This window comes from Shewanella benthica KT99 (assembly GCF_000172075.1).
GTDB lineage: Bacteria > Pseudomonadota > Gammaproteobacteria > Enterobacterales > Shewanellaceae > Shewanella > Shewanella benthica_A.
Genome location: NZ_ABIC01000001.1, coordinates 1 through 115,343, shown reverse-complemented (window position 1 = coordinate 115,343; position 115,343 = coordinate 1). Strand labels below are relative to the sequence as shown.

Genomic DNA, 115,343 nt, shown 5'->3' with positions numbered 1-115,343 from the left:
CGGCGACTCTGTCGATAACTTGCTGATCAGCGGCTTCTTCACGTGCCTCTCGGCGCGCCACACACCTTGCCACTATGGTGTCTATTGCAACTTTAGCGGCACTGTCCGCGGGAGCGCTAAGTAGCGCATGCAGTTGTGTCAGCTCAGAGAGCTTCTGTTTTGCAAATGAGACTTGTTGCTTCAGCGCCGGAGCTAACTCGGTCTCAACATCGAGATCCACCGGACTATGAAGCAGTGAACAAGAAGGAGAGATCCACACTCGTCCCTTAAGGTCGTTCACCACAGGGGCGATGCGCTCGGCAATCAGGTCAATATCTGCTGCCCATACGTTACGACCGTTAATCACACCTAAAGAGAGCACCTGCTCAGGCTGTAGGTTTGCCGCAAATTCAGCAAGCTGCTCGGGAGCCGTGACTAAGTCCAGATGCAGACCAGCAACAGGCAAGGCTGAAACCAATGCTTGATGGTGAGCTATGGTGCCATAGTAGCTCGCCAATAATACCTTGACCTCAGATGACTTCAGTTCCTCATAAGCAGAAGAAATAGCGGCTTGCCAATCGGCATCAAGTTCAAGGGCTAGAATAGGCTCTTCGAGTTGTACCCAGTCTACGCCTTGCTCACTGAAACGAGCCAAGATGTCTGCATAGGTGTTAATGAGCTTAGGCAGTAGTGAAAGTTTATCGAAATCACTGCCAACAGCCTTAGATAAAAACAGGTAAGAAACCGGGCCTAGCAGTACTGGTTTGGCGGCATAGCCCAGTGATTTGGCTTCTTCAACTTCTTCAAAAAACTGCTCATACGCGACACTGAACTCTTGGTCTACAGTCAGCTCAGGCACTATATAGTGATAGTTAGTATTGAAATATTTAGTCATTTCGCCAGCGGGGGCATCTTTACCCGATGGTGCACGGCCTCGTGCGACTCGAAACAAGGTATCGAGATCAACATGAGCATCATCTTGGTTTCTGTGACGCTCAGGAATGGCATTCAATGTCGCACTCAGCGTCAGCACCTGATCATAGAAGGCGAAATCGCCAACGGGCAACAAAGAAACTCCGGCCTGTGCCTGCCACTCCCAATGAGTACGACGTAACTCCTTAGCCACTTGTTTTAGCTCAGCCTGACTGGTCTCACCACGCCAATATTTCTCTTGAGCAAACTTCAACTCACGTTGACGACCAATTCTTGGAAACCCTAGGTTAGCTATCTGTATCTCTTTCGAAGTTTGCATATTGTATACCTTTTGCTTTAATATGAGCAGAATTCAGAGTAAACGCGCCAGAGTCTTATCAGTGACTCCTGATGATGTAACATCTTTCGATGTAAAAACACATTTGGGCGTCTGGACGTCTAGAAGTTTATTGTGATAGTCTACCTTCTGACAAACGAATTGATTTCAAGCGCAACATGAGCAAAATTCATGTTGAGATAAAGTAGGGACAATATGATTGAGCTTAGACACTTACGAACACTAGTAGCCTTAAAAGAAACGGGAAGTCTCGCTGGTGCAGCCAAAAAACGCTTCGTCACTCAATCAGCACTTTCTCATCAGATAAAAGAGTTAGAGACCCGGATTAACTCATCAATTTTTATCAGAAAGAGTAAGCCCCTCTCTTTTACGCAAGAGGGCGCTAGGCTACTCAATCTGGCCGAAGAGATCTTACCTAAGGTCATCGAAACCGAATATGACCTCAAGCAAGGGCTCAATGACGAACTTAATCAGCTTGCGGTAGGCATCGAATGCCATAGCTGCTTTCGATGGTTGATGCCAGTGATGGAGCAGTTTAGGACGGCATATCCAAATGTGAATTTGGACCTTTCCAGCCGACACCTATTTGATTCACTCAATGCACTGGAGATTGGCGAACTCGATGTGGTACTCACATCCGATCCTGTTCCGGGACAATCCATTGCCTATCAGCATCTGTTCGATTTTGAAGTTCAGCTGGTTGTCGCCAAGGATCACCCTCTGGCCAAGTTGGAATATGTGACGCCTAAGCAACTCGAGAAACTTGCCATCATCAGCTATCCTGTGCCACTGCAACGTCTGGATCTGTACCGTCATTTTCTGGAGCCCGCAGGAGTGGAAGCTGGTGAGCAGATCAGCTGCGATCTCACCATGATGCTACTGCAAAGGATCGCCTGCAAAGATGGTGTGTCAGCCCTGCCAACTTGGTCAATCAGCGAGTCTTATGGCTTGAACTTAACCGCAATCAAACTAGGGCCAGAGGGATTGAAACGCCCATTGTTTGGGGCATATCGCAAAGATAGCGCTAGCGCACGAGTGGCGCAGCAGTGGTTAAAGTTAGTCGCCAAAGAAGGACTAGCGCAACAACATAAGTTGAATTAAAAACGAGTGGTAAGTGGTAAGTAAAATCTAACTTCAGAAACTAAAAAAGCTAGACTCTAAAATTAGACTCTAGCTTTTCTTTTACTTACAGCTTTAAGCTTACAACTTAGAATTTCTTCTATAACGGCTTAATCAGCTGATTTCTCATCGAAAGCACGCGTCTGAGCACTAGGCCTGGCGAATTTGCATTGCGAGTCTGACGCAGGTTATGGGCGACCATAAACTCATCTTTAAGCTCTTCATCTAAGCCCAAAGATTCAAACGCTTCTATGGTCAAGGCCTGCTTCTGGTTATCGATAAGCGACTTGATGATACTCAGAGGAAACGACTCTTGCGACTCGGCATTTAAGAAGGCAAATGCCGTCAAGGCAATAATCTCACCGAATACACTAAACAAGGCTAAGGTCTGCACTTCATCCGGGCTGATATCAACCCCTTCCATATGATGCAAACTATCGACGGCATCGGCAGCGATACTTTCGGTCAATGACCAATAGCCATGCACTAATTTCTTATATGGCTGAGGCAATTCATCGAGACGCTCTTTCAGATAGAAGGTAAAGGCATAACGATATATGTTCACCTGCCCTAATCGAATTAGGGCATCTTTCAACGAGCGGTTCTTAGTGGTAACACCTGCACCGCTAATCGCCGCATTGCTGCGCCAAAGCATATGAGCTGCTAAAGCGGGATCTGAAGAGACAATATCGATGACATTGCGGATATCACCATCGGCGATGATCGCCTTCTTTAATGGGATCAATATTCCGCGGCGACCAATCACCTGCTCTTCATTACTAATAATTGCGCGTACTTGAGTGAACACCTTATGCTCAAGATCTGTCATGGGAAGTTTTAACCTACATTTATTATTTTGGCACAACACCAATTGTTATCAGGGGAATTTACCCATAAAAAGGCCACTTGGGTCAAGTTGATTTCGTCTAAATGAATACTTTAACTGTAATTATCTGCCAAAGGTCAGATAACCTGCATCATTAAGGTGAATCGTATCAGATTTCATCGACCGGGTGTTGAGCAAGTCCGTTAACACCTCTTCTAGCAGCATAACATCATACGTCTCAGCTAACTCTGAATAGAGCGTCGCCGATGACAAAAAAATGCTCTTCTGAGGCACGGCAATCAAGACTATCGGAATCGACTTAGCCTGAGCCAACTCGATCATCTGCGCCAGATTAGCTTTGGTCTTGGCTATATCATGGTTCCGCAAAAAGTCATTGCCACCTTCGAGTAAAATGAGTAACTCAGGTGTTCCTTGATCCAGTAAGCCTTTTAACCTAAGTAGACCCTGAGTGGTGGTTTCTCCGGATACTCCGGCATTGATCACCCTGAGGCCAGTTAATTCAGCCAAAACCGCTGGATAATCACCGCCTTCACTCGCCCCCTTACCATAAGTAAGACTATCACCAAAGGCCATGATTTCGGCACGCGCCGAAAGTTGTTCAAGTTTAGGGCCAGAACAAGCCGACAGCAGAAATAAACCTATCGAGAGCAATATGGCTAATGCTGATTTCATCCCCTCTCCTAATTCAGGTCATACGTTCTGAGCGGTAAGTTTTAAGTTTTAAGTTAAAGATAGAGCAAAGAAAGTCGCGAGTAACGAGCAGCGAAAAAACCGAAGTTCGTATCTCATAACCCGCACCTCAAATTTAACACATAAAAAAGCCAGACCTAAGGTCTGGCTTGAAGAAAAACCTAAGGCGCTCGAACCTAAGCTTTCTATCCTAAGTCCTCGTCCCTAAGTTCTAGTTCCTTCTTTAAAACCTATAACTTCCGGTTAGACGTAGTGCTCGGCCAGTACCAACGTAATAACCGTTGCCCCAGCTGCTGTAGTAACCTGAGCTGACATACTCTTCATCGAACAAGTTATCGACACGGAAGCTGGCAAGCCAGGCATCCTTGGTGTAGTTAATCGCCAAGTTAGTCAACCAGTATGCATCTAGCTTAGGATCCACATTGCCGTTATCACCTTCGATGAAACGTTCACCGGTATAAACAACTTCGGTAAACACCTGCCAATTTTGATTGGCATCGATACTGAAGTAGCCGCGGCCAGTGTGCTCGGCAACCCAAGAGAGTTGCTTACCTTCATTTACGCCTGCGGTAAATTCAGCATCGATATAGTTATACTCGGCGCCCAGTTGTACCTTATCGGTCAGCTGCCAGTCCCAATCGGCACTCACACCGTAACGACGTGACGCATCGGCGTTGACGTTGGCACCAGGAAAACCGCCACCAATAGGGGTCTCAGCACTCGAGTCAAATACAATCTCATCTTCAAGATCTAAGCGATAAGCACTCAAACGTAATGTGTGTGACTTAGGTGTCCAGTCCCAACCGGCTTCATATGAACGGCCCGTCTGCGGGTTAAGACCGACCACGCCAGGAGAGGTATAAGCTTGCTCATCGACTTTAGCGAAACGGAAGTTATCATCAACGCGAACATAAAGTCTATGTGTCGCTGTTGGACGATAATTCAAGCCTAGCTCGAAGGCATGGGCATCTTGATCTAGCTCTATTCCTTCTGGATACACAGAGCCATCAACAAGATCATCCTTCGCTTCGGAGTAACGACCACCCACCACATAACTTAGGCTTTGAGTTAACGGTACACTCGCCTGAACATAGGCACTAGCCACCTTCTGCACATTGCTTCTTTGTGTAAAAGCTAAATCGAACTCAGACTCACCACGGCTCAAATCGATACCGGTGACAATACTCAAGTCGCCCTTTTCCGTGGCAATATTCGCAACGGCTTTAGGCGTAAATTCAAGAAATGAGCGCTTGTTGGTGCCTGGTTTTCCCCAGCTGATACTGTTAACTTTACTGTCGGTATAATTGATATCGGCGCCCAGAGACCAGGCATCATTTAACTGGTGTTGGTAACCACTGCGAATAGCCGTGGTCATCTCATGTTGATAATCATCAGAGTTAGACGGGTTAGCTTGTGTTGGATCTTCCTTAATTTGATCTTCATTCAGTGAACCCGCCATTTCACGATCGTTATCGTAGTAACTGGTCTCGATGAAGAAGTTATCTGAATCTGTTTGATACTGCAGGCGAGCTAAAACTGATGATGTCTTATTGGCATTATGGTCGCGGTAATTATCACCTTGGTTATAACTTGCCGCCGCATAGTAGCGCCAGGTATCGTTAATCGCACCAGACACATCGGCCTTGCCTTCATAAGTGTTGAAACTGCCGCCAGACAACTGAATACTTCCACCTGTGCCCGTAGGAGCCTTTGTGATGATGTTAATCACACCACCGACAGCCTGATCGCCATAAAGTACACCTGCGCTGCCAGATAAGATCTCCACGCGCTCGATTTGATTGAGTGGGATCGCATTGATGCTAGGCGCCGCAATATCGATATTATTAAGACGGCGACCATCGACCAAGATCAGTGTATTGTTCGCAGCTTGGCTAGCTGAGAAGCCACGCATCGAAAAAACTGCGCCTGAGTTTGAATCTGAAATTTGAATGCCACTCTGGCCACGTAACACTTGGGTTAGCGTGGTCGCGCCGCTCATCTCTATCTGAGCTGAATCGATAATGTTCACGTTTGCCGCGATATTCAGAGGGGTGTTTACGCTGCGGCCAATCACAGTGATCACTTCATCGACACTATTTACCTGGCTTTCACCAGTATTAGCGACTTCAGTCGCCATAGTGTTCGATGAGACAACTGACAGAGTAAGTACACTGCTGACTAGAATGGCTATTTTTGAAAGTTTGTTTGACTCATTAAATGAGAAAGTACCCATTTTACCTTTAACTCCTAAAAGGAAAACGGGGCAAAAATGTCACGACATCATTAGGCAGTTCAGCTTTATGCTGTTGACCGAAAGCCGCATCTTGAGATCTGCCCGCCGAAATCTCAAAATCATCTAATGGGCCGGTCTCCGGACTTAGGTTATTAGGTAAGATCAACAGACCTTTTCCCGAGCAAGTAGAGATTTTTATCAACAAGGGTCTATTCGACTTGTAATAGACCTGTGCATCTCACTTTCACCTTCACCGTTGCGGGGGCAGTGCCAGATTTTCACAGGCTTCCCGATTATCCTTTCACTCTCTCACCCAAGGCGTTTGCACAAAAAATAGCATCGCCCCAAGAAGACAGATCAGGCACCACAAAAGATTGACAGCATAAATCTTGTTATTGATTTGCTTAAAAACGTCTCCAGATTAACAACTGGATCACGATTGGCCGCATTATAGACGTCTATACGTATAAATGTCTAATGTTTGGCAAGATAAACTCCCCTGAAAAAATTAATCCACCGCTCCCACAAAGATGAAACGATTTGCCAACGGATTTCGAACGATTAAGTCGCCGTCATCTGTCCGGTGTAGAGAATAAAATTACGCAGCAATAACACTCCCACTAAACTAAAGCAGGCCGTCACGGCGACATAGGCAAATTTTCTATCGGCAGAGACCTTCATCCATAAATTAAACGCCAGTGGCAGGGTCAAACCTAAGCCAACCACTCCGGCCCAGAATATCCAGCCCCAGAAACCTTCACCCAGCGCATTAAACGCCGCGACCTGGCTTTGCCCACCCGATAAGATAAGGCCGGCGAAGAAGGTAAAGAGTACCGCCATCTCAATTAATATCATGGGGATCTCGATCCCGTGGATAAAACGCACCTCTACCCCATTCGGATCACCCTTGAGCAATACACCAACCAGCAAGGTAGCTGCAGCGCCGGAGGAGAGACCCGAGATAAGGAACAAGACAGGCAACACAGGGTTATTGAGCAGAGGGAATCCGATTAAGGCCGACAGCAAGAATCCGGTATAAGCGCCTAATGATAGCGATAATATGACGAGTATCCCAGTGATCACATCTTCCCATTGCTGTAATTTAATCAAGCCCTTTTTGAGTAGACCCCAGCGCCCGTCACACCACTGAATAACAGGCGCACTGAACACGGCGCCTATCCAGGCAAACAACATCACCTGATAGGCCATCAATATCAGCACGCCCATAGACATCACCGAAGTCGAGTTATAAAACACCAAGATCTTCCAAAAATCCCAAGGCTTGGTAAGGTCGAGAACTAAAATACCTAGCCCGGCACAAACCGTAACGGGTGCTATCAGGGCGGCGGCTTGAATAAATCGAGACTGATAGGCTTTTTTACCTAACTTAAAATGTTTCAACAAGATGCCGAAAAATACCGCCCCAGCCGACAAACCAGCCAGAAAAAGATAGATAGCGATAGGCCAATGCCAGACTAACCCTTCGAAATGAAATGCACTCATAACACTATCTCCCTATTAATAGTCGATACATGGAACAACTTAGGCCGGGTACCTAAATCCATTTTAGCTCGATACGTTGGTTTCGTTTTTAACGTCTTGACTAACTCAGAGTCCGGGTCTCTTATATTGCCAAATACCAGGGCATGAGTCGGACATGCCTCGACACAAGCCGGTTGCTTACCCTGTTTCAGCCGAGTCTCTTTACAGAAATCACACTTATCGGCCGCTTTAGTCACAGGGTTAATGAATCTTACCTGATAGGGACAAGCCGCAATGCAATACTGGCAACCGACACACATATCAGCATTAACACCGACAATCCCAGTCTCTGAGTCTATGTAGGCGGCTCCCGTGGGACACACAGTCACGCAGGGTGCGTTTTCACAATGCTGGCAAGACAGACGACTGAAACGGTAACTCTGATCCGGGTACTCGCCAAATGGACCTGTGCGTTTGATCACGACCCTAGATACTCCCACAGGCACATCATTCACCTCTCGACAGGCTTGCTCACAAGCATTACAGCCGATGCAGAGATTTTCATCATGTACCATGGCATACTTGATTGTTTGAGTTTGGTCGACTCCAAGCTCCGCCTCAGTTTGTGCAAGCTCTTTCGCCACCGTGTAAATTGAGATCCCCGCGAGCAAGGTGCCGCAACTGGTAAGAAAATGTCTTTTTGAAATATCCATAATTGATACTCCCATTATTTATCGAGGTGACACCCGCGGCAGAGTTGGCTACGCTCTTTCGCCGAAATCCTGATGATTGGATCGTATTCCACATGCAACTGGTGGCAACTGGCACAATTGACCCTGTCGGCATGGACATTGTGAGTCCAATCAGCCATGGCTAAGGTTTCATGATCATGACACTCGAGACAGGCTCCCGATTGTTCAGTCACCGAAGTCGTGCTATCGCTCGAAAAGCGTCGTATGTTCGACCCCTTCTTAGGATGTTTGCCTCTCTGCCCATGGCAATACTGACATTGAATTGCAAGTGCGCTATTGCCATGCAGCCCCAACATGGCGCCGTTACGTTTATGGCATTTCATGCAAGAATTTTGATTTATAGCCAAAGACTCAGTTGACTGTGCATGAACGGGACTACTCGCTCCCACCATGACTAAGCAGATGAATGATGGCAACAGCAGCCAAAAACGGGATAATCTGCACATGACTCGTCCTTACATCGATAGATGAATGCTAAAATCTCGGTGGAATGTGGCACCAAACGGGGTTGTTCGGCACCACTATAGGCTAGGCAGCAAGCGCGTTTCTGATGAGCGCTTCATCACAGTGTTTATCTTTATCTAACTTGATCAATTGTATTCCTGTGTATGCCAGACACTTCTCGATAAACTCGACTTGATCGCTGGTGCTATCTTCAGGATTGGTCATCACTAACTTGACTGATGATGACTCATTATCCACCACCACATAGTCGAGATGACAATGCTCCATATATTCCTGCACCTCTTCATGATTCTTAACTGCTTGATCAATATCAACCACATTCACTAGAGAGGCATCATAGAGCACATCGTAACGGCCTTTGGCTATGGTTTTTAATGTCTTCAAAAATTGCATGGACTGCATATCGAGCAGGTGTGGCTTAACGCTGACTTCCGTAGCAGCCTTTTGAACGTCGCTTGTTTGGAAAAACTTAATGCAAGTCATCACAAACGTCACGATAACGAATGGAACGATAACAAACAGGACAAAATACATAAATGTATAACTGAGTATGACGGTGGCATTCATGATAAACCTCCAGAAAATCTATTTATATTTAGTTTGCAATTAAGTATTGCTCTCAAATAAAAACATATGCAATTACTTTAATTTCTTAATAACAAAAATAAAACCATGATCATATTATCAAGTAAAGATATTATCTATTGCAGATTATCAGCAGTTAAATATTAAAATTCCACATATTGCATATCTAACACAGGAAAAATAAATAGTAATTAATACAGCGATATAAGCTAACACACAAGTGTGATGATAGAGCGTGAAAATCATTATTTTATTTTAATAATTTTGTTGTCACTTATTTAATAAAGGGTATATATTAATTATTAAATTAATATATTGTCAGTTTTGCAAGTGTGTTTCGTAGTGGGGGGTTAAGAATGCGAAATCTAAAACTTGATACTTTAGATCTACTCAGCATTAATATTCTGGTTAATTTATATGAACATCATTCGGCCACATTAGTGGCTAAAAAGATGAATATTTCTGCACCTAAAATAAGTCGTTGCCTACAGCATTCCAGAGTTATTTTTAATAACCCACTTTTTATCCGCAAAAAACACGGCTTCATTCCCAACGAATTTGCCAAGCAACTCTACCCTATCGCTAAAGAGATAGTGCAATGCTCTGAGCACCTGTACCAAATTCATGTCGACGATAGCGGTTCTGCAGAATCACCTATCACCATTCATGTCAGCGATCTTATCGTTGATCAATTTCCGCAACTATTGAAGAATGCCATCAAGGAGAGTCACTTAGCTCTTAAGTTCACTATCAGCCCCAATTCGGACAAGCTAATCACAGATATTAGTGAGCATCGAATCGATATCGGATTAATCAGCGAGTCTAACCATGAATATCTAAAACAGATCGATAACCTTGTCGATGTCGTTGCACTAAAACGGCTATCTCACCTCTATCTGGTGTGCGATCTACACCATCCGCTGTTAAAACAGGAGATCACCTTAGAGTCCATCGCTCAATATCCTTATGTGAGCATTTTAGGCAAACCCGAACAAGCTACATCGGATCCATTTTTACTTTACTGCAGCCAACATCAGCTTGCATATCAGCTAAAGAATGGGGATCTGATTAATCATAATTTCAATATTGAGGCACTCAAGCAACATATAACCGATACCGATGCCGTCGCACTGCTGCCCTATAGCAAGATCTATGATCAGAGTCATCAAATGCCTAACTTACATGTTTGTCGATTATCAGAGGTAGAAACCGAACGGCTCTACCGGTCAATTAACAGTCCAACCCTATATTTAGTCACTAAAAAAGGGCCATTATCGTCAAATATATCCTGGTTGGTTGACACCGTCGGCCATATCGTCAACCGCAGTATTCATTAACCATAGGATGAATAAACTCCATTTTTTTAAAATTGGAATTTATGCCAGATCCAGCGGACGGGGGACCTCCCCCTTTGAATTATCATAGTGGCGTTGAATTTCAATTAGCTTTTCCCTAAGTAGTCTCGCCATACATTGTGCCAACAAGGGGGTCACCGAGCGGTGACAGTGTAAGAAATAACTCTCGGGCTGCAGCTCTATCGAATCTCGCCATTGTGCCGATACATCGACAAAACCAACATCTTCTCGTCCTTCAAAATACTCATAGGACACGGCGGAGCACAGCACGCAGACATCGTCAGATTTACTGGCATGATCGATGACCATACGCAGGCTCGGGCTCTTAAGCGCAACACAAATCTTAATTCCCTGTTCATGGGCATACTCTTCGATTCGATGTGGATGATTATGGTGCCAATTGGAATTAACCAGACCAATTTTATAGTCAAAGATATCCGTCAGGGGAGCGGCCGAGGTAAGAATGGGATGGCCTACTCTGGCGACTAAGAAGAAATGGGTAATATCGCCGATATTCACATCATCAACCATCTCATGTCTGATGGGTTCGATGGAAATACTGCAATCAATTTTTCCCTGACACAGTTGCTCACTCACGGTATCGGACCAGGGCAACACATTAACATTGACCCCGCCCTCGACACAGCTGCATGAATTAGTCACGCAATTGAGCACCATCATAGACCACTGTTCATGGGCGGCCACCGTCAGCTGATAGGGTGCCACTATGGTATTACTTGTAGTCAAGATCATCTTGTCGTATTGCTCGAGAATGGATTGCGCCATGGGGTAGATACGAAGCGCAATGGAATTAGGTTCAAACCCATATTTTTGACGGATAAAAAGCTCATCATCTAAGACTTCACGTAAACAGTTCAGTGCCCTGCTCACCTTAGACTGGGTGGTGTGTAGCCTAGTGGCGACGGCAGAGCCATTTTTTAACTCGACTAAGCCAATCAACACCATCAAAGTGAAATAATCCAGGCGATTCACCTTCTTCAACATTAATCACTCTCCTGAGACAGACTCTTGTTACAAAAGTGTTACTGACAGCGCTGAGAAGAAATAATAAAACTCACTTAACCATCATTATCACCGACTTTAAGACAATAGCTAAGCCGTCTGATCATTGAACAATTCTAATGTGTATCATTTTTAAGCAAACAGGTTTGTGGAGCAGATCACACATTATAAACCCTTGCTTCATCAGTAGTCCCTAATAAGAAGTCTAACAAAATGAAAAAACAACATGGAAAGAGCACTTTAACCATAATAGCCATGACACTAGACTTAGGATTCGCAAGCTTGATACTCAATCAACAAGGGAGCATTAAGCCTCGTCGAAAGAATCGACCAAGGTGACTAAGAGCCAAGCACACAGTGTTCACCCACTGACACATGTTGAGCCAAAATACCCAGCAGCCGCAGTTAAAGCCAATCAAAATGGCTATGTTCAGCTTAAGTTTGATATCAACAAGTCTGGAATGGTGTCTAACATTAAAGTGATTAAGTCATCACCCACAGGCGTATTCGACAAATCAGCAGTAAAAGCCTAGAGCAGTGGGTTTATAAGAAATCTAAGCACGGGGCCACTCTACTTAGGCTGATAGGTAATATTTTGGAAAGGGGCCGCGCAGCTCTTTTTCTGTATCTGGAGAAAATCGACGAGAAAGGAGAAGTGTTAAATCGAAAGTTATAAGAGGTAAACAGCCTTGAGTGGTAAGTGGTAAGTGGTAAGTGGTAAGTGGTAAGGAAGGATAAGTATTTCATCCTCCCTCACGCAATTTACAAATCGATTAAGCTTCTACAGCCTTTGGATTCGCACCGTATTCATTTTCTCCTATGCTGTCCAGCACATAGAAAACCAACAAAACGATAGCACCAATAAGTGGTATTAAACCGATTAGCTGCCACCAGCCAGAACGCCCAGCATCATGTAAGCGACGTGCACAGATGGCAATCGTCGGTATAAACAAACCTAATGCCAGCACAGTTGAAAAAAATCATAGTACCTAACGTGACATCTATAACCACCGCAATGGCATAAAATAACTATACAAGTCATTAATATATATTGAAATTAGCCTTATTCAGATTAAGGAACATGGCTGATATGTCACTAAATGCCCATTATACAAAATCAATAACAATTCTCATTAACATTAATTTTCATTATGATAGCTTGGTATCAATACACTAAGAATCAAAAAAAGGATTTCAAATGAAAATCTCAATACATCGTCTTAAGACGATAAGCGCAGTGGGTTTACTCGGTTTCAGTGCACTATTCGGTATGTCGTCTAGTGCTATGGCCCATGCCAATGAATGTGAATTAATCATCAGCGCTAACGACGCTATGCAGTACGACACCAAAGAACTCAGTGTCCCAGCAAGCTGTAAAGAGGTCACACTGACACTGACTCATTCAGGTCAGCTACCAAAAGCTGCCATGGGCCACAACTGGGTGCTAACCAAGGCTGCAGACATGCAAGCGGTAGCCAACGACGGCATGGGCGCAGGCGTAGATAAAAACTATGTTAAAGACGGCGACACTCGTGTTATCGCTCATACCGATGTCGTTGGCGGCGGTAGCTCAAGCAGCATCACCTTCAGCACCGAAGGCATGAGTGCTTCTGAAGCCTACAAATTCTTCTGCTCATTCCCAGGCCACTGGGCAATCATGCAGGGCAGCTTTATTATTAAATAAGGCCCTAGATTATAGTTCCTAGGATCTAGATTATTGATTCTAGAACCTAGGAACTCGTCACTTATTTATTCTTATAAACCTTGCCGCCTTTCATCACAAAATCCACATCTAATAAGGCTTCAATCTCTTTTAGCGGGCGAGTATCTGTCGCGATAATATCGGCGTACTTACCCACTTCCAATGTGCCTAACTTGTCTGACATGCCAATCAAATCCGCGCCCTTGACCCTGGCTGATTTTAAAATATCGGCATTACTCATACCCGCCTGATGCATCAAAACGGCCTCACGGGACGTTAAAAACTTAGGGAAGTGTTAAACAATAAGTGCTAAGTTTTAAGTTAATTACCTAGCGTCTAGATTCTAGGTCCTAGAAACTTCCCTAAAAATGAAAGGAATTTCTATGCAAAGCTTGTGGCATGCCCAAACAGCCAGTCAATTCACTACACCTCTCGAATTGAGAGTCTATACATCACGTCTGTTAGGTCAGGAACCGGCGCTGGTGCTGCACGGTGGCGGCAATACCTCAGTAAAGACCCAAGTCGAAAACCTATTCGGTGAGCGTGAAGACATACTCTTTGTAAAAGGCAGCGGCTGGGATTTAGAGACCATAGAAGCGGCAGGTTTCGCTCCGGTAAAGATGGACGTGTTATTGAAGATGGCCAAGCTTGCCGAACTGACCGACAGCGACATGGTCAAGTATCAGCGCGCCGCCTTGATAGATCCCAATGCGCCCAATCCCTCGGTTGAAGCGATACTGCACGCCATTATCCCTTTCGCCTTTGTGGATCATACCCATACCGACGCAATAGTGACCCTGACTAACACTTCAAGCGGTGAAGCCTTTATAGAGCAGTTGTATGGCAAGCGGGTCTTGGTGATCCCTTATGTGATGCCCGGCTTTGCGCTGGCTAAGCGGGTCTATGAGATGACCCAATATATCGACTGGCAGTCGATAGAAGGCTTGGTGCTGATGAACCACGGCCTGTTTACCTTTAGCGACGATGCCAAGACCGCTTACGAGAACACCATTAAACTGGTGAGCGAAGCCGAAAATTTTATTGAAGCAAATCTGTGCATCAACGCCGAAGAGCGGGAAGAAGCGGATGAGAAGAGCCTTGAGTACCCTAATGAGAACACAGATATTGATCTGGTTGAACTCGCTAAGATACGCAAGCTGGTGTCGGCGCAAAAAGGCGCTGCGCATCTGGCTCTGTTAAATAGCGGTATGTCCTCATGTCATATTGCCTCACACCCTGAGCTTAAAAGTATCGCCAGTCGCGGTCCGCTTACGCCGGACCATGTCATTCGCACTAAACGTATTCCCGCTATTTTACTTGATGATTTCGAAGCCGACCTCAACGATTATGCCCAAGACTATATTGAATATTTTGACCGCTATCAGCGCGGTCAAACCATGCTTAACTACGCACCTAACTATGCTATTTGGCAGGGTAGAGCCGCCATCTCTTTCGGCAAGACAGTCAATCAGGCCTTGATCATCGAAGACATCACCAGTCATACCTTCGAGGCGATATTAACTGCCGAAGCCCTTGGTGGTTATCAGGCTCTGAGCCCGGCAGATATCTTCGCAGTGGAATACTGGGAGCTTGAGCAGGCCAAGCTGAACAAAGGCCCGAGCTCAAACGACAAACCCTTGTTAGGCAAGGTCGCCATGGTCACCTCCGCCGCAACACAGGTAGGTCAAGCCGTGGTGGCTCATATGGAAGCGCTTGGCGCTAACCTTGTAGAGCTTGGCGAACACCTTGAATTTGATACCTTAGATAAGTGCCAGGAAGCGGCCGAAACAGCCATCATAGATTATGGTGGCTTAGACATAGTTATCTGCCTTGGGGATGACCCATCTAACCTGATGTTACTCAAAGCCTGTGAAGCCTTTTTAGAGCATGGCATAAACCCTAGGGTATTGTGCGTCAACCAAGGTTCCTTACCTGTCATGAGCAATAACATCATCAAGGTACTACAGCTCAACTGCTCCGCAAGCCCAACATTAGCCTCACTGAATGGCTCAAAAACATTAGTGCAAAAAACCAATGGCGAGCAGCTGCAAGCCGGCGTATTCAACCTGCTCAGCGCGATAACCATGATGTTGTCGAATGAATATGTGCCCCACGAAGAGGGGGTGACGGTTTAACCCTTGTGGGACAGGCTTTAGCCGGGAGAGATGAAACAAGCAATAAACAGCACAGGAACCCCTATGTACTTAACCAATGAATCAGAGCATGACTATCGCTTCGGCGAGTATGGGCCTAAATACCTGACCAAGGGTCCAAGAGTTCACTTCGGCATTGTGGTGATAACCCCAGGTGAGGCTCACCCTTGCCATAAACATAAGACTCAGGAAGAATCATTCTTGGTACTCGAGGGTGAATGTGCCGTTTATGTGGATGGTGAACGTGTGCTAATCAAGCAAGGCGACTATCTACGCTGCGAGCCCGGTGAGTCTCATCTGTTCAGAAACGAGAGCGATAAAGACTTTAAATCTGTCTTCGTCAAAGCGCCCTATAGCGCAGAAAAAGACAGCGTCTACATCGACTGGCAACCAGGCCAGCCCTTCTTTAAAGAAGAGTGAAACAAGGCCCTGATGTGACACCCTAAAGTCTAGGGCCTTGTTTCTAGGAACTAAGAACTAGGCACTCGCTTGATGTAACTTAAATACCGCTTCTTTCAGCGCCTGCTTGAGCTCATCATTTTTAAGCTCACCCTTTTCCATGTCGAAATTGTCGAAGAAGCTAGGGATAGATAGACTCGCCTTCACATCGGCAGCAAAATAGGGTGCAGAACCTGCGGCGGCTGCTAATACGGATTTAGCGCCACCAGGCCCAGGAGAAGTCGCGAGCAATACCATAGGCTTATTCTGGAACACCTTCATATCTATGCGTGACGTCCAATCGAACAGGTTCTTATAGGCTGCGGTGTATGAACCATTATGCTCGGCAAATGAGATGATGATGCCATCGGCTTCACCCAGTTTGGCAAAGAATTTCTGCGCCAGCTCAGGCTGACCTAGCTCCTCTTCCCTGTCTTGGCTAAAAATAGGCATCTCATAATCATTGATATCGAGTATCTCAACTTCGGCACCTTCCACTAGTGATGCGGCGTACGTAGCCAGTTGCTTGTTAATCGATTTAGAGCTGTTGCTGGCTGCGAATGCTAATATTTTCATAATAATTCCTCTTTAACTTTAATTTTAGGAGCCGCACGGGGCTGTCTTGATTTATTTTGGCTCGAGGCTGTTCTTAATTTAATAACACGGCTCAAGGCTTTTTTTAGAACCGCTCTGGGCTGACTTTCTTCACCAGCCGCTCAAAGCTGTAGTGATCTGCAAGGCTAGGTAGCATTTGTTTGTTACAACTGCTTATTACAAAGCTTGTTACATTGAATAGTGATAAGTGTATATTGATAGTTATTCGAGATTAATAACCTTAATTGATAAAGACTATTTCCATATGACTATGAATAAGCTTTTTGATGGTGTCATGGTATTCACTCAGGTGGTGAAAACCGGTGGTTTTTCGGCGGCAGCCGAGCTGATGGGTCATTCAACGTCTTATATCAGTAAGGAAGTCAATAAGCTCGAAGAGCGGCTTGGCGTGCGTTTACTCAATCGCACCACGCGCTCCATAGCTCTGACACCTGAAGGAAAGGCATACTATCAAGAGTGCCAGCAGTTAGTCGCCGATGCAGAGCAAGCGGTGAACATGCTGACTCTGCACGAGCTTGCGCCTAAAGGCATCCTAAGACTTAGCACTCCAGTCGGATTTGGCAATAACTACCTGCAGCCCATCTTAGCCGAATATATGCGCCTCTATCCCAATGTCTCCTTAGATCTAGACCTCAATGATCGAAAAGTTGACGTTGTAGCAGAAGGTTACGATCTGGCCATACGTGCCTCGTTGCAGCTTGAGGAATCAAGCCTCATCTGCCGTAAGATATTTAGCTGTAAAGGTTATATTGTCGCCAGTCCGGGATACCTGTCTAAACATGGTCGCCCCCACCACCCACAAGAATTAAGCCGTCATAACTGCTTCTGTTACAGCAATCTTAAATCACCGAACAAATGGCAATTTAATGATAAAGAAGGCAAACCTTACTCCGTAGAGGTTAGGCAAAAATTAGTCTGTAACAGCGCCGAAATGGAGCTAGCCTTGGTTCTAGATGACTTAGGGATCTGCCGACTACCTATGTTTTATATGGAGGAAGAGATCAAATCAGGAAAGCTGGAGATCCTGTTTGAAGACCTCCCCGCCCCTGAAATTGATGTGTTTGTGGTGTATCCCAGTCGCAAACATCTGTCACCTAAAGTGAGGGCATTTATCGATTTAACCGTCGAGCAACTCTCGAAAAAGTAGTCTCTCATTTACAAGAAAATTCAATCGAACACATGTTAGAATATTGAACTAATTCTTGGTGTTAATGTTAAATTCTCATTCTGTTGCGCTCGTATTTTCAACAAACTGGAATCAACGAGCATCTCTGGCAGTTTTGTATATGGATGTCATTCGTGGTTAAAAAATACTTTCTATCACCAGCTCAACTCAGATGTTGATCGCTATGTTCCTTGGCTTCGGCGTGGGGCTTTTTTTCGGTGAATCTGTAGGCTGGCTCAGCACCATAGGTAATGCGGTTATCTTGCTGATGCAGATGACGGTTTTACCCTATATTTTAGTCTCGCTGATAGGTGGTATCGGCAAGCTACAAAAGAGCACCGCGACACTCATATTTAGCCGAGCCGGCATGATAATGTTACTGCTCTGGCTGCTGACTGCCATCTTATTTGTATACTTCGCAGGCTGGTTTAATGGTACGCCGGTAGATTTAAGTGCGATACCCTCGCGGTCTATCAGTGGCCTGTTATCCCTGTTTGGCAGTGTGTATGTGGCGATTCCTTTCATGTTAGATCTGGTACATCTGCCGTCTGATCTGTTCCAGCTGTTCGTGATGTCAGGCTTTATTACCGGAAAATTTAACTCCATTGCCGCGGTAATGAATCTATTTGCGCTGACCATTTTGACCGCTGCCCTGTTCCACAAATGCCTCAAGCTCAGAGTAACCAAGCCTTGCTGAATTACGTCAATAACTGGCAGAAACTGGGTAAAGTCGATGGCCATCAGGAACGGATCTACAACTATTGGATGCTCGGCCAAGGGGCAACAGAAATTAAACCACGCTGGTCTATTATCAGAGATGTACTGCACTGGGTGGATTAATGGTTCTAGGTGCGAGGCTCTTATGTAGGAGCGGCTTTAGCCGCGAATGTACGGGCTAAGAACGAGGCATATCATATCATCACACGTCATTCCGGCATCTTGTTAGCCGGAATCCAGCTCTGTCTTTGCCTGAACTTGTTACTCGCAGCTCCCTTCGCGCTATCTTGAAATTACCGCTTACCGCTTAAAACTTATCTCTATACGATACATATCAAACGAAAAAGTCGGCTTGATAGCCGACTTTTTACATTGAAGCAGTTAACCAGTGCACTCGCTATCGAGTAGCGAATGCACTGCAGGATTAACGCGTCTTCACATACGGTACACCGATCGACTTAGGTCCGACAGCGCGGCCAATAAAACCGGCAAGCAGGAGTACTGTCAGGATGTAGGGTAAGACTTCGATTGCCTGTACCGGAATGACACCCACTACCGGCAACTCGATACCCTGCAGACGAATCGCCACTGCATCGAGGAAGCCAAACAGCAGACAACCAAACAATACCGGCACAGGCCTCCACTTACCGAAGATCAACGCGGCCAAGGCGATGAAGCCCTTACCGGCACTCATGTTCGCCACGAAGCCGGCACTGTGCGCGGTAGACAGGTAGGCACCTGCAATACCGCACAATATGCCTGCACAGATCAAGGCGCGATAGCGGATCCAGGCCACCGAGATACCCGCGGTATCCACCGCATGGGGGTTTTCACCCGCCGCGCGCAGACGTAATCCAAAACGGGTTCGAAACACTATCCACCAGACAGTAGGCACCATGGCCAGCGCCAGGTAGACCAAGATGTTATGGCCAGAGATAAGTTCACTATAGAGCAGACCAATGACAGGAACATCCGCAATCGCATCGGCTCCTGGCAGCGTGATAGAAGTAAAGCGCTCACTGTCAGACAGAGCAGGAGTCTGCCCGCCCAGACCAAACCAAAAGCGTCCCAGCGTTACGGTCAGACCTACGGCTAGCATATTAATCGCCACACCTGAGACGATCTGATCGCCTCTGTGGGTGATTGTGGCAAAGCCATGGAGTAACGACAGAGACACCGAAATGCCGATGCCGGCGAGCAAGCCGAGCCAAACAGAGCCAGTTACCGAAGCGGCCGCGGCGGCGGCAAACGCCGCCGACAGCATCTTGCCTTCCAGCGCGATGTTCACTATGCCAGAACGCTCCGAGAATAGGCCTGCCAATGCCGCTAGAATCAGCGGGGTCGAGACTCTCAGGGTCGCATCTAAGATTAAAATCAGATTCTCATACATAGCTTAGGCCTCCGTTTGTGCTTTGCCGAGGGATTTTTTACGTCGATCCCAGAGCACAAATAAATGTTCGGTTGGCTTCACCAACATCAGTGCCAACGCACCACTGAACAGCACCACTAAGGCCTGCACCACTTGAATCATCTCACGATCGATATTGGGAAAATCAAATGCCAACTCAGCTCCACCCTGATACAGGACACCAAAGAGCAGACTCGCCAATATGATACCGACAGGATGATTACGACCAATCAGACACACGGCAATTCCGGTGAAGCCATAGCCGGCCACGAAATCCAGTTTCAACTGCTGACCATAACCTTGTACTTCATTCAGGCCTAACATCCCGGAAAGAGCACCGGATATAAGCATCACTATGATGATCAATTTCTTATGGTTAATGCCGCCATACTCAGCCGCTGTAGGACTCGCGCCCATGGCGCGAATGGCATAGCCCCAACGGGTGCGCCACAGTAATACCCAAACGAAGACACAACAAGCCAAGGCGATAAAGAAACTCAGGTTCATCGGCGACTCAGAGAAAGATAGCCCGAACCAAGCCGCTATTTCATGGAACATCGGCATCACAGCGCTTTGTTCAAACATCCGCGAAACCGGCGCCATCTGACCGTCCAGCTTAAGTACGTTAACCATCAGATAGACCATCAGCGCCGAGGCGATAAAGTTAAACATGATGGTGGTGATCACGATATGGCTGCCACGGTAGGCCTGCAGATACGCGGGGATGAGTGCCCACAGGGCACCAAATGCCATACTGGCAACCATGGAGATAGGCAGAAGAGCCCAGAATGGCAAGGCCTGATCTAAGCCCAAACAGGCGAGTCCAACCCCCAAGCCACCGAGATAAGCTTGACCTTCACCACCGATATTAAACAGCCCGGCAGAGAACGCCACCGCCACCGCCAAACCAGTAAAAATAAAGTTAGTCGTATAATAGAGGGTATAACCGATACCTTCCTGATAACCTAAGGCTCCCTTCACCATCACCATCGCCGCCTCAATGGGATTCACATCCACGGCAATGAAAATAAATGCTGAAAATGCAAAGGCGAAGAAAATATTGATCAAGGGCAGTCCGATGACATTTACCCACATAGGAATTTTTGAGTCGTTCACGCCTGACCTCCGTTAGTCTTTTGTCCTGTAGCCGACTTGCTCAGCTCATCGGGTAATATGTTGGCCATCATCATCCCAAGAATTTTCTCGTTCGCCTGTTCACCGCTCACTTCTCCGACGATATGGCCATCGAACATCACGATGATCCTATCGGCCAACGCCATGATCTCATCGAGTTCCACCGACACCAGTAGAATACCCTTGCCTTGATCTCTGAGTTCGATGATGCGTTTATGGATAAATTCGATGGCACCTATGTCCACTCCCCGGGTCGGTTGACCGATCAGCAGCACATCTGGATTTTTGTCCACTTCGCGAGCTATGATTAGCTTCTGCTGATTGCCGCCGGAAAATAGCGAGCTTCTGAGCTTAGGATCTTGTGGTCTTACGTCCCACTCCTCCATCAAGCGCGCACACTCCTGGGTGATAACCTTAGGCTTATTCAAAACCTTGCCATTATATATAGACCGATTCTGATGCCCTAAGATGGCAGACTCTTCGGCGCTGAAGGCTTTTATTAGCCCCATGTTCAGTCGGTCTTCCGGCACATGGCCGACACTTAACTGACGAACACCATCCGGCGAACAAGGATGCTCCGCATCGATAAGAGTCTGGCCTATGGTTATCGAGCCACTGGTTGGTATGAGTAAGCCTGCGAGTGCATTAATCAAGTGAGACTGGCCATTACCTGAGACCCCGGCAACACCAACAACCTCACCGGCCTTGATCTCTATGTTAACCTTTTTAAGACGATCGACGCCCATACCATCGGTATAGGTCAGATCTTTAGTCGACAATAATATCTGGGCAGGCTTAGCCGCACTCTTATCGACTTTTAAGCGAACTTTTCGCCCCACCATGAGCTCGGCCAGCTCTTCTTTATTTGTCTCGGCCGTCTTTCTGTGGGCAACCATAGTCCCTTGGCGCATGATCGAGACGTTATCTGTGGCAGCCAGAATCTCTTTGAGTTTGTGAGTGATCAGTAAAATAGTGACGCCCTGCTCGCGCAGCGCATCGAAAATATGAAACAGATGCTCAGTTTCCTGTGGGGTCAGTACACCCGTGGGTTCATCCAGAATTAGGATCTTAGCCCCCCGATACAGGGCCTTTAAGATCTCGACTCTCTGTTGCAGACCAACAGGCAAGTCTTCAATCAAGGCATCGAGTGGCACATCGAGTTGGTAATCTTTTGCTAACCGCTCTAGCTCTTTGCGGGCATCAAGGAGACTGGACTTGAGCAGAGGGCCATTTTCGGCACCCAAAATCACATTTTCCAGCACGGTGAAGTTATCAACCAACATGAAATGCTGGTGAACCATGCCGATGCCGTGACTGATTGCCTCTTTCGAACTGGCAAGCTTCTGGACCTCACCGTTAATCAGAATATCTCCGGCGTCTGCGCTATAAAACCCGTAGATGATGTTCATCAGGGTCGATTTACCTGCCCCGTTTTCACCGATAATGCCATGAATGGTGCCGGGAGGAACTTGAAAATTAATATTTCGGTTAGCATGCACCGCGCCGAATCGTTTATCGATACCACGCAGTTCGAGTGCAAAAGGTTTGTCGCTAGGGAGTATAGACATAAATGATATTTCTCTTTGCAGCTCCATGTGTACTTCTCAAAAAGCTCTCCTACATGAGGCAGGAGAGCTAACTTTCACATTTTACAAATGCAGAGCACTATTATTGGGACTTATATTGGGACTTAGCATTAGTACTTACAGCTGTTATCAGCCATGTAATCGTGAACCTTGATCTCTCCGGCTATGATCTTAGCTGAAATTTCACCGAGCTTAGTTTCCATTTCGGCGGTCACTAGGTCACGGTTATACTCATCGAGCGTCCAGCCAACACCGTTCTCTTTAAGACCACGGGCATCGACACCCGGAGTGAAGCTACCACCTTGGGCAGCCGTGAATACATCAAATGTCGCCAAGCCGACACGCTTAACCATAGAGGTCAGCATTACGCCTGGATGCAGGTAGTTTTGATTGGAGTCAACACCGATAGCAAATTTGCCTTCATCTTTCGCAGCCTGGTAAACACCGATACCGGTACCACCGGCCGCGGCGAAGACTACGTCAGCGCCTTTACTGAACTGACTCTTAGCCAACTCGGTACCACGGGCAGGGTCTGACCATGCAGCGGGAGTCGAACCTGTCATATTCTGAAATACTTCAGTATCTTTACTGATGTATTTAGCACCCTGCTCATAACCACAGGCAAACTTACGGATCAGGGGAATATCCATACCGCCAACGAAGCCAACTTTATGACTTTTTGACTTCATTGCGGCTAATGCGCCGACAAGGAATGAACCTTCATGCTCTTTAAACACCAGAGACTTAACATTAGGTAGATCAACAACGGCATCGATAATCACAAACTGAGTGTCTGGGTGCTTTTTAGCCACCTTGTTTAATGCAGAGCCGTACATGAAGCCAACCACAACGATCGGACTGAAGCCACGACGTGCCAGACGCTCAAGGCCCTGTTCACGCTGTGCATCGTTTGCCGGTACAAATTCACGTACATCGATTTTGGTTTGTTCAGTAAATTTCATCACACCGTTCTGATAAACCGCCTGGCTGAAAGATTTATCAAACTTACCCGCTGAATCATAGGCTACGGCTGGTTTGAAATCTGCAGCGTTTGCGACGAAAGAGCACAGTGCCAATGACACGGCTGCCGCAGTAGTTGTTAGGATTTTCTTCATGATTGTCCTCGTTGTAGGTATATAAGTATGTATATAGATATGTATATAGGTATGTATATAAGTTTGTATTATAGGCAGTAACTTTATAATTTTAACTTCAGTATTTTCATGCCCCTAAGCCAGCTTAGTTTGTTGCAAAATTACCAGCTTAGATACTCACTTTGTACACGAACGAAGAGCTTACAGCAGTGAACTATAGAATGGCTAGGCCTAATTGCACCTTAACACCTATTCAAGCTAAGCAAGCAGCATGATTAGCCTTTATGTAATTTTACAACGAAAAAGCAGGCTATTTACCGCATATATAGCGGCACACCCTTGGCATTAACCTAATTTTACTACTGACCAGTAAGTAAACAGAATAATAAACACTCAACCTGTTCTTAATATGGGAAGGAATAAAACATCTAACATTAAGATTAGACGCATGGGCAACAAGCAAACCAACAAACAAATGATTAACACACGTACAACACCTACCACCACATAAGCAAGCATGTTCTGAAATAAAGACAATTATTTTTAATGTAACAAAACAACATTTCTCTCAGATTTTAGCTTGAATTATGACGATAAACGGCTACAGCTAGTGGATCTCTCTCCAATCCGACCATTTAATCACCGAGAAAAGCAAAAATATCTATTTTAATTATTTTGAAGAAATGTGATGCGGATCCAGCCAGACTATTCGAAATAACCTCTAAGAAACGATTTCAGTAAGTATAGAAATTGATTTCAAAACTTATACAGCCCTTGAAACCTAGGCTTGCTCTGCCGGAAACAAGGGGCACGCGTTGAAGACAGCGGTGCCTTGACACGGCAAGATCATTATAAATTGAACTTTATGCTCAAGTAGCGATCAGATCACCAAATACTCTTTTTTGGTGATGTTAATGACTGCTACTTTTTTAAAACATTTTGATTCGATTGCGGATCCCCGTATTGAGCGTTGTAAAAAACATAACTTATTAGATATTATTTTACTCGCTATAAGTGCGGTTATGTCAGGCTCTGAAGGATGGGAAGACATTGAAAACTTTGGACATCTAAAGCTTGATTGGCTTCGTCAGTATCGTCCTTTTAAAGCAGGTATTCCTCGGCATGACACTATTGCCCGTGTTATCTGCCGATTAAAAGCGGATGAAAAAGAGATAGCAAAGCTAATCGTTAAGCAAAAGGCTGATTATATTCTAGCGCTTAAAGGTCATCATTCTGGTCTACAGGGTGAATTAGAAGCTTGGTGGCACAAGTGCTGGTTAATAAAAGTTGGTTAAATAATAAATATCAGTGGGTTGGCTTAAAAAGCATTATCAAAGTAACATCAGACGTACATGAAAAAACGACAGGTAAAGAGACCACTGAAACACGTTGGTACATTAGCTCATTAGATTTAAATGCAGAGCAGGCGTTATCTTCTGTGCGAAATCACTGGCAAGTAGAAAGTATGCATTGGGTGTTAGATATGACATTCAGAGAAGATGAATCACGGTTCCGTAAAGGCCGAGGTCCGCTTGCTTTTAATGTGATGAGAAAAATAGCAATGACCTTGTTCAAGCAAGACCAGACAAAACGCGCGAGTATAGTGGCTAAAAAGAAGATGGCAGGGTTGGACGACGAGTATCGCTCAACCCTGTTAGAGTCAGGGATTAAAATGCGCTAGCCGTGGGTGCCTTGACCAGTCAGCGCATCTCAACTGTAAATAATGGTAAAATATGGCATAATATTGCGCAGAAAAAGCGAGTAAATGCTTGTCGTAACGCTTAGGAGAACCCAATAATGACGCAGATCACCCTACTTACTCCCGATGATTGGCACCTTCACTTCCGTGACGGTGATATGTTGCAAGAAACTGTCCCGGCTACTGCCAGACTCTTCCAACGTGCTATCGTCATGCCCAACCTGCTACCACCGGTAACAGATGCCAAGATGGTCAATGCCTACCGTGAGCGCATTTTAGCGGCGCGTCCACAAGGTTCAAGCTTCGAGCCCTTGATGACGCTTTTCCTGACTAACGACACCACTAAACAAGACATCATAGATGCAAAAGCGGCCGGCGTTGTGGCGGCTAAACTGTACCCAGCAGGTGCTACCACTAACTCAGATGCTGCGGTAAAGGCACTCGATAGCCTCTTCCCTATCTTCGAAAAAATGGCTGAAATAGGCATGTTACTGCTGGTTCACGGTGAAGTCACTGAGTCACATATCGATATCTTCGACCGTGAGGCTATATTTATCGAGCGTAACCTGACTCGCATCGTCGATGTTTTCCCAAGCCTTAAAGTGGTGTTCGAGCATATCACCACTAAAGAAGCCGCCGAGTTTGTCGCCAGCACCTCTGACAATGTAGCCGCAACCATCACGCCACAGCACTTACTGCTAAACCGTAACGACCTGTTAGTCGGCGGCATACGTCCACACAACTTCTGTCTGCCAGTGCTTAAGCGCAACATTCATCAACAAGCATTGCGCGCAGCTGTTGCTACTGGTTCTAATAAATTTTTCTTAGGTACTGACTCTGCGCCACACGAGAAGCACCGCAAAGAATCGGCTTGTGGTTGCGCCGGCTGTTACAGTGCCTGGGGTGCACTCGAGCTTTACGCTCAGGTATTTGATGACTTGGGCGTTATTGACAAGCTTGAAGGTTTCGCCAGTACTCATGGTCCGGACTTCTACGGTTTGCCGCGAAACACCAGCACACTAACACTGATAAAAGAGACCTGGACAGTACCTAGCGAAATAATCCTACCAAACGGCAAGCCAATCGTGCCTTTCTTCGCTGGCGAAGAAGTGAATTGGAAAGTGAAGGGATAAGCATGCCGGAATGACAGTAATAATTCGCAGCTGAAAATTCTTAACTCGCGACTTTACCCCTCAACAACTTAAGTTAATTCTATTCCTGCCATCGGCCTTGGCACGGTAAAGTGCTGTGTCGGCTGCACATAACAGGGCTGTTCCCGTTCTGAACTGACCATCGACTTCAGCTGCTATACCCTGGCTCACGCTCACGGTGACACGTTCATCCAGGCCTAAGTCAGTATATTTAAGGCTATTGATCTCTAGCTGAATATACTCGGCCATCAGCTCAGCTTGCTTGGCATCAAACCCCGGTAGGATTAGCGCAAACTCCTAGCCGCCGTATCTTGCTGCGACACATTCATCCGATGGCAGTGAGTGAGCAATCACGTTGGCTATCCTCTGCAGGCAATGGTCCCCCCCTGAATATGGCCATACTTGTCGTTGAACAGCTTGAAATGATCGACATCTATGATCACCATACTGATTGGCTTTGCTGAAGCTGTACAAGCTTGCCACTGAGTTCGCAAGGAGGCACGAATACCCTTCGGTTCGCCAATTTGGTCAGGCAGTCTGTCGATGCCCATTGATAGAGCTGTTGGAATTCAGATTTATGCTTGGTCAGGTCTCGTATCACTATGGCAAAAATCGGCGAACCCAATGATAGATAACTGATTGAGAATTCCACATCCAAGCTGCCACCCTCCGCTAATATCAGCGATGCTTCGATGGGCGTATGATCAAGCTCTGACTGACAAGCTGCTCTTCCAGCATCTGCTGATAGCGCGTCCTTTGCGGCTCTCTTAAATACTCTTGCCAGGTTTTACCAATAATATCCCCCGGCTCCCCCAGCCCATCACTCGCTCCCAGCTTTCCAGCAGCCCCCGCCCCGCCAGCAGAAAGTAGCTCAATAGCCTTAGCGTTAATCATCTTAATTGTGCCTCTGGCATCAACCACCAGCACGGCTTCCATCAACTGCTGAACTAATAAATTGAGTACGCTACGATAACAATCATCGAATAAAATATCATCGTCTGGAATACTGAAAGGTGTTGGTATAAATACGGGGGCAGGTTCTGGCGATAAAGCCTGAACACCTGTTCGCACCCTAGCCAATGAAAACTCATCCAGAGGCATAGTCAATTGCTGAGCCATCTCGGAATTTTCCCTTTAAGTATTCGACCTGGCCTTTTTCATCATCGCGTCAAATTCATCAGCCGGAGATAAGCCTTTTTCAGCAATCGATACTTGCCTATTGTCTTCATAGGGCTTGGGAGGAAGTGTTAACATTAGAGTATCCTTAGCAGAATTTACTAACCTGACGCTTCAAATGCGTCTAACTGCTGGATACTCTACCTAATTATTCTTCTTGGAACCTTTCGGTAAGCTTCCATCTTAACGTATTGTTTTGCATGAGTAATTCAACAGCAATCAGGGGCTGCATTTAGCGGTCATCAGGAAAGTATAGAAAGTGATGCTGAATGTGACATAGGAATAACCGCGGAACACTCGCCCTTTAAAAAAAGAGCGAGTAAATATTGAGCCTTACCGCTGAGTTAATGGGTATCACTAACCTCCGTCTCTTTCTTCTGCTTTGTATTGTTCACACAGTCCTTTGCATCCTTCACATGTCCATTGGCATTGCCACAAATATCGGCATACCACTGCACCCTGACACCTCTTACCGCCGTATGTTGCGGACCGGCATGACCATTCCAGGTCGCCTCGAGTTGAGCCTTACTGATAGCATTAAAACCGCCAAAACCTTGCCCGCCGCCTCTGGCCGAGACATAAGTGCTGGTCAACGCAATTAACACAGCAACCAATAGATACCGTTTGTATATGAGACTGCTCATGAGAATCTTCATTATTGTATCCTTATAGATCATTGGCGCCAGAAGAGGACGCCCACTCTTCGAAGGTAGGGTATCGCCCGCCTCCTGCGCCCGCAGCCTAAATGGGGTAGGAGCACGCCCTATCACAGATAACCAGAGCACATTTGCCTCAAACATTGAGGCTTAGCCGTACTGATAGTTATAGTTATAATTATAGTGATAGTTAAATAGAAAGCCTGAGGGCTAGGTTTATTGCGCTTAGTTTCATTCCATTTGTAACAAAAAGAGTTAGCAGTAATGATGCACTTGTATGTTGAGCGCGGCTGGGCATAAGCAAGCGCTTGTTAGCCCGCCCCTTTATGTAAACATAAGGACAGTACAAGCACCTTTAGCGGCTATGATTTTTTCTCTGGGAGTCACATCAAATAGCAGTTTGATTAGTAAAAAGAAAGGCTAACTAAGGTAAAACACCTTAGTAGGGCTAAAAATTATTCAGAACCTCTATTGACGACCTGCGGATCAGGACTCACCAGTAACAAGTCACCCTCTTCGCTGGTGAAGATAAACTGGAATTTGCTTACTCCAAGATTATCGATATTGTTTTCTAAATAGATACTTTGGCCGTCATCACTGATGGTGACTCGCTCTATGTGTGCATCAAAAGGATTGGTAAAGCCATACGCAGGGCTTTCGGCATCACACAAAGGCAACGCTGGCGCTGTCAGCAACTGATCCGTATCACTGAGCACTAGCGCATCTGGATACTCAGCGATACTAGCTTGCAGGCCAAATAGTGAGAGTATTTGGTAATTCTGCACGGCTATCAGCTGGTTTATATCGGCCAAAACATAGGTTCTGCCCCTTATACACGATATAATCGCTGCAGAAGCTTAGCTAAAATCCAGCTTAATAAATACATACCTTTGAGAGTTAACAACATGGCAAGAACCGCTGCTGCACTGCACATATTAGTCAAACATAAAGAGCAAGCCGAAGACATCATCAAGCAATTGAAAAAAGGCGTTAAATTCGATGTGTTAGCCAAGAAACACTCGTCTTGTCCATCGGGTAAGAAAGGCGGCAGCTTAGGCGAGTTCAAGAAAGGTCAGATGGTGCCTCAGTTTGATAAGGTCTGTTTTACCGGTGAGTTAATCACCCCGCATTTAGTTAAAACAAAGTTTGGCTGGCATGTGATTAAGGTTCTTTACCGAACTTAAAGGACAGAGCGACCTTAGGTCTGCGAGTCCGTGACTTCGTCACTAGGAATACGCAACTCCGTTGCTTCGAAAAACGAGAACAAGCTTTTGCTCTTTCCTCGCAGCCAACGTGTTGGCGCTCTCGTAGTGAGCTTACGAACGTTCTCGAAGGGAACTTGTTCCCGTTCTCGTAGCGTAGCGATCTAACTTTATCTCGCCATCCCCAGTAGCAAGCGCAATAAAATCTCAGGCTTATCTAAGCTGGCATCATGACCGCAATCATCCAGGTAAATGACTTGGGTATGATAAAAATCGGATAAGGCTTGTCCACAACTTGGGTGAGCCAGTCGATCTCGATTGGCTACTATTACATTTACAGGGACATTTACAAGACCATGGTCAATAACTGGGGCATCAAACGAGGCGCATGCGGCTAGCTGCCGCAAACCATTGAATAGAGAAGTATGACCTTGCTGGCGATAATGACTCCAGTCTTGTATCAACTTAAAATCATCGCCCCGGCATTCACTGGTGAGCTGGATAACTGTCGCTTCTATTAAACTGACACCAGCAAGTTCTCCGTTAAGCCAGCGTCTGCCGGTCCCCCAGGCTGATTTGACCAAAGATCTTAGCTGAAAACGGCAATACCAAGGTGATAGATTGGCGGCGCTGCTGTTGATTAGCACCACTTGTTGCACTCGGTTTGGTTTATGTTTTGCCATTTCCAGCGCCAACATACCACCCATAGAAAGCCCTACCAGACAGACAGGATCGAGCACTTCCCTTGTTGCCCCCTCGCTTAACACCTCATCAATCTGCGCCCAGACATAGTCGGCATAGGCTGAGATACTCAAGGGACTGTTAATCTCAGCCAAGGTGCCATTGCCGGGCAGATCTGGCGTGATAACCCGGACGCCGGCCACCGCGAGCCGTTGAGAAAATCCATACCAGTGACGGCGGTCTCGCATCAAGCCCCTGAGTAGTACGAATGTCATCCCCTCTTTCGCTATGCCTGCGATCATGGCTAAGTACCTCCAGGTACAAAAAAGGGCGGCACATGGTGCCGCCCTTTTTTATCAGGTTAAACCGTTAAATTAAGACTCTGTCTCAGCCTCTGATTTTACAGGCTTACGCTTCTGGTGCGCTAAGATCAGTGCGATCAGAGAGATGGCGCCTACGGCGATACCCACAGGTTGACTGAGCGGCTGAGGCAAGCCCAGCCCTATGCCAGCAGTCATAATGTAAGACACGGTCACACTGGTTCCACCAATCGCAGGCAGACTCACGATCCAATGGAATGCGCCTCTGTCGAATAGATACTTAGTGGCGAGCCAGAGTACACTGGTCGACAGCAACATATTCGAGAAGGCAAAATAGCGCCAGATAAGCGTGAAATCGATCTTAGTCATAAAGTAGGCGATGACCAAAATAGGTACGGCAACCAAGAGACGATTGCGAACGTTCTGCGGGATATTGAAGGCATCGATGATGGTCAATCGCAGAGATCTAAACGCCGTATCCCCGGAAGTGATCGGGAAAATAGCCACAGCGATAATTGCCATTATGCCACCAGCGACACCAAGGTAAGTGGTCGCAACTTGGTTAACCACCATTCCCGGACCACCTAGATCCAGTATTGATTTAAGCTCCATGTAACCGCCCGGGAATGCTGCGATACCCGCCAGCGCCCATACACAAGCAACAATGCCTTCACACATCATGGCACCATAGTAGACAGGACGGACATATTTTTCATTGGTCAGACAACGGGCTATTATCGGCGCCTGGGTCGAGTGGAAACCACTGATGGCACCACAGGTAATGGTCACAAATAGCAGAGGCCAAACCGGCAATCCATCTGGATTAGGTTCCAACAAGTCATTGTTATAATGGCTATGATCGAAGTAGGCGAAGATGTCTCCCACCTCAGGTAGCTGAGGGGCACTGATCAATAAGGCCACACCGATAGACACAGTCATGACTATCATCAAGAGACCAAATATCGGGTAAAGCTTAGTGATGATCTTATCGATAGGCAGCATGGTTGCGAGGAAATAATAGGCCAAAATCACCAATACCCAGAAGGTGTTGTTAGCGAGAATAGTCCCTTTGAAGTAATCTAAGTTACTCAATAATCCCGCAGGGCTCATGATGAACACCACACCGACGAAGAACAGCAACATGGCGGTAAAAATAAGCATCACGCCTTTAGCGTACACATTGAAATAGCGGCCGGCTATCTCGGGAAGACTCTTACCATCTTCTTTGATGCTGAGCACACCGGAGAAATAATCATGGACTGCGCCGCCGAGGATGTTACCTAAAACGATCCACACCAGAGCAATTGGACCATAGATGGCACCTAAGATGGGGCCGAAAATCGGGCCGACACCGGCAATATTGAGAAACTGAATTAAGAAGGCTTTCACCGGATGGACTTCGACATAATCGACTCCATCGGCAAAGCGAGCTTGAGGGGTCTTCACATTCTTGTCGATTCCCGCCTGACGTTCTACAAACGGACTGTAGAACTTATAAGCGAGTACCAACAAGGTAATGCAAATAATAAATATAAGCATTTTTTATCATCCATACTTTTATAGGGTACATTTACGGTTAAGAGTGTCTGCCAGTTGAGACATCAGGTCAAGTAACAACATGTTATACCAAGGTCTAACATGATCAGCCTCAAAGCTTGATGTAGCGTGGTGGGAGGACTCGGACATAAAATTGGCGCGGCCCATACCGTCCTTTAACTTACTTTTTTATATCTACTTGCTGCCTTTATACTAGCTTACGACCCCAGTATTTACGGATTGTTCATCGTTCCCTATGTTAATTAAATTCACCAGGGACTCAATATTCTTAATGTCGTTAAGCGCGATACTTAGAGTCATAAGATGCTGTAACCTTGCTTCAATTTCCAGAGAAAAAGAGGCTTAGCTAACATTCAAAACAGAGAATTGAATCTCACAAGGAGCAGATAGATGAGATGACCCGCTGCGGATTATAAAGCCAGATGGTCAGCATTGACCAATTGCGCCTTTAGCGCTTCATTAGACTTTTCTAGCAGGGTGTTATCGGCTTGCATATCGTCTAACTCAGCTTGAAGGCTTAAGAACTTGCTAATGGTTGAGTTTTTCTCTTTTATCGCCCTCTCTTCTCTCTCTTTAGAGGTTACCAACTTAGTTTTAAGTTCGCTAATCATGGTCATCAGTCTTTTTATATCTTCAGTTTTAGCTAAGCCTTGATCGCTACCGACATAAGTCTCTGTCGGTTTGCCCTCTTCCATCAAGGCATCGGCTTTTTGCTTCAGAAAATGATAGCCAAGCCGCAACCCGAAGAAGAGGCAAGTGAGAAAGAACACCAGGATATAATGATTATCAGCAACGGAAGCTAGCGCGGCATTGCCTCTTGCCAAAAGGTCACCGCCGCGAGTGAAGAAAGTGGTGATTAATTGGTTGTGCCAGAATAACCAGATCAAGACATAGGTGAGCAAGAATCTAGGGGCGATTTTTTGATTCTCATTAAAAATCAACACTGATTTTATTATTTTGGTAGACATAAAAATTCCTTTTTTTGAATAATGCCAGCTTTGCCCTCCGCTTTCAACAATACTTAATTAACAATTGTTTGCAAGACCTTACTTAGTTCAATTTTAAATCAATGGACATAAAAACAGCTAAAATAAGCACAAGCTCATATAGTATGAAATCTAGATAAAATCCCAAAAGGAAATGGCATGCAACTCTATATCGGCAATAAAAATTACTCTAGTTGGTCACTACGTGCTTGGTTGATGGCGATGTCACAGTCTGGGACTCATTAGCCATCTGTGAATATCTCAATGATACCTATCTGGCGGGGGATGCATGGCCCAGCGAGCCTAAGCAAAAAGCCAAGGCCCGTTCGATAGCCAATGAAATGCATTCTGGCTTTAACGCTCTGCGTAATGAGCTGCCGATGAATATTCGAGCCACACGTTGTCTTCAGCTCAGTGACGCGACAAAAAAAGACATTAAACGTATCGATGAAATTTGGTCACAACAGATGCATGAATATGATACTGCCGATACCGGTGGCTGGTTGTTCGGCACCTGGTCAATCGCCGACATGATGTTCGCCCCGGTAGTCATGCGTTTTCGTACCTACGGCATCATAGTCTCTGATGCCTCACGCCGATATATGGCCCATGTAACTGAGTGCCCAACAATGCAGCGCTGGATAGCCGACGCCTTAAAGGAAACTGATATTGTCGATGCCGATGAAGCGGGCGTTGAGCTTTGATTTATACCTATTTAAACAAATAAGCTAAACGATGAATGAGGCCCTACATCCCTCCCGAACCTGAACTCGTATTAATAGCACCACACTCAAATACCAGTTCCATTTCGACCAGTTCACTCTTTTCTTGGAGGCTGGCATGGGTGGCACCAATTCTATGCCGTTACTGGTAAAAATGAGTCAAGATTATCTATTGAGGTATTAGCGATTGAAATAAGTCCTATCCGAGTAGTCGTAAAGCCATTGAGGTCGATAGACCACCAGCAAGGTGACAGCCATGCCGTTGAGTAATGCTTCAGGGAAGCCAAGCAAGGGGATCAGTAAGAGGTAGTTATCACTGAGAAAAGCCCAGTCATAATCTGTAGTCAGCCAGAGCCAGGTTGCCCAAGATAAGATATGAAACACGATCGACAAGAAGGCGTTGATGAATGCGCCGCAGAAGATGTAAACCAGAAAGTGATGGGGAAGATATTTAAATACCTGACTATAAACCACAAAACATAAGAACAAAGGCAAAGCGATAGCCAGCAGGCCATAAATGCCAAATTCGAACGGCTGCTTGAGTATGAAGGTGGAAAAAAATATCACCGGCAAGATCGCGATCACAGTCGCCATGCGCCAGCCGTACATCAACATCAGCACCACTAACCCAAGAAAATGCACATGTATGCCTTGGACTAAACTAGCATTGATAAGCCATAAACTATTAAGGGCAATAGCGGCGATCAATACCTGTGTTTGCTTCTGCTTATCTTTTATTAGGGCGATGAGTTCATCTGTGGGCCAGATAAGCCAAAGCCAGAACAGTAACCCAGCTATCGACAATCATGGCCCCTGGCTATAACTCCAGTCAATCTCGCTAATTCGTTGTATTAAAAAGTCCTTCATTGACATGCCCACCCTTAATTTCTATAAGTATAAGAAGTCAATTATCAAGCGACATAGGGTTTTTTTGATGATGTATTTCACCGAGCACAAGCTTAACAAGGAAGAGGTCACGACTAACCTTAGGTTACTTACCCCAAGGATTGGCAGAGTCTTGAGAAGGTTCAGGTCTATCCGCTTTAGACCGCCTATTTTGCGCGTAGCCTTCTTGAGCCCTTGGCTTATCCTTGCCATAGCGAGGACGCCCCTGCCCTTCGTTACGCTTCATATCCTCATAATCTGCAGTCGCCTTGGCGCGCATTTCGGCAATAAGCTCGACGGTTAATTCTTCTGGCTTACGGGGCACGATACCATCGGCAAAACCACGCTCACGTGGCTTGAGCTCGAATTGAGCTGAGCTTCCCTTAGGCATACGCTTGAAGCGATAAAGATAGAAGCTCTCTACCCGCTCCCTCGCCCACTCAGTCTTCTTAAGAAACTTAAGGCATGCCGCCATATTCGGATTAATATTGAAACACTCTAAACGCAGGGAGGCGTATAAAATCTTCCAATCGTAAAACGCCACCAACTCGGTGAGCATAGTTTCTAAGCCTAAGCCATGTAATGGGTTGTTCTGTTGCTGTTCAATCATGGGTATCCAACTTACGCAATTTGGGTGTCTAGGCTCTAACGACTCACTCTACATTTCACTCAGAGCGGCCGATATTGATATCAAGAGCCTTTCAATAGCCTAATAATAACAAGAAACTCAGTCAGACACGTATAACTAAGTGATTTTTGTCATTTCGTTAACAGTAAACTTATCGACACAAGCTTCAGTTGCCGCCATGTAATCGGCTAAATGTTGGTTGCCCATATGCCTGTCTCTTAGTCACATCTCATAGCACCTTACCTGCAGCCAACATTTCTTTAGCTAAACGATAGCCTGAAACTTGTGCCTGCAATGTGTCCCAGCCTTCCCAAATAGTCCCCCAACTCGCCATACCTGTTCTTTTGCTGTCAGTAAAACCACCTAACTTAGCTAATGATTTGTAAGCCCATTTCATATCTGGAGCGGTTTTTCCGTCATGACCTTTAATTTTGTAATGTTGCAGCAATACCATCCATTCATCTGTTTCTAATACGCTGTCACAACACTGATTTTCTATGCTTGTTGCTTCATCGCTAAGCCCTTTCTTTCTGAGGTAGAGGGCTAAGGTCATGACTTCTCGCAGTTGCAGTAATCTCACACCAATAAAGGCCAAAATGGAAACGGCGCGTTCTAAATTTTGTGGCTCCGTCATTCGCTGCCGCTCAGCACGGCGAATATCACCTGATTTAGCATGTTGAAAGTGAGATTTAGCCCATTCTTCTGCATTGAAAATTGACATTGTTAAAGACTTTAAGTTATTGAATTTTATGATCAGATCCTGGTGATTCAATAAAGTTCAATTTTCTCAATATTTGTGTAGAAGAGTCAGGTGTTGTTCACTCCGACAGCGAAGTTATTTTCCTTTATTCTTTTTATGTTTGTACCAGTCTTTTTTACTCTTACCACGACTTGAAGCCCAATCTAAAATTTCAGGATAATCATGCGATAAATCCACTCTCTCTTTTGGATGTTCCCATATTTGCGGAATGATCATCGCCCAAGGTAAATTACCTTCTGTTTGATAATACTTATCCCTGCTTTTATCTGTATCATCTTGACCCGTACCAAATTGTCTTTTCGATGCATACTTGGTGGGTCGATAACCGGGGAAATGCACCTCAATAACTTCACCATTATCCAGTTTTCGTGAAATAAACGTATTATAAGGTGCCGAACCAAATATATTCTCATCCACTGGATTTTTTAAGTTGATGGTAACAATAAACATGGCACCTATGACTTTAGGACTATTCGGTTCCGTATTAGCAAATTGAAAACCGTTTGGTGCCGGTAAAGCATCTTCAATATCATCGATAATAACAAACATCGTCTGATTACCATCTGCAATCGGCGTTAATGGTACAGCATTAGAAGCTAGCCCCATGGTTGCGGATGCTATATTAGTAATCGGGGTATTAATACTTATCTTAAGTGCATTTTTATATGAGGCTCCCCTCGCGACGGGTTGAAGTTTAAGGATTATTTTACTTATCTGTCCATCAACTTTTGTCTCTATCGAATTATAATTAATCACCACATCATTAAAATCATAATCACCTTTACTGGGCCAATAATCTTCAAAAGCCATGGTCCCCATCTGATTTTCCGCGGGGGAGTAAGCAGTACTCGTGACTAAAGGTACAGGTACATCGGCTACTTCTAACGGAGAGGTATTATAAAGATTAACCTCCAGACCATCACTAAAACTATCGTTATCACTATCAGCATTGAGTGGGTCTGTAAGATGAAGATTAATTTCCTCATTATCGGTCAAACCATCACCATCGGTATCCGCCAGTGTCGGGTCTGTTGCTAACTCATTCACTTCGACTGCATCAGATAAGCCATCACCATCGGTATCAATTAATCCCGGATCGGTATTAAGGATGTTCACTTCATAGTCATCTGAAAACCCATCCCCATCCGTATCTAATAAAGTCGGGTCTGAATTATAAAATATAATTTCCTCTAAATCGGTCAGCGTATCTTGATCTGTATCACTTAAAAGCGGATTAGAGCCGTAAATAATCACCTCTTCATAATCAGTTAAGCCATCATTATCTGTGTCTGGATCTGTCGGAGATGTATGTAAAATATCAGTTTCATCACTATTAGATAATCCATCTCCATCAAGATCATCTGGATTTACAATCGCTTCCTCTATGGGGTTATCCAATGTTGCTAAGGTATTTTCTAAATCTATTTCGGCTTGTGTCTGCTGTGTTTGCACATTCAATGCGTAAACATATACATCACCAGATAAACTTTTTTTGATCTTTTTATTATGTGCGCCAACGCTAACATAGCTTGCAGAAACAGCCACAGCATGGCCAAAATTATCCTGAGACGCACCGTCTGCGGCGATAAATGAAAATGTCTCCAGCCAAATATCACCAACAAGAGTGAACAGAACAACGGCGCCTGATGATGAATTCATATTTTCAGCGCCAATCACTATATGTTCGCCAACAATCGCTACCGAATGACCAAATTGATCGCCAGAAACCCCAGTACTGGCAGTCAACTTGGCTTGATTGGTCCATACATCATCTTTGCGTTTATATACGTAAACGGCCCCCTTTTTTGTCTCATTATTTCCATGAGGGTCATTTTCCATCCTGGCACCAATAACCGCATAATCTTTAGAAATAGCGACAGAGAAGGCGTAATCGGCAGCACGAGTCACTAAGCCACCTTTTAGTGCGGCTTGTTTAGTCCAAGTATCATCAAAATCATCATATTTATAAATATAAGCAGAACCTTCTTTAGTCTTACCTGACTCTCCATCGCCAATGATCAAATAGCCTTCAAATATACTGACTGCGGCGCCAAATTGTTTACTCTTGAACTCTGAGTCTGGAGTGATCGTGGTATTTAAGACCCAATTAGACCCAGTACGTTTGTAAACATAAACAGCACCATCGTCATTCGCGCCTCCTGGCGAAGCAATTACCGCAAGATCGCCCGATATACTGACTGACTGCCCGAAAAAATTATTACTCGCTGTCCCAGGTTTCGTCATTTCTCCCTGCAGACTCCAGTTACCATTTTGGTAATTAAAGATATAAGCTGCGCCACTTTGCCCGCCTTGAAGCTTGGCACTGATAATGACACTCCGATCTGAAATCGCCACGGCACTACCAAACTGTTTAATTGCTGTCAGAGTACCTGAGATAGGGTCTAGACATGTCGTCATTGCCCAAGTGGATTGATTTCGCAAAAAAATACATGCTTCACCCTGATCACTTTGTTTTCCCGGCGTTCCAACAATGACAAAAGAATCAGTAACAGCCACTGAAGTGCCAAAATTAGCAAATGATTTATTGGCATCATTAGCAAGCTGGCTCTGCAGCGTAGGCTCAGCATTTAGAGAGAGATGCCATAAGCCCGCCATTAACAATAAGATAAATAAAGACACGTCTGAATATTTTTTTATATTAATCATAATCGTTTACTCAACTAGATAATGAATATTATTTGTTTTATCTATAGGTAGTTCAAGCTCTGCATAACTATCGCCATTAATAACGACTACCATTGATTCTATATAACTGGCTACAGGCAGCGAACTGGTATATTTCATCGCATTGTAAATCTCAGCTTTTTCTAACAGATTGATCGGCGCATGAGTATCTGGATCAGTTGCTGAATAAACTGAAATTTCCGTAAACCCTTGCATCTGACTGAAAGAAATATTAATATTCACCGTTCTCTGCATATCAAACGTAAAGCCATCCTCAATTAAAACCTCATCAAAAGATGGTCCTAACACAGGCTCAGGTTCAGTGTGTACCTCTACATCTGGTTCAGTATCTTCCTCTCCATCTGAGTTAGAACACCCCATAAAGAGCATCATAAACAACACTGCATAACAGCATATTATTAATCGACTTATATTACCCATTGCTCGATATCCTTTTAGCAAATTTGAGTTGATACTCGGTAAGCACAGCGTTTATAGCTTCACGAAAACCAATCTTAAATTCTAAATAGCAATGTTTAAGCCAACTGGAAAACATGAATGAATAAGATGTTAAGATAAAACAAATAAGAACTAGAAGTCACTGTTGGCTAAAGATAAAAGTGGCTAATTTCAATGTTGAATGATGATAAGTTCAGTTTATAAGCGCTCTCAAGAAATGATGAAGAGTGTAATTTGCAATGCATATAGCAAAGTACATATTACAATATTTCATAATGCAAATACTGTTACTTCCGCACCACACTAGGGACGAGTGACGGGGCTAGCGAGGATACACAAATTATGAGGGCGCAGGTTATTTCGCCCCAATTCGAAGCACTAAAATCTCCGTTTCTATCACGCTAACTCAACATTATTTACGCCTCATGAGCTCCAGATGAGCAGCTGTTAATAGGCCAGCCATTCATATCTCTATAGCGAGTTAGCTAGAGGTTGATTTATCACTGTTCTCGATAGAGAATAGCACTTAGTTAGACTAGTTTATTCAGTAGCATAAAATTGGAGTTCTTATTAGATGATGACAAAATGGGCGACACGTTTTCTACAGATGGCAGAGCTCGTTGCATCTTGGAGTAAAGACCCCTCCACTCAAGTTGGGGCGGTGATCACCGAAGATAACCGGATTGTCTCTTTAGGGTTCAACGGCTATCCTCACGGGATCTCCGATAGTGCCGAAACCGATAACCGTGAGATGAAGCTGCTAAAAACCCTACACGCAGAAGAGAATGCCATTCTCTATGCTAAGCGTGATCTCAGCGGCTGCGAGATCTGGGTTACCCACTTCCCCTGCCCTAACTGCGCTGCAAAGATAATCCAAACGGGTTTGAGCACAGTGCATAGCCCACAACCAAGCGAAGATTTCCTGTCTCGCTGGGGAGAGAAAATTAAAATAAGCCAAGATATGCTCGACCAAGCCGGCGTTAAAGTCGATTGGATGCAGCTAGAGCCGTCAGAGGCTGTTTGATAAAGAGCCCTCAGCGTCTATTTGATAAAGAGACCTCAGCGTCTATTTGATAAAGAGACCTCAGCGTCGGTTTTAAGGCATGGGATCAAAGTGTGTCCCATCTATCTATTGCGCTATTTACTGTGAGTGGCTTGATTTACAATCATATAAGACGGATCTTTTTATTAATTCAGCAATGTGTGAGATTAATCTTAGATTTAAATTACACATCCATTAGAATACTCTCATTGAAATAAATCTAATGGAGCTGAATGGATATGGCGAACAAAATTATAGAAGTAAATACTCGAATGGGAGAGGGCTGGAGAATTAGCGCACAGATCCGAGAGCACCTACTGGTGATTGATCAGCCTACCGCTGGAAATGAAGGAGCTAATCCACTGGAAACCTTTATATTCTCACTGGCCGGATGTATCTCGAGCATAGCTAAAATGGTTGCTAGAGAGCAAAAAATTGATCTTCATAAGTTTGATCTTTCGATGAAAGCACAGCTTAATACCGCAGGATTACAAGGGAAGTCTTCAGATGACCCCGTTGGTTTTAAAGTGATAGATATCATCGCCGTTATGGATGCAACGATTGATGATATTCAACTTAACCAAGAGCAAAAAAGTGCTTTTTTAGACACTGTTTGTCACCGCTGCCCTGTTCACGATAATTTACTTAAACCAACATTGGTAACCCACAGTGCAGCATAGCCATAAGCTCATGAAGTCATGAACTAGAAGCATGGATTTGTGATTCCATTTACAATCAGACAGCTGTCCTCCTTGCCCTACTCTTTATTCGAGAATGGAATATTAATCCAAACGGAGTTTGGAAAGGTCTGCGCGACTAAAGCCGCTCCTACATCAAACAAGCTCCTGTTCCAGTCAGCCCAATCCCCATATTGAGCCAGCTTATATCAATATGCGTTGCCGCTCTACCGACAAGAAAGCTTATTTAAACAGCATCATAGAAACCGCCAAAGCGAATGGACTAACACAGTTCGATTACATCGAACATTGCCTAGAACAACTATCTCACCCAAACTGCGATCTCAACAGCCTCTTACCCTGGCACGTCAAACTTAACTAGACGTAGATCACCGGGCGCTAATGATCAGAGTAGCTTTGAATAAGTAAAGCTAGAAAAATAACGCTGCGATCCATAATATTTTACGGTATTTGGCGGGTATCACTGAACTCATAACACGCTTATTTTTAATGATAAAATGTTGTTATACCACGTAAAAACAACGCCAGTCAGAAGCCTGACTGGCATTATTTTAGCCGGCATTTTAAACACTAGACGTCTAACACTGGGGTAGCCTAGCGCTTCAACATGACGCACAGTTAAATGCCGCCCATAACCTTAAAAAGTCCGATTGTATTGCAATCCGATCAACATGGCGTTGGCATGACTCACGGCATTAATCTTGGTGGCCAGGTAGGTGCCGTTGGCAATGTCTATCGGCAGCATAGGTTTCGATTCGACCACACTCACATCCTCGCCTAATACATAGGTAAAACCAAAATCCATATTGGAGTTTGATGTTAACTGGTAAGTGAAGCCGGTGGAGAAGAACTGTCGATCTGAGTCCGGCACCGAAATAGAGGTGAGTTTATCTTGCGCGCTGGTATCGTATAGATATCCCGCCCTAAGTGTCCAGGCGTTGTTCAGGTAGTACGTCGCGCCGATAGCGTAATGCCAGCCATCTTGCCACTCATAAGGATTAATGGTGCCGCTGGTCTCGGCATCCAGACTATCAAACACGCTCCAACCTATCCATTGGATACTGTAATGCAGCGCGATCTTGCTATTTTCGAGGTGATGGAAACCGGAAAATTCAACCATATCCGGCAGGGGGATCAATACGGTATCGTCTATGGGGCCGGATTCGGCTAAATAGCCAGCGAAGTCGACCTCCCCCTCGGTCTCCATTTCTGGACTGTAATGGTAGGACAAACCGAAGCGGTTGTTATCATCGAGCTCATACACGGCCCCCAGATTAAACCCCAGTCCCCACCCAGTGGCATCTATCGTCAATAGCTTAGCGCCTGTAGGCTGTAGGCTTCTGTTGAGCTTGCCTGTACTGGCAATGATATCCAGCCCAGCACCTATGCTGAAATGCTCGCTCATTCGATAAGAAGCGGATAAACCTAGGTTGTAACTCTCAACGTTACTCAGGCCACCGTACTCACTGGCAATGTAATCATCACTGTATTGAGTTTTGGTACCGAAGTTTGTATACGCGCTAATGCCCCAGGCGAATTTGTCATTAATAGGCACGATAAGGTAAATATTGGGCGCGATAGCGTTGCCACCGGCATCATCATAATTTGCAGATCGAACAGACGTTTTGACAAGCGCCCCCTGGCTATGAACCTCGCGGGTATAAAGTGCATCCTTGACTTCGACCATCGAAGTGATACTGACGATTCCCGCCGACAACGCGGTCTCATTAAACAGCGCCATGGTGGCGGAATTTCGCGCCATAGAGGAAGCGTTATCGGCAATCACCGCGTCCCCGGCAAATGCGCGTCCTAGGCCAGCACTCGATTGCACATTTAGCTGAAAGCCAGCACAGTATGCCTGTTGTGGTAATAATAGCGTTGCGCCAATAATGATTGTTTTTTTCCACCGACTCACCTTTCTCATAGATTAGTACCCTTTGACTCCTGCCCTTTCCGAGCTTATTTAACTTGGTTTATTGAACTTGATTTATCTAATTCGCTTGGTCAAATATGACTTAATGCACTTGGCATATTGAACCCGACCTAACAGAGCAAACCCTGCAATATAGGTTGGCACCCAAATTAGAGTAAAAACACCAGGCTGATAGTATGCGAATATCGGGTACATTAATGAAATTAAGGTCGTGTTTTGGGCTGAAAAGTAAGGAATTAAGTGGAGCAAGAGCAAGTTTTTAGTAAAATATATCTATTTTGTGATTTAGAACATCCTCTACCAAGCTTTAAGTTACCTCAACTCAGTTTGGTTCAGGATAACGATTATGACTTGAGCTCGACGCACATGATTGTTAGGGCGATAGCGATGCAGAAACGACTCCGTTCTATCACATTATAAATCGTTGCGTCAGAAGAGATTTTCTATGTAAAACATATAAGTTAACAGGTAAAGCGATGAGCATAAATGCAGCTGGGTTGTCGATAAAGTTCAAGCTTGCTCTGCTATTTTTTGTATTGATGTGTGTGCCTATGCGGTGATGAATAACCGCCACTTTCATCTAGTGTACCGAGTGTGGCTGGCACCATTAATTTTGCTCAATACCCCTAATTAGATATTATTAGGTGACCTAGCTCGCAATAAATACAATTAAGCTGATTATCTATTGAGCACCAGCTAGTTTCCATGTCATATTAATTGGGTGGTTCACTATTTAAATTTCATATTACATTCTTATTTACCCTTAAAATAAATCATGGTAAAAAACGTATCTTTAATTAATGTCTAGTCTGACTAGCACAAATGGCAATTTTAGTTTACTTCACTAAATAAGCAAATCATTAAACGGTCTGAAGATACCGTTCTAAATCATGAAATAAAATTGTGCGTTTATTACAGTGCTACAATTTATTTCTTCAATTGTAATTCCTGAGCTACAAGATGAATATTTCTATTGTCTAAAATATGGGGATTGATAGCAAGATTATTTTATTAAGTAAAAATAATATTTTAAAAGCCACGTAATTAAACACTTACTAAATAAAGGAAAGATATCAACATGAGTGGCAATATCATAAAAGTTTCAAGAAACACGGAAAATGCACCAAAGAGTTCTGTATCGACACAAACGGTCGCTTTTTCTCATTACAATAATATTTCGGCTCAATTACCCGTAGACCCTAAAACGGGTGAGATTGTCGTTGGAGATGTAAAAGTTCAGGCAAAGCAGTGCTTAGCAAATATTAAAGCCATTGTAGAAAGCATCGACCACGTTATGGACGATGTTGTTAAAATCAATATATTCGTTAAGAATATCTCCGATATTGACGTGATAGACGAAATTTATGCATCATTCTTCCAAGGCGCTCTGCCTACACGGACGACAGTCGCAGTTGCAGCCTTACCCTTGAGTGACGCCTTAGTGCAAATGGATGCGCTTATTACAAACGGTGAAGGTACAGCTCCACAAGATCCTTGCGAACTCATCAAAATTTCAAGAAACACGAAAAATGCACCAAAGGGTCTACACTCACAAACTGCCGCTTTTTCTCATTACAATAACCTTTCTTCTCAATTGCCTATCGATCCAAAAACTGGCGAAGTGGTAACTGGTGGTGTGAAAGAACAGACTGAACAGTGCTTAAATAACATTAAAGCAATTTTAGAAAGTATCGACCATGTGATGGACGATGTTGTTAAAACAACTATCTTCCTTAAAGACATCTCGGATGCTGAAGCTGTAAACGACGTTTGTGCTACATTTTTCCCAAGCTATGTTCCAACACGAACAGTGGTTAATGCTGCCGCTTTACCTATGGGTGCTTTGGTACAGATTGATACTGCGGTGTCGCACGGTGATGGCACGCCTCCACAACTGCCTGAAGACACTCGCCTACTCGTTTTAGAAGCAAACAATACTGAAAATGCACCAAAATCAGCATATGCACACATTGTCGCTTTTTCTCATTACAGTCATATTTCAGGTCAATTACCTGTAGACCCAAAAACTAATGAAATTGTTGCTGGTGGTTTAAAAGCGCAGGCTGAACAATGCCTAAACAATATCAAGGAAATTATTGAAAGTGTCGACCACGTTATGGACGATATAGTTAAAATAAATATCCAAGTTAAAAATATTGCAGATATAGATGTTGTAAACGAAGTTTATACCACATTCTTTAAAGGCGATCTCCCAGCAAGAACAGTAGTTGGTGTATCCGCTATCCCTATGGATGCTTTGGTACAAATTGATGCCGTTGCTTCTAACTGTGAAGGTACACCGCCACAGGCGTAATAGACACCTGTCTACAAGGCGTTAAGTCGGGACATCCATAGCGTCGAGCTGCGCTTCTACTTTGAACAAGGGCTTTGGATGTCCATTCTTACTTATTAAAACCAACCAATTGACTCCATATTAATCAAAAATATATCTAACTAATGCCATGTTAATGCGGGCCTCTAGCACTTTTGTTTTGCCATGCGATAAATAGGTACTTGAGTTACTATCAGTTCTGCGCTCGATGTGCCAGATACACAAAGCTGGCTGAGCACTACGGTGTCGCGGTTGTCCCTGCCAGACCATATAAACCGAAAGATAAAGCCAAGGCTGAGGTGGGCGTACAAATCATTGAACGCTGGATATTAGCTCGGTTGCGTCATTACACGTTCTTCTCATTGGCAGAGCTTAATCTATGCATAGCATCATCAATGGAGTCACGGCAGATTAAAGAACTGGGCTAAAGATATCGGACCCAATGTATTATGTTGGTTCGCCGATCAACTTGACCTAAAAACTCATCCAGAACTCTCCTATCACGTGTATTTAAGGTTACTCAACTTAATAAAATCCTACCCGAGTAATCGTATAAATGATGCGTGTGCCATTGCCAATGAGCGATCACTGGTCAAGATAAAAAACATCAAATCGTTCTTGCTTAGTAACCAAGACAAGTTACCGCGAGAGAAGCATGGTGTTGTCTCACCGCTGTTGAGTGAACCATTTGTATCAGCAGATGACCCTAGGACTCTGAATGAAGTAGCGGAAGTGGTTTATACGCTGTGGCCAAACGGCAACGAGGGCTGGAAAGAAGTTAGACAGTACTCTTTCGTGATCAATAAGCTCTCCGCACTATAGTGGTATCTAACCTTGATAAAGGGGTCGAGCGAATTAGAGACTTCGAATAAACTAAATTAAAACCCCATGAATTTGAGTCGGTATTCTACACTCTAGTTCGGTCCAGAAACGTATTCTTAGTCAGGAAAATTCAAATCGAAGCAGCTACTTTCTCGAAATCATAGTCAGTGTGAACGCGGCTGCGAGCTTCCGGCTATAGATACCAATGAAGATAAGGTATTCAGCAAACCAAGCAAACACCAAACCAGTCCAATGAACCCACTCTAAAAGGATATTTGAAACTTGTTATCAGACAAGTTAAGCCTATTTGTTATCCGACAAGTTCTACGTTTCTGTTATCAACTGCAAACTAGCAAACTCCCGATAAAGCTCACTGCTCTTCATCAATTCTTGATGGGTGCCGCTCGCCACTAACCGGCCCTTCTCCATCACCAGAATACGATCGGCATTGAGCACAGTCGCTAATCTATGGGCAATGATCAAGGTGGTCTTACCCACCATTAAGCTATCCAACGCCTGTTTAACCTTGTGCTCACTGATGGCATCGAGCGCACTGGTGGCTTCATCGAGTAAGAGTATCGGCCTGTCGGCCAAGATAGCCCTGGCGATGGCGATTCTCTGTTTCTGACCGCCGGATAACCTCACTCCACGCTCCCCCAGATAAGTGTGGTAACCATCCCTAAACTCAGAGATAAACTCATGGGCGCGAGCGGCCTCACAGGCTTTAAATACCTCCTCCTCGCTGGCATCTAACCTACCGTAGCGCACGTTTTCTAGCACACTGGTAGCGAAGATAACCGACTCCTGAGGCACCAGGGCGTACTGTTGGCGTAGCGTCTGCGGCTTAAGTTGAGCGATATCGATACCGTCTAGCTCTATGGTGCCGGCATTTAAACAGTAGAAACGTTGTAACAGCTCAAACAAGGTGCTCTTGCCCGCACCACTGGCACCGACCAGGGCGACCCTCTCACCCGCCTGGATATGAATATCCAGGCCTCTGATCACCTCTGTATCGATAGAGGGTGCTGACGTGCCAGAAGCATCTGTCTTCTCTGTTTGCTTAAGCTGAGAGTCCTGAATATCTTGATAACTGAAACGCACCCCAGTGAGCTTTATCTCACCTCTGACCTTTGCCGGAAGCTCGGTCGGATTATTTACGGTGGGAATATCTATGGGAGCCTCGATAAGCTCAATCAAGCGCTCGGAAGCACCGGCGGCCCTCTGTATATCACCTATCACTTCACTGATGGTGGCGACTGAGCCTGCGACCATCACGGCATAGAACATAAATGCCGACAACTCACCGCCCGTCATGCCACCGGACATCACATCATGAGCACCGACCCAAGTCACTAGGGCGATAGCAAAAATACTGAGGAACATCACCAGGGCAATGAGAATCGAGCGATACCAGATACGGCCCCTTGCCGCATCCATAACGGCTTCAACTCTGTTGCTGAACAAGGCCCTGTCCTGATCTTCATGTGAATAGGCCTGCACCGTATGGATCTCGTGTAGCGTTTCGTCGACATAGGCACCCAGATCGCCGACTCTGTCCTGGCTCTTGCGGGATAACTCTCTGACCTTACGGCCGAAGAAGAAGATAGGAACCAATACCATAGGCACAGCCAACAAGACTAGGCCCGTCATCTTGATGCTGGTGAACCCCATCATGATTATGCCACCAATCACAGTCACGCTGGCACGCAGCGCCATGGAGAGACTGGAGCCCACGACAGACTGAAGCAGCGTCGTATCGGCGGTAAAACGAGAGATCACCTCTCCCGTGCGCAGCTTGGCATAGAAGCCCGGCGATAACTTGAGCAGGTGGTCATACACTTTTAGACGAATATCGGCGCTGACCCGCTCTCCAAGCCAGGTCATCAAATAGAAGCGGCAGAAGATGGCTGAGCTGCTTAAGGCTGTGATGCCTATCACCAGCATGATGATCTCGTTGAGGCGATTGCCATTTTCCTGTAAGAAGCCTTCGTCCACCATAAGACGAACACCTTGGCCTAAAGACAGCCAAGCCAGAGAGCCGATAAACAAGAAGACGATGGCCGCGATAACTCTGGTCTTATAGGGTTTGAGAAAACCCGCGATCCAGGGCAGCACGGACTTTCGGTGAGCATGGGGCTGGGGACTCTGTGGCGCCGAGGCTGATGTAACCGGTTTGTTCGCCTCAGTATTCATGGCCGAGGCTGAAGAAGCATCTTGACTCAAGGGGCATCCTTAATGGAGAAGTAGTCTTAATGGAGAAGCAATAACGAAAGATTAACGTCTTTTATTCACTTAATAAATCAGAATAACAAAACTCGCGTTAAAACGCGGGCTTTGTTTGTATCAGGAGGTATTTAGTCAAACTGATGCTCACTAATGCAGGCAAGGCCGTTAGGACAAACTAGGCAGGCTCGACAATCTCAGCTTCGGCTCTGGTTTCAACACTGGCTTCACTTGTGGGAGCGCCGCCATGATGGCCGTCGCGCTTCCAATCCACATCCAGCAGTTCAGAGCCCGTTAGGCTAAATGCCTGGCCGAAGCCTTTCACATAGAGGCCATGATGAGGTGTCAGCTTAAACAGGTTAAAATCTTTCAATACCGATAGATTGTCTATCATCTCACCGAAACGAGCCGACAGAGCCGCAACCCCTTTGGTAAATACCTCTGTCTCTCTGTCTACGATACTCGCATGAGCATCGAAGGTCAGGCGTTTACGGGCGAAGATGGTTTTCGCTTGCGACTCATCTTCAACCAGCATGACTGAGACTTCGGATGACTCTTTCAGGTTAGTGCCATGTCTCGCAAGATCGCTGACTAAGATATAAAAGCCATCATCGGCGAGTGCGAATGGGGCGTAACTGGCATTAGGCACACCCGATGCACTTTTAGTGGCCAGCTGTAATGAACTGCGACTCGCCTTAAACTCTTCGATTTCAGGCAGTAGTTTTTCGCGTAATCTCTGCTCTTTAACCTGTGAGATTTTTTCTGCTGACACTTTTTTTTCTTCTGACGCTCTTGATTTTGACATAATGATTCTCTCTACACTCTGTATGTTAAGGCCAATATCAAACAGCAGCTAGCTGCTTCAAGGCTTTGAATCGACTGACCTGATCAGGGATCAGTACTCGTTTCTTGTCTCTGCCCAGATAAATCTTGAATACCACTTCGCCCTTGGCGCCGAAGAAGTTGATTGCATGACTCTCCTGGCCTCTGAACGGTCGGCTAAGTAGTGCTATAGCACTGATATCATCCAGCTTGAGGTGACCATGCAGGCCATCGCCCTTAGTGATCAGGTTGTAATAACCGTGGGCATACTTTCCCTTAGGAAAAGCACCTTTAAACTCGAAGATACTGCCCGAGACCGAGATTATGGTGGTCATCGGCCCCCAAGTCGGCAGCTCTTCCAATAAACTGTCTTTTTCACTCAATGACAAAAGGGCAAACTGCCCCTCGGGAAGCTGAGATACAACTTCTAATTCCGTGACTGCCAGCTCGGCTGCAATTTGACCTGCCATCAATTCGGGTCTGTCGTTTAACATGGAACGAATAGCCAGTTTGATCTCGTCGGTAAGTTTCTCTGCGATTATTTTTTCCATCGAGTTTCCCATCAATAAATGTGTTCTTTTAGTTTCGAATGCTTTGGGTACAATTTAACTACCATGCTGACGCCCATTCGAAACCCTCTTAGGCTGGCTTAAAGAGGAAGGTGTCGAACTAAGCTACTGACTCAAGCACTTTAGCTCGAGCACTTAGTTGAACCCAGTCCTTCCCCTGTGAGTAGCAAACGTTTAAATCCATTTAAAAATAGCGTGTTACATTTTTAGTGCTAGCGAGAAAAATTAGAAATTATATCTGGCCGACAATTTGAAGTTACGCCCCTGGTCATACAAGTTCTGCCACGCTTGGCGGTACTCTTCATCACCGATATTTTCGATGGCGAAATCGACACGTAAGCCCTCAAATGTCCCCATGGCAGGTTCCCAAGCCATATACACATCCCAGAGTTTGTAGCTATCATATACTTCGCCATAAGATTCAGGCATCTGCTCTTGATCGGCGACATAGGTGATACGGGTACCGAACTTAACATCCCCTTGCATCACAGCCTGAGACAGATCGGCAACCAGTTTCTTAGCCGGAATGTTAGTCAGATACTCGCCGCTGTTGTTTTTACCTTCTGTCTGACCATAGTTGAGCATTAAACGGGTCTGCTCATAGCGGTAGCGGGTACTGAACTCGAAACCGGTCAACTTGGCTTCATCCACGTTGTCCCAAGAAGTGGTCTGCTCAAGACCCGGGATCCCCATTAACGGGTTAGAAACCGATTGCTCGATGAAGTCATCCACATCGTTACGAAACACGTTCAATGTGATAGCCAACTCATCGTTACCCGCCAAGTTGCTAAAGCGCATATCCACCTTAATCTCTTTGTTCTTGGCTTTTTCCGCTTGCAGATCTGGGGTGATCTCGAAGGTGTTGCACAAGCCATTAGGTAAGAAACCCGGGATCGGTGGGATACAGTAATGGGTACCGGTCGAGTACATCTCTTCGATACTCGGCGCTCTAAAGGCTTCATCGTATCTGGCACTCAGGGTCAGCCAATCTGTGGTTTTCCAAACTAGACCTAACGAGGGAGACAGTGCGTTATCGTCTGATGACTCACCTAAGTTAATACTCTCATTCTCGAACGTATCGTAACGCGCCGCAACTTCGAGAGACAAGGTATCGCTAAGGCCAATCTCAGCCTTAGCGAAGGCGCCCCAAACTGTTGTCTTACCATCGATATCTTCGGGACGTTGACCCGCTTGTCCCGAGTCATCACGTACAGTTTTGATGGTGTCCTGATAGCCATCGATACCATAAACGAGCCTTGTCGCACCGAAGATTGAGCTGTTATTGACGCTGAAACCTATGGTTTCATATTCAGTGCTGTCGATCTGCCCCTTAGTGACCCTGTCTTCGTCGTAATCGGTACCGTTCCAGTAAAGGGTGCCATTGAGATCCAGATAGGCATTCTGAGTTGGATTCAGGCCGTAATCTAAGGTGAGATTTTTATCTTGAGTCTTACGCTGGATCAGAGGCACTGACCTGCCCACCTCTGCAGCTGGATTGCTCGGCACCAATTCATCGGTATCGGAGAAACGTCCAGAGAATTGCAGTCGCTGACCTTCACTTGGCTCCCAGCCAAATTTCATCAGGCCACTGGTTCTCTCGGAGCCACTGTTCTCCAAGGTTTGATCGTTACCCATCTTGATGTTATTGCTGTCGTTGTAGCTGCCGTTGATCAACCAATCAAATTTATCGGCAACGCCATAAATGGCGCCGCTGGTCTTAATTTTATCGCCATTCGTCTCGAAGCCTTGCTTAAGATAACCACCGAAGGTGTCCCCCTCGTCGAGCATGTCTCTTGCCGACTTAGTGTTCAGTGCCACCACTCCGCCAATCGCGCCGCTTCCCCATAAGCTACTCGCTGGTCCACGAATCACTTCAACAGATTTGAGCAGTTCAGGATCCATGAAATAGGTACCACGGTGACCCGAGGTGGTGCTTTGACGCGCACCATCTATGGTCTGCAGTACACGTTGGCCGCCCAAACCACGGATCTCGATCCCCTGAGAAGAGGCCCGAGGACCATTCGAGACATTGATATTGGCTTCATTTTTAAGTGCCTGAGCAACCGATGCAGGTTGTAACTGCTGAAGTTCCTCTTCACCAATAACGACTAGGCTTCGGCTGGTGTCCGACGCTTTCTCGCTGATACGGGTTGCAGTAACTAAAACCTCATCAAACTCAGCTACAGACTCAGCTTGTTGAGCAAAAGTTTCAGCCGATATGGCCGTAGAACTCAGTGCTATCGCCATAGCTATCACTAACGGCTTCTTTGTCATCGATCATTTCCTCTGGTCTTATTATTAATCTGCTTACAGCCAAAATCACCAACAAGATCAAATAGCGATCGTTAGCAGCTTAAAGTTTCAACAGACTCAATGGGTATTTTTGGCACTGTACATGAGTAAAAGACTTAGATCAAATGCTAATCATTATCATTTGCGATCTTGTTAGCGTTCGTATATCTTATGTGGGTAATATGGATTTACGTTTAAAGTTGATGGTTGAAAATTGTTTACCAGCAGCCAGTTATATTAACAGGACTCAATGTACCTTCGAGAAAGAGAAGCGTAAAGACAATGACACCTAAACGATATTTAGCATTCGGCTGTATCACCCTATTAATCCAGGGTGGGCTTATTGCTGCCCAGGATATGCTGCCAGTTAATGTCGAAAAGTTCCAAATGAACTCAGGCAGTGCCATGGGCCAAGCCCAGGCGATCAATCTGTCGATCGCGATGCGATCCAGCGTCGAAGCAAAGCAAACACCGCAGAAAGAGCCCGAGCCTAAGCAAGAGATAGCGAAAGTTCAACAGCCAGAGCCCATCGAGACAGCAACCGCAGTCGCTAAAGCAATGGCTCAACCGATAACTAAACCAAGCACTAAGCCAAAGCCCACCAAACTGGCCAAAACAGAGACGAAGAAGCAGGTTAAAAAGACAGTCGAGCAAGCGATTAAAGATGCAGACAAGGAGGCGATGCCCACAGCACCAGCCGATGTCCTTGTACAGTCACCGTCGCAGGATCAAGCCGAAGTCACCGCCAAGCAAGGCGTCAGTCAAGAGGCCATCACCCTGAGTAGGCCAACATTTTCATCTCCACCAGCCCAACCTAGATACCCTAAGCTTGCCCGCAAGCGAGGTTTCGAGGGCACGGCAATGATAGAGGTGATATTTAATCATATTGGTGAGCAACTGTCTCTCACACTCATCAATAGCTCAGGGTTTTCATTACTCGACAGGGCGGCAATCACAGCGGTTAAGCAGTGGCAATTTTCTCCGCCTTCACCGCAAACGGCCTTCGCTTATACGGTTAAAGTGCCGATCAAGTTTGCCCTTAATTAGCGTTTAATTTTCCCCGAGAACTAGATGAGTACAACACCTACAAGCCATTAGACCCGTTGAGCTATAGGTGTTCACCAATGAGTGTTCAATAATAAGGACTCCAGATGTCTGTTAATTTGTTTACCTCTTTAAGCGAGCAACTCGGCCCCCTCACCTGGCCCATGTTCATCTGCGCCTTTATCGCCCTGATGATCATCTTAGAGCGACTCGCGCTGGTGATATTCGAGTTGCCTAAACGTGATACTTGGTTAACAGACCTGCGTAAACAGAGCAGAACGTCAGATCCCGAACAAGTCAAAGCCTTGATAGCTCAATTAACCACCGGACGAAGCATGCTGTCTAAAGGGACGTATCTGCTGCTAACTCATGCAGAGCAAAACCGAACCATGCGAGAGGAGATCATCAATCTCTGGTTAACTAAACAGAAACAAGTATTGCGATCCGGCCTCAAGGTATTGCAAGTGATCGGCATCATCACCCCGCTGCTTGGTCTACTAGGAACCGTACTTGGCTTAATCGAGATGTTTAATCAACTCGGCGCTTCCGATGGTCCTGTGACTCCTTCCCAGTTGGCATCCGGCTTGGGTCTGGCGATGAATACCACAGCAGCAGGTCTCATCATAGCCGTCCCAGCTATCACCATGGCCCATCTGTTTGGCATTTGGGCGGATCAGCGTTGCAGCAACATTGCCTATGCCCTCAATCAGATCAACTTATGGCTCGAAGGATTGGAGCAGGCCATGACCTTAGGCAGTGATCAACAAGCCAGCGCCTTTTGCACTCAGGCCAATAAGGCCAATACCAGTATGACTCAGCCTAAAAAATCTCAAGCCACTAATGAAACACTGACAAATGAAGCTCAGGTGGGCATATGATTGGGCTGGAGCAAGATGATGCAGGCTCCAGCATATCCGGGATAGACCTGACACCTTTGCTCGACATCATCTTCATCGTCTTAGTATTTCTCTTGCTGACCGCTAATACCCAGTTACTGAGTCTCGCCATCGAAGTCCCAACGGAATCGACATCTGAGTTGCAGGCTCTGTCTCAGGATAAGCACCTCACCATCAATGTGATGGCTTCACCGCCTTTTTGGGCACTGGATGGTAAGGAATATCAGCATTTCAAACAATTTGAACAGGCCTTCATCAGCAGCTTCAAGAAAAAACCAGACGCCAAGGTGATTATTGCAGCCGATAAAGAGGCACAAGTTCAGCCCTTGATGACCTTACTTGCACTCTTGCAGAGGCAGCAGATCAGCAATACCCAGATACTGATGGAACCATAGACATTTATTGAGACAAGAATAATTAACCATTAGCCTATTTTCGGAGCCGCATATGTTCAATCTATCACACGTTTTTAATAGACAAGTTAGCTCGAAGTGCCTGCTGTTATCTGCCAGCCTGTTACTGACATTCAATGTATCGGCCCATGAAGGCGTTCATTCTCATGAGCAAGTACAGCCACGCTTGGTGAGTGCGGGCGCCGGGGTGACCGAGTTGGTATTGGCACTCGAGGCCGGAGACGAGTTAGTGGCGGTGGACTCCACCAGCATACTGCCTCCATCTATGACAAACATAGAGAAATTGGGCTATCACAGAATGCTGTCGGCAGAAGGTATTTTAGCCTTAACCCCGACGCTGGTTCTGGGCACCGATGCCATGGGCCCGGAAACGACCCTGGAGGTGCTCAGAAGCGCCGATGTCGAAGTTGTCAAACTGCCTACGGCCAATGATCGACCTCAGTTGCTGAGCAATATCGATACGATGGGCAAGTTACTGAATCGTCAGGCGCAAGCCAAACAGTTGAAGCTTAAGCTTCAAGCCTCTCTGGATGCCATCGCCGCAAAGAAGCAGCAAGTTGGCAGATCTGAACAGGCACCTAAGATCTTGTTTATGTTGTTGCAAGCCGACAGACCAGCACGGGTCGGCGGTGAGGGCACTGCAGCCGATATCATCATCAAGCTAGCCGGCGGCAACAACATCGCCGACTTCTCCGGTTATAAGAGCCTGTCTCAGGAGGGCATTTTATCCCTGCAACCGGATCTTATCCTGATCTCTAATCGCTCACACGCTCAAACTGAAACATCAATGAGTGATGCGGACAAGGCTGCTAGCGACACCGCAAAAGTGCTTAAAGCCATGCCACTGCTGGCCTACACTCCAGCAGGGAAAAACAAGCAAATACGCTCAATCAAACCCCAAGCCTTGTTAGGCGGGTTAGGCCTAAGTGCCATCGAAGCGGCCGATAAACTCGCCAGCGTTCTAATTGAAATTAATCGATATTAATCACATGCTCACACCTTGGATAACATTATGAATAGCCAACCTTGGCTCTGGCCTGGACTTATCGCCTTGCTGGTCATCACCAGTGTATTGTCGATAAGCACGGGACCGCTGAATATCAGCCCGTCTACCAGTCTCAGCGCGGTGATCTCCTGGGCGACTCATTATGAAATCGTCAGTGTCGCTCCCCATGAGCAGCTGGTGATCAACAATGTTCGCCTGCCAAGAACGCTTCTGGCCATGGCCGTGGGCGCAATTTTGGCACAATGTGGCGCCGTGATGCAGGGCCTGTTTCGTAATCCCTTGGCCGATCCCGGCATCATAGGAGTCTCTTCCGGGGCTGCTCTGGGTGCAGCGATATGCATAGTCATGTTTCCTGCGGCTGCCCAATATTGGATCGCCTTCAGTGCTTTTCTCGCAGGCTTAATCACCACTCTTCTGGTATACCGCTTAGCCACCAGCCCGACAGGAACCTCTGTGATGTTACTGCTGCTTTCCGGCGTAGCCGTCGCAGCCTTAGCAGGGGCAGGAATAGGCGTGTTGACTTACATGGCCAACGATATGGCCCTGAGAGATCTCACCCTGTGGCAGATGGGCTCTATTGCCGGTGCTCAATGGCAATATGTCATTCTCGCCTTAGTCGCTCTGGTGTTACTTAGCTGGCACTTCAATCGCAGCGCCAGGGCGCTCAATGCGCTACTGCTTGGGGAGTCTGAAGCCCGTCACTTGGGCATAGACGTAGATAAGCTTAAATTTAAACTCATCATACTCTGTGCGTTAGGTGTGGGGATCTCTGTGGCTGCAACCGGCATCATAGGCTTTATCGGTCTGGTTATTCCCCATCTGGTGCGGATTCTCATCGGCCCTGACCACAAGCAACTATTGCCACTGAGCGCCCTGCTAGGTGCGGTAATATTGGCCCTGGCCGACATAGGCGCCCGCTCTCTGGTGGCGCCATCTGAGCTACCCGTTGGCTTAGTGACGGCGCTGCTTGGTGCTCCATTCTTTATCTTCCTGCTGTTAAAACAGCGGTCGAAATTTATCTAGGTGACAGACATATGATTGAAATTAAACATCTGTCGGTCCGCATAGATAATAAGCCGGTATTGACTGACATTAACCTCACCATCGCAGCCGGCAAGGTCACCGCCCTGCTGGGCCCAAATGGCGCGGGTAAGTCGACACTGCTCAAGAGTCTCTGTCAGGAAACAGACATCGATGCCGGTAAGATTTTGCTCGGTAATCGGCCGATACATGAGTGGAATAGATTAGAATTGGCCAAGACTCTGGCCGTTCTGCCCCAACACGCCAGCCTCACCTTCCCCTTCAAGGTGAGTGAGGTCGTCGCCATGGGGTTATATCCCTTGAGTGTTAGCCGTAGCCAAGGAGCGGAAATTGTAGAACAACAGTTACACAGGCTAGATCTGCTGTCACTTAAGCATCGCAGTTACCCAACCCTGTCTGGCGGAGAGAAACAACGAGTACAACTCGCGAGAGTATTGACTCAGCTACAGCAGGCGAGTCGCCCACCTATCTTACTGCTGGACGAGCCCACTTCGGCACTGGATCTCGCTCAGCAACACAGGGTGTTAGCCTTAGCCAAAAACTTGGCTCACGAGCAAAACTATGCCGTCATTGTGGTGCTGCACGATCTCAACCATGCATCACGCTATGCCGACAACTTAGTGGTTTTGGAGCAAGGACAGATTGTCAGCCAAGGCCCTCCCGGAGTGGCTCTGTCGCCCGAGACTATCCGTCAGGTGTGGAAATACGACCCTCTCGTGGTCAAAGCTCCGGACAGCGATATCCCCCTGCTTTTTTAGGCCCTTGCTGCAGAACTAACTGCCTGGCAATCATCGAGTCTGCCAGGCAATCTTTACAATTCACTTCATCATATTTTGATCGAAAGCAACAAACCTCAACATGATAGTAATTATCATTATCAACAAGTGATCCTTGTCGAGTCGCCCTCACAGAAGAGAATGCCCAGTGAATAACATCCATAACTCTCTAAACAATGACGTAAACAGCCCTATTTTAACCCCCTTGATGACTGGGATATCCAGTCCCGACCCCCTTAAATTTGCCTTCACAGTCAAGAGTGCCCCCCATGCCGGGCGAGGTGGGAGTCATCCGCTAAATTTAACGCCACAGCAATGGCAAACCTGGTGGACAAGCCCGACATCGGCAACACAACGAGCCTTGTATATACACCTTCCCTTCTGCCGCAAACGCTGCAGCTTCTGTAACTTCTTCGAGAATGGCTCCAACCCGGCCCGTATTAGCCACTATGTCGATGAGCTGTCGAAACAGCTTTATATCGCCTCTAAAACCCCATTCGTCCAAAGTGGTACGTTCGATACCGTCTATGTGGGAGGCGGCACGCCGACGGACATGCAAGCCAGCGAAATAGCCATAATAGGCGAGGCGATTCAAGCCTTTCCCTTAGCTAAAGACGCTGAAATCACCTTGGAGGGACGCATCAATGGCTTCACCCATGCTAAATTCAATGCGGCACTATGCTCCGGCTTTAACCGCTTCTCCTTCGGAGTACAGAGCTTCGACACTCAGGTTCGACTCGCCGCAGGCCGCTTCGATGACAGAGAAACCCTGATCGAGCGCTTGCAAGAATTGAGCGAGCACCCGAGTGCCACGATCGTTGCCGATCTTATCTTTGGCCTACCGGGTCAAACCATGGAGATATGGCAACAAGATCTGCAAGATGTCATCCAGTCCGGCGTCCACGGAGTGGATCTCTATCAGCTCATCGGCCTACAGGGCACAAGGTTGAGTCAGCAGGCCGAGAAGAAGGCAACGAACAAACAAAAGCAGCAAACACTCGCCCCCGCCGTTGATAGCCAGACTCGTGCAAGTATGTACGCCGCCGGTGCCAGCCTATTAGAGTCATCAAACTGGCAACGCCTGTCCAGTTGCCATTGGCGCCAAGATAAGCGGGAACGTAGCATCTATAACTCCTTAGCCAAGAGTGGCATAGAGATTCTTCCCTTTGGCGCAGGCGCTGGCGGGAATATTCATGGCCACGGCATCATGAATGCTCGCGACCTGTCACATTGGCACCAAGCTCAGTCACAAGCTACAGACACTAGTATTGCTACAGACACGCTGCCGTCACAGGTACCTGGCATGATAATGTCACCTAACCCGTCGGCCGCCCTAGATAGTCAGTTTAAGGCTGGATTAGACAGTGGAGTGCTAGCCTTAGCTAACTTTGATACTGAACTTGTCAGTCACTTAATGCCCCTTTTTTCCGCCTGGAAGACTCATGGGCTGGTCAAGATTAGCGGAAAAATCATGACCCAAACCCTGGCGGGACGCTTCTGGAATGTGAATCTGCAAACAGGCTTGTTTGCCTACCTGAAACAGAATCCCTTCGAGTCATGTGCTATAGTCGCAGCCAATAAAACACCTTGAGATTCTATAGATGGTTGCGGCGAAAAATATCTCCGACGAAACAAAAAATGAAGCGATAAAGGTGGCCAAGGCCACTCAAAAGCCAAGGCAAACCAAAGAGCAGACTAAACTGATTGCCGCAGGTATCGAGAAAGGTATCGCAGAATATAAGAAACAGCACAAGAACAAGGCCCGCGACCGAGACAAGGCCCGCAAGCAAGATATCAAGGCCAAGGCTAGAACGGCTAAGACAGCAGAGAGTGAGACATCTGCAGTAGCCAGTCAGTCCAATGCCCACCTGCTACCTTGGGGCTTACTCGTTATCAGCTGGATTGGATTTATCAGTTTCAGCTTGATGAAATAGAAATTTTTAGTTCCTAGATCCTAGGAACTAAAACCTAGATTCTAGGAATCTCGAACCTTTAACCCACCTTCTGCGCCACTTGGCCAGCTAGCACTACAAAATGAAAAGCTAGATGGAAGCTTCATCAAGAGACTTTATAACGTCTGTATTTATAGCCTTATCCGATTCAAGCAATAATTTGAGATTGCCTAATCCCTGGCTGAGATCATTCTCAATCAGGTTCTGCACAAAAAGCGCCAAGATGAAGGGAATGGCTATGATGGCAGCGACTAAAATCGTCATTTTCCGCAGCATGATGTTCTCCTTAACTGATTGGCTTAAAAATTAATACCAATCGTTATAACATACAAGTTGTTTACTACTTGTTCAAAGCCAGCTGTGATCTCTTAAAAAATATGGCTCAGAACTTGGCTAGTCGCGCCAATAACTTTTGATTTTCTACTTCTATATGCTTGTAGAAATCACGATCTGACAGCTTAGAGGCTGCTGCTTCATCAATCACAAGCACTGCATTCTTGTGTAACTGTAAAGCGGATGCCGGGCATGCTGCAGTCAACGCCCCCTCCACCGTCGCCAGAATCGCATCGGCCTTTTTCTCGCCTGTCGCCTGTTAAGTTAACATTACTACAACGCCAAATGACAGCGCTGTCATTTATTATTGTATGAGGCTTGATACTGCAGCATCTCCGCGTCTACTAATAATCTGCTATTAGCTGCTGTGATGCCGCTTAACGGGTATAATGACACACATCTTTGACCCATCTATGACACACAGCGATGCATGATAGCTCTTCTCAACTTGACTCCAACCCAGTCAATAGCCCAGATCCAAGTGAGCCCCATCGCCACTTCAAGATATTTAAGCCACATGGATTTCTTAGCCAATTTGTCCCCGAAACCAGAAAGAGTAAGAAATTGCTCGGTGAATTGGCCCTTTTCCCTACGGGGATCATGGCGATTGGGCGTTTAGATCATGACTCTGAAGGCCTACTGCTACTGACAACCGATGGCATGGTCAGTCATCGAGTCCGTAGTAAGAAGGTAGAGAAAGAATACTATGTCCAGGTCGATGGTGATATTGATGATGAGGCGATAATCCGTCTTCGACTGGGAGTCGAGATAGGCATCAAGGGGGAGAAATATCTCACACTCCCTTGCAAGGTTTTCAAGCTAGATGGAGAGCCAGAACTTCCTAGCAATGGCAGAAAAATAAGAGACCCCAGACATGGGCCCATGAGTTGGATCTCTATCACCATCAGCGAAGGCAAGAACCGTCAAATTCGTAAGATGACCGCAGCCGCAGACTTCCCTACCATGAGGCTAGTCAGAGTACGTATTGGCAATATCATGCTAGATAACATGCAGCCAGGAAAAGTCATTGAGCTTACTGAAATAACTCGTGTTTTATAGTTAAAATAAGAGCATAAATCTGATTAATAGATATTAGGAAAGAACATTAATCGACAAAAATACTCAATACCTTGTCACTTAATACAGCAGCGAAATCCTGATGCTGCTGCGCCGTCCAATGCAATCCATCGGCATCGGTTGTTTCAACAACCTCACTAGCATCCATAAACAAGATTCCTAGTTCATCCGCGACCTTGTTATACTCTGTCGCTAATTGCAGAGACTTGTCTCTGGCGCCAGAAAAAATCTGCACATCTTCGGCGGGAAGATTAGCCACATGGGGCGGTGCAATGAGCAGTAATTGAGTATGAGTATTGTCAATATATTCGCCATTGAGCACCATCTCACAGAGTCCTTTTACACTTTGGGCAATAGCCGATGACGTAAGCTGAAATTGAGACTTGAGATCATTGGTACCTAGCATGATCACGACCAGATCCAATGGTCTATGGCATTCAAGCAGCATAGGGAAGTAACGAGCAGCATTGCTAAAGTCGCGCCCGGGTTCATCAAAACCAGATGTTCGACCGTTTAACCCCTCCTCGATGACGCGATACTGGCTACCAAGCCTCTTTTGCAGCGCACCTGTCCACCTAACATCGTAGGCATAACGTGTACATACCACAGGTTCATAACCCCAAGTATTTGAATCACCGAAACACAAAATATTTTTCATCTAACTACTCGTAATAAATCAAAATGAGGTCAATGTTATCTATCGTTAGTATAGAAAGTCATTTAAGGCTTCAGGTAACATGGGTTTACTATAAAGATAACCTTGTGCTTCATCACATCCGTTATCTCTTAAAAATGTCGCTTGGGCTTCATTCTCGACCCCCTCGGCTATCACCTTGAGGTTCAAGGCCTGCCCTAACGCGATCACAGCTTTCGCTATCGCGGCATTGTCTAGATCCAGAGGCAGATCCTTAACGAAGGATTGATCTAATTTCAGCTTATGAATAGGCAATTTTTTTAAGTAGCTTAGCGACGAATAGCCGGTGCCGAAGTCATCAATAGAGAGTTCAATTCCCATTTCACCTAATCGTTGTAGGTCCCGGATAACAACCTCAGGATCTGACATCATAAAGCTCTCTGTAACTTCAAGTTCTAATGCACTCGCTGGAAAACCAGTTTCTTGCAACACCTGTTTAACTTCATCAACAAAAGACGTTCGCTGTAATTGTTGGCCCGCGACATTAACCGCAATCCGACCGAATTTTTTCCCTTGAGAAATCCATTTAACGCCTTGCTGACACGCCTGTTTCAATACCCATAAGCCGATTTCATTAATTAAGCCAATTTTCTCTGCGATTGGAATAAACTTAGCCGGAGAGACATTGCCGAGCACAGGATCACACCAACGTAATAATGCTTCAAACCCCGTCGTTTCCATGGTCACAAAATCAAGCTTAGGTTGATAAACCAGATGGAAATTTTGCTTGTCTAACGCAGCATGTAAAGCACTCTGTAGCTTCAAATGCTCTCTAGATTCTTGGGTTAAAGACTCCGTATAAAAGGCGTAGCTATTACGGCCATCCAATTTAGCTCTATGCTTTGCAGAGTCTGCATTTCTCAGCAAGGTATAACTGTCCTTACCATCATGGGGGAACACCGACACCCCCATGCTAGCGGTCAACCTTATTGGCTCATTGTCATCAATAATAAATGGTTGCTCAAATGCCTTTCTGAGTTTACTTAAGGCTAATGTCAGCTCTTCATTTCCTTCTACCTGTGGTAGTAGTACCACAAATTCATCGCCACCGATTCGCGCCAAGGTGTCTTCAGCCCCTTTCAGGCTAGTTAAACGGCCAGCTAACTCCACTAAAATCTTATCGCCAGCCAGATGACCAAAACTATCATTGATATGTTTGAAAAAATCTACATCGATAAATACCGTCGCCAGTTGTCCTTGTTGAACTTCGGCGTGACGAATGTCCTGTTCAATCAGTGAGATCAACGCCATTCTATTGGGTAATTGAGTTAAAGGATCATGATAAGCCTGATGTGCGAGCTCAGCTTCACTTTTCTTTTGCAGGGTGATATCGGAAAAAACAGCGACAAAGTAACGCACTTCACTATCCTCACCAGACACAGAACTGACGGTGAGCATTTGCGGAAATACAGCGCCATTTTTACGCCTGTTCCATATCTCACCATGCCACTTGCCTTTATGGATTAATCGACTCCATAATTCGGTAAAGAAAGCTTTATCGTGGCGCCCCGAGCTAAACATACGAGGGTTTTTTCCCACGACTTCATCTTTTGAGTAACCCGTTATTTCCGAGAAAGCCCCATAAGTCTCAAGAATTTCACCTTTTCTATCGGTGATCAACACACCTTCGACAGAATTCTCAAATATCCTTCCAGTTATCTCTAACTCTTCTTGGACCGCTTTATGCTGAGAGATATTTCTGGCAACACCAACCACACCTAAAAGTTCACCATCTTCCGTCAGCAATGGTACTTTAGACGTTTCTAACCAATATTTATCAACGTCTTCAATCAGCCCCTTACATTCCTCAGTGGTTATCTGTATGCCTTTATGAATGGCATCACGATCAGATTGAATAAATTCGTTAGCTAAATCGGCAACAAAAATCTCTTCATCAGTTTTGTTGATAATTTCTTCGCGAGTTTTCCCCCATGCTCTTTCAACACTTTGATTACACACCATGTAACGGCCAGAGGTATCTTTTATCCAAATATGCTCTTTTAAACTGTCTATAAAAAGTTGCAAACTTACATCTTCTAATGACGCTATAGGTCCGCGTTCTAGTTTGATTTGGTGTTGATGCTCACGATAAATCTCGCTTAATTCCAACTCAATATTTTTAATACACAATGCGATTAAAGACTCGAGTTTGAGCGGCACAATATCTCTATCTTCAGAATGATTGAGTGGGTTTATCTCTATTATTTGAGAATCGATACATAAAGATAAGTAACCAAATACAGCCCTTGATGGCCACTTTATAATATGGGAATTGTTGGCCAAATCTGCAATGCAGTTTTCTTCTAAAACCTGATGATTTTCGAGGGAAGCAGAACTTAATTTGGGACAGTATTGTCCCGAAGCGTTTACGACCCTTACTACGACAGCACATTGAGAAAAGCTCGAAAGTAGATCGACAGAGTGTTGCCAATTTTGCCAATACTTCGATGAAATAGAAATATCTATCATAGTGCCATAAACTCAAACATTAGCTTACTCCGCCTATACATCTAACAAGTTTACCTTTATTCAGCATTTTACAACCTACCGCTTAAACTATAAAAATCAGAGGGAAATTTCAATATAAAATTAAAGTTATATGAAAACAGAACATCTGTCGAATTTAAATGTACCCGCTAGAGGAACATCTTAAACATTGATTATATTATACTAATCAATATGGAAAAGTGGTCTACTCAGAGTGACTTTTGGCAGCCAAATGAATAAGCAGGTGCTTATGCTTATTCAGCTTTAATCATAAAAAAAGCAGCGGAGTAAATAACCCTGCTGCCTTTATCATTTTTTGACTTTCTTGATGAAAGTTAACCTTGAGCTTGAGGACGCATGGCTGGAAACAAGATCACCTCACGGATTGATATGAGCCGGGTGTTGGTAAACAACACCCAAGTCAATCCAAAGCCAATCCAAGTCAAAACTTAGCCTTGAGCTTGAGGGCGCATGGCTGGGAACAAGATCACGTCACGAATCGTATGCGTGTTGGTAAACAACATCACCAAACGATCGATGCCGATACCTTGGCCGGCAGTGGGTGGTAAGCCGTGCTCAAGAGCCCTGATATAATCTGCATCATAGAACATGGCTTCGTCATCACCTGCATCTTTCGCGGCAACCTGGGCCTTGAAACGTTGGTCTTGATCTTCGGCATCGTTAAGCTCAGAGAAGCCGTTAGCCACTTCACGGCCGCCGATGAAAAATTCGAAACGGTCGGTGATGAAATGGTTTTCATCGTTACGACGTGCCAATGGTGAAATATCTACAGGATAACCTGTGATGAAGGTAGGCTGTATCAATTGAGGCTCTGCTGTTTCACCGAAGATCTCTTCGAGTAGTTGACCACAGGTCCAGAACTTCTCGATTGTCATGCCGATGCTCTTAGCCAGATCACGCATAAACTCGACATCTTTAACCTCTTCATAGGTCATAGACTGAATAGTTTCATTGTCAGGATTGTACTTCTTAATGGCATCCAACATGCTCAAACGCACATATGGGCCGCCAAAATCTACCGTGTGCTCGCCATATGGAAGCTTTGGAGAACCACAAAGCTCGGTGGCGATAGAGCTGAGCATCTCTTCGGTCAAGTCCATCAGATCTTTATAATCTGCATAGGCCATATAGAATTCCATCATAGTGAATTCTGGGTTATGGCGCGGAGATAGACCTTCGTTACGGAAGTTACGGTTGATCTCGAATACACGCTCGAAGCCACCGACAACCAAGCGCTTAAGATAAAGCTCAGGTGCCACACGCAGATACATCTCGATATCCAGTGCGTTGTGGTGAGTGATAAACGGACGCGCCGTAGCACCACCTGGGATGGTGTGCATCATAGGGGTTTCAACTTCCATGAACTCTTTTTTGATCATGAAGTTACGAATGGCAGCTACTACCTTTGAGCGCATGATGAAGGCGTTGCGTGACTCTTCGTTGACGATCAAGTCGACATAACGCTGGCGATATCTTGTCTCTTGATCCGTCAGGCCATGAAATTTCTCTGGCAGTGGACGCAATGCTTTAGTCAGCAACTGGTACTCTTCCATGTTCACATAGAGGTCGCCCTTGCCTGACAGGTGTAGCTGACCGGTAACACCAATAATGTCACCAATATCTAAGCCCAGAAATTTTTCCTTAAGATCTTTCTGCACGTCTTTACTGGCGTAGGCCTGGATGCGACCGCTGACGTCCTGGATAACCAGAAATGGACCACGCTTAGCCATGATACGACCGGCTATACTGCATTGGATCGCCATGCCTTCAAGGTCTACCTTGGTATACTGACCATATTCAGCCTGAATATCTGCCGCTTTGTGTTTACGATCGAAGTTGTTTGGGTGACCATTTGCAGGGCAGTTAGCGCGTATGTGGTCAAGCTTGGCACGACGCTCTGCAATTAACTTGTTTTCGTCTTGTACTTGTTCAGTCATCTTCTTCTCTCGTAAATGTTACAGATCACAGGTTAAAATAAATTCGTTCAATTGGCTCAGGTCTACTGAGCCGTTATACATAAATCGGGTAAAAATTTGTCAGTGTTACAAACCTGATTTAAGGCTGGCTTCGATAAACATGTCGAGTCCGCCATCTAAAACGCTCTGGGTATTTCGACTCTCAACCCCAGTACGCAGGTCTTTAATACGCGCATCATCGAGCACATAAGAGCGGATCTGGCTGCCCCAACCGATATCAGACTTGGCATCTTCCGCCGCCTGCTTCTCTTCGTTTTGTTTGAGCATCTCTAGCTCATACAACTTAGCCTTGAGCTGTTTCATGGCAGCATCACGGTTCTTATGTTGAGATCTGTCATTCTGACACTGCACCACAGTATTGGTCGGCAGATGGGTAATACGGATAGCAGACTCGGTCTTGTTGATGTGCTGACCACCGGCGCCAGAGGCACGATAAGTATCGATGCGCAGATCCGATGGGTTGATATCGATCTCTATGGTGTCATCTATTTCAGGATAGACAAATACCGAACAGAAAGAGGTATGGCGCTTACCCGATGAATCGAAAGGTGACTTACGCACCAGGCGATGAACACCGGTTTCGGTTCTCAAGGAGCCAAATGCATACTCACCGGTGAACTTTATAGTTGCGCCCTTGATGCCGGCAACATCGCCCGCGGTCACTTCGATAAGCTCAGGCTTAAAATCGTGTGCATCGCCCCAACGCAAATACATACGCAGCACCATATTGGCCCAATCCTGAGCCTCTGTACCACCTGAGCCAGACTGAATATCCAGATAACTATTGGCAATATCATGGGGACCGGAGAACATGCGGCGAAACTCAAGATCCGCCAAGCGTTTATCTAACCCATCGAGCTCGGCACTGGCATCATTAAAGGTCTCTTCATCAGCCTCTTCGATAGCCAGCTCGACCAAGCCTTCGACATCTTCGAGACCCGTATCCATATCGTCGATGGTCTTAACAATTAATTCTAATGCTGCACGCTCTTTACCTAAGGCTTGGGCATTATCCGGGTCATTCCAAATATCACTACTCTCTAGCTCTCGGCTAACTTCTTCTAGACGCTCTTTCTTAGCATCGTAGTCAAAGATACCCCCGAAGGCTAAGGGTGCGTTCTGCAAGATCTTTGATTTTAAATTTTACCGGATTTACTTCAAACATATCTCTTTCTACTCAAAATAGATTAGGCAGTAACTGCAAACCCAATATTTTAACTTAATCGGAAGCATACCACTAGTAGTTCGAGGAGATGAATTGTGCTTAATACGCTTAGGATTGAAGACTAGGTCTTGCAACTGTCAGCTAACACCCAGGAATTGAAACCAGGATTGCAGCCAGAATGGAAAACTCAGCTAAACTAATGACGTATCAAATATTTAATATCTGCGCTGCATACAAAGCAGAAATCTCCTGTCTATACTTTCAGCATGACAGATAAAACCCCAACATGTTGCTACTACGAAGATGAAGGTTACTCCTGCTCAGAACCGGCCCAGCCTTCAGGATTGTGTTACTGGCATGACCCAAAGATCATCAAAGATAAACCGGAAGACATCGCCAATTTAGAGCAATTTGCCCGTGATGGAGGCATGCTCAGAGGAATATGTCTCAAGTATGCCAAGCTCCATGGCATAGATCTGGTTCGTCATCATCAGAAGACTGGCTTCGATATGACCAATGCCGAACTCTACCATGCCGATCTGCAAGAGGCTCACTTGTTCAATCTAAATCTGCACAATGCCAGCCTGATGAAAGCCGATCTGAGGGAGTCCAACGTCCACTGCGCCAATTTAATCGGCACAAACTTGCTTGGCATCAAGTGGAATGGCGCCAAAATTGAGAACATCTCCATTGGCAAGAGAATAAAACAAGAGAAGCTCGCATTAGAAGCGACCAGACTTGGCGAAAAGGAGATTGCCATAGATTACTTCGAACAAGCCGAAGAGATCTACCGAGACCTGAGAAAAGCCGCCGAACGCGAAGGTTTATTTGCCATGTCGGGTGAGTATATCCGCAAAGAGCTCACCATGCGCCGTTATCAGATGCCTAAACATAGCTTCAAACGCTTCGTTTCTAAGACAATCGATATCTTTTGCGGCTACGGTGAAGCACCGATGCGCGTTATCGGCTTCTCTATGGGACTGATCTTAGTCTGTGCCATACTTTTCCTTTTCACCGGTCTGAGTTACGACAGTCATATACATATATATGACACGGAAAATGACTTCACCACCAACCTTTTTCTATTTTTTAACTGCATTTATTATTCGGTGGTGACCTTTACCACCTTAGGTTATGGCGACTTTACCCCCATAGGTTTTTCAAGAGCCATTGCGGCAATAGAAGCCTTCACAGGCAGTTTCACCATCGCCCTGTTCGTGGTGGTTTTTGTAAAAAAGATGACAAGGTAGAATTGAAGAAGAGGCTCAAGACAGAGCCGAGAAAGTTGCGATTTCTGAACGGCGAGCTCGAGATTCAAGCATTCAAGCATTCAAGCATTCAAGCATTCAAGCATTCAAGCATTCAAGCATTCAAGCATTCAAGCCTGGAGTGACCGACCGAGATCTGAATCTGATTCAGCCAGCCTCTGCGCCAAAGCACACTATCGGACGATTTGTGCACGCCGCCGCAAAACCGCACATTAAATGCGCTGCTGAGACCTGTTGTGAAAAAGAGTCTGGGTATACTCGATGACAGCATATTATCCCTTTATAGATAGCGCTTAGCCTCAGTCCCCTAATTTACGTATATCGGCAGGCTCTCTATTGGATTTCAATTAGCTGACTCGAAAGGATCTCAGCTTAGCTCGAATATAGCCAAAGGCAGACACGATGAAAAACCTGATAATCGACGGCAAGCAAGTATCGGCTAGCCCGGATACAAGCATATTGACCATAGCCACCGAGGCTGGCATCACCATCCCCAGCCTGTGTCAGTCGCCACTTGTCAATATCTTAGCCACTGACCATGGCTCCCAGCTTAAGCATAAAAACCACTGCGATCTCTGTGTGGTTGAGGTCTATCACTCGACGCCGCAGACGGAGGCACGCAAGCGGACGGTTAAAGCCTGTGAAACCAAACTCGCTAGCCTGATGGACTCGGCAGGCTCTCAGGTCACTATCATTACCCAATCGGCTCACCTGAGTCGGCTGCGCAAGTCGGCATTGACCGAGATATTGAGTGATCACTTTGCCGATTGTGAGGCGCCATGTCAGCAAGCCTGCCCCGCCGGCGTCGATGTGCAGTCCTACCTGTTTCATATTGCCCAGGGCAATCATAGAGAAGCGGTCAAGGTGATCAAGCAGACGCTGCCGCTACCATTATCGATTGGTCGGGTCTGTCCGGCATTTTGTGAGGCCGAGTGTCGGCGTGGCTTAGTCGATGAACCTGTGGCGATAAGGCAGCTCAAGCGCCACGCGGCGGATCTAGATATCGACGACAGCGACAGCTATGTGCCTGAGCGAGCGCCGGCGACTGGGAAAAAAGTGGCTATCATTGGCAGTGGCCCGGCTGGAATCACCGCAGGTTTTTACCTGTCAAACTCGGGTCACGAGGTCACCATCTATGAGTCTATGCCCAAGGCCGGCGGCTGGTTGCGCTACGGTATTCCCGAATACCGTTTGCCAAAAGATATCCTAGATAAAGAGATTGCCTTGCTATGCAAGAATGGCTTGAATATCGAGACCAATATCAGGCTGGGACAGGACATACATCTGCAGCAACTGGTCGAAGATTTCGATGCCGTTTGTCTCGCCATCGGCGCCCAGAAAGCGGTGCCGATGAATTATCCCGGTACAGATCTCGACGGTTGTTATCTGGGCGTCGATTACCTCAGAGACTACTGCAGCGACAAACGCTATAAGACAGGAAAGAGAGTCGCCGTCATCGGCGGCGGCAATACCGCCATCGACTGTGCCCGTACCGCCCTTCGAGATGGCGCTAAGGTCACCCTCATCTACCGTCGTACCCGCGACGAGATGCCTGCCGAAGCCTATGAGATCGAGGAGGCCGAACATGAAGGGGTCGAATTTTTCTTTCTCACCAATCCGATTGAAAATCACAGCGATGACCATGGCCGGGTTAACGCGATCACGTTCGAGAGGATGGCGCTCGGTGAGCCCGACGCATCCGGGAGACGCAGGCCGGTGGCAACGGGAGAGACCTTCACCGACGCCTTCGATACCGTGATCCCGGCCGTGTCACAGATGCCAGACATGGAGTTTCTGCAACAACCACAGGATCAACTGGTAACCGGGGAGCTGGCCCTCAGTCGCTGGAATACCTTCGAAGGCTGCGACCATACCATGTCGGCGGGCCTGTCTACCGGTATCGACAAGCTGTTTGTATTGGGAGACTGCAGAACCGGTCCGGCGACAGCGGTAGCGGCGGTGGCCGATGGTCGCAAGGCGGCAATCGCCATCGAGAAGTTACTCACCCAGGGCCTGACATGTGACCTCATCCCCAAGCAATTTAATGCCACCAAGGCCGAGAAGACCGCCAGCCTGTCGGCGCGCCTCTATCCAGATATAGAGCGCCAACCTAAGGTCAAGATGCCCGAGCTCAGCCTCCAGCTGCGTAACTTCAATTTCAAGGAAATCGAGCTGGGTTTCGACGCGGATTTGGCCATGCAGGAGGCGGCGCGCTGCCTGGAGTGCGCCTGCCAGGCCAATACGCGTTGTGACTTGCGCGATTATGCCTCCCGTTATCGGGTTGATAACGCGGCACTGATTGCCGACAAACCGGAACATGCACCGAGACAATTTAGTGTCGATAGCAGCAGCCCGTTTATCACCTTCGATGCCAACCGCTGCATCAACTGCGGCGCCTGCGTCGACATCTGTCAGCAGCAGGCCGGTCATCATGCCATCAGTTTCGCGGCCGATAACTATCAGGCGCTGCCAACCGAGGTGACAGGCCAACTGAGCCGGCGCGCACCGAGAGCCGGCTTTAGCGCCTCGATGAATGACAGTAATTGCGTCCAATGTGGTGGTTGCGTTCAGGTCTGTCCGACGGGTGCACTCGTCGACGCGCGTGACAAGACTCAGGGGCTGACGGCTCCATTGAAGCAAGTGTCAAGCATATGTACTTACTGCGGCGTAGGCTGCAGGATCGATATGCATGTCGATGTGGCCAGCAACACCATTAAGCGCATCAGCGGCAACACTCACTCTCCCGTCAACGAAGGCATGTTGTGTGTCAAGGGCCGCTTTGGCTTCGACTTCATCGCCAGCGAACAGCGCCTGACTCAGCCACTGCTACGCAAGGGGGGACAGCTGGTTGCCGTATCCTGGGATGAAGCCATCGACTTTATCGGGGCTAAATTGTCACAGATCATCGCAACCCATGGCAGTGATGCCGTCGCCGGACTGGCGTCGGCGAAGGCGACCAACGAAGATAACTACCTGTTCCAGAAGTTGTTCAGAAGCGTCATAGGCACCAATAATATCGACCACTGCGCCCGTCTCTGTCACGCTCCCACAGTCACCGCCCTGAATGAAAGCCTAGGCAGTGGCGCCATGACCAACGATATTTCCGGGATCAAGGAGTCGGATCTGATCTTCATCTTGGGATCCGACACCAGTAACACCCATCCCATCATAGCCTCGAAGATCAAGGCGGCGATTCGGGATCACGATGCCAGGTTGATGGTCGCCGATCCCAAACGGATCGACATCGCCGATCACGCCGAACTGTATGTTAGCCAGAAGCCCGGCACCGATGTCATGCTACTCAATGCCATCATGCAACAGATCATCATCAACGACTGGCATGATCTCGACTATATTCATGCCCGGGTCGATGGCTTCGACGCGCTCTATGACGAGGTGATGAAGACCGAGTACAACCTGGATAATGCCGAGGTCATCACCCAGGTGAATGGCGCTGATATCATGACCATGGCGCGTATGATAGGCACGGCAGAAAAAACCGCGGTCTATTACGCCATGGGGATCACCCAGCACACCTCAGGGCATGACAATGTCACCGCCATCGCCAATCTCCAGTTGCTGTGTGGCAACATAGGGATAAAAGGGGCCGGCATCAATCCGCTTCGGGGCCAGAGCAATGTGCAAGGGGCCTGCGACATGGGCGCGCTGCCAAATTACTTCAGCGGCTACCAGAGAGTCGACGATGCACGAGTGCAGCAGAAATTCAGCCAGGCCTGGGGCAAGGATGATCTTCCCCGCCAGATTGGCATTGCCGCCACCGAGATGATGCAGGCAATTCTCAAGGGAGATCTCAAGGCTCTGTTTGTTATGGGTGAAAATCCAGCCCTGAGCGATCCCGATCAGGCCCATGTTATTCAGGCCTTGAACGCGGCCGAGCTGCTGATAGTGCAGGATATCTTCCTGACCGAAACCGCGCAGCTCGCCGATGTGGTGCTGCCAGCACTGAGCTTCGCCGAGAAACAGGGCCACTTCACCAACACGGAACGCAGGGTACAGCAGTTGCAGGTGGCGGTAACACCGCCGGGAGATGCGCTGGAGGATTGGAAAATTCTGCAGCTGCTGGCCAATCGCTTGGGCGCCGACTGGCAATACCAGGATGAGCGACAGATCTGGCAGGAGATCACTGAAGTGACGCCTCAGTATCGCGGCATCAGCTGGCAGGCCATAGATATCGATGGCGCAAACGGCTATCAGGGACTGCAGTGGCCCTGCCCGAGCGAGAATCATCCCGGCACCCCCATTCTGCACACAGATGAATTTACCCGAGGCCGGGCAAGAATGTTCCCAGTAGGTTACAGATTGCCGGCGGAGGTGCCATGTAAAGAGTACCCGCTCATCCTGTCGACCGGACGTTTACTGGAGCAATTTCATACCGGCACCCTCACCAGAAAGACCCCCGGACTGGATGAGCTCGGCTCACCTAAGGTGATGATATCTGTCTACGATGCCGACCAGTTGGCGATTGGCAATGGCGATATGCTCAGGCTGACGACCCGCCGTGGTGAGATTGAGATAAAGGCATTCGTCACCAAGCGTGCCCAAGCCGGAGTCGTGTTCCTGCCCTTCCATTTTGCCGAGGCCGCGGCCAACAAACTCACCATCAATGCGCTGGATCCTGTGGCCAAGATCCCCGAGTTTAAGGTCTGCGCCGTCAAGGTGGAGAAGCTGGAAACTGAGACGGTCTAGATAAAAGCCCGCTAAAAAAATGGGAAGCGAGAGCTTCCCATTTTAGTGGCTTAAGCTGCTGGCCAATTTTCTCCTCGATGACTCCCGCCGAGATACCCGAACTCGTGTAATGTTTATCGTCGAGCCATTTCAGCTCACTGACAAAAGTCTGCCTGAAATAACCCATATGTACGGCGGGACCACAGAAACTGACCAGTCACAAGAGAGGAGTGATATCAACATCAGCGATGGAAGTTCGTTTTCCTAACTTAGACGCCACCCAGCGAACCACCTCTTTAGACGTTATTCTGAAGGTGGTTAACTTACCACCATAGAGCGTCATCAGCCTGGGATGAGTAATACTGGTTTTAAGTAATATCTCTCTTGGACGATCGAATGAACTGCCATTGAGCTTAGGCAGCACCCTGACCCCGCAAAAAGTGTCTATGATTAAAGCCTCCAGCTGTTCAACGCTCCCTAGGGTCGGGAAGTAATGTTTATATATCCCAAGCAAGTAAGAAATCTCTTCTCGCGTCGACTCGGGTTTGCCAGCTAACTTATCCAGAATCGTTTCTGTGGTCCCGAGTAAGGTTTTCCCCTTCCAGGGCATCACAAACACCACCCTGTTATCGAAGCAAGATTCCAGATACAAGATCCCACTGGGTGCAGGAATGTCCAATAGGAGATGAGAGCCCTGTACTAAATCGACATGCTCTTTAGCCATGGGAGGAACTAAGCTCTCTATCACATCATTGACCCAAGGACCAGCGGCATTGATGACACAGGATGCTCTTTGTACCACGAGATCATCCTGATAAAGGTAGCTCACTTCACAGTGATCTGGCGTATGGACTATCGCGTCACACTCAGCATACTTGAGCACTTGTGCCCCCAGGTCTTGGGCACTTCTCATCACAGCTTGGGTCAGCGCTTTATCATCGGTCTGAGCGTCCCAATACCTGAACACGGCTTTTAGTCCCTGTAGCTTTAATCCGCTAATTTTCGACCACTCCACCGCAGGCAAGCTGGTGAAACGCCCTAAAGGATCGAATTCGCTCAGTACTGAATATGCCATTAATCCGGCACGTATCGCCCATTGGTTGCGCTGACTCGTGTCATAGACAGGGATATAGAAAGGCACGGCTTTCACTAGATGGGGCGCCAGCCGAAGCAAGGCTCGGCGCTCAGATAAGGAGTTTCTGACCAGAGATATCTGTCCGGTCTCTAGGTAACGTAGACCACCATGAATGAGTTTGCTTGAGTTTGCGGAGGTTTGCCCGCCGATAGCGCCTTTCTCGAGTAATAAGACGCTGTAACCTGCGGCCGATGCACATTGCGCAATGCCAGCCCCATTGATCCCACCCCCTATGATGACCACATCTATTGTATCCATGGTTTTCTCTATTTACTCGAATAAAACCAAGATAGCACAATTATTTAACCAAAGTTCAGACCTAGCTTTGCTATGAATTCCCTCTATAAATGAGACTCGCTCATTTGGCTGAACTGAGTAATAGGTAGGCTTGATCACATAGACGTTTTAATTCAATAAATACTTGCGGATCCCCCCCAAGTTTACAGCGCATCTGCTCGGGGATTTTTGCAGCTTCGGCCTCTAATTGCTTCCCGGAACGAGTAATATGCAGCACTCTGACTCTCTCATCTTGCTCACTACGACCACGGCTGACCAAACCTTTCACCTCCAAACGCTTAAGCAGAGGTGTCAAGGTGCCCGAATCCAGATGCAGTTTATCTCCTAATGTTTTCACGCTGATACCTGGGTGCTGCCACAATACCAACATGGCTAAATACTGAGGATAGGTCAGGTCCAACTCATTCAATAACGGACGGTATGCTCTCACCATGGCATTGCTGGCACTGTACAGGGAAAAACAAACTTGGCTATCGAGTGAGAGAGGATTGGTATCTTTTACGTTAGGCATATTAGCAAAACCACAGTTGTTATATTGTGCACAATATACTTGCATATAGGGCATAAATCGACTTTTTAATAAAAGAGGCAAAATACACGGATTGATTTTCATCCTGTATTAGCATAGATTTGCAGCTAAATTATCTACCTAGACCATAAATCTTGCTGTCTCCAGCAGGTCTACTGGGCATTGCTTCGAAGGAGTTCTAAATGAAAGCAATCATATCTATTATCTGTTTACTGTTTGCAGGAAGCGCTATAGCAGAGTGTAAACAATATATACACCTCACTGAAATACCCTATGCTAAAAACAGCTCTTACTTCCCCAGTAAGTATGCCAAGCAGTTGGATGAATTAATTGAAAGTACATCAAGTAAACCGGGCTATTTACTGCTCGAGTTTCAGATATTAAAGCTGCAAGCAAGTGATGATGTCCGCAAGTACAATATGTGGCTGGCAAATCGACGTATAGATAGAATAAAACAATACCTGAGCAATTCACATTACCCGGCTCCTGTCATCAGCCGTATCTTAACCGCCAGTAACGAAGATCTCAGAGATGTCAGTGTAAGTTGGTGTAATGGCGCTCAATCGAGTTCAGCTGTAGCCCTCGCTGCAGCTGATAAGCCCCCCCCAGTTAAAGATATCAGCTTACCCTCCATTAACTCAGAAGATGATGCTTCAATCAATAGTGATGATACTCATGCAGGCACTTTCTCAGGTTCTCGCTAGACGTTGAGGTTTACTATCCAGTGATCTTGATGAACTGACTTCTGCAACAAACTCAGTGAATGGAATTAATGGAGCTAATTTAGCTGTTCTCAACCTATGGTCTCACTGTGACCATAGGGTTAAACCTTATATAGCTAATCGGCCTCAGCTCCCATTTTTTTATAATTCGAGAGTTCTGTCGCAAGTCTTACATGCGCATATATCCTCCAAGACAAAGATAAGTAAGATATTTATTGCAGTATCTGTATCAGCGATAAAATCTAGCGCATCCCACAGGAGGGTACATGACTAAAGCATTATTCGTACTTATGATTTTCTGCCTCAGTTCATTTTCAACCTTAGCGAATATATCGGCCCCCCCCCAGGACAGCAGTCAAGATTCGAGCTGGCATTACGTTAATCAAGATGGTGAACTCAAAATTAAACTTTATTTTTTTTGGTCCAAGACATGTCCTCACTGCGCAGAGGCTCACCCTTTCATAGACTCATTGCCTGAACGTTACCCTTGGATCGATCTTGAAACACACCTAGTGTCAGATCCTGACACCATGGATATTTGGCAAGGGATCGCTAAGAAGACTCAAGTTGAAGCTCGCTCCGTTCCCTATATAGCGGCTTGTGAACTGGCAACCGTTGGCTATAGCAGTGAAGCTGTCACAGGTAAGTATCTACTCGATAACTTGAAAGCTTGCTATCGCAGCTTAGGTGGCACAGTTATCGATAACGACCCTATCCCAACGACCGATGAACAGAATCCTTCACCTCTATTTGGTACTTGCAGCGACGCGAGTGGAGACTCAGAAAGTGAAGCAACATGCGATTTAAGTTCTGCATATGATCTGGCTCCAAAAAGCCAAGTTCAACCCATAGAACTCCCTTTAATTGGAGTCGTAGCACCAGAAAATCTCTCTTTACCACTCCTCACCATAGTACTTGCCGGTGTCGATGCCTTTAACCCCTGTGCATTCTTCGTTTTACTCTTTCTACTATCCATCATGGTTAATGCTAAGAGCAGGACCCGCATGCTGATAGTCGGCGGTATATTTGTCTTCTTCTCAGGCTTTATCTACTTCCTATTTATGATTGCCTGGCTCAATATATTCACCCTTCTCGGCGCAGGCAGTGATGGAAGTTTGATCATCTTAGGCGCGGGTATTATAGCCTTCATTGCGGGGGTCATTAATATCAAGGACTACTTCTTCACTAAGGGAGAGGTCTCCTTATCTATGTCCGCAGAAAACCGTACAGGTTTAATAAAACGCATGGGCAAACTGACCAATGCAAGCTCCATGGCGGCGATGATAGGTGGGACGGTCGTGTTAGCAATTTTAGCTAACGCCTATGAGCTACTCTGTACCGCAGGCTTCCCGATGATCTACACCAGCGTACTTTCTATGCACGATCTTCCAGAGATAGAGCGTTATCTATACCTTATCTTCTATAATGTGGTTTATGTGATTCCTCTGGCCATTATTGTCGGCGTCTTTAGTGCCACAATGGGAAAACGTAAACTCACAGAGAAAGAGGGTCAGACACTTAAGTTGATGTCAGGAATTATGATGCTAGGTATGGGCATTATGCTGGCTATAGATCCCGTTTCGCTGCAGAGTCCCCTTGTGGCTATCATGCTGATTGCAGGCTCTATTCTATTGAGTTTCATCATAACCATGGCGCGTAAGTTTTTAAAATAATAAGATTATAAACAGTCAAAAAACAGCCAGTATTTAATCCTGACTGTTTTCATTAAGACTAAGTTAAGCCGTTAAGCGGCATTAGCTTGCTCGGGTACGCTATGTCGCATTAAGTAATCGAAGGCACCTAATGAGGCGGTAGCGCCACTGCCCATGGCTATGATGATCTGTTTATAAGGAGTATTGGTCACATCCCCCGCAGCAAAGATGCCAGCAACAGATGTTTGACCACGCTCATCCACTATTATCTCGCCTCTCGGCGTTAGATCTACCACACCTTTAAGCCATTCGGTGTTAGGCACTAGTCCAATCTGCACGAAGATACCGGCTAGCTCAACACTATGTTGCTCACCCGTGGCTCTATCTGTGTAGTTAAGCCCCTTGACTCGTGAGCCATCACCAAGTACTTCGGTGGTCATGGCTTGAGTAATGATAGTGATATTATTCATAGATGCAGCCTTGCGCTGTAGCACATCGTCGGCTCTTAGCTGAGTATCGAACTCTAATACGGTCACATGCTCAACGATATTGGCCAAGTCGATTGCCGCTTCTATTCCCGAATTACCGCCGCCGATGACGGCAACGCGCTTACCTTTAAACAAGGGACCATCACAGTGTGGACAGTAAGCCACACCTTTACCACGATACTCTTGCTCGCCAGGGACATTCATCTCACGCCAGCGCGCACCAGTGGCGAGCAGCAAGGTTTGGCTTTTTAGTGTTGCACCATTTTCAAGGGTTAATTCGTGATAGGGGTTTGGGCCTTGGCTTGGGGTCAACTTAACGCCAAGTTGATTGTCCATCACATCAACATCGTACTCACGTACATGGGACTCAAGATTAGCAACCAACTTGGGCCCTTCGGTCGCCTTGACTGAGATAAAATTCTCAATCGCCACAGTTTCAGCCACTTGGCCACCAAACTTATCGGCAACGACGCCAGTATTGAGGCCTTTTCTCGCCGAGTAGATCGCGGCAGATGCACCTGCAGGGCCGCCGCCAACCACCAACATGTCGAACACGTCTTTCTGAGCTAATTGCTCGGCCTGACGAGTCGCCGCACCTGTATCTAACTTATTTAAGATCTCAGCTAAACTGATGCGCCCTTGGGAAAAAAGCTTGCCATTAAGGTACACGGAAGGAACCGCCAGAATGTCTCGATCAAACACTTCTGTCTGAAACAGGGCGCCGTCTATCATCACGTTGGTGATTTTAGGATTGACTGCAGCCATCATATTCAATGCCTGAACCACATCGGGACAATTTTGACAGCTTAGAGAAACATAAGTCTCGAAATGGTATTCGCCTGGTAGCGCTTTGATCTGCGCGATAACAGCATCATCTAGCTTCAGTGGGTGCCCGCCAGTATGCAACAATGCCAATACTAACGAGGTAAATTCATGACCCATGGGTAAACCTGCGAACGTAATGCTGGTATCAGTTTCTGCACTTGTCACCTTCATCGATGGCATACGCTCACCTTGAACTTCTGACACTGAGACTAATTCAGATAAGCTATCGATATCTTGCGCCAGTGACTTAAGTTCTAGTGCCTTAGGGCTATCATCTGCAGACACGACAAGTTCAACTGGACGCTTGAGGTTTTGCAGATAGGTTTTCAGTTGATTTTTAAGATCCGTATCCAGCATGATGACTCCTAGAGAAATACCATTTGTTATATAAAAAGTTGGTTTTATAAATAATTGGTTTTATAAAAATTGAGAGTTTGCTAACCCGAACCTGAAAGGGGGCGGCTCGAACCAGCAAAGGAGATAAAATTCGGCTTAAGCTAAGCTTTCACTTAAGTCCCGCTAGCCTAGAGAAAAATCTAGACCAGCGGATTTAAGTCAGTTTAGATTTTACCGACTAGATCTAGAGATGGGGCAAGAGTATCGGCACCAGGCTGCCAAGCAGCCGGACATACTTCTCCATCATGAGTCGCTACATATTGAGCGGCTTGGATCTTACGCACCAGCTCAGCAGCACTACGGCCTATTCCCAGATCATGAACTTCGCTAACCTTGATTTGACCTTCAGGGTTGATGACGAATGTGCCACGTAGTGCCAAGCCATCTTCTTCAATCATCACACCGAAGTTACGTGTGATAGCGCCGGTTGGGTCACCGATCATTGGGTACTGGATCTTCTTGATAGTATCGGATGTATCGTGCCATGCTTTGTGGGTGAAATGAGTATCGGTAGACACCGAGTAGACTTCAACGCCCATCTCTTGCAGCTTAGTGTAATGGTCTGCCATGTCACCAAGCTCTGTTGGACAGACGAAAGTGAAATCGGCTGGGTAGAAGAATACCACTGACCACTTGCCCAATAGGTCTTTCTCTGTAACGGTTACAAACTCGCCCTTATGGAAAGCGGTTGCAGAGAAAGGCTTGATTACAGTGTTGATGATAGATTGGTTCATTGAATGCTCCGTAAATGCTAATAAAATAGTTGTCCTGACGCTCAATTGATTCGTCAGTTCGTTTTCGATGTGAAGATATTAACCAAGCAGACAAATTAAATATAACGGATAAAACCTATCATCCTAATCGGTTTTTCCTGGCACGAAGATCATGGGCAGATAACCAGAGCAAATCCTATTCCCACAGGGCGAATCGCGTCAGGGAACGCCCTAAAGTAAAATCGAGCTGTTGCGACAAGGAGTGAGCCTTGGACTTCAATCCGGCGCTAGTGATTTCTCGCTTTGTTTTTCCGGCGAACACCACCCAATTACCGCCTCCAGTCAGGCAAGCCCTGACCTCGCTAAAATGTCGTTGCAGATGACTCAATAGCACTCGGTTTTGGCTATGTTCTTTCCAGCAATTTAATACCAGATAGCCGTCGGTTTTAATCAAAGCAGCTGCATTGGCAATAAACGTCTCAGATAACTGATTCTCATCGACACCATCTGCACCATAGATATCGGCAAAAATAACATCGGCTTTCTTATGATCGCCTTGCTCGAGAAACAAATTGGCATCTTGATGGATAATCAACAGCTTTTTACCTATGGGCAGTTGAAAGTAACGTTTAGCTAACTCAATGACTTGGGCTCTTAGCTCAACCGCTGTCACTTTAATGCCGGGGTCAAATCTACGCAGGGCATGGATCAGCCCGCCGCCGCCTAAACCTAAGATGATGACCCGCTTTGGCTTGATAAAGAGCAGAACTAATAGCATGGCCTGAATATAAGTATGCTGAGGAATATGTGGCTCAGACTTGAGTAACTTACTCTGCTCATCATTATCGCCGAATGAAAGCACGCGCATATATTTATCATCTAAGACGATGAGTGGGCCTAGCTCATCTTGGCTTTGGTGGAGAATCTGTTCGTCTTGCATCTATTTATGATTTGGAGGGGAATTGGCCGAGCATTATACAAATAGCGGGTCATGAAAGGAAATCTTAAAAGCGCCAAGTCGAGCCAGCACTTCACTCATATGCTTGAGATGAAGTGCCCGTTAACGCTGCTATTTAGATTGAGAGGGAGATTATTACCTTAATAAACGGTGAAAAAAGTCGACTGCTTGACCATACATCTGCATGGCAAGCGCCGGGTCGTGTCTATCGGCACCATCGCGCATGAAGGCGTGTTCGGCATTGACTTCTAACCAGGTGAAATTTCGCTCTGTCTCTTCCAGTTTAGTGTAGATCAACTTGCGCCCTTCGCTGGATACATGGGGGTCTTGTTTGCCCCACACCATAACCAGCTCGCCCTGAATATCTTCAGTGCGGCTCAGGGAGTCATTCCCAGGCTTACAAGGAAGCGTGTTGGAGTGAATATCTGTAGCATAGAGGCAGAATGCGGCCGAGACATCAGGGTTAAGCGCGGCGCGGTAGGCCAAATGTCCGCCGATACAGACCCCCATACTTCCAACCTGACTGGTGCAGAACTCCTGGCTTCTGGCAAAGGTAACCAGGGCGTCGACATCTGAGTCATGAGACTCAAGCGGCTTAGCAAACTTGTCTTCATTACCTTTATCTTTACCTGCATCATCATAAGCCAGCACAGAACCAATAGGATTCAGCTCATGAAATACCTCAGGCACCAGTACCACGAAGCCATGACCGGCCATGATAGTCGCGGCTCTGGCAATGGGAGCCGTTTGCTGAAAAATTTCTGAATAAAAAATAATAGTAGCAAACACCCCTTCCGCTTTCGGGCGATAAAGGTAAGTCCGCATCAAACCTGTACTGGTTGGAATATCATGAACTTCTTGTTTTACCATCATGGTGTTAGTTTCCTTTTGCTATCATTGGCAAAACTTATCGGCCAATAAACATGCTGTCATGGGATATTAATATTTTTGAAGCTTAAAATTATTATCTGGACTTAAAATAGCTCGTTGGGACATGGTTCATCATCGAGTAACTGGCGAACATTGGTGAGACTGGTCAATGCGATAGCGCCGAGGGCTTCGGCGGTTAAGAAAGCCTGATGCCCGGTAAAGATGACATTGTGACAAGCCGATAGTCTCCTGAAAATATCGTCCTGAATGATCTGATTCGATTTATCTTCAAAAAAGAGTTCTTTCTCATTTTCATATACATCTAATCCTAACGCACCGAGTTGCCCGGTTTTTAATGCCTCTATAGCATCTAAGGCATCGAGCAAACCACCTCGACTGGTATTGATCACCATGACCCCCATTTTCATCTTATTGAAGCTAGATTTAGATAATAGATGATGGTTATCGTCCGTGAGAGGACAGTGTAATGTAATGATGTCACAGACGGGATACATCTCATCGAGGGACACATAGTCTACACCGAGATCTAGCACTGACTGATTTGGATAGGGGTCATGAGCGATAACAGTACAGCCGAACCCCAGCAAGATTTTAATTGTCGCTAAACCTATCTTACCTGTGCCAATCACACCGACAGTGCGACCATGCATGTTAAAGCCAACCAAGCCCTCTAAGGAGAAATTGGCATCTCGGGTGCGTTGATAAGCCTTATGTACCTTACGGTTCAGCGTCAGCATCAAGGCTATGGTATGTTCGGCCACTGACTCGGGAGAATAAGCCGGCACATTAACGACTTTGAGTCCCAATCTTTCTGCCGTGACCAGATCCACATTATTAAAGCCCGCACAACGCATGGCGATTATCTTAGTGCCATTCTTAGCCAGCTCGACTAGCACCTCCTCACAGAGGGAATCATTGACGAAAGCGCAGATTACTTCGAAACCATGGGCCAACTTAACTGACTGCATGCACAGCCGATAATCAAAATACTCGATGGCAGCACCAAAAGCCTCGTTGGTCTTATCGAAGTGTTCCATGTCATAGTGCTTGGCACTAAAAAATCCTATCTTCATTCTATTTTCCTAAAAATATTCAATCATCAAAGTTTACCTCTTGTCTTCCTACTAAGGTACACCTGCTTTCATTAAGCTGTGTAAGTTTTTTTGAGCTAGCTAACTTATAAGGGCAACCGCATAAATCATTAAATACCTTATTTAGTATCTAAAAAAATAGGCCATGCTGTCGTATATCGACAGCATGGAACCTAGCATCTAAGAAAGGCATTAGTGAATTTCTCCCAATACCACTTCACAGTCGGTTATTTCCTGATAAGCTAATGGCTCTCCAACACCTAGCCAGTATCCGCTCTCATATGAAAAACACTAAGTTATCTGAAAGGCAATTTTGGTTGCAAAGACTTGGAAAAACAGCTCTTAGAGCGATACACATTTTGGGAATAACAGGAGCCGGGGGTGGTATTCTGTTGGGCGTGGCCCAAGAAGATTGGCTCGTCTATTGGTGTATGGCCATGACGACAGGCTCACTGCTCATGTTATGGGAAATAGTCAGGGATTGGCGCTGGTTAATCCAATTAAAAGGCGTACTAACCTTAGTAAAACTAGGTCTATTGACCCTTTTCATTCCTTTCGCAAGCTACAAGCCTGAGCTGTTAATCACAGTGTTACTCCTTTCTGTTGTCGTCTCGCATGGCCCGGCAGGTTTAAGGCATTTTTCAGTTATACATGGACGAAGAATCGATGCAAGAAAAGAAGTTAAAGGCTGAAATGGCCTCTAGACTCATCACCGAGAGTCTAGAGTTAAGCCTGTTAGATAAGAGTGAGGTGTTAGATCTCGCCTGTGGCAGTGGCCGTAATGGGCTCTGGTTTGCCGATAAGGGCCATAGAGTCACCTTTATTGACAAGTCACTGGCTAATCTCAGTGTGCCTTCAGAACCACACACAGGTTCGATTCCAACAGGACACACCTGTCTGGCATGGGATCTAGAAGATGGCTCTGCGCCAGAACTGGTGCAAAATAAGTATGACCTCGTCTTAGTGTTCAACTATTTACATAGGCCACTTTTCCCACAGATTGCTGCCACAGTAAAACCTGGCGGCTTGATCGTTTATGAAACCTTCATAGATAAACAGGCTGAAATCGGGCGACCGAGAAACCCAAAGTTTCTGTTGAAAACTAATGAACTCAAAAATGAATTTGAGAAATGGGCTCTTGTGCATTATTTTGAAGGGAAGGTGATGAATGGTTCAAACCTCAGCTACAAGGCACAATTGATCGCCCGCAAGCCTGATTGTTAAGCTAGAATGCAAGTTGAGTAAAAATGGAAGTTAACAGATTATTTAAGTTAGAATGGAAATTAAGCCACTAAATTAGATATGGCTAGAAAAAAACAAGAAGAATAAACAGCCAGAAAAACCTAAGCTCAATATTACAAGGAAGATAGAATATGGTGCTAAATTCAGAACAGTCACGACATATCGCTCCGCCCATGCTTACCGGACTCATGGTCTTGTGGGCTCTCTTGAGCCGACTCCTTTTCAGCGACACGCATTTTGCACTCAGTCACGCCGTCAGCTTCTACCCCGTGTTATTATTATTTCCAGCGGTTGTGATACTTCATGGACACTTGATCTGGCAGGCTCGAGGAATGGATCGACTAGATCAAGCCGTCTACGCCTTGATTCACTCACTACTCTCATTCGTGGTTTGGACTTTTTCGTTAATGCACGTTAACGGCAACAGCTTCTCTTGAGGGAAGCTAAATCAATACTAGTCAAGCAATATCCGTAAGCTAGATTGAAAGAAATTCCTTCAATTTGAACTTTTCACTTGTCTAGCCCATCTACTAACAGTTATCTTTGCCTCGTTTTCTCATTTAGGCGCTTTCAATGTCAGACTTTATTTACTCTCCACCAACCGATCCTTGGCTCGAAATCATCTATCAAGATAAAGATATTTTGGTAGTAAATAAACATTCAGGACTACTTTCTGTACCGGGTAGAGCACCTGAACATCAAGATAGCGTCTATAGTCGTGTCTTAGCCGAGTATCCCAATGCCCAAGTAGTCCACAGATTAGACATGGCAACATCGGGGGTGATCCTTGTTGCGCTGAGGAGAAATGCTGAAAAAGAGTTAAAGAGACAGTTCAGAGAGAGAGAGACTAAAAAGACATATTACGCGCGAGTTGCGGGACATATAAAGCAACAAAAAGGCAGTGTAGATCTGCCCTTAATCTGTGACTGGCCCAACCGACCTAAACAAAAAGTAGATCATGAAATTGGCAAGCCATCTTTGACTCATTTTGAAGTGATCAGCTATGCAAAACGCTCTACACTGGTCAAACTGACCCCTATAACGGGTCGCTCTCATCAGTTAAGAGTACATATGATGGCCATAGGCCACCCTATACTCGGTGATAACTTCTATGCAGATCCTTTAGCTAAGCGCTTAGCAAGTCGATTACTACTGCACGCACAAGAGCTCACTATCAAACAGCCATATTCAGGTCGTGTGCTTACTTTTAACTGCGAAGTGCCTTTTGTGACTGCTGAAAACAACCAGTAGGGCATAAGCTCAAAGAGTATAGGGGCCTCCCCCTTTCACATCTCAGACTTCACTTACAGTGGCAAATGACAACCAGACTCACTTTTCATCCATTGTCACTCGCTACCTACCGCTATATTTACTGATTTGATATCAATCACACCTTATTAATAGAATTTCATCATAATTAAAGGTAAGTTACTTATCATTAGTTATTACTTTAAGAATTTTATTATGGAAACATCATTTCAACGAGACAAACTCGATAATCAAATCTTATCTGCATTGATGAAAGAGGCTAGGACGCCATTTGCAGAGCTGGCTAAACGTTTTAACGTCAGCGCAGGTACCATTCACGTTCGCGTCGAAAAGATGAAACAAGCCGGGATCATCACAGGCGCACAGATAACTGTCAATCCTAAAGCGCTTGGCTACGATGTCTGCTGCTTTATTGGCATCAACTTAAAGAGTGCTGGTGATTACCCAGCTGCCATATCTAAGTTAAACGAACTAGAAGAGGTGGTAGAAGCCTATTACACCACAGGAAATTACAGCATTTTTGTAAAGGTTATGTGCCAATCCATCGACGAATTACAGCATGTGCTCATTAATCGCATTCAATCCATAGATGAAATTCAGTCTACCGAAACATTAATTAGTTTGCAAAACCCCATTACAAGGGCTGTTAAACCATAGATTAAATATAAATAAGTTATTCCGCCTATTTAGTAGACTAAACAATGTAAATTGCAACTTTTCCCTCCATTCGTGTTAATAATATGTAACTCTTGTGTTACAAAGTACACAGCTCCAACAATCGATAGCAATAACAGCAGCACTCGTATCGAGTGCTGTCATGGCAAGCGGTTCAGGTTCATATACTGCAAATCAGTTTTCTCCAGAATTAACTTCTGTAGATAATTATAAAAAATCTCAGGTATCTAATTCGGCAATTTCATCACCACAACGGTTTATCATTGAACTAGAATCACCAGCGATAGCTAAATATCAAGGTGGTATACAAAGTTTTGCAGCAACAGCACCAGCTAAAAAAGGTCAACGTGTTGATACCCAGTCTGCACCAGCTATAAGTTATGCGAGTCATCTACAAAATCAACAACAAGCCTTTAAGTCCTCTCTGTCCAAAATAGCCCCAAATGCTAAAATTGAACGCAGTTTTAAGACTCTATTTAACGGTGTAACCCTTGTGGGACAAGGATTATCACTCGAGCAACTTGCAGCGATGCCAGGTGTAAAATCTGTTTACCCTGAGACCATGTATGAAACCAACATGGATGCATCACATGAGATCATCAATAGCGCAGCCATGTGGGCTGCCGTGTCAGGCATGGAAAATGCGGGTAAAGGCATTCGTGTAGCTATTATTGATACTGGTATTCGCCCTGAAAACCCTATGTTCTACGGTGAAGGCTTTACTAAACCTACAGCTAATATGCCTGCAGATGACTACTGTTCTACGGTAGACACCAGCTTCTGTAATGACAAGCTGATTGTCGCTCGTTGGTCTCAGCCTACATTTGAAGTTTGCTCTGATGAGCACATGAGCCCGCTTGGCTATGGTGGCCATGGTTCACACGTCGCCGGTACCTCGGTCGGTAACAAGATCAGCATCACCTACAAAGAAGTCGACGTCGATATTTCTGGCGTAGCACCAGCAGCCTACCTTATGGTCTATAAGGCACTTTTCACCAAGGCAGATTGTTCTGGTGGTAGTGGTTCTAACATCATGTTAATGGAAGCACTAGAGCATGCGGTAAATGATGGCGCCGATGTCATCAACAACTCTTGGGGTGGCGGTGCGGGTGGCGATCCAGCTAACAGCCCATACAACACCATGTATGAAGCTGCCGAAGCAGCTGGTGTCGTGGTTGTTACTGCCGCTGGTAATGACGGTAATGGCGCACAAACCATAGGTTGTCCTGCCTGTGTAGAGTCTGGCATCACAGTTGCCAACAGCACCACAGGCCGCTTCTTCGCCAATGGTTTTACAGCAGGTGGCGATGAACTTCTTGCGATTGAAGGCAGCAATGAATTACTAACTGAAGATATCACTCTGCCAGTTATCGCTGCAGTTAATATAGATGCAGAAAACTTTGAAGGCTGTACTGCATTCCCTGCGGATTCTTTTAAAGACGGTATTGCGCTAATTTCTCGTGGTTTATGTGCATTCTCAGATAAAGCCGCTAATGCAGAAGCTGCAGGCGCTAAAGCTATGGTCGTATACAATAGCAAACCAGGTGCCCCTATCAGCATGCATATGCCTGATGCCACCTTACCTGCTGTGATGATTTCCAAGGACGATGGCGAGACGCTCATTGAAGGACTTGGTGATGAAACGACAGGTACCATAGGTGCTGAAGTGAAGCGCATTGCAAATAGTGCATTTGCCGATTTAATTAATTCATCTAGCTCTCGTGGTCCCAATGGCAATCAAAATATCCTTAAGCCTGATTTAGCGGCTCCAGGCACATCTATTCTATCTGCCACATCTCCTGATGAAGATGGAACTGACTTTACCACTATGACTGGAACCAGTATGGCGAGCCCACATGTTGCTGGTGCTGCGGCTCTGATGAGCCAGCTGCATCCAGAGTGGAGTGCCAATGATATCAAGACAGCATTAACGTCTACTGCCCATATGGGCGGAATTTTAGATGATGATGCCGAAACTCCTGCTTCACCTTTTGCTATGGGCGCAGGCCGTATGGATCTTGATGCTGCGGCTAAAGCGGTATTAACATTTGATAAGCCAGCAGTTGCTTCAGACTCTTGTGTAGGCCCATGTACTTTCACGCGTACCGTCTATAACAAAAGTGATGAAACAACATCTTGGTCTCTGTCAGCCTCTGCTGACAGTGCAGGTATCAGCGTATCACCCACTAGTCTTGAACTAGAAGCGGGTGCATCTGCACAGTTCACAGTAACAGTAGACTCGACGTTTAGTGAATATGGCTCTTGGATCTTCGGCAACGTGATGATCAAGAGCAGCCAGGGCATGCAAGACGCCCACCTGCCTCTCGCAGTTATGGCGAAAGAGTCGAGTGATTCATCTTTGATTTCGGTCGTCACCACCGCGACAGATATCGAAGCGAGTGACGAATTCCCTGTCAAGGCTGTGGTGAATAACTCAATTTTCGAAAATACCGTGACGTTCACGGCTTATGCTCCTGAAGGTACTGAACTTACCTCCGCGGACGACGTCATGGTCTCCATGGATGGCGCGCAACAGAATGGCTTTGAGGTCGATGAAGACCTGGGACGTATCACCTGGGTTGGAAAGTTAGACCTTGCTGAAATGAACTCTTTCAAGGATGAAGGTGGTTTCCCGAGCATCATAGACTTAGGCGTGTTGCCTCAACCATGTGAAGACGGATGTGACGAAACAGCACTAACGTTTGATGCTCTCCCTGTCAGCTTTAAATACAATGGCGTCAGTTATGACAGTATCACCATGAGTGATAACGGTATCGCTCTGGTTGGCGGCGGCTCTACCGGTGGTACTTGGAATAATAAAGAGCTACCAGACTCGGCCAGTCCAAACAACATCCTCGCACCCTTCTGGTCTGATTTCGATCTATCGGATACCTCAGGTACTGACACCGGCGGCGGCGATATGGCTATCGGAATATTTGATGGTGGTGACGGTACAGTTTGGCTGGCACTCGAGTGGAAAGATGCACAACTTTGGAATGATGCTTCCGAGACTAAGTACACCTTCAGCATCTGGATTAAAACGGGTGATGAAGAGCAGGTTATATTCAATTACATAGATGTGCCTAACATGCCTGAAAACTTAACTATTGGTGCTGAAAACATCGGTGGTTCGGTAGGCACCACCTTCCATTACAATGGCCAAGGCGGCACAGTAACAACTGGTGACGCCGTTGTCCTTCAAGCGACCACCCCAGGTAGCCTGGAGATCGACTACATGGTGAAGACGACCGAATTTAACTCGGGTCAAACTGACAATGTTTCCGTAGATGAAGAGAAGACTCTGAAGTTTAACGTGCTGGATAACGACATCAAAGATCAGAAAGTCGCCCGAGTGTCTATCTCAGGTGACGGCATGACCGCAGATGCTCAACGCATTATTGACATTGCACCATCTGGCTCTCTAGGCAAAGTGATGCTTGTTGACGAACCTTCCAACGGTGAAGTATCCATAAAAGAAGATGGAAGTGTCGAATATACACCAGAAGATGATTTCTTCGGTACTGACAAATTCAGCTACACTTCTGCAGATGCTGACGGGAATACTGGTGAAGCTACAGATGTATTTATTACAGTAAACAATGTCAATGATGCACCGACTGTGTCTCCTACAGGTATGACAAGTACCGAAGGTTTCGCCGTTAAAGCATCTGCCCACGGCAATGATATTGATGGTGATACTTTAACCTATACTTGGACTCAGACAGCGGGTACCCCAGTCGAGTTTAACAATGGCAATGAGAGCATCAGCTTTACAGCTCCAGCAGGTGATAATGAGTTAGTCTTCTCTGTAGTAGCATCTGACGGCGAGCTTGATAGTGCAGCTGGCTCTGCGACGATTACAGTGAATGCAACTCCTGAAGATACTTCTTCTGCTGGTTCTCTAGGTTGGTTAACTATGCTTTTACTTCCATTTGCAGGCCTACGTCGTCGTAAGCGCTAAGCAATGGTTTAACAAGCTATAAATGAGAAGGGAGCCAAATCGGCTCCCTTCTTTTATCCACTATTGAATGAATGAGTTATATCTCAAATACCTTAGTCATCACCTTATACAGCTCGGTGCCTTGATAAACCGACGCCGAGGCAAAGTGCAGAATCGGTACGCAATCTTGGCTTAAGCTAAGGAGTGTTAAAGCCTTATCTGTGTCATAAAGATCGAGCCGTAGAATATTAGCTAATGGCGCCCCCGCTTTCAGTGGCTCACCCACTTTCGCAAGATACTCGACCATGCCACCGAGAGGCGAATGATACTTCTTATAGTCTTTGAGGTAACAGGCATATCTTTTCATCTTAACCGGAACAAGATTCTGCTCGATCACGCCGCGATCGCTCAGGTAAGCCAAGATACCTTTAGCATCGACCAGAGCGTCTTCGAGATTAATCTTCTCTTGAGAGCCTAGCTCTAAGGTAAAGGCGGCAACTGGTACCTTCAAATCCCTTCCCGCTGATTTCATATGCTCGGTGAGCTGCCACCAAGGGCAGAAGATCGATTCATCCATGGCACCACCAAAATCGTTGGGAATGTACAAGGTATAAGGGATGGAGAAGAAAGATGCCGCCTTAGCATCGTATTCAGGACAATAGAGATGTTTACAAGACTTAGGTCCAGTATGGAGATCTAACACAATATCAGCTTGATGCGCCATCACTTGCAAATTGACCGCCTGCTGGTGCCCGGTAGTGATACCCCACTCGCTGTTTAAGCGTGTGTAGCACCCTGCAACCAACATAGCCCTGTATTGAGCGATCAAGTCTGCATCACTCAGAGAATCATGCGCCTGATACCAAGCTGCCACATCGACTCCATGATCTAGGTATTCTCTATTCCAATTCACACCTGTGATAGGATCGAAACGGCCTAGAGTGAACTCGCCACTTTTTTGATTAATCCCCAGCGGATTAGCCAGAGGCACCAAGGTGATGTCGCCACATACGGTGCATTGCTCCAGCAATTTCATCAGCTGATAGATGACTGCATTGCCCTGCACCTCGGCGCCATGTACATTCGCCTGAATATAGACGCTGGGAGCCGTAGCGCTTTCGCACTCATAGTTAAATATGGGAATGGTGAGATCTTGGCCAGTGGCCAATTCACCTATCTTCAATAATAACTGGGTAAAACTCATATTCCATCCTTCACTTCCTAGCCTCTCAGTCCTAAAACTGAGAATCCAGGCTTTTCATCACTCAAACAAATTCTGATGCAGCGCTCTGACCACCTGTGCGGCTTCCGACTCGGCGACTAAAACACACAGATTGTGCGGGCTAGCGCCCTGACAGATCATGCGCACGTTATGGGGTTCCAGCACTTCAAAAACGCGACGACAAACACCCGGAGTGGACGCAATCTTATTGCCAACGATGGCAACCAGCGCCAGACCGTCTTCGACTCGTACTCGGCAATGCTGAGATAACTCCTGCAACAAAGACTCACTGAGTAGGCCATTTCTGCCAGAATCGGATCCCGTCTTATCTAAGGTCAGTGATACATTGACCTCAGAGGTTGTGATCAGGTCGACACTGATCTTATGCCGGGCTAAAGTCGCAAAAATTTCGGCTAGAAAACCTTGGGCGTGGAGCATCTTCAGGCTATGCAGATTGAGTAATGTTTGATTCCGGCGCACTGTAACCGCTCGATAAACCGGAGCATCTTCAACTTGGTGGCGGATCCAGGTGCCACCTCGCTCGGGCTCTCGGCTAGACCCCACAAAAACTTGAATTTTTTGCCTGACAGCAGGAAGAATGGTGGCAGGATGAAGCACCTTAGCACCAAATGTCGCCATCTCAGCAGCTTCATTGAAGCTAATCTCCGCAATAGGGCGGGCTTTAGGTGCGATGCGAGGATCTGTGGTATAGATGCCGGCCACATCCGTCCAGATCTCAACGGTAGTCGCCTTCAGGGCCTCGGCTAACAAGGCCGCGGAGTAATCACTCCCCCCACGGCCCAGCGTCGTCGTAGCGCCAGCAGCATCGGCGCCAATAAAGCCCTGAGTCACGATGCGCTGCGAGGATAACAGTGGAGCTAAATACTCAGCGGCTAACAGAGATATGGTCTTTATTTGTGGTTCGGCTCGTCCAAAATGACTATCGGTACGCATCACCTGACGCACATCGAATGCACTGGCCGCCGCCCCTTTCCCCCTTAGCACTGCGGCAAACAAAGCCGATGAACATTGCTCACCTTGAGCAAGCAGCTCATCCATCCTTGCCTTATTTCTATTTTTACTCAGCTCTTCACCCAATACAGAGATACGGCTTAATACGGTATCGAGTCTTGCGGCAACCTCTTGCGGGCTACCAAGGGAATCTAAAATTTGATATTGAATATAGGCTATCTGCTTAATGAGCTGCATTCTTCGCTCTTCACCTATGTGCTCTTGGGTCAACTCCACCAGCAAATTGGTGACACCACTCGAAGCACTCACCACCACCACACGGGTATTAGGATTAGCGAGAATAATATCTGCACAACGACTCATGGCGGCATAATCGGCAAGAGAAGTACCGCCAAACTTAGCGACAATAAGCGACATTATACAGCCTCCACAAAATGCAGACACTGATATGGTTCATTTGAAAATAAATATGGATATAAAACAAACATGATTACACTCCGAACTGACTTTGTTCGAAGAGCCCGATGCAAAGATTACGCACCCCAGAGATGGGAAACAGCGATCACCACCAGAAGCTCTCCACCAATAAACAGGTGACAACCTAAGGAATTCAGCCCTTTCGACCGACATAGAGTAATTCCAAATACTCAGATATCTCGGCGCTAATCTCCCTCATAAGTCATTATCAGAGTTTGGATCCTTCAGACTTGCTACCTAGCTAACGCTCCTCTTCTGTACCTCGCACTCTGTCGCCATTGCTCAAAAAGAGAGCGAGGAAGTAGAAATTATCAAATTTTGGCTGACCAAGCAATGATAAATCTCAACTATTGCAGAAAGATTTAAGCTAATAATCAAAATCCGGCAGCTCGCTCACCAAGTTAACCCGATCAGAAAAGTCGCCGATGATGAGCTCTTGTTGATGCTCAGCTTGAGAGAACAGGCAAGGAACTAAGGCTAACTGGTTATTATCAACAAAATAGATCGCATTCTGCTTAAATTTCAATCCCAGATATGCCGCACTGAGCTTATCGATAGCGACTGCCCAGCTTTTTTCCATATGAGTTCGGTCACGGGATGTCCCCACTACGGCACGATAGGGTCGGTTAAATTTCTCTATCGCGAGCAGTAGTTGTCTATCAAGGAGTCGATTTTGACAAGATGAGAGGATCTGGCCCTGGGGATTGTGGGCCGTAATGATTGCAAAAGATAACTGAGAAGATAACGTTTGGGTAAACAGAAATTCAGTTTCTTGGTAATGCTGCCACAATCGCTTATTTGACTCTATCATCTTGACCATATCCTCAATTTGATTGAATTTATTATAGCAAATTTAGTATATCCGCATATTGGCGTGATAAAGGTCACTAAAAGCATTTTTAACACCCTCATTTATCAATAACTTACCTGGCAAAGTGTGACGCAGGTCAAAACCACAAGTAATTTTGTTAACATTTCATTTGTTAACAATTGCCTAAAACGAGTACAATAGACCAGTCGGTTGGTTCTGCATCATTTATTACTATGATGCATTTTGTTACAAGTGGAGCTGACATAGAATTTACAGCCAGCCAGATTTCTGTATAAAATGCGACCAGTGCTTAGTTTCGCATTTAAACTTCATAAATATTTATTAATATAGGGAACTAACCCTAATATTGTTACTCGAAGTGAATACAGTTCGCGTTCCCCTTTATTGATATACGCATACCTAATCATGGAGGTGTGTTGCTGTTTCAGGCAGTTTGAAACTGCACCTATCGTAGATCAGTAAGCATTAGCATGACAAGTTCGAGCGTATTTAGCACTGATAACACGCGCTCATAGTTAGAATTGATTTGAACAAATTAGGTAAATTAATATGCAAAACCCGCACATTCTGATTGTTGAAGATGAAGCCGTACCCGTAACACGCTAAGAAGTATTTTTGAAGCTGAAGGATATGTGGTAACTGAAGCCAATGATGGCGCAGAAATGCATAAAGCCATGCAGGAAAATAAGATCAACTTGGTTGTTATGGATATCAACCTTCCTGGCAAAAACGGTCTTCTGTTAGCACGTGAACTTCGTGAAATAAACAATATCGGTCTAATCTTCCTAACGGGCCGAGATAACGAAGTTGACAAAATTTTGGGCCTTGAGATTGGTGCAGATGATTATATCACCAAGCCATTCAACCCACGTGAACTGACTATTCGTGCTCGCAACCTATTGAACCGTGTCAATAGCACAGGTACGGAAGCCGAAGATAAGAGCAGTGTTGAGTTCTACCGTTTCAACGGTTGGAGTCTTGAAATCAACAGTCGTTCTTTGGTCAGCCCACAAGGTGAGCCATACAAGCTACCACGTAGTGAATTCCGCGCTATGCTGCACTTTGTTGAGAACCCAGGCAAGATCCTTAGCCGTGCCGACCTTCTAATGAAGATGACGGGCCGCGAGCTTAAGCCACATGACCGTACCGTTGACGTAACGATTCGTCGTATCCGTAAGCACTTCGAAAGCTTGCCAGATACGCCAGAAATCATCGCCACGATTCACGGTGAAGGTTATCGTTTCTGCGCTAACTTAGAAGAAGCATAAAGCGAACGCTTTATGCTTCTTAAATAAAAACCAGCCTAAGGGCTGGTTTTTTTGTATATGGACTTCCTATAACTAAAAAGTTATCCCCGGTGGCCAATGAGGGGGTTTATGTCTGGAATAAAGCTGGGAAGCTTCTAAAGGCGAAGAAAGTTTTTAAAAGCTAAGAAAGCTTTAAGCTGTAAGGCCCAAGCCCTCAAGCCTAAAGACTCAGCTCTTACTTACGACTTACGACTTAAAACTTACCACTCGCAGACTCGTGGTTTATTTCAATTCTTTCTCGAGAAAATCGGCCAGTGAGCGATACAAGTGCGTTCTTACTTTTTCGCCGCGCATCGAGTGCTTTGACCCCGGATAATCTATCATTTGAAATAGCTTACCCTCATCCTGCAACGCTTTATACACCTTGGTACTGTTCTCAAAAAGTACATTGTCATCGGCCATGCCGTGATACATCAGCAAGCCAGATTGATAGCCTTTCACATATGGCAGTACGCTGTTGGCCTCATAGCCTTCGGCATTCTGTTGCGGATGGCCAAGATAACGCTCGGTGTAATGGGTGTCATATAAGGCCCAGTCAGTCACTGGCGCACCAGAGATGGCGGCCTTAAAGTAATCCGGCGCCTTAAATATGCCCATCAAAGCCATATAACCACCATAGCTGTGGCCGTACAAGGCGATGTTAGCGCTGTCAACATAGGCAAGTGTACGCAGGTAATCGACACCCGTTTTCTGGTCGTTGACTTCCGCTTCGCCTAAGTGCTGATAGATCACATGTTCAAATTGAGTGCCGCGGTGCGCCGAACCTCGGTTATCGAGCTGGAACACGATATAACCTTGCTGGAGTAAATACTGAGTGAAGTAATCTTGATCGCTCCAACTGTTAACCACCAACTGAGCGTGGGGGCCACCGTAGACTCGAACGACTACAGGATATTGCTTGTCGGCGCTAAAATTTGTCGGTTTAAACAGACGATACTGCAGCGCTTGGCCATCTTCCGCTTTAATCTGGCCAAACTCAGGTAACTGCCACAAGCCGAAGAAGGGATAGAGAGGATGTGTCTTATCCACCTCGTTCTCTTCTACCCAAGCGAGTTGCTGACCCTTATCACCATGTAGGCTGATCTGCGGCGGTTGTGATAAGCTGCTAAAATAGTCCAGATAAACGGCTTCATTCTCGGCAAACACAGGTGAGTGCATACCGCTTCGCTGACTGATATTCTCGACTTTGCCACCGTTTAAAGGCACGCGATAAAGATGTTTCTCGGTAACCAGAGTTTTACGGCCAGTAAAGTAGATCCATCCCGTTTTCTCATCCACCAGCTCGACTTCATCGACGGTCCAGCCTCCCGATGTCAGCTGTTGCTTCACCTTGCCATCCAGCCCAATCAGATACAGGTGCTTGAAGCCATCACGCTCCGAGGCCCAAATGAAGCTCTCTTGCTGCTTTAAGAAATGCAGATCATTATTTAGATTCACCCAGGCATCACTGCGCTCTTCGACTAAAACTCTAGATTTATCGATCTGAGCCAGAGACACCACTCTGAGATCTAAGCTTTGCTGATCTCGGCTCTGCCATTGATAGGATAATCGCTTACTATCGGGCAACCAGTTAACTCTGGGCAGGTAAATATCTTGTTCTTTGCCAAGGTCGACCCAGATTTCCTTCTGCTCGGCGAGTGTCACCACGGCTAATTTAATCGTGACATTATTCTTACCCGCATAGGGATACCTTTGCTCGGTTAATTTGATGCCATCGGCATAGATCTCATTGCGAGTCACCAACTCAACGCCAGACTCATCGATACGGGTATAGGCGATGGCCGACTCATCCGGTGACCACCAGTAGCCAGTCATGCGGCCCATCTCTTCTTGCGCGACGAACTCGGCCATGGCATTTTTTATCGCCCCACCGCCATCAGTAGTCATGGCGGTGAGCTTGCTGGTTTTCAGCTCTAACACGAACAGATTTTGATCTCGTACAAAAGAGACATAATTTCCCTTAGGAGATAAACGAGCATCGGTGACAAAGCCGTCACCCGTAGGTAGCAAGTTTACTTCACCATCATCAACTGAAAAATAGTAAAGCACGCCAGAGGCTGGAATGAGTATGGCCTGGCTATCATCAGACCAGAAATACTCCATGATCCCCTGACCATATATGCGTTGGCGCTCTCGTCTTGCCTTCTCTTCATCAGAAAGCTCGCCTATGGTGAGCTTATCCGCATCGACTAGTATCGACTTCTTACCACTGGCCACATCCATCTGCCACAAGTCATAGAAATACTGATCATCTTTACGTCCGGCAAGATAGGTCACTCTTTTACCGTCGGGTGAAAGCTTAAGCCCCCTGGGACTCGTGCCAGCCAATGCGGGGGAAGCGTATAGCCTTTCGATGCTCAGAGGCGTAGCCCCTCCCTCGAATGAGCGCTCTTTTTCTGCATTAGTCGTACTGGTGATTGTCGAGCAAGCCGTATTTGATAGAATCATAGGAACCGCCAATAGCGCTGATGTCATCCATTTTATTGTCATTATTATGTCCTGGACCTGAATGTAATTACCGCATGCCGACTAATACCAATCCCACTAATATTGTGATCTTTCAGCGGGAATTCAAAGCGCTGTAGGCAAGACGAATGCTTGAAGCTAATAGTTATTCTATATCGAAAGCATCTAACGCAGCATAAAGTGCTTTGAAACTCGCCCTTCGGGAGCCTCTCAGGCATTCCACTTCTGCTTTGCATTAACTTAAAAGGGAATAACCATTTCCTCATCAATGCGCCTTGAATTGAAAAGCCTGAATGGCTCTGAACTGAGCACTTATTTAGTGAGATTGGTATCACTCACAAACGATATAAATATCGCTGACATTGTGCACTAAAGTCCGCAGAAACTGAAACACACTGCCCAAGTTATAACTTGCCGTTATCCTACGCTGAAAAAAAGTTCAATCTCAGGTATGATCGCGCCAAATAAGAACACTCACATTAGACCCGATCTCAAACTCGAACTTGTATAGGAAATAACATGCAGACTTTGGCCCAAAACCTGAAATCACAAGGCATCAATGCCTCTCTGACTCAGCTTATTCACACCTTAGCGAACACCTCTAAAGAGATAAGCCATGCCGTTCGTCACGGTGCTCTTTCCGGCGTACTCGGAACCACAGAACATGAAAATGTTCAGGGTGAAACCCAAAAGAAGCTGGATGTTATTACTAACGATATGCTCAAAGATGCGCTGGATAAGGATGATACTGTCCGTGGTCTGGCATCAGAAGAGGAAGATTTTATCGTCGAAGCCGGTGCTAAGGGTGACTATCTGGTCTGTTTCGATCCATTAGATGGCTCATCGAATATCGACATTAACTCGCTGGTGGGTACCATCTTCTCGATACTTCCCGCCCCCGAAGGCGAACTCAGTGAGCAAAGCTTCTTGCAAGCCGGTCGCAAACAAGTCGCTGCTGGTTATGTCTTATATGGTCCTTCGACTATGTTGGCTCTCACCACAGGTAAAGGTGTGCAGTTATTTACCTTAAACCCGGAAACTAACGAATACCTGTTAACCACAGAAGCCATGTCAATCAGTAAAGACACATCTGAGTTTGCCATCAACATGTCTAACCAGCGTTTCTGGGAAGCCCCGATGCAGACTTATATTGCCGATCTATTGCTTGGTACCATAGGTCCGAGAGAGAAGGCCTTCAACATGCGCTGGATAGCAGCCATGGTCGGCGACGTGCATCGTGTACTGTCACGCGGTGGCATTTTCATTTACCCTAGCGACAACAAGAACCCAGAGAAGCCATACAAGCTTAGATTGATGTATGAAGCAAACCCTATGGCATTCTTAGTCGAGCAAGCGGGTGGCAAGGCATCCACCGGCTATGAAACCATCATGGATATAGAGCCAAGTGAAATTCACCAGCGCGTAGCCGTTATTTTAGGCTCGGCTAACGAAGTCGATGCTTGTCTTGAGTATCATGACGTCGATTACAGTGAAGAGCCAGAGGTTTAACTGAAGGTTCTAGGTTCTAGAAAAATATTAAGAGTCGCTTTAAGCGGCTTTTTTTATGAGTTTGCCATGAGATTGGCTTTATTTCGCTAAAGGTAAGATAAAAAAATACCGCTACCTTATCGGGTAGCGGTATTTTCGGAGATAACGCTGACTGCGAGGATGAAAGCAGTCAGCTATTTTTGACTATTCTGCTTCTTAAAATCAGCTCTTATAAAGAGTCTTAGTGCTATTGCTTTTTAGAGTACTTAGCCGCCTCTTCGCCGGCGAGTCTACCGAAGGTGATAATATCAGAGATGGCATTACCACCCAGACGGTTAGCGCCATGTAAGCCACCGGTCACTTCACCGGCACCATATAAGCCAGGAATGACTTGCTTCTTGGCATCTAAGATTTCCGCCTTAGTATCTATCTTCACCCCACCCATGGTGTGATGAACGCCAGGAGTCACTTCGACAGCATAGTAGTTACCTTCGTTCAGAGCACGAGGCAAGTTAGGACGGCCAAAATCTGTATCCTTACCACTGGTCACTAAGCTGTTATAACGAGCGACAGTTTCGGTCAGGGCCTTACCATCGATATTCTCAAGTTTACCTAACTTCACCAGCGAATCAGCCGTTGACACGATACCTAGGCCGATATATTTTTCGATCTTCTTCAGCGACTTACGTACCGAGTCATCGAAAATCAAGAAGGCAGTCTTACCCGTTTGCTCTAAAATAGCCGCCGCCGCTTTATCACGAGTGGTGATCTCATTGACGAAACGCTTACCTTCACGGTTAACTAAGATGGCACCATTACCACGCACCGCTTCGGTCACCATCACGCCACCTTTAACCGACAAGGTAGGATGGGCCTGAATGTATTGCAGATCTTGCATCGCGGCGCCAGCATTAGCGGCGACATCTAAACCATCACCTGTAGCGCCGGGTTGGTTAGTCGACACGAAGCCCTTCAACTTGGGATCCAGCTTGGCGACCCGCTCATTATTCTTGGCGAAGCCACCCGTTGCCAAAATAACCGCATCGGCCTTGATCCAGTAGTAGCCCTTGTACATGCCTTTAACCAGCAGGCCTGTCACCTTACCTGAATCATCTTTGAGGATCTCGACTCCGCGGGTGTTCATGCGCATATCGATATCACGCTTAACGGCGTTATCATAAAGCACCTGGACAATATGTGCACCGACACCAGCACCACCGGAAGGACGGTGAGTACGGTTAACCGATGCGCCGCCCATGCGGCCAACATCACTCAAGTCTGCACCCATAGCCGTCATCCAATCGACCGAGGCCTTAGAGTGAGACACCAGCACATCTACAAGAGCCGGATCGTTTATATAACGCCCCCCCTTCATGGTGTCCTCTGTCATCAGCTCTAGGCTATCTTCGATACCTTTGGCTTTTTGTTGATCCGTCCATGCGGCGTTCATGCCACCAGCAGCCAACTTGGCATTACCACCGATGACGGGCTCTTTTTCGATGAGGATAACCGTTGCGCCATTGTCATGGGCCGATACAGAAGCTGAGAAGCCCGCGCCACCAGAGCCGACTACGACGACATTGACGGTATCCTGTGGCGCCATGGCTAATGCCATTTCACGCTCAGACTTATCTTTAGCAAGCTCGGCAATGCTTGCCTCGTGACGCTGCCATTTCACCCCGTACGGCATGTCGAAATCGAAGCTGTGGCAAGCGTCACAGTAGACCATAGATTGTTCATGAGCACTGTGACAGGTCGTACAGGCTATTTCTCCAGGGAAGTGGGAGTCATGGGCATTATAGTGCTCATGCTTAGTCTCTTGAGCGACTTCATCCATGCTGCCATGACAAGATACACACTGGGCGTTCTCGTAAGTCAGACTATCGTTAGATAGCTCACCATCCGGAGTATGACAGCTTTCACACTCTTGGCTTTCACCATGGAAATCCGCAAGCGTATCCGCCGCCATAGTATTAACAGTGAAACCCGCAGTGCCTAGTAATGTGGCTAGGCAAATAGCACTTTTAAATTTTTTCATCACGTCTCCTCACCGTTAAACCTAGCAATCTTTGTTGCCCTGGCTAACAGCTCATCTCTATAGTTTCTGAATCCAACACGTGTTGAATACATATATCATTAACTCACTAATTCATGCCAATATTCCGCCTTAACTTACTGGCACTCAAGCGAAAGCCTTAACGAGGATGCAGAAATATAACCCGCTTCACAGGGCAGTCTATGGGCCATGCAAGGATGCATAAATTCACAGCCTGTTATGCAATTTTGCATGGCCGATAGATACAGAGATCACACATTATTGATGTAAGTGACACTAAGCTAAATTAGACTCGAAATAGGTGATAATAGTGAGTCACCAATGTCAGGAATCTAGGCTGACGACACAGTTCCATCAAAGCTTGCCATGCTAATCTCGGCCGATGAAATACCTATGCCCTATAACAGGCCTACTTTGCCTACTATGCTCTGTGTGTAGCACTGCCGTTGAGGCTTGGCAGACAGATGAGAATATCATTTTTGGTGTCCACTCTAAGACAGCGCCATTGGAGTGGCGCAATAACGGCGTAGACATGGGGTTTCATTTAGAATTAATGAGCCGCATCGGCCAGATGACAGATAAGCGCATTGTTGTCAGGCGTAAGACATTTCAACAACTGCTAGCAGATGTTCATGACGACACCAGTCCCATCGATGTGATCGCGGTCGTAAGCCCGGTAACCATAGACAGACAACTCAGCCAATCCGATCCCATCTATGCCACACATGCCAAAGCATATACCTTGCAAGGAAAAGAATTTATTCATGGATGGCATGACCTTGCTGGTAAACGTGTAGCAATAAAAAAAGGCGCCTTCGTCGACGTATATATAACGGGGCAAGCTCAGGAGTTTATTCGAGTCGATGTCGATCTCTACGAAACCGGTTTTCAGCAGTTAATCTCAGGAGATGTCGATATAGTGCTGGCTGAAAACTTTGTCGCCAGACGTTTAATGCCGCACTATCCGTCTATAAGAAGCTCCAGTGCCCCCTTGATATATGGTGCATTTAATTTCGTTAGCAACCACAAGAATGCCCAGCTCATGGCCGAGATAAACGATGCTCTCAGGCAGCTTAAACTGTCCGGGGAATACGATCGCTTAGTGAATAAGTGGTTCGGCACCGGCCGTGAAAAAGTCGACCTGTCCAATGCCCAGCAAAGAATGTTCTGGTTAGCTATATTAATCAGCATCATCTCGGCATTAGGCATGCTGCTTACTGGCTATATCAGTCGCAGCCTGCATAAAAGGACCCAAGCGCTCAACCTTGAGCTGGCTCAACGAAAGCGCGCAGAGCAGCAGATATCCAGCCTTTCTCAGCAGTTTCAATCGGTACTCGATGGTATCCCACACGGCGTCACACTGCTTAATCGGCAATGTGAGAGGTTATGGAGCAACGATAACAACAACGAACTGCTGACCAGTACCGAGTTCCACTTTATGCATGGCGACACCTTTAACCTCAACTCAAGCTTAGTCACTGTGCTTGAAAGCCAAAAGTCTCTTATTGCCGATATGATATATCGAGATCAATTTTGGCAGTTACAGCTCCACCCCATAGGAAACGATCAAGCCGTTATCCTCCTAGAAGAAGCCACCGAGCGGCATAACCTCAGACAAGCCAATGATGAAGCCAGCCGACTCGCCTCGTTGGGAGAGTTATCTGCCGGGATCGCACACGAGATCAACAACCCAACGGGGATCATCATCCACTCCATTGCCTTTTTTAATCATGCCCTTAAAGATCTACAACAGGCTGCAGATGCTTATCAGAAACAGAATCCATTCTGGTTAATTGCCGGCCTAGACCCAAACCGCGCCATGACTGAACTACAAGTCAGTAGCTTGACCATAGAAGAAGGGGCTAAGCGGATAAGTCGTATCGTTAACGATCTCAAGCGCTATGCCTTACCGACGGTCACCACAGAGCATCAGCTATTAAACCTAAACGAAGTGGTTAAGGTCTCCCTGAGATTAACGGCTAATCAGACCAAGATATTCAGGCTCATCACTCAGTTAAATGAGCCCGCGCCTATGATCATGGGCGATGCCCAGCAGCTACATCAAGTATTAATCAACTTGATCCAAAATGCCTGTCACGCATGTAAGCCTGCCACAGGAGATGACGCCGACAGTGACACCATCTCAATTGAAACCAGTACATCGGCAGATGGGGTCAGCTTAACCATCAGAGATACGGGAACTGGCATGGATAGCGCCACGCTGCAGCGCATCACAGAACCATTCTTTACCACTCGTCGCTCCGGTGGTGGCAGCGGATTGGGTCTATCTGTTTGCAGCCGTATTATCAAGGAGCACATGACGGAGATGCAGTTCAGCTCTCGCCTCGGCCAGGGAACCAGTATCAAGATTCAATTTTTATCCGTCTCTGATTCAATCAAGGCGCTCAAGTTACCCTCACTGGAGCAAGACACGTGAAATTAGCCAGAAATATCCTCTTGGTCGATGATGAGCCTTCCTGGCTCAGAAGCTTAGCCATCACACTCAATCGCCTGGTCCCCGAAGCCCAGATAGACACTTGCATCGACAGCCGACAAGTGGATAACAGGCTGGCACTCAATGATTATGCCCTGGTACTCCTCGACTTAACCATGCCGTTTCACTCGGGTGAAAACCTATTGGAAATGATCCGTAGTAAGTCCCCCAAGACTCGGGTGATCATAGTCACAGGGGTCAATGAGGTCGATACTGCCGTTCGCTGTATTAAACACGGCGCCTATGACTATTTTATCAAAACAGATAATGTCGATAATCTCGCCCGTACCGTACGTAGGGCATTAGAAGTCGTCGGGCTCGAACGTAACTACCTGATGATAAAAGAGCGCTTTCTCAGCCGTACCTTAGCTCACCCCCAAGCATTCAATAACATTCTCACCTGTGAACCTGCACTGCTGGATCAATTCAGTTATCTCGAAGCTGTTGCCATGAGCCCTGAACCCATTCTTATTTGTGGTGAAAGCGGCACAGGCAAAGATGAATTTGCTAAATCCTGCCATCAGCTCACCTGCCCCGATGAACCCTTTATTAATATCAAACTGGCAGGAGTAAACTATGATGCCTTTGAGCTGCAACTATTCGGAAAGATCACCAGTCATGCAGATGGTCAGGTCAGTGCTCAGGCTGGAGCGCTGCATCATGTCCACACCGGCTTACTCTATCTCAATGAGATTGGCGACCTCCCCTTAGAGGCTCAGGCAAAGCTGGTCGATGTCATCGAACACAAACAATACTATCCGGTGGGGAGTGACCGCCCCTACCCGGTCAATTGTAAGATAATCGCCTCGACTCAACATGATCTTCTCACCCTCAATCGAGAGGGGAAATTTCGTAGCGACCTGCTTTACAGACTCACAAGTCACAAGATAAAACTGCCACCATTGAGGGAACGTAAACTCGACCTGTCTATGCTGATCAATCACTTCATCAACTTAGCAGCAAATAAAATGGGATTAGAGGCACCACAGCAGCCGAGAAATTTAGCCAGCCAACTAGCAGATTATGAATTTCCCGGAAACCTGCATGAACTTAAGGGCATGGTATTTGACGGAGTCAGCCGCAGTGACGGTATACAGCTTAATATCACCCCCTTTATGGAGGCAATGAACGAGCGAAATAACGGTGTCATTAAACCGAAGGATTCAATCAGCTACCCAAAAGAGTTACCGACATTAGCAGAAATGAGTCAAGCCTTAATAGATGAAGCCATGAGCCGCACCGCCAACAACCAAACCGCAGCAGCAAGAATGCTGGGTATTAGCCAAAGTGCATTGAGCAGACGAATGAAAACCGACAAGTGATGAAAGCAGGAAGATACTGAATAGCAGTGCATGGAATGGCTCCATCGCAATTGGTGCACTGAAAGCATTAGCTACAAAAAAATGATCTTTAATAGATTAATTGCGACTCGTAAAAATAGAATAACTACCGGCCTATAAACAAGGTGTATCGGCATCGTCACTCGATAATGCCCTGCTAAGTGCCCCGGCCAGTATGTTGAAAATGCCTACACTGGTATCTTGAGTTCGTTTATTACTATCAGTCTGCATATCACGCGCCCCAGGACTAGCTAGGCTCTGTTCACGCTGTCGCTCGTTTTCCGCAGCCCCTGAAACAAAATCGCAGCTGGCATAAGATAAATCATTGGAAGAGCATGCGGAAATTAACAATACACAGAGTATAAAAACAGTAATTTTCATCGGTCATCCTCAGCTGATTTATTAACTCAGTAGCCATTAAGGTAACAGGGAGTGCGCCAAAAATCACAACTCAACCACAGGCATGTTTACCCAATAATCGGGTTGCATCTGTCCCCCCCCCCCTTTAAGCCCAATAAAAAAGCCCATAGACCTGCTTGGCTAGCGAGGTCTATTAAGCTATATCGATTAAACCTGCTTGGTCTCTTGTACCTGAGGCTCAGAAACAAAGGCGGCTGGCTCGACTGTGTCATAACCCTGTTCGGTCGCATCGACTATGGTTAATACCGCAGCATCACCCACTACGTTACACGAGGTCAGCACCATATCGATTAAACGGTCTAACGCGGCAACGATGGCAAAAGCCTCGACTGGCAAGCCCATCTGATGAATTAACACACCTATCATCACCATACCGCCGCCTGGGACGCCGCCGGCGCCGACAGAGAGCAGAAATATACTGAATAACAACGCAGGTAGCTGCTCCATCGCTATTGGCGCACCAAAAGCATTCGCCACAAAGAAGATTGCGATGGTGATATAGATAGACACACCGCCCATGTTCATGGTGGCTCCGAGCGGCACACCAAACCCAGCGATGGAAGGTTTAACGCCTAGCTTCTCAGTCAAGGTACGCATGGTCACAGGGATAGTGGCATTCGAACTCGCCGTAGAGAGTGAGAACAAGATCTGCTCACGCGTCTTAGCGCGAAATTCTTTAGCCGAGACCGAAGTGAACGCACCTACGGCCATAGGGTAAACCACGAAAATCCACAACAACAACAAGCTTATTATGACAACCAGATACTCTAGAACACTGAGAAAAACATGCGCATCTAAGGTGGCTCCAAGTTTAAGCATCAAGGCAAAGACACCGATTGGAGCCAGCTGCATCACTATCGTGATGAGCTTCATCATCAACTTATTGCCTTCCTGGAACCCTTGAACCAATAAGGGAACGGCATTACCCAAAGACTTGAGTACACCGCCCACAAGCAAGGCCATGAAGATCACTTGTAACATGTTACCCGAACTAAACGCGGCAACCGGGTTACTCGGCACAATATTAACGATTAGCTCAACCAAATTTGGCAATTCGCTGGCTGTGATTGTCGCGCCAGAGCCACCGGACATGTCGACACCTAAGCCAGGCTGTATCAGTAGCGCCACGGCTAACGCGGCAAAAATAGCGACTAAGGTGTTGATGATATAGAAACCAAATGTCTTGCCTCCCAAACGGCCGAAGCTTTTCAGGTCGCTTAGCTCAAGGACGCCACATACTATGCTGACGAACACTAAAGGAACAACGAGCATCATGATCATGCTGACGAACATGGTTCCCACGCCAGAAGATATCTCGACCACAGTGCCAGAGAAGAAACTCACATCCCCAAGAAAATATTGAATGATTGAACCGAAAATCAATCCGGAAAACAGACCGATAAAGATCCGTGATGAAAGTGATTTAGTCATATACCTGCCTTCGATTCAGCATATCTTTTATGTATGCTTTTATTAATTTGCACCTATGCCGATGCTTATATTTTTGGGGTTATATCCCACTGGTGGAGACAGATAGTGAATCATGCTGGATACAATTTCAACCGAATTCAGCTCAAGAACAAAAGTCACATAGAAGCAACATATGACTTGACCGCCATTGCTGCTGGAGCCAAAGGGAAACTCTAGATTAGGCGGTAAGGATAATATTTACATAATTATCAAATAAGCAACATGAAACCTGATACGATACGCACGCAAGCAGATTAAACAACTGCACATGCAAAACTAAAAGCGTTAAACGCTACAAAGGAGTGGAAATTTAGAAGCAAAAACTACACAAGTGTAAGATCAAGGTGAATTACCTGCTAACTTTGGTCAGCATAACCGCCGTTAACGCTTCCTTTCTTCTTCAAAGAAAATAATTGCAACTTCAAATTATGGCTCAGCATATGCTCCTGCTTCAATGTTATATGTTGCTCATTCATTAGGGAAAAAGCTAACTGACATTGTGCAGGTAACTGCTGACGGTGCAAATAAAGGCGCGATGCTGTTTGCTTATGCCACTCTTGTTCAATTCCTTGCAAGTCGATTGCCATCGCAGCTTCACAATCAGCAGGTGACAGCCAGTAATCCGCTTCGCAGGTATAAGCAATCTCAATGCCTTTTGGATCTAAATCGCTAAAACACACTAATTTATAGCAAGGGTTATCTTTCCAACGCCTAAAAAATTGATAGGCCATACCGGTTTGCTGACTGGGTTTTACATCACCACGGTACAACCACAGCGCATCTTTTAAAGGATCTGGCAGGATTAAGCTCGCTAAGTTAGCCATTAATGTCAGGTTTTCAACCAGCACAATATATGGGTGTTCAACCGTGTCAATTTCGTCGGCCTTGACTGAAAGCCCGAGTGAAGACAGTGGCGATGTGGCTATCAGCTGTTTGTTAATTTTCAAGCCATTAATGCTGTTAATTAAAATAAAATCACGGCTAACAGGGTAGCTATTTAACTTCTCTGCTCTATTCGTCTTTGAATTTTCATTGCGACTTTGTTGTTCTGGATATGGGTCAAACTCGAGATGAACACCCAACTGCTGTTTAACTTTATTAATGAGCCGTATCTTATCAGCTAGGGCATAAGTGAAATAGCCAGCTGAAAACGCACCAAAATCATAGTCCGCCTTTAAACGTTTTAAATATGCTTTACTCGGAATCTTGTCGCCTGCGGAATATTTACGCAACATTTTTTTGCTATCGTTAAACAAGCCTTTTTGCATACATACCTTATCCAAAAACGGTGTAGAATATTATTTCTAATACTCATTTAAGCCGATCACCACATCATGGTAGCTGAAGTTATCTGATGTCCCAGCTACTTGGACCCCCTTCAGATTAAGACTAAACGCTGCTTGTTGTTCATTGGTAAGCTTGCAATAGCAGCTAAACACCAATTCAATCCAGGCTTTTGGCTTGATGCTATGTTCATTGACTTGCCAATCATCTTGCGAGTGTTGCCAAAAGACTAAGGCAGAGATAGCAACATTCGACGTAATGGCTTGCTCAAACAGCAATTCGGCTTGCAGATCAAAAAAGTCACTTTGATAGCTCACCCGCTCTATCGGATTAACCTCTATTTCTGCAGTCTCTCGCTCCTTCACATCCTGAGCGATTGATTGCTTTCTCAAGGCTTGAACTAACTGAATAAGAGGTGTTTCTAGCGCAGTATTACGCGTATCCACATAAGATTTAAGTGCCATTGCAGGAGCTAGCTTTAATCCTTCTGGCAATTCTGGGTGTTCATACAGGTTATCGCTCAGCTCAAACTCAGGGTGTTGGCGTAAAAAACGAGTCATACTGCGCAATTGATTGGCTTTTTTCTCATCACGACGTAAGCGAAACAGGCTCAGACGCATATTATCGATAATGAAACGTAGCCTTGGCAGTACTTTGTTAAACCAATATACAAAACCGGTAATTTTACGGGCAAACTCATTTGGACACGGCCAGTTAATCCACTCATAACAGGCTTCAGGATCAATTTGTTGCAGCTCGGTCAATAGATTCTGTGCATGATTCAAGTAGCGCTCGTTTTGTCTTATCTTGTTCGCTAGGCTACTGACAAATCCAAACTGGCTCACAATGCCGTAATGCATATTATCGAGGTTATTGTTTAAACCGTCTTTAGTTTCATACAAAAGATCATCAAGTTGCTCTAAAAACAGCTCCGCATCTTCCGACTGTTCTGCCTGTACCGAAAGTTGATAGTCTTTAACCGTTTCGTCCAGCGCTTCAATCACCTTGCCCATATCGGTTAATTGACGATAACTACTTTGCTTGCGCATCAAGCGATTGAGCATACGCTTAAAGTCTGTCGTTACCCTAAACTCACCGACCTCATCATCTGGGCGCAGTAAACCCGCCTTGTGTAAGGTAGAAATAGTTTTGTTATCTTGGCTGTCTGCCGCTATAGAGCCATAGACATAAGCGTTAGCCAATAGCTCATCGTTAGCGCCAATTTTTCTCAGCAGTGCTGAAACCTGTCCTGCATCAAAACCTGCCATTAGAACAATAACTCATCTTGTTGTTCGGTCTGCTCATCCGGCAAATCGACTTGCTCAGAATCATTTAAAAACTCAATTAGACAGTAAATGAGATCGAACCGCGCCGTAGCGAAATAACGACTACTACCAGGGTTTTTACGCACGAAATAGTGCATATCTTCGAGCTTATTAAACAAGGTCGCCAGCTGCTCTCTGGTTTCTTCTTTATTGGTTTTAAATGGCTTAATCGACGTCAAGTGTCTAAGTTGATCGCGTAAGGTTTGATCTTGTTCGAAGGGTTCGAATAACGCGTTAATATTAATGACTGATTTGCCATGCAAGGGCAGATCAGCTTGCGTAGCAGTAAGCAGTAAATCTAAGAATTCGACTAACGGCCTAAACACACTACGCATTTCGTTAAACAGAGCCGACAACTCAGCTGAATTACTTTGATCCACTTGCTGAAAGGTGCAGTAATAGGCATCCGCACTATCGAGGTAGGTTAAATTACGATCGAGATTCGACAAAAAATCACTAACTCGCTCAAACTCACTTTCGACTTTAAGGTAGGTAAATTCTTCTGCAAAAGCGGTTTCGCAAATCACTTCCCCAGTGAGCAGCTTTTGAATCGTCTGTTTAAACATTATAACTCCTGCTTAGCGGTAGCCGTTAGTTGCTGACTGACTCTGTTCGCCAGAAGTTCATCGAGGCGAGACTTGGGGATTTCAGCATGATAAATTTTATTATCCTTCAACTTATAGTGTCTGTCGTATAGGGACAAGATATGGCGGTCAGTAGACGGCGAAGCCGACAAAATATGAATGTCATTGTCACTGAACATTTTCAATAACAGCTCTATATTTTCAGCCGCTAATTCACCCAGCTCATCCACAGGTAAAATGATCTGACTGCTAAATTGGCTTTCACCACGCAGCATACCAAGCAGGCCAGTAAACAAGGACAACATAGCCAGATACGATAAACCCGTCGAACTCACTTTTTTGAGTTGACGAGCATTACGCGCATGTTTAACTTGGCCTTTTTCTATGATAGTAAATTCAATATCGAAGAGATTGCAATGGTTCAATACAAAACCTTCACTGGGCAAGTAAGTCGCCAATTTTTGCATCGCATAAACAAGATCGTCAGGGATCTCTCCAACACCATCGCTTAATTGGTCGCGACATAGGTCATAGGCCTTGGAAAACTCTTTTAACGATCCCCAGTATTCCAACTCTTCTTGCTTCATCACTGTGGTAACGCTGATCTCTGCTAACGCATCAAAATGGGCAAGCTCTGTCACCTTAGTCGACAGCTGCTTACCTATCGTTTTAATTTGTCTCGCAAAGTTCTCTACATGTTGATAAAACTCATTGATCATGGTGGCGTTAACCGACACCAACTGGTAAGTGTTTTTTTGCTTCTGTTGAGCACTGCTTAATAGCTCGACTATCGGCTCTCGGTATTTAAATAAACTTTTTGCGGCACTAAAGTTATCATGTTCAGCCACTAGTTTTTGCCAGTTATCGTACAGGTCGCTGCTAGCGTGTTTCTTTTTAAAGCCATCGTTAAACTTATTAAGCTGCTCGCCTAAACGTTTTTCAATCACTTTAAATTGATGGAGCCAATCGGCGCAAAAACTCACACTCAGATCCGCTTGGTTATGAGGTTGTTCTGCTGATCCTAATACTTCAATGCCCTGCTTTTCACACTGACGCTGGCTGTCCCTTAGTTGATTGAGTAACTCCTCAACATAGGTTTTCTTATCGTTTAATTTCTTAATATCACGGCGCAGTGCAGTGATGTCGCTATTGAGCTTGATAGTGGCATCTTCAAGCTGAGTCTCAAAACCACGCTGCTGAACTAATCTATTCTGGTTCAGCTCAACCAGGCCATCACGATGGCAGTAGCGATCGGTCATAAAGTGCAGATAGTGATGTGCCTTTGCCTCAAATACAGCACATTGTTTCAATGCCTGCTCTATCACCTTACGTTCGGTGGTGCGCTTATCCACTTCTCCGTCTGGATCCAATTTGGCCAAGTCGGTATTTTGCTGCTTTTTCAAATCTTTTAAGCGTTGCTTGTAGTTGGTTTCTAGTTCGGTATTTTCAGCCATCAAGAGTGACAATTGGCTGTCACGGTCACCTTCAACCACCATGCGTTTTTCAAGTAGCTGGTTATGTAGCTCATGGCGCTGCTCTTCTGCATCTTCGGTGTACTCTTGCTGCTGTTTGGTTAGGCGTCTTTGTTCAGACTCTAGCGTTTTAAGCTGTTGATTAACCGCATCGGTGTACTCTTTAATCGCGATACGTTTTTTAACTTCAAAATTCTCTTTTTGCGTGTTTAGTTGCTGCAAATTGAGTTTATTTTTAGCAAGTTGCTGCGTCGCGGCTGAACAGTTGGCGTCAGCGGCTGAAATCTCTTTAGTTAATAAGCCAATATGTTCATCAAGCTGCTCTATTTTCTCAGTCTGCAGGTTGATCTTTTCGCCCAGTGCTTCATATTTTTCACGCAACTGGATCTCATCAAGAAACAGTGAGTCATTGCTCTGTAAAGGCTCCAAATCGAGTGCAAGCCCATAAAAGCTGTCACCGCCAACCCATGTAGGCGCTAAATCACAACGAGTGAGCTGCTCACTGGTGAGTAGTCGTCCAATATTGTTCTGCCAGTTTTTTGCTTGCGCTTCATTATCAAGAAAATACTGTAATGAGCCTTCTGCAGGAATAAGCTGCGCTCTAACTTGTTCATAGTCAGCAGAAAGCCCCTCTAACAGACGCTTTTCTTGATTGTATTGCTCTAACTGCTTATCTCGGCGCTTTATTAGGTCATTGTGCTGCTGTAACGCTTGGGAGTGCGCTTGATACAAGCTATTTTGCTTATCTTTAGCATCACTTAAAGCTTGGGTATTTTGGGCAATGTTTTGTTGTAGCTCTGGCGCGAGTTGAACTTGATTTAGCTTAACTTGAGAGAGCTTTTGCTGCTCGGTTTGAACATCACTTTCTAACCGTTGTTTCTTCAGCTGCAGAGCTATATTTCGTGCATGCAACTGTTGCTCTAGTTCGCGGTTTTGCAACCTATCAGTGTCGGTAATTTTAGTGAGCTGCACAGTGGCTCGCTCACGAATATCCGTCATTTTAGTTTGGTTATTACTTTTATCTTGCAGATGTAGAAACTTGAGCGTTTGAATGAGATCGGCAAACTTTTGCTGTAGCTTATTAATATTGCCTTCGAAGGCATTAATAATGGCGTTGATTTCATTAAGCTGGTCTTGATAATGCGGGGCTTTGTCGGCTTGTAACTGATAGCTTGGGGCATCATCGTCATCATAGTTCATTTTGTCGGTATCGAGTAAATCTATTCGACTCTGATCGCCCTCGATATCCGCTTTTAAGTTAGACACCTGTTTGCTTAATGATTGCTTAGTTGTTTCTAGCTCATTGATCAAACCTGATAGCTGTTGTTGTATTTGCTGCTTCTTTTCAGCAGCCAATGCTTGCTGTTCATTTAGACTTTCTTGGTGAGCCAGCATTTCAAAATGCAGATGCTGCAGCTTGCTCAATAGGCTGTCTAAGCTATTGAAATCACCCTGCCATAGGTCAATTTTATCCGCGACTTGCTGTACTGCGCGGCTGGCTCGAATATCCGCGATCCAGTTGCTGATGTCCTCTTTATTAAGGCTTATCTGTTCTTTCTCTTCCACCGAGCTGCGGGCAAGGTAATCACTCGCAATAGCCACTAACATGCGTTTAACGGCTTCAAAATCAAGGTTTTTTTCTATAGTGCCGTTAATAACTTTGTCGATATGCGGGCTGGGCTGCTCACAGAAACTGTAGCGACTTTGCAGTTGGCGGACATCTTTTAATTTACGGCCGCTACGCAAGTTTTGAATCACTTGCCGATATTTTTCAACGGCTAGATAGCAACTCGAGTCGCGACCTACCTGCCGATAGAAGCCTTCAATCTCTTTCATTGAACGACGTTGATGGTTGTCGCCAATGAAGTGCTCGCTGTTGTAGGGTGCATCAATAAATTTATACTGGGCTCCACGTCCATCGCTGCAAACAAGCACCATACAAATTTGCCCATGGGGACGCTGATATTCATAGATCAACATACTTGAAGCACGTGGCAGGTAGTAATCAACAAAATTACGCGCCTGATCGACCTTACTGACGATGTCGCTCGGCCGCATGCCATAAAATAACGGCAGTAGTCGCATTAATGAGGTTTTACCCGCACCATTAGTCCCTTCAAGCTGCGTATGCCCCGATAAGTCCAGCTCATTGACCTGACCCTTCCAGAAACTGTCGATAATAATAATACGCAGTAGTGAATAGCCTTGTTGAGCCATGCTAGATCCTTATATGAACGGTTTTCAAACAGAAGTAATACCAACTGAGAAGGAGTGATAATTTATAAGGAATCAAACATTTTGTCGATACTAATCGACTTAATACCGTGCTCTTACACATGTTTTCAGCAAAATAGGCTCCAGGAACTCCTCAACTAGAGAAAAGCTCCAAATACTCAATATAAAATATCGATAATTAACCTTACTGAGAGACTACAGGAGCTGATAATCGCTTAAAGTACCCCATGATCTCAGCATAAATCACCTGTCTGAGACCTAATAGCGCGATCAAGTTAGGTATCGCCATTAATCCATTGACGGTATCGGCGAGCAGCAAGATAAGATCCAGCTTGATAAAGGCACCAAGGGCGATCAGCAATAGAAATAGCCCCTGATAGAGTCTAAGTCCTCTGTCGCCCACGAGGTAATACCAATTTGCAGCGCTTGCGCCACGGTAGCCCCCAGAAAACCTCCGGCGGCAGAGATAGGAGTAAATGCCGAGGTGATAACCAGATCAAATGTCGGTAAGATCTGATCGCTAAAACTAAACAAAATCCCCAAACAGGCGATGATATAAGCCAGCGCCATGCTAGGCACCAAACTTTTAGCCACATTGGCAATACGAGTCACACCACCTAATGTCACAGCAGCCACCAACAAGGTTAATACCAGGGCTGTCACCCAAGTAGGTACATCGAAGGCGATGGTCATGGCATCACTAATGGCGTTAACTTGGGCGAATGTTCCTATACCAAAAAAGGCTACTGCCACACCGAAGATGGCGGAATTTTTTGCCAGCCAGCTAAGCCCTTAACCGCGCTCAATATAGTACATAGGGCCGCCAGTAATCCGACCTCTAGCATCTGTGGTGCGATACTTCACCGCTAGCATACATTCAGCATACTTGGTTGCCATGCCGAAAAATGCCGCTAACCACATCCAAAACAGGGCTCAGGGACCACCAATCTTAATCGCGGTGGCGACCCAACAATATTCCCAGTACCTATAGTCTGATAACGCGGTGCAGAGTGCGGCGAAGGAGGGGGAGGTCTCCTTTTCCGCTGGCAGGCTTAAACAGCAGCTTCAACGCAAGAGGCAGATAGAGTACTTGGATAATTCTCAGTCTAATGGTGAGGTATAAACCGGTACCGACGAGTAACCACTAGGTAACAGGCCCCCAAACCAGGGCATTAATTTCAACTAGGAGTGATTCAAAATTCATTGCCGTTCTCGATTATCATTAAAAAAACGGATAAACGGAAGTGAACAAGAAATGGCTGTAACGCGCCGCAGCCGGACGCAATACTGACAGTTAATTAGCACATGCTAATTAACTGTCATAGAGACAAACGACAGGGCTATGCAGTCATCCTCTCCCCTGTCCTTTTGCCTGAGCGTTTCGCGTCTAAATGGGTAGATAACTTAGGCACTTTCGCCTTCGGCGCCGCATAATAGCTCAATAAAATAAAAGCCATTTGCGATCTCTCCAGAGGCTCGTCCAGTAACAGTCCACGCCAATCGTAATTGGCACCTGAAAGAGTGGTTCAGCCATGTTTCAATTAGCTAAACTTGCCTCGTCGGTGTGGGGGCTATTCCCCACTCTCCTGCTACCTTCATCCGAACGGATTGCCAAAATAGAGATTGATGCCATCTGCTATTTTAGCGGTGGCACAGCATGCATTAATGAAATAAAGCAGACAAGCAACCAGATCACACTTTTATCATCCACAAGTTGAACGTAGATTTCTTGACCAGCCGAGAAGATGTGATGATTGATTGAATAGAAAGTGCGAATACTGGATACCCGCACTCTAAAATAATGACTAGCAGAGTTATAGCTAGAATAATTATAGCTAAAAATTAAGCTTGCTCGAACTCGGTACGATAGCTCTCGTAATTGTCGACCATGCCTTTGACTAACTCGGCATCATAGGGACGTAAACCGCTCATCACGAGTGTCTTAATGCCGGTTCCTACAAGTTTATCACCACTATGCAGCTCAAACTTAAGGGTCACATCTCCTCGTTTACCGTCAATCTTAAGCGCTTGATCAACCAATGATAGAGTCACTTGTTCGAAATCCAGGGTAGTCAAGTCGAAAGACATGCTCTCATAGATGACTAAAGGGCGCGCCGGGTTAATCATCA

At 46.0% G+C, this 115,343-nt stretch carries 93 protein-coding genes, 9 pseudogenes and 4 riboswitches (1 of these 106 running past the window's edge); of the genes and pseudogenes, 42 read left to right on the top strand and 60 right to left on the bottom strand.

Annotated features, from left to right (window positions below; genetic code table 11):
• Positions 1–1,213, bottom strand: partial view of a 5-methyltetrahydropteroyltriglutamate--homocysteine S-methyltransferase gene (gene metE / locus KT99_RS00475; RefSeq protein WP_198401983.1) — the 5' portion only. It extends 1,076 nt beyond the left edge of the window; 1,213 of the gene's 2,289 nt are visible here — the first part of the coding sequence; it begins with the start codon at positions 1,211–1,213; its stop codon lies beyond the left edge, outside the window.
• Between the two features lie 231 nt (positions 1,214–1,444).
• On the opposite strand from metE, the gene KT99_RS00470 reads away from it, so the two are divergent.
• The gene (locus KT99_RS00470) at positions 1,445–2,350 is read left to right on the top strand and encodes a LysR family transcriptional regulator (protein ID WP_005495827.1); all 906 of its coding nucleotides are present in this window, start codon (positions 1,445–1,447) and stop codon (positions 2,348–2,350) included.
• Between the two features lie 118 nt (positions 2,351–2,468).
• Here the strand turns inward: KT99_RS00470 and KT99_RS00465 are convergent, their stop codons facing one another.
• The 7 genes from KT99_RS00465 to KT99_RS00440 all read right to left on the bottom strand — a co-directional run bounded on the left by KT99_RS00465 (position 2,469) and on the right by KT99_RS00440 (position 9,404).
• Complete coding sequence (locus KT99_RS00465) at positions 2,469–3,197, bottom strand: HDOD domain-containing protein (RefSeq protein WP_005495826.1); 729 nt, start codon at positions 3,195–3,197, stop codon at positions 2,469–2,471.
• A 120-nt stretch (positions 3,198–3,317) separates the two neighbouring features.
• Positions 3,318–3,887 (bottom strand): GDSL-type esterase/lipase family protein, encoded by a 570-nt coding sequence (locus tag KT99_RS00460; protein ID WP_005495825.1) that lies wholly within the window; start codon positions 3,885–3,887, stop codon positions 3,318–3,320.
• Positions 3,888–4,128: 241 nt separating this feature from the next.
• Positions 4,129–6,138 (bottom strand): TonB-dependent receptor, encoded by a 2,010-nt coding sequence (locus KT99_RS00455; protein WP_005495823.1) that lies wholly within the window; start codon positions 6,136–6,138, stop codon positions 4,129–4,131.
• Positions 6,139–6,250: 112 nt separating this feature from the next.
• Positions 6,251–6,470, bottom strand: a riboswitch (cobalamin riboswitch).
• Between the two features lie 229 nt (positions 6,471–6,699).
• Positions 6,700–7,641 carry a cytochrome c nitrite reductase subunit NrfD gene (nrfD, locus tag KT99_RS00450; protein ID WP_005495820.1) on the bottom strand — a complete coding sequence of 314 codons (942 nt, stop codon included), beginning with the start codon at positions 7,639–7,641 and terminating at the stop codon, positions 6,700–6,702.
• Positions 7,638–8,333 (bottom strand): 4Fe-4S dicluster domain-containing protein, encoded by a 696-nt coding sequence (locus KT99_RS00445; protein WP_005495818.1) that lies wholly within the window; start codon positions 8,331–8,333, stop codon positions 7,638–7,640. The genes nrfD and KT99_RS00445 overlap by 4 nt, the downstream gene beginning before the upstream one ends.
• A gap of 14 nt (positions 8,334–8,347) precedes the next feature.
• A complete protein-coding gene (locus KT99_RS20290) occupies positions 8,348–8,818 on the bottom strand; it encodes a cytochrome c3 family protein (protein WP_083804790.1) in 471 nt (156 codons plus the stop codon).
• An 82-nt stretch (positions 8,819–8,900) separates the two neighbouring features.
• A complete protein-coding gene (locus KT99_RS00440) occupies positions 8,901–9,404 on the bottom strand; it encodes a DUF2726 domain-containing protein (protein ID WP_005495817.1) in 504 nt (167 codons plus the stop codon).
• 374 nt (positions 9,405–9,778) lie between these two features.
• On the opposite strand from KT99_RS00440, the gene KT99_RS00435 reads away from it, so the two are divergent.
• Positions 9,779–10,759, top strand: coding sequence for a LysR family transcriptional regulator (locus tag KT99_RS00435; protein ID WP_005495815.1), 981 nt, complete (start codon positions 9,779–9,781; stop codon positions 10,757–10,759).
• A gap of 39 nt (positions 10,760–10,798) precedes the next feature.
• On the opposite strand, the gene KT99_RS00430 is transcribed toward KT99_RS00435, so the two are convergent.
• Positions 10,799–11,782, bottom strand: a complete 984-nt coding sequence (locus tag KT99_RS00430; protein ID WP_005495814.1) for a LysR family transcriptional regulator — start codon at positions 11,780–11,782, stop codon at positions 10,799–10,801.
• 353 nt (positions 11,783–12,135) lie between these two features.
• Between KT99_RS00430 and KT99_RS00425 the strand changes: the two genes are divergently transcribed.
• Positions 12,136–12,333 carry an energy transducer TonB gene (locus KT99_RS00425; RefSeq protein ID WP_005495812.1) on the top strand — a complete coding sequence of 66 codons (198 nt, stop codon included), beginning with the start codon at positions 12,136–12,138 and terminating at the stop codon, positions 12,331–12,333.
• Between the two features lie 240 nt (positions 12,334–12,573).
• Here KT99_RS00425 and KT99_RS00420 read toward each other — a convergent pair whose 3' ends face one another.
• Entirely contained in the window at positions 12,574–12,753 is a 180-nt protein-coding gene (locus KT99_RS00420; protein ID WP_232504214.1) for a DUF805 domain-containing protein, read from the bottom strand.
• Positions 12,754–13,070: 317 nt separating this feature from the next.
• On the opposite strand from KT99_RS00420, the gene azu reads away from it, so the two are divergent.
• Positions 13,071–13,484, top strand: coding sequence for an azurin (azu, locus tag KT99_RS00415; RefSeq protein ID WP_420038525.1), 414 nt, complete (start codon positions 13,071–13,073; stop codon positions 13,482–13,484).
• A gap of 61 nt (positions 13,485–13,545) precedes the next feature.
• Here the strand turns inward: azu and KT99_RS00410 are convergent.
• Positions 13,546–13,776: pseudogene (locus KT99_RS00410) on the bottom strand (amidohydrolase family protein); the annotation flags it as partial.
• 109 nt (positions 13,777–13,885) lie between these two features.
• Between KT99_RS00410 and KT99_RS00405 the strand changes: the two are divergent.
• Both KT99_RS00405 and KT99_RS00400 read left to right on the top strand, forming a co-directional pair.
• The gene (locus KT99_RS00405; RefSeq protein WP_005495805.1) at positions 13,886–15,637 is read left to right on the top strand and encodes a bifunctional aldolase/short-chain dehydrogenase; all 1,752 of its coding nucleotides are present in this window, start codon (positions 13,886–13,888) and stop codon (positions 15,635–15,637) included.
• A 30-nt stretch (positions 15,638–15,667) separates the two neighbouring features.
• A complete protein-coding gene (locus KT99_RS00400) occupies positions 15,668–16,075 on the top strand; it encodes a cupin domain-containing protein (RefSeq protein WP_005495803.1) in 408 nt (135 codons plus the stop codon).
• Positions 16,076–16,132: 57 nt separating this feature from the next.
• On the opposite strand, the gene KT99_RS00395 is transcribed toward KT99_RS00400, so the two are convergent.
• Positions 16,133–16,669, bottom strand: a complete 537-nt coding sequence (locus KT99_RS00395) for an NADPH-dependent FMN reductase (RefSeq protein ID WP_005495801.1) — start codon at positions 16,667–16,669, stop codon at positions 16,133–16,135.
• A 283-nt stretch (positions 16,670–16,952) separates the two neighbouring features.
• On the opposite strand from KT99_RS00395, the gene KT99_RS00390 reads away from it, so the two are divergent.
• The 3 genes from KT99_RS00390 (at position 16,953) to KT99_RS21860 (ending at position 18,713) form a co-directional block, all read left to right on the top strand.
• Entirely contained in the window at positions 16,953–17,855 is a 903-nt protein-coding gene (locus KT99_RS00390) for a LysR family transcriptional regulator (protein ID WP_005495800.1), read from the top strand.
• A gap of 190 nt (positions 17,856–18,045) precedes the next feature.
• Entirely contained in the window at positions 18,046–18,570 is a 525-nt protein-coding gene (locus tag KT99_RS00385) for a cation:dicarboxylate symporter family transporter (RefSeq protein WP_005495798.1), read from the top strand.
• The gene (locus KT99_RS21860; RefSeq protein ID WP_198401982.1) at positions 18,564–18,713 is read left to right on the top strand and encodes a hypothetical protein; all 150 of its coding nucleotides are present in this window, start codon (positions 18,564–18,566) and stop codon (positions 18,711–18,713) included. The genes KT99_RS00385 and KT99_RS21860 overlap by 7 nt, the downstream gene beginning before the upstream one ends.
• 301 nt (positions 18,714–19,014) lie before the next feature.
• Here the strand turns inward: KT99_RS21860 and KT99_RS00380 are convergent, their stop codons facing one another.
• From KT99_RS00380 to KT99_RS00365, 4 genes are all read right to left on the bottom strand, one after another.
• Positions 19,015–19,980: an ABC transporter permease gene (locus KT99_RS00380; protein ID WP_005495796.1), complete on the bottom strand. Its 966-nt coding sequence runs from the start codon at positions 19,978–19,980 to the stop codon at positions 19,015–19,017.
• A 3-nt stretch (positions 19,981–19,983) separates the two neighbouring features.
• Positions 19,984–21,114 (bottom strand): ABC transporter permease, encoded by a 1,131-nt coding sequence (locus KT99_RS00375; RefSeq protein ID WP_005495795.1) that lies wholly within the window; start codon positions 21,112–21,114, stop codon positions 19,984–19,986.
• Positions 21,111–22,700: an ABC transporter ATP-binding protein gene (locus KT99_RS00370; protein ID WP_040571433.1), complete on the bottom strand. Its 1,590-nt coding sequence runs from the start codon at positions 22,698–22,700 to the stop codon at positions 21,111–21,113. The genes KT99_RS00375 and KT99_RS00370 overlap by 4 nt, the downstream gene beginning before the upstream one ends.
• Before the next feature lie 128 nt (positions 22,701–22,828).
• The gene (locus KT99_RS00365; RefSeq protein ID WP_005495793.1) at positions 22,829–23,833 is read right to left on the bottom strand and encodes a BMP family lipoprotein; all 1,005 of its coding nucleotides are present in this window, start codon (positions 23,831–23,833) and stop codon (positions 22,829–22,831) included.
• Positions 23,834–24,726: 893 nt separating this feature from the next.
• Between KT99_RS00365 and KT99_RS23445 the strand changes: the two are divergent.
• A pseudogene (locus KT99_RS23445) lies at positions 24,727–25,493 on the top strand (ISAs1 family transposase).
• 116 nt (positions 25,494–25,609) lie between these two features.
• Entirely contained in the window at positions 25,610–26,644 is a 1,035-nt protein-coding gene (pyrC, locus tag KT99_RS00350) for a dihydroorotase (protein WP_005495788.1), read from the top strand.
• A gap of 60 nt (positions 26,645–26,704) precedes the next feature.
• Here pyrC and KT99_RS23130 read toward each other — a convergent pair whose 3' ends face one another.
• The 5 genes and pseudogenes from KT99_RS23130 to KT99_RS19905 form a co-directional block, all read right to left on the bottom strand.
• The gene (locus KT99_RS23130; protein WP_269764029.1) at positions 26,705–26,947 is read right to left on the bottom strand and encodes a GGDEF domain-containing protein; all 243 of its coding nucleotides are present in this window, start codon (positions 26,945–26,947) and stop codon (positions 26,705–26,707) included.
• A gap of 74 nt (positions 26,948–27,021) precedes the next feature.
• Positions 27,022–27,213, bottom strand: coding sequence for a diguanylate cyclase (locus tag KT99_RS23125; protein WP_005495785.1), 192 nt, complete (start codon positions 27,211–27,213; stop codon positions 27,022–27,024).
• 98 nt (positions 27,214–27,311) lie between these two features.
• Positions 27,312–27,556, bottom strand: a pseudogene (locus KT99_RS23440) (hypothetical protein); the annotation flags it as partial.
• Positions 27,557–28,182: 626 nt separating this feature from the next.
• On the bottom strand, positions 28,183–28,482 hold the full coding sequence (locus KT99_RS00340; protein ID WP_040571431.1) for a hypothetical protein: 300 nt from the start codon (positions 28,480–28,482) through the stop codon (positions 28,183–28,185).
• Positions 28,483–28,949: 467 nt separating this feature from the next.
• The gene (locus tag KT99_RS19905) at positions 28,950–29,306 is read right to left on the bottom strand and encodes a DP-EP family protein (RefSeq protein WP_005495779.1); all 357 of its coding nucleotides are present in this window, start codon (positions 29,304–29,306) and stop codon (positions 28,950–28,952) included.
• A 93-nt stretch (positions 29,307–29,399) separates the two neighbouring features.
• On the opposite strand from KT99_RS19905, the gene ppiC reads away from it, so the two are divergent.
• Entirely contained in the window at positions 29,400–29,678 is a 279-nt protein-coding gene (gene ppiC, locus KT99_RS00330; protein WP_005495777.1) for a peptidylprolyl isomerase PpiC, read from the top strand.
• Positions 29,679–29,866: 188 nt separating this feature from the next.
• Here the strand turns inward: ppiC and KT99_RS00325 are convergent, their stop codons facing one another.
• From KT99_RS00325 to KT99_RS00315, 3 genes are all read right to left on the bottom strand, one after another.
• Positions 29,867–30,679 (bottom strand): alpha/beta fold hydrolase, encoded by an 813-nt coding sequence (locus KT99_RS00325; protein ID WP_005495774.1) that lies wholly within the window; start codon positions 30,677–30,679, stop codon positions 29,867–29,869.
• 72 nt (positions 30,680–30,751) lie between these two features.
• A complete protein-coding gene (locus KT99_RS00320) occupies positions 30,752–32,236 on the bottom strand; it encodes a carbon starvation CstA family protein (RefSeq protein ID WP_005495773.1) in 1,485 nt (494 codons plus the stop codon).
• Positions 32,237–32,664: 428 nt separating this feature from the next.
• Positions 32,665–33,222, bottom strand: coding sequence for a hypothetical protein (locus tag KT99_RS00315; RefSeq protein ID WP_005495771.1), 558 nt, complete (start codon positions 33,220–33,222; stop codon positions 32,665–32,667).
• A 177-nt stretch (positions 33,223–33,399) separates the two neighbouring features.
• Here KT99_RS00315 and KT99_RS00310 point away from each other — a divergent pair.
• Positions 33,400–33,944: pseudogene (locus KT99_RS00310) on the top strand (glutathione S-transferase).
• Between the two features lie 198 nt (positions 33,945–34,142).
• Here the strand turns inward: KT99_RS00310 and KT99_RS00305 are convergent.
• The 5 genes from KT99_RS00305 to KT99_RS00285 form a co-directional block, all read right to left on the bottom strand.
• Positions 34,143–34,766, bottom strand: coding sequence for an energy-coupling factor ABC transporter permease (locus KT99_RS00305; RefSeq protein ID WP_005495767.1), 624 nt, complete (start codon positions 34,764–34,766; stop codon positions 34,143–34,145).
• A 187-nt stretch (positions 34,767–34,953) separates the two neighbouring features.
• Positions 34,954–35,457 (bottom strand): VF530 family DNA-binding protein, encoded by a 504-nt coding sequence (locus KT99_RS00300; protein WP_005495765.1) that lies wholly within the window; start codon positions 35,455–35,457, stop codon positions 34,954–34,956.
• A 247-nt stretch (positions 35,458–35,704) separates the two neighbouring features.
• Positions 35,705–36,196, bottom strand: coding sequence for a transposase (locus KT99_RS00295; RefSeq protein ID WP_005495764.1), 492 nt, complete (start codon positions 36,194–36,196; stop codon positions 35,705–35,707).
• Positions 36,197–36,310: 114 nt separating this feature from the next.
• Positions 36,311–38,902 carry an LruC domain-containing protein gene (locus tag KT99_RS00290; protein WP_005495762.1) on the bottom strand — a complete coding sequence of 864 codons (2,592 nt, stop codon included), beginning with the start codon at positions 38,900–38,902 and terminating at the stop codon, positions 36,311–36,313.
• Between the two features lie 6 nt (positions 38,903–38,908).
• Positions 38,909–39,361: a hypothetical protein gene (locus tag KT99_RS00285; protein ID WP_040571411.1), complete on the bottom strand. Its 453-nt coding sequence runs from the start codon at positions 39,359–39,361 to the stop codon at positions 38,909–38,911.
• Positions 39,362–39,953: 592 nt separating this feature from the next.
• On the opposite strand from KT99_RS00285, the gene KT99_RS00280 reads away from it, so the two are divergent.
• The 3 genes from KT99_RS00280 (at position 39,954) to KT99_RS20275 (ending at position 41,480) form a co-directional block, all read left to right on the top strand.
• The gene (locus KT99_RS00280) at positions 39,954–40,403 is read left to right on the top strand and encodes a dCMP deaminase family protein (RefSeq protein WP_005495757.1); all 450 of its coding nucleotides are present in this window, start codon (positions 39,954–39,956) and stop codon (positions 40,401–40,403) included.
• Between the two features lie 257 nt (positions 40,404–40,660).
• Positions 40,661–41,101, top strand: a complete 441-nt coding sequence (locus KT99_RS00275; protein WP_040571427.1) for an OsmC family protein — start codon at positions 40,661–40,663, stop codon at positions 41,099–41,101.
• A gap of 253 nt (positions 41,102–41,354) precedes the next feature.
• The gene (locus KT99_RS20275; protein WP_420038524.1) at positions 41,355–41,480 is read left to right on the top strand and encodes a transposase domain-containing protein; all 126 of its coding nucleotides are present in this window, start codon (positions 41,355–41,357) and stop codon (positions 41,478–41,480) included.
• A 276-nt stretch (positions 41,481–41,756) separates the two neighbouring features.
• Here the strand turns inward: KT99_RS20275 and KT99_RS00270 are convergent, their stop codons facing one another.
• Complete coding sequence (locus tag KT99_RS00270; protein ID WP_005495755.1) at positions 41,757–43,043, bottom strand: outer membrane protein transport protein; 1,287 nt, start codon at positions 43,041–43,043, stop codon at positions 41,757–41,759.
• 422 nt (positions 43,044–43,465) lie between these two features.
• On the opposite strand from KT99_RS00270, the pseudogene KT99_RS22380 reads away from it, so the two are divergent.
• From KT99_RS22380 to KT99_RS21855, 3 genes and pseudogenes are all read left to right on the top strand, one after another.
• Positions 43,466–43,647: pseudogene (locus KT99_RS22380) on the top strand (hypothetical protein); the annotation flags it as partial.
• 483 nt (positions 43,648–44,130) lie between these two features.
• Positions 44,131–45,366: a RidA family protein gene (locus tag KT99_RS00265; RefSeq protein ID WP_005495754.1), complete on the top strand. Its 1,236-nt coding sequence runs from the start codon at positions 44,131–44,133 to the stop codon at positions 45,364–45,366.
• A 236-nt stretch (positions 45,367–45,602) separates the two neighbouring features.
• Positions 45,603–45,785 (top strand): annotated as a pseudogene (locus KT99_RS21855) (IS21 family transposase); the annotation flags it as partial.
• A gap of 745 nt (positions 45,786–46,530) precedes the next feature.
• Here the strand turns inward: KT99_RS21855 and KT99_RS00260 are convergent.
• The 4 genes from KT99_RS00260 to KT99_RS00245 all read right to left on the bottom strand — a co-directional run bounded on the left by KT99_RS00260 (position 46,531) and on the right by KT99_RS00245 (position 52,094).
• A complete protein-coding gene (locus KT99_RS00260) occupies positions 46,531–48,399 on the bottom strand; it encodes an ABC transporter transmembrane domain-containing protein (protein WP_420038523.1) in 1,869 nt (622 codons plus the stop codon).
• A gap of 208 nt (positions 48,400–48,607) precedes the next feature.
• A complete protein-coding gene (gene hutZ, locus KT99_RS00255; protein WP_005495750.1) occupies positions 48,608–49,234 on the bottom strand; it encodes a heme utilization protein HutZ in 627 nt (208 codons plus the stop codon).
• A gap of 37 nt (positions 49,235–49,271) precedes the next feature.
• Complete coding sequence (gene hutX / locus KT99_RS00250; protein WP_005495748.1) at positions 49,272–49,802, bottom strand: heme utilization cystosolic carrier protein HutX; 531 nt, start codon at positions 49,800–49,802, stop codon at positions 49,272–49,274.
• Between the two features lie 243 nt (positions 49,803–50,045).
• Positions 50,046–52,094 carry a TonB-dependent hemoglobin/transferrin/lactoferrin family receptor gene (locus KT99_RS00245; protein WP_005495745.1) on the bottom strand — a complete coding sequence of 683 codons (2,049 nt, stop codon included), beginning with the start codon at positions 52,092–52,094 and terminating at the stop codon, positions 50,046–50,048.
• Positions 52,095–52,394: 300 nt separating this feature from the next.
• Here KT99_RS00245 and KT99_RS00240 point away from each other — a divergent pair, with 300 nt between their 5' ends.
• The 8 genes from KT99_RS00240 to KT99_RS00205 all read left to right on the top strand — a co-directional run bounded on the left by KT99_RS00240 (position 52,395) and on the right by KT99_RS00205 (position 59,222).
• Positions 52,395–53,159, top strand: coding sequence for an energy transducer TonB (locus KT99_RS00240; protein ID WP_005495741.1), 765 nt, complete (start codon positions 52,395–52,397; stop codon positions 53,157–53,159).
• A gap of 104 nt (positions 53,160–53,263) precedes the next feature.
• Entirely contained in the window at positions 53,264–54,034 is a 771-nt protein-coding gene (locus tag KT99_RS00235; RefSeq protein ID WP_005495739.1) for a MotA/TolQ/ExbB proton channel family protein, read from the top strand.
• A complete protein-coding gene (locus tag KT99_RS00230; protein WP_005495737.1) occupies positions 54,031–54,447 on the top strand; it encodes an ExbD/TolR family protein in 417 nt (138 codons plus the stop codon). Before KT99_RS00235 ends, KT99_RS00230 begins: the two co-directional genes overlap by 4 nt.
• Before the next feature lie 52 nt (positions 54,448–54,499).
• On the top strand, positions 54,500–55,450 hold the full coding sequence (locus tag KT99_RS00225; RefSeq protein ID WP_005495735.1) for a heme/hemin ABC transporter substrate-binding protein: 951 nt from the start codon (positions 54,500–54,502) through the stop codon (positions 55,448–55,450).
• A gap of 27 nt (positions 55,451–55,477) precedes the next feature.
• A complete protein-coding gene (locus KT99_RS00220; protein ID WP_005495734.1) occupies positions 55,478–56,494 on the top strand; it encodes a FecCD family ABC transporter permease in 1,017 nt (338 codons plus the stop codon).
• A gap of 11 nt (positions 56,495–56,505) precedes the next feature.
• Positions 56,506–57,270: a heme ABC transporter ATP-binding protein gene (locus KT99_RS00215; protein ID WP_005495732.1), complete on the top strand. Its 765-nt coding sequence runs from the start codon at positions 56,506–56,508 to the stop codon at positions 57,268–57,270.
• Positions 57,271–57,436: 166 nt separating this feature from the next.
• Complete coding sequence (gene hutW / locus KT99_RS00210; protein WP_232504213.1) at positions 57,437–58,879, top strand: heme anaerobic degradation radical SAM methyltransferase ChuW/HutW; 1,443 nt, start codon at positions 57,437–57,439, stop codon at positions 58,877–58,879.
• 10 nt (positions 58,880–58,889) lie between these two features.
• Positions 58,890–59,222, top strand: coding sequence for a DUF2956 domain-containing protein (locus KT99_RS00205; protein WP_005495723.1), 333 nt, complete (start codon positions 58,890–58,892; stop codon positions 59,220–59,222).
• Positions 59,223–59,330: 108 nt separating this feature from the next.
• Here the strand turns inward: KT99_RS00205 and KT99_RS00200 are convergent, their stop codons facing one another.
• Entirely contained in the window at positions 59,331–59,516 is a 186-nt protein-coding gene (locus tag KT99_RS00200) for a hypothetical protein (RefSeq protein WP_005495722.1), read from the bottom strand.
• Positions 59,517–59,622: 106 nt separating this feature from the next.
• Positions 59,623–59,829, bottom strand: a pseudogene (locus KT99_RS20260) (glucosamine-6-phosphate deaminase); the annotation flags it as partial.
• A gap of 170 nt (positions 59,830–59,999) precedes the next feature.
• Between KT99_RS20260 and KT99_RS00195 the strand changes: the two are divergent.
• A complete protein-coding gene (locus KT99_RS00195; RefSeq protein ID WP_005495712.1) occupies positions 60,000–60,632 on the top strand; it encodes a pseudouridine synthase in 633 nt (210 codons plus the stop codon).
• 46 nt (positions 60,633–60,678) lie between these two features.
• Here KT99_RS00195 and KT99_RS00190 read toward each other — a convergent pair whose 3' ends face one another.
• The 4 genes from KT99_RS00190 to prfB form a co-directional block, all read right to left on the bottom strand.
• Positions 60,679–61,308, bottom strand: a complete 630-nt coding sequence (locus KT99_RS00190; RefSeq protein WP_005495711.1) for an SGNH/GDSL hydrolase family protein — start codon at positions 61,306–61,308, stop codon at positions 60,679–60,681.
• 45 nt (positions 61,309–61,353) lie between these two features.
• On the bottom strand, positions 61,354–63,813 hold the full coding sequence (locus KT99_RS00185) for a putative bifunctional diguanylate cyclase/phosphodiesterase (protein ID WP_005495709.1): 2,460 nt from the start codon (positions 63,811–63,813) through the stop codon (positions 61,354–61,356).
• 467 nt (positions 63,814–64,280) lie between these two features.
• Positions 64,281–65,789, bottom strand: a complete 1,509-nt coding sequence (lysS, locus tag KT99_RS00180; protein WP_005495707.1) for a lysine--tRNA ligase — start codon at positions 65,787–65,789, stop codon at positions 64,281–64,283.
• 105 nt (positions 65,790–65,894) lie between these two features.
• Positions 65,895–66,993, bottom strand: a protein-coding gene (prfB, locus tag KT99_RS00175) for a peptide chain release factor 2 (RefSeq protein ID WP_198401981.1) whose coding sequence is annotated in 2 segments (ribosomal slippage) — positions 65,895–66,917 and positions 66,919–66,993 — 1,098 coding nt in all. Because the reading frame shifts where the segments join, the coding sequence is not laid out codon by codon here.
• A 266-nt stretch (positions 66,994–67,259) separates the two neighbouring features.
• Here prfB and KT99_RS00170 point away from each other — a divergent pair.
• Positions 67,260–68,243, top strand: coding sequence for an ion channel (locus KT99_RS00170; protein WP_005495704.1), 984 nt, complete (start codon positions 67,260–67,262; stop codon positions 68,241–68,243).
• Between the two features lie 420 nt (positions 68,244–68,663).
• Positions 68,664–72,968 carry a formate dehydrogenase subunit alpha gene (gene fdhF, locus KT99_RS00165; RefSeq protein ID WP_005495702.1) on the top strand — a complete coding sequence of 1,435 codons (4,305 nt, stop codon included), beginning with the start codon at positions 68,664–68,666 and terminating at the stop codon, positions 72,966–72,968.
• A 196-nt stretch (positions 72,969–73,164) separates the two neighbouring features.
• Here the strand turns inward: fdhF and KT99_RS00160 are convergent, their stop codons facing one another.
• Entirely contained in the window at positions 73,165–74,340 is a 1,176-nt protein-coding gene (locus KT99_RS00160; protein WP_005495700.1) for a glycerol-3-phosphate dehydrogenase/oxidase, read from the bottom strand.
• 100 nt (positions 74,341–74,440) lie between these two features.
• Positions 74,441–74,890, bottom strand: coding sequence for a MarR family winged helix-turn-helix transcriptional regulator (locus KT99_RS00155; RefSeq protein WP_040571423.1), 450 nt, complete (start codon positions 74,888–74,890; stop codon positions 74,441–74,443).
• A gap of 200 nt (positions 74,891–75,090) precedes the next feature.
• Between KT99_RS00155 and KT99_RS00150 the strand changes: the two genes are divergently transcribed.
• Together KT99_RS00150 and KT99_RS00145 are read left to right on the top strand one after the other, a co-directional pair.
• Complete coding sequence (locus KT99_RS00150) at positions 75,091–75,612, top strand: hypothetical protein (protein ID WP_005495696.1); 522 nt, start codon at positions 75,091–75,093, stop codon at positions 75,610–75,612.
• Between the two features lie 284 nt (positions 75,613–75,896).
• Complete coding sequence (locus tag KT99_RS00145) at positions 75,897–77,303, top strand: hypothetical protein (RefSeq protein WP_005495694.1); 1,407 nt, start codon at positions 75,897–75,899, stop codon at positions 77,301–77,303.
• 71 nt (positions 77,304–77,374) lie between these two features.
• Here the strand turns inward: KT99_RS00145 and ahpF are convergent, their stop codons facing one another.
• From ahpF to KT99_RS00120, 5 genes are all read right to left on the bottom strand, one after another.
• The gene (ahpF, locus tag KT99_RS00140) at positions 77,375–78,952 is read right to left on the bottom strand and encodes an alkyl hydroperoxide reductase subunit F (RefSeq protein ID WP_005495693.1); all 1,578 of its coding nucleotides are present in this window, start codon (positions 78,950–78,952) and stop codon (positions 77,375–77,377) included.
• A gap of 203 nt (positions 78,953–79,155) precedes the next feature.
• Complete coding sequence (ahpC, locus tag KT99_RS00135) at positions 79,156–79,725, bottom strand: alkyl hydroperoxide reductase subunit C (RefSeq protein WP_005495691.1); 570 nt, start codon at positions 79,723–79,725, stop codon at positions 79,156–79,158.
• Between the two features lie 175 nt (positions 79,726–79,900).
• Positions 79,901–80,644, bottom strand: a complete 744-nt coding sequence (locus KT99_RS00130) for a spermidine synthase (RefSeq protein ID WP_005495690.1) — start codon at positions 80,642–80,644, stop codon at positions 79,901–79,903.
• 153 nt (positions 80,645–80,797) lie between these two features.
• Positions 80,798–81,535: a dienelactone hydrolase family protein gene (locus KT99_RS00125; protein ID WP_005495689.1), complete on the bottom strand. Its 738-nt coding sequence runs from the start codon at positions 81,533–81,535 to the stop codon at positions 80,798–80,800.
• A gap of 101 nt (positions 81,536–81,636) precedes the next feature.
• Positions 81,637–82,626, bottom strand: a complete 990-nt coding sequence (locus KT99_RS00120; RefSeq protein ID WP_005495688.1) for a 2-hydroxyacid dehydrogenase — start codon at positions 82,624–82,626, stop codon at positions 81,637–81,639.
• Positions 82,627–82,925: 299 nt separating this feature from the next.
• On the opposite strand from KT99_RS00120, the gene KT99_RS00115 reads away from it, so the two are divergent.
• From KT99_RS00115 to KT99_RS00090, 6 genes are all read left to right on the top strand, one after another.
• The gene (locus KT99_RS00115; RefSeq protein ID WP_005495687.1) at positions 82,926–83,336 is read left to right on the top strand and encodes a hypothetical protein; all 411 of its coding nucleotides are present in this window, start codon (positions 82,926–82,928) and stop codon (positions 83,334–83,336) included.
• Positions 83,311–83,868 (top strand): class I SAM-dependent methyltransferase, encoded by a 558-nt coding sequence (locus KT99_RS00110; protein WP_005495685.1) that lies wholly within the window; start codon positions 83,311–83,313, stop codon positions 83,866–83,868. Before KT99_RS00115 ends, KT99_RS00110 begins: the two co-directional genes overlap by 26 nt.
• A gap of 149 nt (positions 83,869–84,017) precedes the next feature.
• The gene (locus KT99_RS00105) at positions 84,018–84,323 is read left to right on the top strand and encodes a hypothetical protein (protein WP_040571410.1); all 306 of its coding nucleotides are present in this window, start codon (positions 84,018–84,020) and stop codon (positions 84,321–84,323) included.
• Between the two features lie 136 nt (positions 84,324–84,459).
• The gene (rluA, locus tag KT99_RS00100; protein WP_005495681.1) at positions 84,460–85,137 is read left to right on the top strand and encodes a bifunctional tRNA pseudouridine(32) synthase/23S rRNA pseudouridine(746) synthase RluA; all 678 of its coding nucleotides are present in this window, start codon (positions 84,460–84,462) and stop codon (positions 85,135–85,137) included.
• 213 nt (positions 85,138–85,350) lie between these two features.
• The gene (gene asnC / locus KT99_RS00095) at positions 85,351–85,812 is read left to right on the top strand and encodes a transcriptional regulator AsnC (protein WP_005495678.1); all 462 of its coding nucleotides are present in this window, start codon (positions 85,351–85,353) and stop codon (positions 85,810–85,812) included.
• A gap of 160 nt (positions 85,813–85,972) precedes the next feature.
• Positions 85,973–89,791: a S8 family serine peptidase gene (locus KT99_RS00090; protein ID WP_005495676.1), complete on the top strand. Its 3,819-nt coding sequence runs from the start codon at positions 85,973–85,975 to the stop codon at positions 89,789–89,791.
• Positions 89,792–89,867: 76 nt separating this feature from the next.
• Here KT99_RS00090 and KT99_RS00085 read toward each other — a convergent pair whose 3' ends face one another.
• The 3 genes from KT99_RS00085 to KT99_RS00075 form a co-directional block, all read right to left on the bottom strand.
• Positions 89,868–90,974: a succinylglutamate desuccinylase/aspartoacylase family protein gene (locus KT99_RS00085; protein WP_005495674.1), complete on the bottom strand. Its 1,107-nt coding sequence runs from the start codon at positions 90,972–90,974 to the stop codon at positions 89,868–89,870.
• 57 nt (positions 90,975–91,031) lie between these two features.
• Positions 91,032–92,381 carry a lysine-sensitive aspartokinase 3 gene (gene lysC, locus KT99_RS00080; RefSeq protein ID WP_005495672.1) on the bottom strand — a complete coding sequence of 450 codons (1,350 nt, stop codon included), beginning with the start codon at positions 92,379–92,381 and terminating at the stop codon, positions 91,032–91,034.
• A gap of 147 nt (positions 92,382–92,528) precedes the next feature.
• A riboswitch (Lysine riboswitch) is annotated at positions 92,529–92,704 on the bottom strand.
• Between the two features lie 104 nt (positions 92,705–92,808).
• Positions 92,809–93,252: a DUF3293 domain-containing protein gene (locus tag KT99_RS00075; protein WP_040571408.1), complete on the bottom strand. Its 444-nt coding sequence runs from the start codon at positions 93,250–93,252 to the stop codon at positions 92,809–92,811.
• 570 nt (positions 93,253–93,822) lie between these two features.
• On the opposite strand from KT99_RS00075, the pseudogene arcA reads away from it, so the two are divergent.
• Positions 93,823–94,541, top strand: a pseudogene (gene arcA / locus KT99_RS00070) (two-component system response regulator ArcA).
• A 261-nt stretch (positions 94,542–94,802) separates the two neighbouring features.
• Here the strand turns inward: arcA and KT99_RS00065 are convergent.
• The gene (locus tag KT99_RS00065; RefSeq protein WP_005495666.1) at positions 94,803–97,055 is read right to left on the bottom strand and encodes a S9 family peptidase; all 2,253 of its coding nucleotides are present in this window, start codon (positions 97,053–97,055) and stop codon (positions 94,803–94,805) included.
• Positions 97,056–97,565: 510 nt separating this feature from the next.
• Here KT99_RS00065 and KT99_RS00060 point away from each other — a divergent pair.
• Positions 97,566–98,555, top strand: a complete 990-nt coding sequence (locus KT99_RS00060) for a class 1 fructose-bisphosphatase (RefSeq protein ID WP_005495664.1) — start codon at positions 97,566–97,568, stop codon at positions 98,553–98,555.
• A gap of 226 nt (positions 98,556–98,781) precedes the next feature.
• On the opposite strand, the gene KT99_RS00055 is transcribed toward KT99_RS00060, so the two are convergent.
• Positions 98,782–100,572, bottom strand: coding sequence for a flavocytochrome c (locus KT99_RS00055; protein ID WP_005495662.1), 1,791 nt, complete (start codon positions 100,570–100,572; stop codon positions 98,782–98,784).
• 448 nt (positions 100,573–101,020) lie between these two features.
• Here KT99_RS00055 and KT99_RS00050 point away from each other — a divergent pair, with 448 nt between their 5' ends.
• Together KT99_RS00050 and KT99_RS00045 are read left to right on the top strand one after the other, a co-directional pair.
• Positions 101,021–103,027, top strand: a complete 2,007-nt coding sequence (locus tag KT99_RS00050; RefSeq protein WP_005495661.1) for an ATP-binding protein — start codon at positions 101,021–101,023, stop codon at positions 103,025–103,027.
• Positions 103,024–104,406, top strand: coding sequence for a sigma-54-dependent transcriptional regulator (locus KT99_RS00045; RefSeq protein WP_005495655.1), 1,383 nt, complete (start codon positions 103,024–103,026; stop codon positions 104,404–104,406). The genes KT99_RS00050 and KT99_RS00045 overlap by 4 nt, the downstream gene beginning before the upstream one ends.
• 132 nt (positions 104,407–104,538) lie before the next feature.
• On the opposite strand, the gene KT99_RS00040 is transcribed toward KT99_RS00045, so the two are convergent.
• From KT99_RS00040 to KT99_RS00005, 8 genes and pseudogenes are all read right to left on the bottom strand, one after another.
• On the bottom strand, positions 104,539–104,805 hold the full coding sequence (locus tag KT99_RS00040) for a hypothetical protein (protein WP_005495653.1): 267 nt from the start codon (positions 104,803–104,805) through the stop codon (positions 104,539–104,541).
• Positions 104,806–104,991: 186 nt separating this feature from the next.
• Positions 104,992–106,275: a dicarboxylate/amino acid:cation symporter gene (locus KT99_RS00035; RefSeq protein ID WP_005495652.1), complete on the bottom strand. Its 1,284-nt coding sequence runs from the start codon at positions 106,273–106,275 to the stop codon at positions 104,992–104,994.
• 395 nt (positions 106,276–106,670) lie between these two features.
• On the bottom strand, positions 106,671–107,582 hold the full coding sequence (locus KT99_RS00030; RefSeq protein ID WP_005495648.1) for a DUF7281 domain-containing protein: 912 nt from the start codon (positions 107,580–107,582) through the stop codon (positions 106,671–106,673).
• A gap of 36 nt (positions 107,583–107,618) precedes the next feature.
• A complete protein-coding gene (locus tag KT99_RS00025) occupies positions 107,619–108,866 on the bottom strand; it encodes a hypothetical protein (protein ID WP_005495646.1) in 1,248 nt (415 codons plus the stop codon).
• Positions 108,866–109,489 (bottom strand): hypothetical protein, encoded by a 624-nt coding sequence (locus KT99_RS00020; protein WP_005495645.1) that lies wholly within the window; start codon positions 109,487–109,489, stop codon positions 108,866–108,868. The genes KT99_RS00025 and KT99_RS00020 overlap by 1 nt, the downstream gene beginning before the upstream one ends.
• Positions 109,489–113,196: an ATP-binding protein gene (locus KT99_RS00015; protein ID WP_005495644.1), complete on the bottom strand. Its 3,708-nt coding sequence runs from the start codon at positions 113,194–113,196 to the stop codon at positions 109,489–109,491. Before KT99_RS00015 ends, KT99_RS00020 begins: the two co-directional genes overlap by 1 nt.
• Before the next feature lie 202 nt (positions 113,197–113,398).
• Positions 113,399–114,418, bottom strand: a pseudogene (locus tag KT99_RS00010) (alanine/glycine:cation symporter family protein).
• Between the two features lie 146 nt (positions 114,419–114,564).
• A riboswitch (glycine riboswitch) is annotated at positions 114,565–114,696 on the bottom strand.
• An 8-nt stretch (positions 114,697–114,704) separates the two neighbouring features.
• Positions 114,705–114,813: riboswitch (glycine riboswitch) on the bottom strand.
• A gap of 243 nt (positions 114,814–115,056) precedes the next feature.
• Positions 115,057–115,343: DUF3581 family protein (locus tag KT99_RS00005; RefSeq protein WP_005495636.1), on the bottom strand; the 287-nt coding region annotated here is incomplete at its 5' end.

Excerpts from the sequence above, each read along its gene's own strand:
- KT99_RS23125 (WP_005495785.1), bottom strand. The coding sequence starts at position 27,213 with ATGGGCATCGACAGACTGCCTGACCAAATTGGCGAACCGAAGGGTATT.
- KT99_RS00085 (WP_005495674.1), bottom strand. The coding sequence starts at position 90,974 with ATGAGTTTTACCCAGTTATTATTGAAGATAGGTGAATTGGCCACTGGC.
- KT99_RS20290 (WP_083804790.1), bottom strand. The coding sequence starts at position 8,818 with ATGTGCAGATTATCCCGTTTTTGGCTGCTGTTGCCATCATTCATCTGC.
- KT99_RS00365 (WP_005495793.1), bottom strand. The coding sequence starts at position 23,833 with ATGAAGAAAATCCTAACAACTACTGCGGCAGCCGTGTCATTGGCACTG.
- KT99_RS00340 (WP_040571431.1), bottom strand. The coding sequence starts at position 28,482 with ATGAGCAGTCTCATATACAAACGGTATCTATTGGTTGCTGTGTTAATT.
- KT99_RS00145 (WP_005495694.1), top strand. The coding sequence starts at position 75,897 with ATGACTAAAGCATTATTCGTACTTATGATTTTCTGCCTCAGTTCATTT.
- ahpF (WP_005495693.1), bottom strand. The coding sequence starts at position 78,952 with ATGCTGGATACGGATCTTAAAAATCAACTGAAAACCTATCTGCAAAAC.
- KT99_RS00220 (WP_005495734.1), top strand. The coding sequence starts at position 55,478 with ATGAATAGCCAACCTTGGCTCTGGCCTGGACTTATCGCCTTGCTGGTC.
- lysC (WP_005495672.1), bottom strand. The coding sequence starts at position 92,381 with ATGTCGCTTATTGTCGCTAAGTTTGGCGGTACTTCTCTTGCCGATTAT.
- KT99_RS00155 (WP_040571423.1), bottom strand. The coding sequence starts at position 74,890 with ATGCCTAACGTAAAAGATACCAATCCTCTCTCACTCGATAGCCAAGTT.
- KT99_RS00065 (WP_005495666.1), bottom strand. The coding sequence starts at position 97,055 with ATGACATCAGCGCTATTGGCGGTTCCTATGATTCTATCAAATACGGCT.
- KT99_RS00190 (WP_005495711.1), bottom strand. The coding sequence starts at position 61,308 with ATGAAAAATATTTTGTGTTTCGGTGATTCAAATACTTGGGGTTATGAA.
- pyrC (WP_005495788.1), top strand. The coding sequence starts at position 25,610 with ATGACGCAGATCACCCTACTTACTCCCGATGATTGGCACCTTCACTTC.
- KT99_RS00315 (WP_005495771.1), bottom strand. The coding sequence starts at position 33,222 with ATGTCTACCAAAATAATAAAATCAGTGTTGATTTTTAATGAGAATCAA.
- KT99_RS00130 (WP_005495690.1), bottom strand. The coding sequence starts at position 80,644 with ATGCAAGACGAACAGATTCTCCACCAAAGCCAAGATGAGCTAGGCCCA.
- KT99_RS00115 (WP_005495687.1), top strand. The coding sequence starts at position 82,926 with ATGAAAAACACTAAGTTATCTGAAAGGCAATTTTGGTTGCAAAGACTT.
- KT99_RS00020 (WP_005495645.1), bottom strand. The coding sequence starts at position 109,489 with ATGTTTAAACAGACGATTCAAAAGCTGCTCACTGGGGAAGTGATTTGC.
- KT99_RS00040 (WP_005495653.1), bottom strand. The coding sequence starts at position 104,805 with ATGAAAATTACTGTTTTTATACTCTGTGTATTGTTAATTTCCGCATGC.
- KT99_RS00260 (WP_420038523.1), bottom strand. The coding sequence starts at position 48,399 with ATGAATACTGAGGCGAACAAACCGGTTACATCAGCCTCGGCGCCACAG.
- KT99_RS00225 (WP_005495735.1), top strand. The coding sequence starts at position 54,500 with ATGTTCAATCTATCACACGTTTTTAATAGACAAGTTAGCTCGAAGTGC.
- azu (WP_420038525.1), top strand. The coding sequence starts at position 13,071 with ATGTCGTCTAGTGCTATGGCCCATGCCAATGAATGTGAATTAATCATC.
- KT99_RS00125 (WP_005495689.1), bottom strand. The coding sequence starts at position 81,535 with ATGATGGTAAAACAAGAAGTTCATGATATTCCAACCAGTACAGGTTTG.
- KT99_RS00385 (WP_005495798.1), top strand. The coding sequence starts at position 18,046 with ATGTTGATCGCTATGTTCCTTGGCTTCGGCGTGGGGCTTTTTTTCGGT.
- KT99_RS00110 (WP_005495685.1), top strand. The coding sequence starts at position 83,311 with ATGCAAGAAAAGAAGTTAAAGGCTGAAATGGCCTCTAGACTCATCACC.
- KT99_RS00460 (WP_005495825.1), bottom strand. The coding sequence starts at position 3,887 with ATGAAATCAGCATTAGCCATATTGCTCTCGATAGGTTTATTTCTGCTG.
- KT99_RS00120 (WP_005495688.1), bottom strand. The coding sequence starts at position 82,626 with ATGAAGATAGGATTTTTTAGTGCCAAGCACTATGACATGGAACACTTC.
- KT99_RS00270 (WP_005495755.1), bottom strand. The coding sequence starts at position 43,043 with ATGAGAAAGGTGAGTCGGTGGAAAAAAACAATCATTATTGGCGCAACG.
- KT99_RS00185 (WP_005495709.1), bottom strand. The coding sequence starts at position 63,813 with ATGATAGATATTTCTATTTCATCGAAGTATTGGCAAAATTGGCAACAC.
- KT99_RS00060 (WP_005495664.1), top strand. The coding sequence starts at position 97,566 with ATGCAGACTTTGGCCCAAAACCTGAAATCACAAGGCATCAATGCCTCT.
- KT99_RS00245 (WP_005495745.1), bottom strand. The coding sequence starts at position 52,094 with ATGACAAAGAAGCCGTTAGTGATAGCTATGGCGATAGCACTGAGTTCT.
- KT99_RS00290 (WP_005495762.1), bottom strand. The coding sequence starts at position 38,902 with ATGATTAATATAAAAAAATATTCAGACGTGTCTTTATTTATCTTATTG.
- KT99_RS00380 (WP_005495796.1), bottom strand. The coding sequence starts at position 19,980 with ATGTATGAGAATCTGATTTTAATCTTAGATGCGACCCTGAGAGTCTCG.
- KT99_RS00025 (WP_005495646.1), bottom strand. The coding sequence starts at position 108,866 with ATGGCAGGTTTTGATGCAGGACAGGTTTCAGCACTGCTGAGAAAAATT.
- KT99_RS00235 (WP_005495739.1), top strand. The coding sequence starts at position 53,264 with ATGTCTGTTAATTTGTTTACCTCTTTAAGCGAGCAACTCGGCCCCCTC.
- KT99_RS00395 (WP_005495801.1), bottom strand. The coding sequence starts at position 16,669 with ATGAAAATATTAGCATTCGCAGCCAGCAACAGCTCTAAATCGATTAAC.
- KT99_RS00055 (WP_005495662.1), bottom strand. The coding sequence starts at position 100,572 with ATGAAAAAATTTAAAAGTGCTATTTGCCTAGCCACATTACTAGGCACT.
- KT99_RS00030 (WP_005495648.1), bottom strand. The coding sequence starts at position 107,582 with ATGCAAAAAGGCTTGTTTAACGATAGCAAAAAAATGTTGCGTAAATAT.
- KT99_RS00035 (WP_005495652.1), bottom strand. The coding sequence starts at position 106,275 with ATGACTAAATCACTTTCATCACGGATCTTTATCGGTCTGTTTTCCGGA.
- hutX (WP_005495748.1), bottom strand. The coding sequence starts at position 49,802 with ATGGAAAAAATAATCGCAGAGAAACTTACCGACGAGATCAAACTGGCT.
- fdhF (WP_005495702.1), top strand. The coding sequence starts at position 68,664 with ATGAAAAACCTGATAATCGACGGCAAGCAAGTATCGGCTAGCCCGGAT.
- KT99_RS00015 (WP_005495644.1), bottom strand. The coding sequence starts at position 113,196 with ATGGCTCAACAAGGCTATTCACTACTGCGTATTATTATTATCGACAGT.
- KT99_RS00280 (WP_005495757.1), top strand. The coding sequence starts at position 39,954 with ATGATGACAAAATGGGCGACACGTTTTCTACAGATGGCAGAGCTCGTT.
- KT99_RS00160 (WP_005495700.1), bottom strand. The coding sequence starts at position 74,340 with ATGGATACAATAGATGTGGTCATCATAGGGGGTGGGATCAATGGGGCT.
- nrfD (WP_005495820.1), bottom strand. The coding sequence starts at position 7,641 with ATGAGTGCATTTCATTTCGAAGGGTTAGTCTGGCATTGGCCTATCGCT.
- KT99_RS00300 (WP_005495765.1), bottom strand. The coding sequence starts at position 35,457 with ATGATTGAACAGCAACAGAACAACCCATTACATGGCTTAGGCTTAGAA.
- KT99_RS00320 (WP_005495773.1), bottom strand. The coding sequence starts at position 32,236 with ATGCTTATATTTATTATTTGCATTACCTTGTTGGTACTCGCTTATAAG.
- KT99_RS00430 (WP_005495814.1), bottom strand. The coding sequence starts at position 11,782 with ATGTTGAAGAAGGTGAATCGCCTGGATTATTTCACTTTGATGGTGTTG.
- KT99_RS00215 (WP_005495732.1), top strand. The coding sequence starts at position 56,506 with ATGATTGAAATTAAACATCTGTCGGTCCGCATAGATAATAAGCCGGTA.
- hutZ (WP_005495750.1), bottom strand. The coding sequence starts at position 49,234 with ATGTCAAAATCAAGAGCGTCAGAAGAAAAAAAAGTGTCAGCAGAAAAA.
- KT99_RS00405 (WP_005495805.1), top strand. The coding sequence starts at position 13,886 with ATGCAAAGCTTGTGGCATGCCCAAACAGCCAGTCAATTCACTACACCT.
- KT99_RS00200 (WP_005495722.1), bottom strand. The coding sequence starts at position 59,516 with ATGCTGCGGAAAATGACGATTTTAGTCGCTGCCATCATAGCCATTCCC.
- KT99_RS00170 (WP_005495704.1), top strand. The coding sequence starts at position 67,260 with ATGACAGATAAAACCCCAACATGTTGCTACTACGAAGATGAAGGTTAC.
- ahpC (WP_005495691.1), bottom strand. The coding sequence starts at position 79,725 with ATGAACCAATCTATCATCAACACTGTAATCAAGCCTTTCTCTGCAACC.
- KT99_RS00455 (WP_005495823.1), bottom strand. The coding sequence starts at position 6,138 with ATGGGTACTTTCTCATTTAATGAGTCAAACAAACTTTCAAAAATAGCC.
- KT99_RS00265 (WP_005495754.1), top strand. The coding sequence starts at position 44,131 with ATGAGTGGCAATATCATAAAAGTTTCAAGAAACACGGAAAATGCACCA.
- KT99_RS00105 (WP_040571410.1), top strand. The coding sequence starts at position 84,018 with ATGGTGCTAAATTCAGAACAGTCACGACATATCGCTCCGCCCATGCTT.
- KT99_RS00195 (WP_005495712.1), top strand. The coding sequence starts at position 60,000 with ATGCATGATAGCTCTTCTCAACTTGACTCCAACCCAGTCAATAGCCCA.
- KT99_RS00470 (WP_005495827.1), top strand. The coding sequence starts at position 1,445 with ATGATTGAGCTTAGACACTTACGAACACTAGTAGCCTTAAAAGAAACG.
- asnC (WP_005495678.1), top strand. The coding sequence starts at position 85,351 with ATGGAAACATCATTTCAACGAGACAAACTCGATAATCAAATCTTATCT.
- KT99_RS00295 (WP_005495764.1), bottom strand. The coding sequence starts at position 36,196 with ATGTCAATTTTCAATGCAGAAGAATGGGCTAAATCTCACTTTCAACAT.
- KT99_RS00275 (WP_040571427.1), top strand. The coding sequence starts at position 40,661 with ATGGCGAACAAAATTATAGAAGTAAATACTCGAATGGGAGAGGGCTGG.
- lysS (WP_005495707.1), bottom strand. The coding sequence starts at position 65,789 with ATGACTGAACAAGTACAAGACGAAAACAAGTTAATTGCAGAGCGTCGT.
- KT99_RS00390 (WP_005495800.1), top strand. The coding sequence starts at position 16,953 with ATGACTATGAATAAGCTTTTTGATGGTGTCATGGTATTCACTCAGGTG.
- KT99_RS00205 (WP_005495723.1), top strand. The coding sequence starts at position 58,890 with ATGGTTGCGGCGAAAAATATCTCCGACGAAACAAAAAATGAAGCGATA.
- ppiC (WP_005495777.1), top strand. The coding sequence starts at position 29,400 with ATGGCAAGAACCGCTGCTGCACTGCACATATTAGTCAAACATAAAGAG.
- KT99_RS00465 (WP_005495826.1), bottom strand. The coding sequence starts at position 3,197 with ATGACAGATCTTGAGCATAAGGTGTTCACTCAAGTACGCGCAATTATT.
- KT99_RS00325 (WP_005495774.1), bottom strand. The coding sequence starts at position 30,679 with ATGATCGCAGGCATAGCGAAAGAGGGGATGACATTCGTACTACTCAGG.
- KT99_RS00230 (WP_005495737.1), top strand. The coding sequence starts at position 54,031 with ATGATTGGGCTGGAGCAAGATGATGCAGGCTCCAGCATATCCGGGATA.
- KT99_RS00400 (WP_005495803.1), top strand. The coding sequence starts at position 15,668 with ATGAAACAAGCAATAAACAGCACAGGAACCCCTATGTACTTAACCAAT.
- KT99_RS00075 (WP_040571408.1), bottom strand. The coding sequence starts at position 93,252 with ATGATAGAGTCAAATAAGCGATTGTGGCAGCATTACCAAGAAACTGAA.
- KT99_RS00150 (WP_005495696.1), top strand. The coding sequence starts at position 75,091 with ATGAAAGCAATCATATCTATTATCTGTTTACTGTTTGCAGGAAGCGCT.
- KT99_RS00240 (WP_005495741.1), top strand. The coding sequence starts at position 52,395 with ATGACACCTAAACGATATTTAGCATTCGGCTGTATCACCCTATTAATC.
- KT99_RS00090 (WP_005495676.1), top strand. The coding sequence starts at position 85,973 with ATGGCAAGCGGTTCAGGTTCATATACTGCAAATCAGTTTTCTCCAGAA.
- KT99_RS00370 (WP_040571433.1), bottom strand. The coding sequence starts at position 22,700 with ATGTCTATACTCCCTAGCGACAAACCTTTTGCACTCGAACTGCGTGGT.
- KT99_RS00285 (WP_040571411.1), bottom strand. The coding sequence starts at position 39,361 with ATGGGTAATATAAGTCGATTAATAATATGCTGTTATGCAGTGTTGTTT.
- rluA (WP_005495681.1), top strand. The coding sequence starts at position 84,460 with ATGTCAGACTTTATTTACTCTCCACCAACCGATCCTTGGCTCGAAATC.
- KT99_RS00440 (WP_005495817.1), bottom strand. The coding sequence starts at position 9,404 with ATGAATGCCACCGTCATACTCAGTTATACATTTATGTATTTTGTCCTG.
- KT99_RS00435 (WP_005495815.1), top strand. The coding sequence starts at position 9,779 with ATGCGAAATCTAAAACTTGATACTTTAGATCTACTCAGCATTAATATT.
- KT99_RS00445 (WP_005495818.1), bottom strand. The coding sequence starts at position 8,333 with ATGGATATTTCAAAAAGACATTTTCTTACCAGTTGCGGCACCTTGCTC.